This window comes from Corallococcus sp. AS-1-12, assembly GCF_020036995.1.
Lineage (GTDB): Bacteria > Myxococcota > Myxococcia > Myxococcales > Myxococcaceae > Corallococcus.
Genome location: NZ_JAIQDD010000018.1, coordinates 57672 through 171919 on the forward strand (window position 1 = coordinate 57672; position 114248 = coordinate 171919).

100 protein-coding genes (1 of these 100 only partly in view) are annotated in these 114248 nt (G+C 70.6%); 52 read left to right on the top strand and 48 right to left on the bottom strand.

Features of this window, described 5'->3' with window-relative positions; all coding sequences use genetic code 11:
* The 4 genes from K8556_RS25215 to K8556_RS25230 form a co-directional block, all read left to right on the top strand.
* On the top strand, positions 1-80 hold the final stretch of the coding sequence (locus K8556_RS25215; protein ID WP_223742639.1) for a ribonuclease HII. It extends 799 nt beyond the left edge of the window; 80 of the gene's 879 nt are visible here — the last part of the coding sequence; its start codon lies off the left edge, out of view; the stop codon is at positions 78-80.
* The gene (locus K8556_RS25220) at positions 77-712 is read left to right on the top strand and encodes a hypothetical protein (protein WP_223742640.1); all 636 of its coding nucleotides are present in this window, start codon (positions 77-79) and stop codon (positions 710-712) included. The genes K8556_RS25215 and K8556_RS25220 overlap by 4 nt, the downstream gene beginning before the upstream one ends.
* A gap of 81 nt (positions 713-793) precedes the next feature.
* A complete protein-coding gene (locus tag K8556_RS25225) occupies positions 794-1693 on the top strand; it encodes a peptidoglycan-binding protein (protein ID WP_223742641.1) in 900 nt (299 codons plus the stop codon).
* A 97-nt stretch (positions 1694-1790) separates the two neighbouring features.
* Positions 1791-2153, top strand: coding sequence for a DUF3060 domain-containing protein (locus K8556_RS25230; RefSeq protein WP_223742642.1), 363 nt, complete (start codon positions 1791-1793; stop codon positions 2151-2153).
* Between the two features lie 50 nt (positions 2154-2203).
* On the opposite strand, the gene K8556_RS25235 is transcribed toward K8556_RS25230, so the two are convergent.
* Positions 2204-3991 carry a DUF885 domain-containing protein gene (locus tag K8556_RS25235; protein ID WP_223742643.1) on the bottom strand — a complete coding sequence of 596 codons (1788 nt, stop codon included), beginning with the start codon at positions 3989-3991 and terminating at the stop codon, positions 2204-2206.
* Positions 3992-4207: 216 nt separating this feature from the next.
* On the opposite strand from K8556_RS25235, the gene K8556_RS25240 reads away from it, so the two are divergent.
* Complete coding sequence (locus K8556_RS25240) at positions 4208-5929, top strand: GMC oxidoreductase (RefSeq protein WP_223742644.1); 1722 nt, start codon at positions 4208-4210, stop codon at positions 5927-5929.
* Positions 5930-5932: 3 nt separating this feature from the next.
* On the opposite strand, the gene K8556_RS25245 is transcribed toward K8556_RS25240, so the two are convergent.
* The gene (locus K8556_RS25245) at positions 5933-6490 is read right to left on the bottom strand and encodes an SMI1/KNR4 family protein (RefSeq protein ID WP_223742645.1); all 558 of its coding nucleotides are present in this window, start codon (positions 6488-6490) and stop codon (positions 5933-5935) included.
* Positions 6491-6586: 96 nt separating this feature from the next.
* Entirely contained in the window at positions 6587-8941 is a 2355-nt protein-coding gene (locus K8556_RS39525) for a M4 family metallopeptidase (RefSeq protein ID WP_370639967.1), read from the bottom strand.
* 285 nt (positions 8942-9226) lie between these two features.
* On the opposite strand from K8556_RS39525, the gene K8556_RS25255 reads away from it, so the two are divergent.
* A complete protein-coding gene (locus K8556_RS25255; protein WP_223742646.1) occupies positions 9227-9832 on the top strand; it encodes a hypothetical protein in 606 nt (201 codons plus the stop codon).
* A gap of 12 nt (positions 9833-9844) precedes the next feature.
* On the opposite strand, the gene K8556_RS25260 is transcribed toward K8556_RS25255, so the two are convergent.
* Entirely contained in the window at positions 9845-10753 is a 909-nt protein-coding gene (locus K8556_RS25260) for a LysR family transcriptional regulator (protein WP_223742647.1), read from the bottom strand.
* A gap of 95 nt (positions 10754-10848) precedes the next feature.
* On the opposite strand from K8556_RS25260, the gene K8556_RS25265 reads away from it, so the two are divergent.
* Positions 10849-11727 (top strand): aldo/keto reductase family oxidoreductase, encoded by an 879-nt coding sequence (locus tag K8556_RS25265; RefSeq protein WP_223742648.1) that lies wholly within the window; start codon positions 10849-10851, stop codon positions 11725-11727.
* Here the strand turns inward: K8556_RS25265 and K8556_RS25270 are convergent.
* From K8556_RS25270 to K8556_RS25280, 3 genes are all read right to left on the bottom strand, one after another.
* Complete coding sequence (locus tag K8556_RS25270; RefSeq protein ID WP_370639968.1) at positions 11687-11935, bottom strand: LysR substrate-binding domain-containing protein; 249 nt, start codon at positions 11933-11935, stop codon at positions 11687-11689. The two genes, K8556_RS25265 and K8556_RS25270, sit on opposite strands and share 41 nt — an antisense overlap.
* Positions 11936-12044: 109 nt before the next feature.
* Positions 12045-12350, bottom strand: coding sequence for a LysR family transcriptional regulator (locus K8556_RS25275; RefSeq protein WP_223742649.1), 306 nt, complete (start codon positions 12348-12350; stop codon positions 12045-12047).
* A 389-nt stretch (positions 12351-12739) separates the two neighbouring features.
* A complete protein-coding gene (locus K8556_RS25280; protein ID WP_223742650.1) occupies positions 12740-13111 on the bottom strand; it encodes a type II toxin-antitoxin system PemK/MazF family toxin in 372 nt (123 codons plus the stop codon).
* A 101-nt stretch (positions 13112-13212) separates the two neighbouring features.
* Here K8556_RS25280 and K8556_RS25285 point away from each other — a divergent pair, with 101 nt between their 5' ends.
* Positions 13213-14109, top strand: a complete 897-nt coding sequence (locus K8556_RS25285; protein WP_223742651.1) for a CPBP family intramembrane glutamic endopeptidase — start codon at positions 13213-13215, stop codon at positions 14107-14109.
* Between the two features lie 9 nt (positions 14110-14118).
* Here the strand turns inward: K8556_RS25285 and K8556_RS25290 are convergent, their stop codons facing one another.
* The 4 genes from K8556_RS25290 to K8556_RS25305 are packed head-to-tail and all read right to left on the bottom strand — an operon-like array spanning position 14119 to position 19011.
* Entirely contained in the window at positions 14119-15012 is an 894-nt protein-coding gene (locus K8556_RS25290) for a protein-glutamate O-methyltransferase CheR (RefSeq protein ID WP_223742652.1), read from the bottom strand.
* A gap of 4 nt (positions 15013-15016) precedes the next feature.
* A complete protein-coding gene (locus K8556_RS25295; protein ID WP_223742653.1) occupies positions 15017-15562 on the bottom strand; it encodes a chemotaxis protein CheW in 546 nt (181 codons plus the stop codon).
* 15 nt (positions 15563-15577) lie between these two features.
* The gene (locus K8556_RS25300) at positions 15578-17269 is read right to left on the bottom strand and encodes a methyl-accepting chemotaxis protein (protein ID WP_223742654.1); all 1692 of its coding nucleotides are present in this window, start codon (positions 17267-17269) and stop codon (positions 15578-15580) included.
* A gap of 26 nt (positions 17270-17295) precedes the next feature.
* Positions 17296-19011: a chemotaxis protein CheA gene (locus K8556_RS25305; RefSeq protein WP_223742655.1), complete on the bottom strand. Its 1716-nt coding sequence runs from the start codon at positions 19009-19011 to the stop codon at positions 17296-17298.
* Positions 19012-19460: 449 nt separating this feature from the next.
* On the opposite strand from K8556_RS25305, the gene K8556_RS25310 reads away from it, so the two are divergent.
* Entirely contained in the window at positions 19461-21248 is a 1788-nt protein-coding gene (locus tag K8556_RS25310) for an FAD-dependent oxidoreductase (RefSeq protein ID WP_223742656.1), read from the top strand.
* 24 nt (positions 21249-21272) lie between these two features.
* On the opposite strand, the gene K8556_RS25315 is transcribed toward K8556_RS25310, so the two are convergent.
* Complete coding sequence (locus K8556_RS25315; RefSeq protein WP_223742657.1) at positions 21273-21674, bottom strand: cupin domain-containing protein; 402 nt, start codon at positions 21672-21674, stop codon at positions 21273-21275.
* A 167-nt stretch (positions 21675-21841) separates the two neighbouring features.
* On the opposite strand from K8556_RS25315, the gene K8556_RS25320 reads away from it, so the two are divergent.
* A complete protein-coding gene (locus K8556_RS25320; protein WP_223742658.1) occupies positions 21842-22909 on the top strand; it encodes a hypothetical protein in 1068 nt (355 codons plus the stop codon).
* A 24-nt stretch (positions 22910-22933) separates the two neighbouring features.
* Here K8556_RS25320 and dusA read toward each other — a convergent pair whose 3' ends face one another.
* Complete coding sequence (gene dusA, locus K8556_RS25325; RefSeq protein WP_223742659.1) at positions 22934-23935, bottom strand: tRNA dihydrouridine(20/20a) synthase DusA; 1002 nt, start codon at positions 23933-23935, stop codon at positions 22934-22936.
* 114 nt (positions 23936-24049) lie between these two features.
* Between dusA and K8556_RS25330 the strand changes: the two genes are divergently transcribed.
* Positions 24050-24769: a hypothetical protein gene (locus K8556_RS25330; protein WP_223742660.1), complete on the top strand. Its 720-nt coding sequence runs from the start codon at positions 24050-24052 to the stop codon at positions 24767-24769.
* Here the strand turns inward: K8556_RS25330 and K8556_RS25335 are convergent.
* The 3 genes from K8556_RS25335 to K8556_RS25345 form a co-directional block, all read right to left on the bottom strand.
* Positions 24753-25283 carry a hypothetical protein gene (locus tag K8556_RS25335; protein ID WP_223742661.1) on the bottom strand — a complete coding sequence of 177 codons (531 nt, stop codon included), beginning with the start codon at positions 25281-25283 and terminating at the stop codon, positions 24753-24755. The two genes, K8556_RS25330 and K8556_RS25335, sit on opposite strands and share 17 nt — an antisense overlap.
* 83 nt (positions 25284-25366) lie before the next feature.
* A complete protein-coding gene (locus tag K8556_RS25340) occupies positions 25367-26338 on the bottom strand; it encodes a squalene/phytoene synthase family protein (protein WP_223742662.1) in 972 nt (323 codons plus the stop codon).
* 213 nt (positions 26339-26551) lie between these two features.
* Positions 26552-28273: a dipeptidase gene (locus tag K8556_RS25345; RefSeq protein ID WP_223742663.1), complete on the bottom strand. Its 1722-nt coding sequence runs from the start codon at positions 28271-28273 to the stop codon at positions 26552-26554.
* A 228-nt stretch (positions 28274-28501) separates the two neighbouring features.
* On the opposite strand from K8556_RS25345, the gene K8556_RS25350 reads away from it, so the two are divergent.
* Positions 28502-28657 (top strand): hypothetical protein, encoded by a 156-nt coding sequence (locus K8556_RS25350; protein WP_158616174.1) that lies wholly within the window; start codon positions 28502-28504, stop codon positions 28655-28657.
* Positions 28658-28688: 31 nt separating this feature from the next.
* On the opposite strand, the gene acs is transcribed toward K8556_RS25350, so the two are convergent.
* A complete protein-coding gene (gene acs, locus K8556_RS25355) occupies positions 28689-30641 on the bottom strand; it encodes an acetate--CoA ligase (RefSeq protein WP_223742664.1) in 1953 nt (650 codons plus the stop codon).
* Positions 30642-30704: 63 nt separating this feature from the next.
* On the bottom strand, positions 30705-31187 hold the full coding sequence (locus K8556_RS25360) for a hypothetical protein (protein WP_223742665.1): 483 nt from the start codon (positions 31185-31187) through the stop codon (positions 30705-30707).
* Positions 31188-31260: 73 nt separating this feature from the next.
* Between K8556_RS25360 and K8556_RS25365 the strand changes: the two genes are divergently transcribed.
* The 4 genes from K8556_RS25365 to K8556_RS25380 all read left to right on the top strand — a co-directional run bounded on the left by K8556_RS25365 (position 31261) and on the right by K8556_RS25380 (position 37616).
* On the top strand, positions 31261-31683 hold the full coding sequence (locus K8556_RS25365; protein WP_223742666.1) for an NUDIX hydrolase: 423 nt from the start codon (positions 31261-31263) through the stop codon (positions 31681-31683).
* Positions 31684-31705: 22 nt separating this feature from the next.
* Positions 31706-32887, top strand: a complete 1182-nt coding sequence (locus K8556_RS25370) for an RIP metalloprotease (RefSeq protein WP_223742667.1) — start codon at positions 31706-31708, stop codon at positions 32885-32887.
* A gap of 162 nt (positions 32888-33049) precedes the next feature.
* Complete coding sequence (locus tag K8556_RS25375) at positions 33050-36850, top strand: ATP-binding protein (protein ID WP_223742668.1); 3801 nt, start codon at positions 33050-33052, stop codon at positions 36848-36850.
* Between the two features lie 85 nt (positions 36851-36935).
* The gene (locus K8556_RS25380; RefSeq protein ID WP_223742669.1) at positions 36936-37616 is read left to right on the top strand and encodes a hypothetical protein; all 681 of its coding nucleotides are present in this window, start codon (positions 36936-36938) and stop codon (positions 37614-37616) included.
* 10 nt (positions 37617-37626) lie between these two features.
* On the opposite strand, the gene K8556_RS25385 is transcribed toward K8556_RS25380, so the two are convergent.
* The 11 genes from K8556_RS25385 to K8556_RS25435 all read right to left on the bottom strand — a co-directional run bounded on the left by K8556_RS25385 (position 37627) and on the right by K8556_RS25435 (position 49798).
* The gene (locus tag K8556_RS25385) at positions 37627-38289 is read right to left on the bottom strand and encodes a molybdenum cofactor biosynthesis protein MoaE (protein ID WP_223742670.1); all 663 of its coding nucleotides are present in this window, start codon (positions 38287-38289) and stop codon (positions 37627-37629) included.
* Between the two features lie 26 nt (positions 38290-38315).
* Positions 38316-40124 (bottom strand): PKD domain-containing protein, encoded by a 1809-nt coding sequence (locus tag K8556_RS25390; RefSeq protein WP_223742671.1) that lies wholly within the window; start codon positions 40122-40124, stop codon positions 38316-38318.
* 11 nt (positions 40125-40135) lie between these two features.
* Positions 40136-40855, bottom strand: a complete 720-nt coding sequence (locus tag K8556_RS25395) for an MXAN_2562 family outer membrane beta-barrel protein (RefSeq protein ID WP_223742672.1) — start codon at positions 40853-40855, stop codon at positions 40136-40138.
* Complete coding sequence (locus K8556_RS25400; RefSeq protein WP_223742673.1) at positions 40852-41898, bottom strand: MXAN_2561 family MXYO-CTERM-anchored protein; 1047 nt, start codon at positions 41896-41898, stop codon at positions 40852-40854. The genes K8556_RS25395 and K8556_RS25400 overlap by 4 nt, the downstream gene beginning before the upstream one ends.
* A 126-nt stretch (positions 41899-42024) precedes the next feature.
* Complete coding sequence (locus K8556_RS25405; protein ID WP_223742674.1) at positions 42025-43056, bottom strand: aspartate-semialdehyde dehydrogenase; 1032 nt, start codon at positions 43054-43056, stop codon at positions 42025-42027.
* Positions 43057-43123: 67 nt separating this feature from the next.
* The gene (tsaB, locus tag K8556_RS25410) at positions 43124-43867 is read right to left on the bottom strand and encodes a tRNA (adenosine(37)-N6)-threonylcarbamoyltransferase complex dimerization subunit type 1 TsaB (protein WP_223742675.1); all 744 of its coding nucleotides are present in this window, start codon (positions 43865-43867) and stop codon (positions 43124-43126) included.
* 22 nt (positions 43868-43889) lie between these two features.
* On the bottom strand, positions 43890-44372 hold the full coding sequence (locus K8556_RS25415; RefSeq protein WP_223742732.1) for a septal ring lytic transglycosylase RlpA family protein: 483 nt from the start codon (positions 44370-44372) through the stop codon (positions 43890-43892).
* A 10-nt stretch (positions 44373-44382) separates the two neighbouring features.
* Complete coding sequence (rseP, locus tag K8556_RS25420; protein ID WP_223742676.1) at positions 44383-46014, bottom strand: RIP metalloprotease RseP; 1632 nt, start codon at positions 46012-46014, stop codon at positions 44383-44385.
* A gap of 84 nt (positions 46015-46098) precedes the next feature.
* Positions 46099-46929 carry a phosphatidate cytidylyltransferase gene (locus K8556_RS25425; protein WP_223742677.1) on the bottom strand — a complete coding sequence of 277 codons (831 nt, stop codon included), beginning with the start codon at positions 46927-46929 and terminating at the stop codon, positions 46099-46101.
* A complete protein-coding gene (uppS, locus tag K8556_RS25430; protein ID WP_223742678.1) occupies positions 46926-47723 on the bottom strand; it encodes a polyprenyl diphosphate synthase in 798 nt (265 codons plus the stop codon). Before uppS ends, K8556_RS25425 begins: the two co-directional genes overlap by 4 nt.
* 236 nt (positions 47724-47959) lie before the next feature.
* Positions 47960-49798 (bottom strand): serine/threonine-protein kinase, encoded by a 1839-nt coding sequence (locus K8556_RS25435; protein WP_223742679.1) that lies wholly within the window; start codon positions 49796-49798, stop codon positions 47960-47962.
* A 128-nt stretch (positions 49799-49926) separates the two neighbouring features.
* On the opposite strand from K8556_RS25435, the gene K8556_RS25440 reads away from it, so the two are divergent.
* Complete coding sequence (locus tag K8556_RS25440; protein WP_223742680.1) at positions 49927-51045, top strand: serine/threonine-protein kinase; 1119 nt, start codon at positions 49927-49929, stop codon at positions 51043-51045.
* Positions 51042-51983 carry an RluA family pseudouridine synthase gene (locus tag K8556_RS25445; RefSeq protein ID WP_223742681.1) on the top strand — a complete coding sequence of 314 codons (942 nt, stop codon included), beginning with the start codon at positions 51042-51044 and terminating at the stop codon, positions 51981-51983. The genes K8556_RS25440 and K8556_RS25445 overlap by 4 nt, the downstream gene beginning before the upstream one ends.
* Here K8556_RS25445 and K8556_RS25450 read toward each other — a convergent pair.
* Positions 51980-52393 carry a secondary thiamine-phosphate synthase enzyme YjbQ gene (locus tag K8556_RS25450; protein WP_223742682.1) on the bottom strand — a complete coding sequence of 138 codons (414 nt, stop codon included), beginning with the start codon at positions 52391-52393 and terminating at the stop codon, positions 51980-51982. The genes K8556_RS25445 and K8556_RS25450 overlap by 4 nt on opposite strands.
* Before the next feature lie 41 nt (positions 52394-52434).
* On the opposite strand from K8556_RS25450, the gene K8556_RS25455 reads away from it, so the two are divergent.
* A complete protein-coding gene (locus tag K8556_RS25455) occupies positions 52435-53640 on the top strand; it encodes a DNA polymerase IV (protein ID WP_223742683.1) in 1206 nt (401 codons plus the stop codon).
* Between the two features lie 149 nt (positions 53641-53789).
* Here the strand turns inward: K8556_RS25455 and pcnB are convergent, their stop codons facing one another.
* From pcnB to K8556_RS25490, 7 genes are all read right to left on the bottom strand, one after another.
* On the bottom strand, positions 53790-55502 hold the full coding sequence (pcnB, locus tag K8556_RS25460; RefSeq protein WP_223742684.1) for a polynucleotide adenylyltransferase PcnB: 1713 nt from the start codon (positions 55500-55502) through the stop codon (positions 53790-53792).
* A gap of 380 nt (positions 55503-55882) precedes the next feature.
* Positions 55883-56929: a phosphatase domain-containing protein gene (locus tag K8556_RS25465; RefSeq protein ID WP_223742685.1), complete on the bottom strand. Its 1047-nt coding sequence runs from the start codon at positions 56927-56929 to the stop codon at positions 55883-55885.
* Positions 56926-57960 carry a phosphate acyltransferase PlsX gene (plsX, locus tag K8556_RS25470; RefSeq protein ID WP_206792020.1) on the bottom strand — a complete coding sequence of 345 codons (1035 nt, stop codon included), beginning with the start codon at positions 57958-57960 and terminating at the stop codon, positions 56926-56928. Before plsX ends, K8556_RS25465 begins: the two co-directional genes overlap by 4 nt.
* 10 nt (positions 57961-57970) lie before the next feature.
* Entirely contained in the window at positions 57971-59284 is a 1314-nt protein-coding gene (locus K8556_RS25475) for an MFS transporter (RefSeq protein WP_223742686.1), read from the bottom strand.
* A gap of 111 nt (positions 59285-59395) precedes the next feature.
* A complete protein-coding gene (gene gltC, locus K8556_RS25480; RefSeq protein WP_223742687.1) occupies positions 59396-61441 on the bottom strand; it encodes an adventurous gliding motility protein GltC in 2046 nt (681 codons plus the stop codon).
* Between the two features lie 5 nt (positions 61442-61446).
* Complete coding sequence (locus tag K8556_RS25485; RefSeq protein WP_223742688.1) at positions 61447-62325, bottom strand: outer membrane beta-barrel domain-containing protein; 879 nt, start codon at positions 62323-62325, stop codon at positions 61447-61449.
* Entirely contained in the window at positions 62322-63149 is an 828-nt protein-coding gene (locus K8556_RS25490; protein ID WP_223742689.1) for an outer membrane beta-barrel domain-containing protein, read from the bottom strand. Before K8556_RS25490 ends, K8556_RS25485 begins: the two co-directional genes overlap by 4 nt.
* A gap of 274 nt (positions 63150-63423) precedes the next feature.
* Here K8556_RS25490 and cglC point away from each other — a divergent pair, with 274 nt between their 5' ends.
* From cglC to K8556_RS39530, 7 genes are all read left to right on the top strand, one after another.
* Entirely contained in the window at positions 63424-63930 is a 507-nt protein-coding gene (gene cglC / locus K8556_RS25495) for an adventurous gliding motility lipoprotein CglC (protein WP_223742690.1), read from the top strand.
* 102 nt (positions 63931-64032) lie between these two features.
* Entirely contained in the window at positions 64033-65466 is a 1434-nt protein-coding gene (locus tag K8556_RS25500) for a VWA domain-containing protein (RefSeq protein WP_223742691.1), read from the top strand.
* A 164-nt stretch (positions 65467-65630) separates the two neighbouring features.
* The gene (gene purE / locus K8556_RS25505; RefSeq protein ID WP_199738875.1) at positions 65631-66134 is read left to right on the top strand and encodes a 5-(carboxyamino)imidazole ribonucleotide mutase; all 504 of its coding nucleotides are present in this window, start codon (positions 65631-65633) and stop codon (positions 66132-66134) included.
* Positions 66131-67273 carry a 5-(carboxyamino)imidazole ribonucleotide synthase gene (gene purK / locus K8556_RS25510; protein WP_223742692.1) on the top strand — a complete coding sequence of 381 codons (1143 nt, stop codon included), beginning with the start codon at positions 66131-66133 and terminating at the stop codon, positions 67271-67273. The genes purE and purK overlap by 4 nt, the downstream gene beginning before the upstream one ends.
* Positions 67274-67278: 5 nt before the next feature.
* Positions 67279-67755, top strand: coding sequence for a Cys-tRNA(Pro) deacylase (ybaK, locus tag K8556_RS25515; protein WP_223742693.1), 477 nt, complete (start codon positions 67279-67281; stop codon positions 67753-67755).
* Positions 67756-67836: 81 nt separating this feature from the next.
* Positions 67837-69057, top strand: a complete 1221-nt coding sequence (locus tag K8556_RS25520) for a hypothetical protein (protein ID WP_223742694.1) — start codon at positions 67837-67839, stop codon at positions 69055-69057.
* 139 nt (positions 69058-69196) lie between these two features.
* Positions 69197-70975, top strand: a complete 1779-nt coding sequence (locus K8556_RS39530) for a bifunctional diguanylate cyclase/phosphodiesterase (protein WP_304503997.1) — start codon at positions 69197-69199, stop codon at positions 70973-70975.
* Positions 70976-70997: 22 nt separating this feature from the next.
* On the opposite strand, the gene K8556_RS25535 is transcribed toward K8556_RS39530, so the two are convergent.
* Positions 70998-71555, bottom strand: coding sequence for a DUF192 domain-containing protein (locus tag K8556_RS25535; RefSeq protein WP_223742695.1), 558 nt, complete (start codon positions 71553-71555; stop codon positions 70998-71000).
* On the bottom strand, positions 71552-71956 hold the full coding sequence (locus tag K8556_RS25540) for a TIGR02266 family protein (RefSeq protein ID WP_120528360.1): 405 nt from the start codon (positions 71954-71956) through the stop codon (positions 71552-71554). The genes K8556_RS25535 and K8556_RS25540 overlap by 4 nt, the downstream gene beginning before the upstream one ends.
* A gap of 25 nt (positions 71957-71981) precedes the next feature.
* Between K8556_RS25540 and K8556_RS25545 the strand changes: the two genes are divergently transcribed.
* From K8556_RS25545 to K8556_RS25555, 3 genes are all read left to right on the top strand, one after another.
* Complete coding sequence (locus K8556_RS25545; RefSeq protein ID WP_370639969.1) at positions 71982-74345, top strand: hypothetical protein; 2364 nt, start codon at positions 71982-71984, stop codon at positions 74343-74345.
* A 54-nt stretch (positions 74346-74399) separates the two neighbouring features.
* Positions 74400-74927, top strand: coding sequence for a hypothetical protein (locus K8556_RS25550; RefSeq protein ID WP_223742697.1), 528 nt, complete (start codon positions 74400-74402; stop codon positions 74925-74927).
* Positions 74928-75000: 73 nt separating this feature from the next.
* Positions 75001-75471: a nuclear transport factor 2 family protein gene (locus K8556_RS25555; protein WP_223742698.1), complete on the top strand. Its 471-nt coding sequence runs from the start codon at positions 75001-75003 to the stop codon at positions 75469-75471.
* A 15-nt stretch (positions 75472-75486) separates the two neighbouring features.
* On the opposite strand, the gene K8556_RS25560 is transcribed toward K8556_RS25555, so the two are convergent.
* On the bottom strand, positions 75487-76455 hold the full coding sequence (locus tag K8556_RS25560) for a homoserine kinase (protein WP_223742699.1): 969 nt from the start codon (positions 76453-76455) through the stop codon (positions 75487-75489).
* Positions 76456-76599: 144 nt separating this feature from the next.
* On the opposite strand from K8556_RS25560, the gene K8556_RS25565 reads away from it, so the two are divergent.
* Positions 76600-78210 carry a tetratricopeptide repeat protein gene (locus K8556_RS25565; protein ID WP_223742700.1) on the top strand — a complete coding sequence of 537 codons (1611 nt, stop codon included), beginning with the start codon at positions 76600-76602 and terminating at the stop codon, positions 78208-78210.
* Here the strand turns inward: K8556_RS25565 and K8556_RS25570 are convergent.
* The 3 genes from K8556_RS25570 to K8556_RS25580 all read right to left on the bottom strand — a co-directional run bounded on the left by K8556_RS25570 (position 78207) and on the right by K8556_RS25580 (position 82083).
* A complete protein-coding gene (locus tag K8556_RS25570; protein ID WP_223742701.1) occupies positions 78207-78698 on the bottom strand; it encodes a hypothetical protein in 492 nt (163 codons plus the stop codon). The two genes, K8556_RS25565 and K8556_RS25570, sit on opposite strands and share 4 nt — an antisense overlap.
* A gap of 1 nt (position 78699) precedes the next feature.
* Positions 78700-80037: a cyclic nucleotide-binding domain-containing protein gene (locus K8556_RS25575; RefSeq protein WP_223742702.1), complete on the bottom strand. Its 1338-nt coding sequence runs from the start codon at positions 80035-80037 to the stop codon at positions 78700-78702.
* 105 nt (positions 80038-80142) lie between these two features.
* Positions 80143-82083: an FHA domain-containing protein gene (locus K8556_RS25580; RefSeq protein WP_223742703.1), complete on the bottom strand. Its 1941-nt coding sequence runs from the start codon at positions 82081-82083 to the stop codon at positions 80143-80145.
* A gap of 298 nt (positions 82084-82381) precedes the next feature.
* Here K8556_RS25580 and K8556_RS25585 point away from each other — a divergent pair, with 298 nt between their 5' ends.
* The 19 genes from K8556_RS25585 to K8556_RS25675 all read left to right on the top strand — a co-directional run bounded on the left by K8556_RS25585 (position 82382) and on the right by K8556_RS25675 (position 104406).
* Complete coding sequence (locus K8556_RS25585; protein WP_223742704.1) at positions 82382-83863, top strand: TldD/PmbA family protein; 1482 nt, start codon at positions 82382-82384, stop codon at positions 83861-83863.
* Between the two features lie 8 nt (positions 83864-83871).
* Positions 83872-85218, top strand: a complete 1347-nt coding sequence (locus tag K8556_RS25590; RefSeq protein WP_223742705.1) for a TldD/PmbA family protein — start codon at positions 83872-83874, stop codon at positions 85216-85218.
* Positions 85219-85281: 63 nt separating this feature from the next.
* On the top strand, positions 85282-86292 hold the full coding sequence (locus K8556_RS25595) for a ParB/RepB/Spo0J family partition protein (protein WP_223742706.1): 1011 nt from the start codon (positions 85282-85284) through the stop codon (positions 86290-86292).
* Between the two features lie 47 nt (positions 86293-86339).
* The gene (locus K8556_RS25600) at positions 86340-87746 is read left to right on the top strand and encodes a sigma-54 dependent transcriptional regulator (protein WP_223742707.1); all 1407 of its coding nucleotides are present in this window, start codon (positions 86340-86342) and stop codon (positions 87744-87746) included.
* A 200-nt stretch (positions 87747-87946) separates the two neighbouring features.
* Positions 87947-88858 (top strand): type II secretion system protein GspC, encoded by a 912-nt coding sequence (gene gspC, locus K8556_RS25605; RefSeq protein ID WP_223742708.1) that lies wholly within the window; start codon positions 87947-87949, stop codon positions 88856-88858.
* A gap of 28 nt (positions 88859-88886) precedes the next feature.
* Positions 88887-91487, top strand: a complete 2601-nt coding sequence (gspD, locus tag K8556_RS25610; RefSeq protein ID WP_223742709.1) for a type II secretion system secretin GspD — start codon at positions 88887-88889, stop codon at positions 91485-91487.
* Between the two features lie 5 nt (positions 91488-91492).
* Positions 91493-93319: a type II secretion system ATPase GspE gene (gene gspE / locus K8556_RS25615; protein ID WP_223742710.1), complete on the top strand. Its 1827-nt coding sequence runs from the start codon at positions 91493-91495 to the stop codon at positions 93317-93319.
* A 7-nt stretch (positions 93320-93326) separates the two neighbouring features.
* Positions 93327-94583, top strand: coding sequence for a type II secretion system inner membrane protein GspF (gspF, locus tag K8556_RS25620; protein WP_223742711.1), 1257 nt, complete (start codon positions 93327-93329; stop codon positions 94581-94583).
* 18 nt (positions 94584-94601) lie between these two features.
* The gene (locus K8556_RS25625; protein WP_167510879.1) at positions 94602-94745 is read left to right on the top strand and encodes a hypothetical protein; all 144 of its coding nucleotides are present in this window, start codon (positions 94602-94604) and stop codon (positions 94743-94745) included.
* Positions 94746-94820: 75 nt separating this feature from the next.
* Entirely contained in the window at positions 94821-95240 is a 420-nt protein-coding gene (gene gspG / locus K8556_RS25630; RefSeq protein ID WP_223742712.1) for a type II secretion system major pseudopilin GspG, read from the top strand.
* A gap of 59 nt (positions 95241-95299) precedes the next feature.
* On the top strand, positions 95300-95767 hold the full coding sequence (locus tag K8556_RS25635) for a type II secretion system protein GspG (protein WP_223742713.1): 468 nt from the start codon (positions 95300-95302) through the stop codon (positions 95765-95767).
* Between the two features lie 8 nt (positions 95768-95775).
* Positions 95776-96498, top strand: coding sequence for a Tfp pilus assembly protein FimT/FimU (locus K8556_RS25640; protein ID WP_223742714.1), 723 nt, complete (start codon positions 95776-95778; stop codon positions 96496-96498).
* A complete protein-coding gene (locus K8556_RS25645) occupies positions 96495-97433 on the top strand; it encodes a prepilin-type N-terminal cleavage/methylation domain-containing protein (protein WP_223742715.1) in 939 nt (312 codons plus the stop codon). The genes K8556_RS25640 and K8556_RS25645 overlap by 4 nt, the downstream gene beginning before the upstream one ends.
* Positions 97430-98104 (top strand): type II secretion system protein GspJ, encoded by a 675-nt coding sequence (locus K8556_RS25650; protein WP_223742716.1) that lies wholly within the window; start codon positions 97430-97432, stop codon positions 98102-98104. The genes K8556_RS25645 and K8556_RS25650 overlap by 4 nt, the downstream gene beginning before the upstream one ends.
* The gene (locus K8556_RS25655; RefSeq protein WP_223742717.1) at positions 98104-99540 is read left to right on the top strand and encodes a type II secretion system protein GspK; all 1437 of its coding nucleotides are present in this window, start codon (positions 98104-98106) and stop codon (positions 99538-99540) included. Before K8556_RS25650 ends, K8556_RS25655 begins: the two co-directional genes overlap by 1 nt.
* A gap of 1 nt (position 99541) precedes the next feature.
* Positions 99542-101149: a pilus assembly protein PilM gene (gene pilM / locus K8556_RS25660; protein ID WP_223742718.1), complete on the top strand. Its 1608-nt coding sequence runs from the start codon at positions 99542-99544 to the stop codon at positions 101147-101149.
* 1 nt (position 101150) lies between these two features.
* On the top strand, positions 101151-101708 hold the full coding sequence (gspM, locus tag K8556_RS25665; protein ID WP_223742719.1) for a type II secretion system protein GspM: 558 nt from the start codon (positions 101151-101153) through the stop codon (positions 101706-101708).
* A 3-nt stretch (positions 101709-101711) separates the two neighbouring features.
* Positions 101712-102692 (top strand): type II secretion system protein GspN, encoded by a 981-nt coding sequence (gene gspN / locus K8556_RS25670; RefSeq protein WP_223742720.1) that lies wholly within the window; start codon positions 101712-101714, stop codon positions 102690-102692.
* A gap of 82 nt (positions 102693-102774) precedes the next feature.
* On the top strand, positions 102775-104406 hold the full coding sequence (locus tag K8556_RS25675; protein WP_223742721.1) for a sigma 54-interacting transcriptional regulator: 1632 nt from the start codon (positions 102775-102777) through the stop codon (positions 104404-104406).
* Positions 104407-104425: 19 nt separating this feature from the next.
* Here K8556_RS25675 and K8556_RS25680 read toward each other — a convergent pair whose 3' ends face one another.
* Positions 104426-106375: an APC family permease gene (locus tag K8556_RS25680; RefSeq protein WP_223742722.1), complete on the bottom strand. Its 1950-nt coding sequence runs from the start codon at positions 106373-106375 to the stop codon at positions 104426-104428.
* A 177-nt stretch (positions 106376-106552) separates the two neighbouring features.
* On the opposite strand from K8556_RS25680, the gene K8556_RS25685 reads away from it, so the two are divergent.
* Positions 106553-107068, top strand: coding sequence for an RNA polymerase sigma factor (locus K8556_RS25685; RefSeq protein WP_223742723.1), 516 nt, complete (start codon positions 106553-106555; stop codon positions 107066-107068).
* A 13-nt stretch (positions 107069-107081) separates the two neighbouring features.
* On the opposite strand, the gene K8556_RS25690 is transcribed toward K8556_RS25685, so the two are convergent.
* Both K8556_RS25690 and K8556_RS25695 read right to left on the bottom strand, forming a co-directional pair.
* Complete coding sequence (locus K8556_RS25690) at positions 107082-107735, bottom strand: hypothetical protein (RefSeq protein WP_223742724.1); 654 nt, start codon at positions 107733-107735, stop codon at positions 107082-107084.
* Position 107736: 1 nt separating this feature from the next.
* The gene (locus K8556_RS25695) at positions 107737-109914 is read right to left on the bottom strand and encodes a S46 family peptidase (RefSeq protein WP_223742725.1); all 2178 of its coding nucleotides are present in this window, start codon (positions 109912-109914) and stop codon (positions 107737-107739) included.
* A 122-nt stretch (positions 109915-110036) separates the two neighbouring features.
* Between K8556_RS25695 and K8556_RS25700 the strand changes: the two genes are divergently transcribed.
* Together K8556_RS25700 and K8556_RS25705 are read left to right on the top strand one after the other, a co-directional pair.
* Positions 110037-110774, top strand: coding sequence for a M50 family metallopeptidase (locus K8556_RS25700; protein ID WP_223742726.1), 738 nt, complete (start codon positions 110037-110039; stop codon positions 110772-110774).
* Positions 110775-110863: 89 nt separating this feature from the next.
* On the top strand, positions 110864-113431 hold the full coding sequence (locus tag K8556_RS25705; RefSeq protein ID WP_223742727.1) for an NACHT domain-containing NTPase: 2568 nt from the start codon (positions 110864-110866) through the stop codon (positions 113429-113431).
* On the opposite strand, the gene K8556_RS39245 is transcribed toward K8556_RS25705, so the two are convergent.
* Positions 113428-113844: a transposase gene (locus K8556_RS39245; protein ID WP_255652185.1), complete on the bottom strand. Its 417-nt coding sequence runs from the start codon at positions 113842-113844 to the stop codon at positions 113428-113430. The genes K8556_RS25705 and K8556_RS39245 overlap by 4 nt on opposite strands.
* 87 nt (positions 113845-113931) lie before the next feature.
* A partial coding sequence (locus K8556_RS25715; protein ID WP_223742728.1) for a transposase domain-containing protein occupies positions 113932-114248 on the bottom strand: 317 nt, incomplete at its 5' end.

A 114248-nucleotide genomic window follows, 5' to 3' on the forward strand; every position in this document is an offset into this window, starting at 1 on the left:
GGCTGACGCAGCCCTCCGGGCCCGTCCCGATGCAATCGGAGCTGTTCGCCGCTACTCCTGCCCCGATGGCGAAGCGATGAGCGCGGACAGGGACATCGACGGGTGGTTGGCGGAGCGGGGCGTCACGCTGATGGACGCGCGTGTGCGAGCCAGGGGCGTGCTGGAGGAGGCAGGGCTCACGCGGCCGGGCAAGGCGCGGATGAGCGAGCCCAAGCTCCTGCGAGCGGCCGAGGTGCTGGCCGAGCGCTTCTTCCAGGTGTGCGCGGATCCCGGCTGCCTCCAGGTGGCGACGGCGAGCGGCCGGGAGCCCTTGCGTGTCGAGCCCCGGAGCCACTGCGCGCGGTGCGGCGGCTCCGCCAACCGGCGCGCGGAGGTGGCGTTCGTGGAGATGTGCCACCAGCGCGGCGTGCAGCGCGTGGTGGTGGTGGGCGGCTCGCCCGCGGTGCGCGAGGAGCTGGAGGCGAAGCTGGGCGGCCACATCTCCCTGCGCATGGTGGACGGCACGGAGCGCCGCACGGCGGACCGCGCGAAGAGCGACCTGGAGTGGGCGGACCTGGTGCTGGTGTGGGGCGCCACGGAGCTGCACCACAAGGTGTCCACCCACTACACGCACCTGGCGTCCTCGCACCACCGCAAGGTGGTGCACGTGGTGCGCCGGGGCGTGGCCGCGCTGCTGGATGAGGCGATGATCCATCTGCAGCGGGCGCGCTAGGGAGCAAGGCGCGCCTTGGAAGGAGGCCCCCGCTTCTGGCGCCTCCCCGAGCGGATTCGCATGTTGCCGGCAGGAGGCCGCATGCGAAGCAAAACACAGCCACCCCGGCCACGGACAGGCAAGGTCCGCAGGCGGAGGGCCGCCGCCGGCTACAGCCGGGCACAGGTGGCGAGCCTCCCGCTGAAGGGCTACACGCTGCCCGCGGCGGACCTGAAGCGCGGCGCGAGCGGCACGGGAGTGAGACAACTCCAGGGCGCGCTGGTGAAGCTGGGCGACATGACCCAGGCGCAGATGAACACGGGTCCCGGCATGTTCGGGGCCCTGACGGAAGGCTCGCTCAAGAAGTTCCAGCAGGCGCACGGCGTGGATGCGATTGGCGTCTATGGCCCGAAGACGCGCGCGGCGTTCAAGGCCTTGGGCGCGGCCCTGGATGACACGGAGACGCCCTCCACCCCGGTGCCAGAAGGGCTCCGCGAGAAGATCGTCGCGGAGGGGCTGTGGGGGGTGGCCCACCAGGAGCAGATCCACTACTCGCAGAGCCGTCCAATCGACGGCATCCGGCTGCGCCACAAGCTGCCGCTCGACATCGACTGCTCGGGCTTCGTAACGCTTTGCTACCAGTGGGCGGGCGCCCCCGACCCCAATGGCAACCACTACAGCGGCGAGGGGTACACCGGCACGCTCGAAGCCCACATGCGTCACATCCCGTTGTCGCAGGTCCAGCCAGGGGACCTCTGCCTCTGGCAGGGCAAGCATGTGTCATTGGTCATCCAGAGCGGCGCGGATCCCCTGCTCATCTCCCACGGCTCGGAAGCCGGCCCTTATGAAATCCGGACCTCGGTCCAGAAGGAGTGGTACCCGGCGGGGACGCGGCTCCTCTGGCTGACCTCTCCCCAGGGGGCAGAGGCGGGCGCGCGGAGGACGCTCCGCCGCGAGGACAAGGCGCGCGGAGATCCTCCCGCGGAGGAAGGGCTCATCTGAGTGCGCGAAGAGCGCCATGTGGGTTGAATCTTCCGGCTCCCCGCACGTAGATGGGGCCGTGCGGCGTCAGGTCCGCACCTCTCAAGGGGGACAACGGATGAGCAGCAAGTTCGGCGCGGCGGTGTTCATGATGGTGGCGTGTGCCTTCGGACCGGTGACGGCCGTCGCGCAGGAGGCCTCGGGCAACATCGACATCACCGGCAATGAAGAGACGGCGACCCACGCCTGCAAGCCGGGCAGCACGGTGGAGATCACCGGCACGGACAACACCGTGACGCTGACCGGCGAGTGCAAGAGCGTCACCGTGAACGGCACCGACAACAAGGTGAAGGTGGAGGCCACCGGTGCAATCTCCGTGACGGGCAACTCCAACGCCGTCACCTGGAAGCGCGGCCTCGGCAAGTCGAAGCCGAAGATCAGCCGCACCGGCACGGACAACAAGGTCACGCAGGAGAAGTAGCCGTTCAGCCCCCGCGCCCGCTTCGTCACGGAAGCGGGCACGGGCGGCGCTCAGCGGGACGCGGAAGGCGCCGCGTCCTCACCGAGCAACAACTGCCGCACGATGGGCACGGGCGGGTAGCCGTGGGACACCACGGCGTCGTGGAAGCGCTGGAGGGTGAAGTCCCTGCCCCACTTCACCTTCGCGTCCTCGCGCAGCTCCATCAGCATCTTCTTGCCCAGCGCGTACACCAGGTACGTCGGGTCGGAGGTGCCGCGGCGGGCCTCGCGCTCCGCGTTGACCCGCGTCATGTAGGCCTCCTTCTCGAAGAGGCTCACGGCCTGGTCGTACGTCATCCCGCGCGTGTGCAGGGACAGGCCCGCCACGTAGCGCGCCAGCCGCTGGAGGTAGAGCGCCAGTTGGTTCAGCCGCAGCCGGTCCGCCTGCGGGCCCGTGCCGCCGTAGCCCTCGTCCAGCATCATCTGCTCGGTGTACAGACCCCAGCCCTCGCTGAAGGAGCCGGAGCCCAAGAGCCGGCGCACCTTGGACTGGATGCGGTTCGTCCAGAGGAACTGCACGTAGTGCCCCGGGTACGCCTCGTGGATGGAGACGATGGGCAGCGCGTAGCGGTTGTAGAAGCTCATGTGCTGCTCGGCCTGCTCCGCGCTCCAGGCCGGGTCCGGCGGCGTCACGTAGTAGTAGGCCTCCGTCGCCTTCAGCTCGAACGGGCCGGGCGTGCTCATGCTCGCGAAGGACAGCGCGCGGCTGAACACCGGCGTCTCCGCCACCTTCGCGCGCACCTCGCTGGGCACGGTGATGATGCGGCGGTCGATGAGGAACTGGCGGATGTCCTCCAGCGTCGCCGTCGTGGTGGGCACCAGCTCCGCGGCGGCCGGGTGCTCCCTGCCCAGCTCGCGGTACACGTCCATGGGCGCCCTCCCCGGGGCGATCCGCGCGGCCACCTCCGCGAACTGGTCCTGCGTGCGCTTCATCTCCGCGCGCCCCCAGGCCAGCAGCGAGTCGATGCTGTCCGTGACGCCCTCCTCGTACTGGAGCTTCTGGCGGTACGTCTCCTCGCCGATGGCGAAGTCCCCGTTCGAGCGGGCCAGCAGGTCGTCCTTCAGGAAGCGGATGTAGCCATCGATGGCCTCCAGGCACCGCGCCTGCGCCTGCTTGAAGTCCTCCTGGAGCGCCACGTCCCGCACCGGCGCGAAGGCCTGCGGCAGCGTCTGCGCATAGAGCGAGCGCGTGCCCTTCACCTGCTCCAGGGCGATCTCCGTCCACAGCTTCGGCGGGTTCTTCAAGTTGGCCGGCGCAGCCGCGAAGACCTCCGGCACCACCGCCATGCGCTTCACCGCGGAGCGCATCCGCTCCTCCAGCGGCGCGAAGTCGCGGTTGATGAGCTGGTACACGGCGTTGGACGCGAAGCCCAGGGAGGCGTTCGGGTTGCGCTCCCACGAGCGCACCGTCTCCAGGTCCAGGATGCGCGCGCGGAAGTGGTTCTCCAGGATGTCGTAGTCGGCCCGCTCCCCCGGAGCCAGCGCCGCCCGGTCCACCGCCTGGGGCAGCGCCGCGAGCCGGTCCTTCAGGAACGCCAGGTGCGACGCCCGCTCCTCGGACCGGAAGCCGCGCAGCTCGCCGTCATACGTGTGCACGCCCGCGGACGTGGCGGACATGGGCGAGCGGCGGAAGTGCTCCTCGAAGTACGCGTCCACGAAGCCGCGCAGCGCCACCTGCGCGGAGGACGCCTCGGGCGCGGTGGCCGGCGCCTCCGCTCGGGCCGAGAGCCGGGACGCGGTGCATCCAGGGGACAGCAGCAGCAACGCGGCGAGGACGCTCGGGGTTCGCAGGGCCTTCATGGAGCCTCGGGGGGAGAAGAGACGCGGGGAGCGTCGCTGAAGGCCCCCCGTCCCACAAGCGCCCGGCGCCGCCCTGCGTTCCCGGAAGACGCCAGCGCTTCCTGAAGCGACGCGGGCCCCGCCTCGTCCGTGCGTCCTTCCTCACGGGTTGTCACGGCATGGCCCCTGCACATCCCGGGGCAAGCACCTCCAGCCACCATTGCTTGTCGAGGTCCCATGGCCGCCAATTACAAGAAGTTCTTCGCTGGCTCCCGCAACCTCCCGAAGGGCATCTCGCTCGGCTACCCCGTCCCCGGTCCGCAGGAGGCCAGCGCGGATCAGATCGCCGGACAGGCGTTCTTCGCCACGCCGAACGACTGGAGCGCCATCCAGGGCTCGGCGTATGACTTCATCGTGATTGGCACCGGCCCCACCGGCGTGGCCTTCATCGAGCAGACGCTGAAGCACAACCCGAACGCGCGCATCCTCGTGCTGGAGCGAGGCGGCTTCTGGTTGCCCACGCACTACCAGATGCTCCCGCTCGCCTTCCAGGCCGCGACCGGCTCACCGCCCACCACCTACCCGTGGACCCGCACGACGCGGATGGCGACCACGGAGCTGGAGTTCTTCCAGGCCGGCTACATCCCCGTGCTGGGCGGACGCTCCACCTACTGGAGCGCCTGGTGCCCCGCCCCGACGCCCGACCTGATGCGCGACTGGCCGCAGGAGCTGATCGACGTCACGCTCCAGCCGGGCTTCTGGGACCGCGCCCGCGCGTTCCTGCACGTCACCACGATGGACAAGGTCCACGACGGCGTCTACGGCAGCCTCCAGCATCAAATCGATGTGAACCTCCGGGAGAACTTCAAGCGCTACGTGCCCTCCGCGGAGAGCGCGTTCCCGGCGCCCATCGCCGTGGGCAATCCCCCCTGGAAGGGGGTCAGGTTCTACAAGTACTCCACCGTCGGCACGCTGCTGGACTTGCAGCAATCGCAGAAGGCGCTGGCGGCCCAGGGCCAGGGGCAGCCCCTGACCATCGTCGACCACTGCGTCGTGGACCGCCTGGTGCATGACGGCCACGGGACGGTCACCGCGCTGGAGACGAGCCGCGGCCCGCTGGCGGTGAGCTCGGCGAAGGTCGTGCTGGCGATGGGGACCATCCCGCCCGCGACGCTGCTGATGAACTCCTTCAAGGAGGCCCTGCCGAACATCGGCAAGCGCTACACCGGCCACTTCATGTCTCACATCACGGCGCGCGTGAAGCGCTCGGCGTTCAAGGACCTGTCCGCGCTGGAGATTGGCGCCACCTACCTGGACGGCAAGGCGCCCAATGGCTTGCAGTACCACGTGCAGACCAGCGCCTTCGCCTCCGCGAACCCGGAGGCCGACGAGAGCACCATCGCCCACGAGGCCCCGGACGCGGCGGCCGTCGCGTCGATGGCGCAGCTCAAGGGCTCCGAGGATTACGTCGTGTTCGTCTGCGCCACCCTGGGTGAGGTGAGCGAGAAGAACCCCGACAACTGGATCCGCATGAACGGCGGCACCGACCCCGCCACCAACATCACCCTCCAGCTCCAGCCCGGCGTGCAGGACCACCACCTGTGGGACGTGCTCGACGAGGCGACGTACCAGGCCATCGACGTCATGGCCGGGTGCGCGGGCTGCGAGGGACCGCCGGTCGAGTACTGGGTCGATGACGCGAGCGGCACCGGCGGCCGTTGGCAGTCGGAGCGGCCCGACCGGAAGCAGATCCGCCTGAACATCATCGTGCACGAGGCCTCGCCGCTGTGGATGGGCAGGGACCCGGCGACGTCGGTGGTGGGACTGGACTACCGGCCGCACGGCGTCCACAACGTCTACGTGACGGGCGGCGCGCTCTTCCCCACTTCGGGCTCGTGGAACCCCACGCTCACCATGTGCGGCCTGGCGCAGGACCTGGCGGACCGCCTGCGCGGCTGAGGCCTAGAGGAGCTCGCGAAGGACCTGGTTCAGGTGCTCGTCGAAGTCGAACGTGCATCCGGAGGTATCCGGGGCGTCATCCAGCAACCACGGCGCGAGGTCGTAATCGTCGTGGCAGGCCTTGAGGATGAGCGCCCCCTCGTCGCGGCGCCAGCCCGTGTCGAAGCTGTAGAAGTCATGGACGAACGAGTCGGCGATGTACTGAAAGGGAATGAGCCGCCTGCGCACCTCCAGCTCGCGCAGCGCGGCTTCCCGCTCGTCCTCCTCTTCCCCAAAGGAGTCCTCCTCCAGGAACTCCTGATATCCCGCGTGCTGCTCCAGCACTTCGGCGGGGCTCAGCATCCGTGCCCGCTCATGGCCGGATGAGTCCGTCGCGGCGAACAGGCCGTGTTGGGTGATGAATTGGAGATAGGCCTTGGGGAGCAGGGAGCCCAGCGCGGCTTCCAGCAGGCGCAGCTCCTCCTCGCGGACCGGGGTCACGCTCACGGCGCGGAGGGGAAGCCCCTGCTCGCGCGACAGTCGATCCTTCAAGGCGTGGATGGCTTCGATTGCGCTCGGCATGCCCTGGGCTCCGTACCACACGCGGGCGGTGCGGAGGAGCCGCCAGGCCCCGGGCCGCGTGACACGGCCCGGGAACCATGGCGGAACCGCTCCGCGTCAGAACGCGCGCAGGCCGAGCGCGTACGTGGTGATGGACGCCGGGGAAGAGACCTCATGGTCCTTCGACGCGGCCGAGCAGCCCGAGTTCACCGGCCGGATGCGCCACAGCATGTTGCCCGCGCCGCTCCAGTTGACGAACGCACCGCAGCCGCTGAGCGCATAGCCACTGCTCAGGCCCACGGTGTAGCTGGGGTGCGCGACCACCGACGAGGTGCCCGAGTTGATGACGTTGCCAATGGTGCCAACGCCCGGGATGGTGCTGTTGATGCCAATGGCATACGCCGTCGCCGAGGCGGGCGACGCGGAGGTGTGGTCCTTCGAGCGCACGCGCCAGGAGGTCGTGGTGGAGGGCGCCGAGGCGGTGGCCAGGTTGCCCGCGCCGCTCCAGTTCACCCGGATGCCGCCACCCGCCAGCACGTAGCCCGCCGGCAGGGACGCGGTGACGTCAGGGTGCGACACAATCCCGCTCGTCGCCGTGCTGACGGCCAGGTAGGTGCGCAGTTGCGCCGGGGTCAGCCCCGCGACCTTCAGGCCAATGGCCCACGCGCGCACCTGCACCGGGTCCGAGATGAGGTGGTCCTTGGTGGAGACGAGCCAGGAGGTCAGCCCGGTGTCCGGATACGAAGCGGTCAGCATGTTGCCGGCCCCGCCCTCCTTGCCCTCGCCGCCACCGCCAATCACCACGAAGTCGCTGGGGACGGTCACCGTGAAGTTGGTGTTGATGCCCGCGGCGGTCGTCGCATAGCGCTCGAACACCGCGAGGGTGAGCTTGCCGCTGGTGTCCGTCTGACGGAACAACTCGATGGCGCCGCCGCAGCTCACGCCCACCGAGGCGAAGGCCGACGCGACGTCGGAGACGCTGTAGCCGTAGTCCTGCGCCGCGGTCTGCACGCCGCAGGCGCCCTGGTTGAAGTCCGTGCTCGGGCTCCAGTACAGGTCATTGGCGCGGGCGAAGACCTGGAAGGCCCTCGGCGTGTTCCAGCCCGGCTTCGTGGCCAGCAGGTAGAAGGCCTTGTTGTAGACGCCGGACGAGTAGTGCACGTCCAGGCCGTTGTAATAGTTGGAGGCGTGGCCGATGGAGCGGCCGTCCTGCGGCGGGTTGGCCATGTAGCGCAGCGCCCCGCTGCTCTTGAAGATCTCCGCCCCGACGAGGAAGTCATTGGTGCCGCGCATGTAGTACTCGGCGGCCTCGCCAGCGATGTCCGAGTAGGCCTCGTTGATGCCGCCGGACTGGCCTGAATAAATCAGCCCGGAGTTCTGCTCGGTGAAGCCGTGGGACACCTCGTGCGCGCCGACGTCCAGGCTGACCAGCGGATAGAACGTCGTGTACCCGTCGCCGAACGTCATCGCCGAGCCGTTCCAGAACGCGTTCTCGTAGTTGGTGCCGTAGTGCACCCGCATCGTGAGCTGGAAGGTCAGCGGGGCCTTGCCCACGTAGGCCTGATACATGTTGAAGATGACGCTGCCGAAGAAGTGCGCGTCATTGAGCGGTGAATACGCCCCGTTGATGGTCTTCACCGTGTTGCGAGGACACGTATAGGAGAACGGGGTGGAGCCGCTCGTGCCGCCGTTGAGGTTGACGGTCTGCACGTTGGCGTTGCTCATCGTGCACGTGGTGCCGGACTGGGCCACGTCCATGTAGCCGTAGTTCGTGCCGTACTCGTACTGACCCGTCTTGACGTTGCCGCCAGGGCCCGTGCCGATGAGCACGTGCTGCAGGTTCTCCCACTGCTTGAGCACCCGGCCGTCCTCCGCGTCGACGATGACCAGCGGGCGCGTGGGCGCCCCTCCGCCGACGAGGTCCGCGAAGTAGCTGACGACGTAGGCCTTGCGGGCCCGGCCGTCGTCGTCGACGTAGATCATCAGCTCGGAGCGCTCGTTCTCGAAGGACATGGCGCGCACGCGGTTCCCCACGCTGGCAGCCTTGGCGATGTCCAGCGCCTCCGCGGACGACAGCCGGGGCGCCCCCGCCGGGATGTCCCGCTCCAGGCCGGTGACCTTGCGCCCGAACAGCGCGCGCAGCTCTCCGTTGGCGTCCTCGTTGACGATGACGTGCTCACCGAAGATGGGCAGGCCCCGGAAGGTCTGCTGGTAACGGTGGTTGCGGACACCGTGGTCGCTGACGCTGCCCAGCAGCTTCAGGCCCGAGTTCGCGTCGAGCCCCAGCGCCTGCGCGTGGCGGGCAGGCTCACGGTCCGCGCCACCGGTGAGGAAGGTGGCCGCGTGCCGCTGGCGGATCACTCCCAGCTCCTCCTGGTGCAGGTCGACACGGCTCGCCGCCGAGGCGGAGCCCGCGGCCAGCAGTGACGTCAGGGCCGCCACGAGGGTGGGATTCTGGCGAAGAGGCTTCACGTCGCTCACTCCTGGAGTTCGGGGCCGCGACCGCCGCGAGATGCAGCGCGCAATAACCGCCCTCCAGGAACAAACCTAAAAAACAGAAACACTGGGCGTCAACATCTGCCACATACTCTGAGTATGACTCACGTTGTCATATGACACACATGTCGTGATTGTGACGCGGACGCATGACGCTCAAGCCCCGCGTCCCTCTGGGAGTGCATGGCATTGAGCTTGCTCTGCCTCGCGCCGCCCGGCGTGCCCGTACGCCCGGAACCTTCACGCCTGCCCGAGGAACTCATGCGTCGCGCCCGTCCCTCCGTCTTCGAGCGAATCCCCACCGCGGCCCGCGCCTGGGCCTCACGACTGGTGCTGCTGCTGGCCTGCGCCAGCGTCGTGGCCACCTCACGAGCCCGGTCGGACGACGTGGCGTCCCAGGTCCACACCGGCGCGCCCTTCCGCCTGACGGCGGAGACCTTCAAGGTCACGCGCACGCTGGTCGTCCGGACCTCCGCGCAGGAGAAGTCGTCGGATCCGGTGGAAGGCGAGGTGCACATCCAGGCCAAGGCGAAGTGGACGCCGGGAGACCCCATCCAGACGCCGCCGCCGTCGCTGGCGATCGGCTACCTCGAGGGGGAGCTCACCTCCTGGAGCCAGAGCGGCATCCTGGAGCCCAACGTCGCCGTGACGGTGGAGAGCGTGACGTACCTCGGCGAGAACTGCCCGACCGTTCAAGGCTGCGAGTGGACCCTGCAGGTCGTCTTCGACGTCCAGGCCAACTCGGACTCCGGCACGCTCACCGCCCCCGGCACGGTCGACGTGGAGTGGACCGCCCAGGCCTTCATGCACGTGCTGGATGACTCCAGCGCTCCCAAGGGCTTCACCGTGAGCGTCTCCGAGCCCTGATGCCCCCCGGCCTCAAGGCCCCGTCTCCTGGGCCTTGATGAAGTCGATGAACGCCCGGAGCGGCGCGGGCACGTGGCGCCGCCCGGGGTAGTAGAGGAACGGCCCCGGGAAGGACTGCCACCAGGGTTCGAGCACGGGCACCAGGGCGCCGCTGTCCAGGTGCGGGCGCAGCCAGTCCTCGAAGAGGTGCACGATGCCGGTGCCCGCGATCGCGGCGTCGACGGCGAGGTCCGTGGCCCCTCCCGCGCGCACGATGAGCGGGCCCGAGGGCTCGACCGTCACCACCTCGCCGTCGCGCTCGAACTCCCAGAGCGTCATCGCGCCGCTCGCGAAGCGGCCGCGCAGGCACGCATGCCGCAGCAGGTCCCGGGGGTGCTCCGGCCGCCCATGCCGCTCCAGGTACGCCGGGGCCGCCGCCGTGGCGTGGCGCTGGACGCGCGGCCCGATGGGCACCGCGATCATGTCCTGCTCCAGCCGCTCGTCGTAGCGGATGCCCGCGTCACACCCGGCCGCGATGACGTCCACGAAGCTGTCCTCGGTGATGACCTCCAGGTGGATGTCGGGGTACGCGGCGAGGAACGGCGGGACGATGCGCGGCAGCACCAGCCGGGACGCGCTGATGGGCACGTTGAGGCGCAGCGCGCCCGCGGGCCGGCCCCGGAAGCCATTCACCACGTCGAGCGCGGCCTCCATCTCCGTCAGCACGGGCGACAGGCGCTCCAGGAGGCCCTCCCCGGCCTCGGTCGGGACGACGCTGCGCGTGGTGCGGTTGAGCAGGCGGACGCCCAGGCGCTCCTCCAGCCGTCGGACCGCGTCGCTCAGCGAGGACGCGCTGCTTCCGCTCAGGCGCGCCCCCTCGCGGAAGCTGCGGGCCCGCGCCACCACCACGAAGGCGTTCAAATCACCCAGGTCGACCTTCACTGTTCGCCGCTCCGCACGACCTGTACGGGTCGTGCCCCGTTATGCAGAGAGTCCACGGTGGCTATGAATGCCCCATCCCAACAAGGAGATGGAGCATGCCCGGTATCGACTCAGCCAGCACCTTCCCCCTCGGGGGCCGCCCCGTGAAGCGCCTGGGTTATGGCGCCATGCAGCTCGCGGGGCCCGGCGTCTTCGGCCCGCCGAAGGACCCGGACGCCGCCCGGGCCGTGTTGCGCGAGGCCGTGGCCCGCGGGGTGGACCACATCGACACCAGCGACTTCTATGGCCCGCATGTCACCAACCAGCTCATCCGCGAGGCGCTCGCGCCCTACCCCGACGGCCTCGCCATCGTCACCAAGATTGGCGCCCGGCGCGGCAGTGACGCGTCCTGGCTCCCGGCCTACTCGAAGGAGGAGCTGACCCAGGCCGTGCACGACAACCTGCGCAACCTGGGCCTGGACGTGCTGGAGGTGGTCAACTTGCGCATCATGTTGAGCGTGCACGGCCCCGCGGAAGGGTCCATCGAAGCCCCCCTCACCGCGCTCGCCGAGCTCCAGCGAAAGGGATTGGTGCGCCACATCGGGCTGAGCAACGTCACGCCCACGCAGGTCGCGGAGGGACGGCGCATCGCGGACATCGTCTGCGTGCAGAACCACTACAACCTGGCGCACCGCGAGGATGACGCGCTCATCGATTCGCTCGCGAAGGACAGAATCGCCTACGTGCCGTTCTTCCCGCTGGGAGGCTTCAGCCCGCTCCAGTCGTCCACGCTCTCCGCCGTCGCGGCCCGCCTGAACGCGACGCCCATGCAGACCGCGCTGGCGTGGCTGCTGCACCGCTCGCCCAACATCCTCCTCATCCCCGGCACGTCGTCCGTCGGACACCTGAAGGAGAACCTGGCCGCGGCCGAGCTCACGTTGCCGGAGGACGCGCTCAAGGAGCTGGACTCCGTGGCGGGCGCCCGGCCCGCCTGAGCTCGGGAAGCGCCTGCCGCCCGTCGCGCAGCAGCTCCAGCAGCTCCGCGACGGCCGGGCGCACGGGGGCCTGGGCGCGTTGCACGGCGTGCACCGTGTTGGTGAGCGCGGGCTGGCCCCAGTGGACCACGCCCAGGCCCCGCCCCTTCGGGATGCAGAAGCTGGGGACGACGGCGACGCCGTGTCCTCGCGCCACCCACTCCAGCACCTCCTCCAGCTCCTCGAAGTGCGCGGTGCTGTACCAGTGGGGATGGCGCCGGCCGCAGCGTCAGCCTCCGGTGAAGCGACTCCGACTCCCGCAGCAGCGGGAAGAGCACTTAGCGGCCAAAGCCAGACACCGCGGCGATCTCCAGCGGGCGGTCCCCCTCGCTCCCCTGCAACACCGCCTGCACGTCCCGGGCGAAGCCTCCCAGGAACCGGAAGAGCCGGTCCGCCAGGGGCGTGGGCACGAGCCGCGCGGACCGGCGCTCGAACAGGGGCGCGCCGAGCGTCTCCTCCAGCCGGCGCAACTGGTAGCTCACCGTGGGCTGGGTCCGGTGCAGGCGCGCGGAAGCCTCCGTCACGCGCCGGCATTCATAGACGGTCACGAACGTGCGCAGGAAAGGGAGGTCTGGGAAGTCCATTGAGTCTTTCCATGGATGGGCCGCGCTACCATCAATTGGTGTCCTGGCGTTTGAACGCGCCCCTTCCCTCGCCCGGCCCGTTTTCGCGCCTGCACGCCAGTCCCGAGGAGGCGGTGCAGGCGTACTTCCAGGCCTCCGACACCGGCTCCAGCCGGCTGCTGCGGTCCGCGTTCCACCCGGACGTGGTCATGCACTGGGTGGATGGGACGGAGGGAGCGCTGCGGACGCGAAGATCGAAGCGCACGCGCGCTACAGCCACGCGCTGCTGTACCAATCACATACGCCGGACTGCCTCTACGACCATCTCCTCCTGGTGCGAACCGGCGGCCAGTGGCGCATCTCCGCCGCGGCCTGGGGCAATCCCGTTCCGCCTCCGTGAGGACGGGGGTTCACTCGCGGAAGAAGGACGCCTGCTGGAAGCGCAGGCCCGCGAGGACCTGCTCGACCCGTGCGTCGGAGAGCGCCCCGATGCGCTCGCCCAGCCGCGACTTCTCCACCGAGGACACCTGCGACACGACCACGACGCTCTGCTTCGCCAGGTTCCCCTCTCCCACGTCGAGCAGCACGTTGCCGGGCTCGCCCGCCTTCCTCAGGTTGGAGGTGAGCGCGCAGACGATGACGGTGTGGACGCGGGAGCGGTTGAAGACGTCGTCCTGGATGACGAGGTACGGGTGGGCGATGGGCGGCACGGAGCCCCGGGCCTCGTCCGGCTCGCACCAGTACAGGTCGCCCCGGCGGATCGTCTTCGGGCCCGTGCTCATGGGCCGGGTTGTGCCACGCCGTGTCGAACCGGGGCAATCCTTCCCAGGGCCGCGCGTTGGTTGTAGGCAGGGAAGGCAATCACGCCGAGAGGTCGATCATCATGAAGGCCGTGTTCCGGGATGGCGAAGGGCACTTGCGCAACGGCTGGAAGGGCGCCGGCTTCCTCGTGACGTCCGCCCTCCTGGCGGGCATCCTGATGGGGCTCTGGACGCTGCTGCCCGACGGGGTGAAGCCGTTCTTGCCGCACTCGTTCTTCGGCTTCCTGGGCGTGCTGCTCGTGAGCCTCGACTTCCTGTACCTCGAAAAGCAGCCCGTGACGTTGACGTCGCTCGGCATGTCGCTGGACCGGCGCGCGGGACGTGACCTGGGCGTGGGGGCCGTGGCCGGAGTGGTCCTGGTGGGGCTCGTGGCCCTGTGCGGCTGGGTGGCGGGGGGCTACCACCTGGAGCGCGCCGCGAACGCCCAGGTGGCCTCGGTCGTGAAGCTGGCCTGGCTGATGCTGGGCGTGGGCCTCTTCGAGGAGGCGCTGTTCCACGGCTACCTCTTCCAGCGCGCCATCCGGGGCCTGGGCACGCGCTGGGCGCAGGTCGTCATCTCGCTCCTCTTCTGTCTGGCCCACCCCTTCAGCACGGACATGGAGGTCCCCACGCGCGTCGTGGCGATGGTGACGACCTTCCTCGCGGGCTGGATGCTGGGCCTGTGCTACCTGCGCACGCGGCACCTGGCGTTGCCGGTCGGCGTGCACATGGGCTGGAACTGGTTCCTGGGCACGATGGGCTTCGGCGTGAGCGGCAAGGAGGCGCGCGGCTGGTGGACGCCCGTCTTCCAGGGCCGCCCGGAGTGGCTCACGGGCGGCGCCTATGGCCTGGAGGCGTCCCTCTTCTGCGTCGTCATCCTGTGCGTGGCGATTGCCGCCCTGACGCGCTGGAAGGGTTCCGCCGCGCCGGAGCCGGAGGCCCTTCCCCGCCCTGGCGAAGCTCCGGCGCTCCAGGAATGAAAAGCGGCGCTACTCGCGCGACGGCAGCGGCGGTCCCGGGCGCGGCGTGTACACGTTGGCGCTCACGGAGCGCGCAGCCGTGGTGATGCCAATCAGGCTCTCCGCGTGCCCCAGGAAGAAGTAGCCCGTCTCCGGCAGCCGGGACAGCAGCCCCTGGATGACGCGCGCCCGCGCCTCCGCGCCGAAGTAGATGAGCACGTTGCGGCAGAAGATGATGTCGAACGTCCCCACCGGCCAGGTGGCGGGCGCGTGCAGGTTGGCCCGGGCGAAGCGCATGACGGCCCGCAGCTCCGGGCCCGCCGTCATCAGCCCCTCCTGCGTGCGCACGCCCTTCAGCATGTACTTGCGCAAGAGCAACTGCGGGATGCTCCGGGCCCGCTCCAGGCTCCAGACACCCTCCTCCGCGCGCTTCACCGCCCAGGTGGACAGGTCCGTGGCGACGAGCTCCAGGCTCCACCCGGAGCCCTTGGGGAACGCCTCCAGCAGCTCCATCGCCAGCGAGTAGGGCTCCTCCCCCGTGGAGCACCCGGCGCTCCAGACGCGGACGCTCCGGGGCCGCCGGCCCTGCGCCGCCTGGGCCGCCCACTCCGGGAAGACGTGCTCGCGCAGCAGGTCGAAGTGCCGGGGCTCGCGGAAGAAGGACGTCTCGTGGGTGCAGAGGCTGTCGAGCATCCGCACCTTCTCCGCCTCGTTCCCCCGCGCGGTGACGTACGCGTGGTACGCGGCGTAGGACGTCAGCCCCAGCTCCCGCAGCCGCCGCGCCAGCCGGTTCGCCACCAGCGCGTTCTTGGCCAAGGACAGGTGGATGCCGGCCTCCGCCTCCACCAGGTGCTGGAACAGCGCCAGCTCCGAGCGCGACAGCGCCGGAGGCAGCGCGGACGGCCAGGGCCCGTCGCCGCTCATCCCCTCACCCGTTGCCCGGGGCTTCCGGCGCCGGGGCCGGGGCCGCCGGTGCCGAGGCCTCGTCGGCGGCGGCCGTCAGCTTCAGCAGCTCCTCCAGCGACAGGAGCCGGTCCAGGTCCAGCAGCAGGATGAACGCGTCGTCGTGGCGGCCCATGCCCCGCAGGAACTCCAGCCGCACGCGCGTGCCGAAGGCGGGGGGCGGTTCGATGTCCGAGGGGCCCAGCTCCAGCACCTCGCGCACGGTGTCCGTGAGCAGGCCCAGCACCGTCTGCTGGCCGTCCAGCGCCACCTCCACGATGACGAAGCAGGACCAGCGGGTGATGGGCCGGGGCGGCAGCCCGAACTTCACCGCCAGGTCCACGACGGGCACCACGCTGCCGCGCAGGTTGATGACGCCCTGCACGGCCGCGGGCATCCCCGGCACGCGCGTGACGGGGCGGTGTTCGATGATCTCCCGCACGCGCAGGAGGCCCACGGCGTACTCCTCGCCCGCGAGCATGAAGCTCAGGTAGCTGGACCTGCCGCCGCCCGGTTCGGTGGACTCACTCATGGTGCGCGCGCCTCCCTAGAACCGCTGGAAGTCATGGGGAGCCGGCGCCTCCGCGCCGTTCTGGAGCCGGGACAGCGCCCCGTTCGTCGTGGACGTGGCGAGCGGCCCCTGCGCCGCGGCCTGGAGCCCCCGGAGCGGCGACACCGGCAGCCGGTGGGCCGGGGCGCGCGGCGCGGCGGGGGCGTTGAAGCTGAAGCCCTCCACCAGCCGGAAGAAGTTCATCATCTGGAGCAGGGACTCCGCCTGGGTCGCCATCTCCTCCGCGGTGGAGGACAGCTCCTCCGCGGCGGACGCGTTGCGCTGGGTGACCTGATCCACCTGCGTCATGGCGCGGTTCATCTGCGACACGCCGATGGACTGCTCGCGCGAGGCGTTGGCCACCTGCTGCACCAGCTCCGCCGTGCGGCGGATGGCGGGCACCAGCTCCGTCAGCAGTTGGCCGCTGCGCTCGGCCACCTTCACGCTGGAGGTGGCCAGGCCGCCAATCTCCTTCGCGGCCTTCTGGCTGCGCTCCGCCAGCTTGCGCACCTCCGTGGCCACCACGGAGAAGCCCCGGCCGTGCTCGCCCGCGCGCGCGGCCTCCACGGCGGCGTTCAGCGCGAGCAGGTTCGTCTGGTAGGCGATCTCCTCCACGATGGAGATGCGCTCCGCGATGGCGTTCATCGCCTCCACGGTCTCCTTCACCGCGCGGCCGCTCTCCTCCGCGTCCCGGGCGCCCTTGATGGCCGTCTGCTCCATCTCCCGGCTGTTCTCAGAGTTCTGGCGGATGCTGACGTTGAGCTGCTCCAGGCTGGCGGTGGTCTCCTCCACGGAGGCCGCCTGGGAGCTGGTGCCCTGCGACAGCCCCTGCGCGGCGGACGCCACCTGGAGGGACGCGGAGGACAGCGAGCCCGCGGCGCCGCGCACCTCGCTGATGACGCCCGACAGCCGGTGGATCATGTCGCGCATGCTGCCCATCATCCGGCCCGTCTCGTCCGTGCCCCGGGCGGTGACGTTCGCCGTGAGGTCGCCGGCGGTCACCTGCGCCGTCACCTGCACGGCCTCCGTCAGGGGCTGCACGATGCTGCGGGTGAGGAAGTAGGACAGCAGGGCCGCGAGCACCACGCCCAGCACGCCCCCCATGATGATCAGATCGTACAGGTTCTCCGCCATGACGGCGGTGCGGGCCGTGCGCTCCTGCAGCAGGGCCGCCTCGTCGTCACCCAGCTTGGTGAGCAGCATCCGGATGCGGTCCGCGGTCTGCTTGCCGCGCGCGGACTGCTCCACCGCGATGAGCTGCGCCATGTCCCCGCGGCCCGCGCTGACCTCGCGGCGCTGGTTGATGAGGGGCTCCAGGTGCTGGGAAACCCACTGCTGCATCAGGTCGCGGACCTCCTGCTGGCGCTCCTGCTGGCGGTGGTCGCTCTGGGTGAGCTGGCGGATGCTGTCCAGGTTCTGCGACACGCTCAGCCGGGCCAGGTTGTAGGGCTCCAGGAACTTGTCGTCGCCGGTGATGATGAAGCCGCGCTGTCCCGTCTCCAGGTCGGCCAGGTCACCCTCCAGGGTGCGCACGGCGATCATCACCTTGTGGCTCTCGGTGTCGCCCTCGGCGGACGCGGCGACCTTGAGGATGGTCGTGTACACCACCACCACCAGGCCGATGATGATGGCGACCATCGCGCTGAAGGCGAGCGTCAGCTTCGCCGTGATGCTCAGGTTGTTGAACATGGTGACTCCGGTGCTGCGACGGATGACTACGGCGCCCGGGGGGCGGCGGAGGAAGGGGTTTCCAGGGGAGCGGGAGGACCGAGCGCGGCCTCGGAGGCGTGGAGGATGGCCCTGCGCACCAGCGCGGGCGTGTCCAGGAGCAGCCCCACCCGGCCGTCGCCCAGGATGGTGGAGCCGGAGATGCCGGGGATGCCCTGGAAGAGGCGCCCCAGGGGCCGGATGACCCGCTGGCCGTCGCCCTGGAGCTCATCCACCGCCAGCCCGATGACGCCGTCCGGGTGCTTGAGGACGACCACGTTCTCCCGGGCCGGCGTGCTCCCGCCCAGGGAGAACACCTGGCGCAGCCGCAGGTACGGCAGCGGCTGCCCGCGCAGGGACAGCACGCCGGACGCCTCCTCCGTGCGCTCGTGGGCGGGGACCTCCATGCACTCCTGCACGCCCTCGATGGGGACCACGTACACCTGGTCCCCCACGCCCATGGCGAAGCCCTGGATGACGGCGAGCGTGAGCGGCAGCCGCAGCGTCAACGTGGTGCCCTGCCCCTCCTGGCTCTGGATGGACACGGTGCCGCGCAGGGCCTCGATGTCCCGGCGCACCACGTCCATGCCCACGCCGCGGCCGGACAGCTCCGTCACCTCGGTGGCCGTGGAGAAGCCGGGCTCGAAGATGAGGCGCAGGAGCTCGTCGTCGCGCAGCCGCTCGGGCGCCGCCACCAGCCCCCGCTGCCGCGCGCGCTCGCGCACCCGCTCGCGCTGGATGCCCCGGCCGTCGTCGGACAGCTCCACCACGACGCTGCCGGCGTCATGCCAGGCCTTGAGCCGCAGGCGGCCCCGGGGGTCCTTGCCCGCGGCGCGCCGCTCGTCCGGCGTCTCGAGCCCGTGGTCCAGCGCGTTGCGCAGGAGGTGGAGCAGCGGGTCGCGCAGCGCGTCCAGCACCGCGGTGTCCAGCGTGGCGTCTTCTCCCTCCAGCTCCAGTTGGGCCAGCTTCTGCTGGGAGCGGGCCAGGTCGCGCACGGTGCGCAGGTGCTGGCGGAACAGCGGTCCCACCGGGACCATCCGCACCTTCATCACCTCTTCCTGGAGCGCCTCGAAGAGCGGATCCATCTCCCGCTGCTGGTTGAGCGCCTCCTCCCAGCTCGCGCCGGAGTCCTCCGCCCGCGCCAGGAACTGCGCCATCCGCCCGCGCGCCACGGACAGCTCCGCGGTGAGCGTGACGATGCGGTCCAGGCGCTCCATGTCCATGCGCACGCGGGTCCGCGCCGTGCTCCGCGCCTCCGGCAGGCGCGGCAGCGCGGTGGGGAGCGGCAGCGCCGCCGTGGGAGCCCCCGCGACGAGGCCCTCGCGCAGCCGGGACAGGTGGGCCTGGTGCACCGCGCCCAGCGAGTCCACGCCCGCGAGCGACGCCTGGCACAGCTCGCGAAGGTGATCCACCGCGCCGAGCAGCAGCGACACCCGCGTCTCATCCGGCGTGAGGCGCCCGTCGAGCAGGGCCTGGAGCAGGTCCTCGACGCCGTGCGTGTAGTCCGTCACGGCCTGGAAGCCGAGCGACGCCGCCGCGCCCTTGAGCGTGTGGGCCCCGCGAAGGATGGCCGGGAGCAACCCGTCCGCCGGGGACACCTCCAGCGCGATGAGGTTCTCCTCCATGGAGGAGACCAACCCCTCCGCCTCGTCCGCGAAGACGGCCAGCACCTTCTGCCACTCCGCGGCGGTCTCCGACGGGATGTCCCCCGGGCCTGTCGTCACCTCCCGCCCCGGAGGCGAAGGGAGACCGGCGCACGCAGGGGGATGGGTGGAGGGATTCTCAAGAACACGGACTGGCGCCCCCCTTCCTCGCGATGCAAGGCATTGCCATGAAGGTGGGCCGACCTCCACGCCGAGGAAAGTTTCTAGAAATCAACAGTATCAAACCCATCCAACATGAACAACCACGGCGTTGATTTCACACAGGGTTTGTATCAGCGGGAGAGCGAGGCCCTCCCAGGAGACAAGACGTCCCAGGTCGTGTGTCGGCCACATCGCCCGGAGCCGCGCCCCACCTGTCTTGAGTTACATGTTTCAATCCCATCCACATCCAACACATTGCGTCTCATCCGTTCGTACAAGACATCGCACTCGTGCTGCGGGGTGATGCGGACTCGCTGGGGCATGCGCGACGCTCCCCTTCGCACACGAAGCCCAGGCGGAGGAGCCGCATGCCCAGCGTCATCGTGGTGGGAGGGGGCGTGGCGGGACTGACGGCCGCGCACGAGCTGGTGGAGCGCGGCTTCGAGGTCCACGTCTTCGACACGCGCACGGCGTGGGGCGGCAAGGCCCGCTCGCAGCCGGTGGCGGGCACGGGGACCGAGGGGCGGCGGGACCTGCCGGGCGAGCACGGCTTCCGCTTCTACCCGCGCTTCTACCGCCACGTCATCGACATGATGCGGCGCACACCCGCCGTGCCCGGCGCGGCCACGCCCACCGTGGACGAGCGCCTCAAGGCGACGACGGAGAGCGCCATCGCGCTCATCGACGAGGACACGTGGTACCGCTTCTCCCGCCGCAAGCTGGACAAGCCCTACGACGTCCTGGAGGCGCTGGAGCTGTTCTTCCAGAAGCTGGACTTCGACGAGGCCGACGTCAGCCTCTACAGCCTGAAGATCCTCCAATTCCTCTCATCCAGTGAAGCCCGCCGCTTCGGCCAGTACGAGCGGATGTCCTGGTGGGACTTCGCGCAGGGGGACCTGTACTCGCCGAAGCTCCAGCGGCAGTTGCGGGCCGTGCCGCGCACGATGGTGGCCATGGATCCCAAGCGCGGGTCCGCGCGGACGATTGGCGCCATCTCCATGCAGCTCATCCTCGACTTCGCCCAGAGCGGGGTGAACAACGACCGGACGCTGGGCGGCCCCACGAGCCAGATGTGGCTCGACCCGTGGATCTCCCACCTGCGCGGCCTGGGCGTGAATCTCCACGCGGGCGTCCCGTGCACCGGGCTCGACGTGGCGGGCGGCCGCATCTCCCGGGTCCGCTTCGCCAACGGCGAGTCCCACGCGGCCGACCACTACGTGCTCGCGGTGCCGCTGGAGGCGGCGCACGCGTTGATGACGCCGGAGCTGGCCGCGTTGGACCCCGCGCTGGCCCGGCTGCGCGCGGCGGACGTGGAGCAACTGGTGTCGTGGATGGTGGGCATCCAGTTCTTCCTCTACGAGGACGTGCCGCTGGTGCGCGGCCACACCTTCTATCCGGACTCGCCGTGGGCGCTGACGTCCATCTCGCAGCCGCAGTTCTGGCGCGAGCTGGGGCTGTTCCGGCGCGTGTTCGGGGATGGGCAGGTGGGCGGGCTGTTGTCCGTCGATGTGTCGGATTGGAACACGCCCGGCACGTTCGTCCCGAAGCGCGCGAAGGACTGCACGCCCGAGGAGATCAAGACGGAGGTCTGGGGACAGCTCAAGGCCGCGCTCAACGGGCTGGACCCGGACGAGCAGGTGCTGACCGACGCGCTGCTGCACTCCTTCCACCTGGACGCGGACCTGGACTACGGCGGCGGGCTGCCGCCGCGCAACACGTCCGGCCTGCTGGTGCATCCGCCCGGCTCCTGGGACGTGCGCCCGGAGGCCGCGAGCGCCATCCCCAACCTCTGCTTCGCGGGGGACTACGTCCGCACGCACACGGACCTGGCCTCCATGGAGGGGGCGTGCGAGGCGGGCCGCCGCGCCGTCAACGCCATCCTCGACCGGACGCAGTCCCAGTCCAGCCGCGCCATCATCTGGCCCCTGGAGGAGCCGGCGTGGGTGGAGCCGTGGAAGCGCCTGGACGCGGCGCTGTACCGGCGCGGGCGCCCGCACCTCTTCGAGCTGCTGGGCCTGCGCACCGCCGTCCAGGCCTCGGACGTGCTGCGGCGGTTCTCCGCGCTCACGGGGCTCTCCGAGGTCGATGACTGGTTGGATCAGTTCCGCGTCTCCCGCATGGTCGACGCGCTGATGGAGCGGCTGGGCATCCGCTGAAGCGGCGCGCCCTTCACGCGCCGCTCACTGGAGCACGGACGGCTCGCGCGGCTCCTGCCTCCCGGGCCTCGCCACGGCGTAGTCCTCCGCGCCGGTGAAGTCGACGACGCGGCAGGGCTCGTCCCCCACGACCCAGGCGTCATGGCCTGACGGGATGAAGGCGACGTCGCCCGGCTCCAGGTCCAGCTCCTGACCGTCCCTCATCCGGACGTGCATGCGTCCGGACAGGATGCTGAGGGTGTGGACCACCTCGCAGTCCGCCGTGCCCGCGATGGGCCTCACGTGCTCCGACCATCGCCAGCCGGGCTCGAAGTAGCCCCTGCCGATGCTGAGCGCTCCCAGGTTCAGGACGGAGGCCTCTCCGTGCGACACGAAGGGCCGGCGCTCGTCCGCCTCGCTGGCCTTCTTGATGATGGCGCGTGCCATGGTGCAATCCCTCGCGGTGAATGGGTCCCGCGGGAAAGCTGGGGGCGCCGCGCGCCGGAGGAAAGGGTTCGCGCCCGGACGCGGGCGGTGGACCGGAGCACGGGGTGTAGCGCCCGTCCCCACCTCCGTACCTTCGTGCCGCAATCCGGTCCCGGGGGAATCAAGTCATGCGCCCAATGTCGCGCCTTGCCCTGTGGGCATGTCTGGTCATCGCGCAGGGATGCCGTACGCACCACGAGCCGCCTCCCGCGCCTCCACCCACCCCGCCCACGGCCACCGCGCGGCCGCTCCACCTGGCGAAGCCGGAGGCCCTGGAGTTCGAGTTCGGCCGGCCCCAGGCCACCGCCTGCAACTGCTTCAAGGCCGACGCCAGCGCGCAGGAGGGGGGCGCGTGCGCCACGCCGCGCTTCGGCACGTACCTGCTCGCGCTGACGTGGGCCCCCACCTTCTGCCGGACGCACCCGGACAAGGAGGAGTGCGAGCACCTGGAGGGCACCTTCGGCGCGACGCACCTCACCATCCACGGCCTGTGGCCCCAGTTCAACGACGAGGAGGCGCAGCAGCTCCACTGCACCTATCCCGCGTTCTGTGGCGGGATGTGCGAATGCCAGGGCAGCGACGCCCCCGCGCGCTGCTTCCCCGACCCCGCCACCCTCCCGCAGGCGATGGGCACCTACGGCCCCGGCTTCGTCACGGACAACTACTTCCTCGCGAACCACGAGTGGCCCAAGCACGGGAGCTGCACGGGGATGGACGCCCGGTCCTACTTCCAGAGCACCATCGACGCGCTGCAGTCCCTGCCGGGCGACCAGGGGACGCCGGCCGCGCTCGCCAACAACATCGGCGGGAGCGTGGCGCTGGAGAACCTGCGCGCCGCGTTCGGGCAGAGCGACAGCGTCGCCTTCGCCTGCGACGCGGACTGCAACCTCACGGAGGTCGGCGTCTGCTTCTCCGTGGACGCGCAGCGGCGCCCCTCGGAGCCCATGACGTGCCCGAGGAACGTCACCGGCGGCGCCTCCAACAACTGCGTGGGCACCGGCCCCCAGCCCCGCTGCCCCATGGTGAAGATCCAGGCCGCGGTGCCCTTCCACGGCGGCGGAGGCGGGGGCGGCCCGTCCTCCACCTGCGGACAGCCGGGCCAGGGCCCCGCGTGCACGAGTGATCAGCTCTGCCAGGACCAGGGCTGGGCGCGGTGCGCGCGCTCCGGGTGCTGCACCACCGTGCCCAAGCGCTGAAGGCCCGGGCCCGGCGGGTGCGCGTCAGGCCACGGCCTGGAGGCCCGTGTCGCGCGGCACCTTCGCGGCGGCGGCGCGCACCAGCTCCGGGCTCGCGCCGTCCTTGTGGGCGTTCTCGCTCAGGTGCCGGCGCCAGGCGCGCGCGCCAGGCAGGCCCTGGAAGAGGCCCAGCATGTGCCGGGTGACGGCGCCCAGCGGCGCCCCCTGGCTCATCTGCGCTTCGATGTACGGCAGCATCGCGTCCACCACCTCGTGCCGGGTGAGGGGCGCCTGCGTGCTTCCGAAGAAGCGCCGGTCCGCGTCCGCCAGGAGGTAGGGGGACTCGTAGGGCGCGCGGCCCATCATCACGCCGTCCACGCGGCCCAGGTGCTCCGCCGCCGCGTCCAGCGTCTTGATGCCGCCGTTGAGGGTGATGTCCAGGTGCGGGTACTCGGCCTTGAGCCGGTGCACCAGCTCGTAGCGCAGGGGCGGCACGTCCCGGTTCTCCTTGGGGGACAGGCCCTGCAGCCACGCCTTGCGCGCGTGCACGATGAAGCGCGTGCAGCCCGCCGCGGAGACGCGCCGCACGAAGTCCTCCAGCGTGGGCCACTCCTCCATGTCGTCGATGGCGATGCGCGACTTCACCGTCACGGGGATGAGCACCGCCTCACGCATGGCGGCGACACCGCGCGCGACGAGGTCCGGCTCCGCCATCAGGCACGCGCCGAAGCGGCCGGACTGCACGCGGTCGCTGGGGCAGCCGACGTTGAGGTTGATCTCGTCGTAGCCCCACTCCTCGCCGATGCGCGCGGAGGCGGCCAGGTCCGCGGGCTCCGAGCCGCCCAGTTGGAGGGCCACCGGGTGCTCGGCGGGCGTGAAGCCCAGCAGGCGGTCGCGCTTGCCGTGCAGCACCGCCCCCGTGGTCACCATCTCCGTGTAGAGCAGCGTGTGTCGGGAGATGAGCCGGAAGAAGTACCGGCAGTGCCGGTCCGTCCAGTCCATCATCGGCGCGACACACAGCGGCATGGGGTAGGCCAGGGCAGTCATCGCCCTACCCATATCCGGACTCCCGCCGTCCGCCCAGGGTCTCCCGGCGCTCCCTCCGAAGGCAGGCGGGCATGCCGGGCCGGGCGGGCCCCACCGGCCCTATGCTCGCGGGCCATGTCCCCTGCCCCGCCCTGGCTTCTTCCCGCCGTCCGGAACAACGCGGAGTGGTGCGACGCCGTGTGCCGCGCCCACGGCCGCCAAGGCCAGTTCGAGGACGGATTGTGGTTCAACCCCGCGCCGGTGCCGGCCCTCTATCCCAATGCCGTCACGCTGACGGCGGACGGACAGGAGGCCACCCTCCAGGCCCTGTCCCGGCTGGAGCTGCCGGGCCGCTGGGGCGTGAAGGACAGCTTCGCGACGCTCGACCTCGCCGCGCACGGCTTCGACCTGCTGTTCGAGGCCCGGTGGATCCACCTGGCGGCCACCGCGCCCGTGCCGGCAGTGGCTTCGGGCCTGGCGTGGCGCCAGGCGCGGACACCGGAGGCGTTGGAGGCGTGGGAGGCCGCATGGAGCGGCCGCGCCCCGGAAGCGCGCGTGTTCCCTCCCGCGCTGCTCCAGGAGGAGGGCGTCGTCTTCCTCGCCGCGGGGGATGGGAAGCGCTTGCTGGCCGGAGGCATCGCCTTCTTCGGCGCGAAAGCGGTCGGACTGTCGAACACGTTCCGCGTCGAAGGCGCGCCCGCCGAGCTGGACGCGGAGCTGCTCGCGCACGTCCGCGTCCATTTCCCGGGTCGGCCCATGGTCGGCTACGAGCACGGCGAGGCGCTCGACGCGTGGCGGGCGCTGGGCTTCGAGTCCGGGGGGCCGCTGCGGGTGTGGCTCAAGGCAGGGGGCTGAGCACCACGCCCTGTTCCGACAGCCACGCGTCCACCAGCCGCTGGCCGGCGTCCGTCAGCGTGAAGCCCAGCCCGGCCCACTGCTGGCCGTTGAGCATCACCACCTGGCCCAGCGCGCGGCCGAAGGCCACCTCCGGCGCCGCCTTCTTGAGCAGCGCGCCCGCGTAGTGGTGCAGGAACAGGTCGAAGTTCTTCGCGAAGTCCGGGTGCCCGGGGAGCGAGTCGCTGCGCGTGTCCGCCGTCACGTCATACGCCTGGATGAGCGCGCCGAAGCCCAGCACGTCCACCAGGAACGCCTGCATCCGGTCCTTCCCGCGCACCCGTCCGGGCAGCCACCGCTCCGGCCCCGCCGGCGTCTGGAACGTCCACAGGCCGCGTTGACGCGTGGCGGCGAACGGGAGCCCCCCACCCCGCCGCTCCCCCGGGGCCGCCCGGCGCTGCAACCGCAGGGGCGAGCGCTCCGAACGCGCGGGGAAGTAGACGATGACCGCCGGTGCGGAGCGGGCGCAGTTCATGGGGGACACGACTCCAGAGGGGGAACACCTGCACCGGAATTATCCCGCGCTGTTGCCCTGGAGTTGCTTGCCGGGCAACGTTTTCAGACGCCGCCGGGCATGGGGCCGGCCAGGGCCTCCACGGCCTCGGGGAGCGTGCCCCGCTCGAGCGCGGCCTGGAGGGTGTCCATCTGGGCCGTGACGACCGCGCGCGACACCTTGGAGCCCGCGCCGTCCCGCACGAGCAGCTCCAGCGTGGTCTGGGCCAGCAGCAGCGGCAGCGAGGTGAAGGCGAGCACGTCCCGGGGCGCCCCCGCCAGGAACAGCGAGCGCACGTAGCGCGCCGCGGCGATCAAATCCTCGCCCGCGAGCCGCTCCACGTCCTGGAGCTGGACGCCGTCCGGCAGCCACACGCGGCCCTCCTTCCGGTCCTGGCGCGCGTCCTTGAGGATGTTGACCAGTTGGAGCCCCTCGCCGAACAGCGGCGCCAGCGAGCGCAGGTTCGGCGCGTACGGCGCGAGCCGCGGCTCCAGGACGAACAGCTCCGTGAGCAGCTCGCCCACCAGTCCCGCCACGATGTAGCAATAGTCACGCAGGGACTGGAGCGACCCGAGCTTCAACATCCCGCCTTCGGACGCGCCGCCCAGCACCTGCCCCATGCCCTGCACCGTCTTCAGCACGAAGTGGCGCAGGATGGCGCCGGCCTCCGGGCGCACCGCGTCCAGGCTGGCCAGCAGCGTGGGCGTGCGCGCGAGCAGGTCCAGGTAGCCCGCGTTCTCGCTGGGGCGGCGCGCCAGCCACTCGCGCGACAGCGCCCCGGCGTCCACGCCCGGCTTCTCCTGGAGCAGGGCCTCGAAGGCGGCCAGCGCCTCCCGCCGCTCGTCGCGCGTCCAGGGGGCGGCGTCCTCCAGGGTGTCGGCGACGCGCAACAGCAGGTAGCCCAGACCCACCTCCCGGCGCAGCGGCTCGTCGAGCAGCGGGATGGCGAGCGCGAACGTGCGGCTGGTCCGCACGAGGAAGTCCGCCAGCTCGTCATCCCGGAACGGAAGGGCCGTCGCGGTGGGGGCGTCACTCAAGGGAACCGTCCTCCGGGCACGGGCGCGCCTGCCGCCCGCGCCCTCACTGCCACAAGCCATCCACCGACACACGCGAGAACGTGCAGGCCCGGCGTGCGGGGCCCGCCACGGGCACCCGGTTGCCGGGAAATTCTCGCTCAAGCCCCAGCCCGGGCGCCGCCGGGTGCCCGCGTCAGCGAGGACACCGGCGCACGGGCTCTCAGGCGGGAGGCCTCAGGGCGCCGGAGCGACCGTGGGCTTCGGGGCCGGCTGCGCGGGGGCGGCGGGCGCGGGGGCCGGCGCGGCCACGGGCGCGGCCTGGGGCTTCGGCTCCGGCTTCTCGTGGGACTGGAGCATCTTGCCGTTGTCCGCGGCGATGCGGCGGTACCACGCGTCCGGGTAGCGCGGGTGGCCCACCTTGCCCGTGTTGTCGCGCACGTTGCCGTCGATGTACTTCACGAGCAACTGCTCCCCCAGCTTGCGCCAGCGCGCGTGCACCTTGTCGCCCTGCTGCAGGGAGTACTCGGTGAGGTACTGGCGGGCCTGCTCCGGCGTCCGCTTGTAGAGCACCTGCGCGATGCTCTCGATGTTGGCCTGGTCCGCCAGGAACTGGCCCTCCAGGTCCCCCTGGGCCTTCTGCACGTCCACGATCATGTCGCTCCAGCGCCCGTAGGCCTGGTTCGACACCCAGTTGAAGACCCAGAAGGACGAGTCCCAGGAGAACTCGCCGCGGCTGGCCACGCCTTGCGCGAAGTTCTTCGGCACCTGCCGGATGCCCGCGTACATGGGCGTGTAGACGGTGGTGAAGGTGTCATCCACGCCGAACCAGAGCACCCCGCCGATGGCGTCCGGCAGCGTGGAGCGCATCTGCGCGACGAAGGAGAAGCCCGTCTGCTGCGTGGAGATGGCGCGCTCGTGCACGTAGCTCTTGCCGTCCACGTCCCACGTCATGGGGCGCCAGCGGTAGGGCACCGCGTAGGGCCCCGCGCCCACGTCCCTGGACATGTCCAGCGGGGTGCCCTCGAAGTGGTCGCGCATGAGCGCCATGGCGTCCTGCACGGACACCTTCTTGTCCGGCTTCACCCACAGGGGCAGGCGCTTCGTGGTGTCCGCGCCGTCCGCGTACTCCACGCCCAGCTTCAGGGACGGGGCCGCGCGGCGGAAGATGCTCCACACGCGCGACTCGCTGAAGCGCTGCCCGCCGAAGTCCAGCGGGTGGTACGTGTCCGCGAAGCTGAAGTCCTTGTCCGCGCCCGTGTACCAGCCCTTCGCGCGCGCGAAGGAGATGACGTCCGGCGAGTACAGCGTGGTGGCGCTGTCGTTGAGCGGGAACTGGCGGATGCGCGACTGGTTGGCGTGCGCGGAGAGGTAGCCGTCCGGCAGCTTGCGGGCCACCCACACCGCGCCCTTCTGCCCCTCGCCCTTGCCGATCATCTCCAGGATCCACGCCTCCTTCGGGTCGGCGATGGAGAACGTCTCACCGGTGGACGCGTAGCCGTACTCGGCGACCAGGTCCGTCATCACCTGGATGGCCTCGCGCGCCGTCTTCGCGCGCTCCAGCGCGATGTAGATGAGCGAGCCGTAGTCGATGATGCCCGCGGGCCCCTCCAGCTCCTTGCGGCCCGTGAAGGTGGACTCGCTGATGGACAACTGGTGCTCGTTCATGTTGCCCACCACCGAATAGGTGGCGGCCGGCTGCTTGATGCGGCCCAGGAACTTGCCGGTGTCCCACTCCACGACGTCGCGCATGGCGCCGGCCGCGTGGCGGCGGGCGGGCGTGTAGTACAGCTCGCCGTACAGCTCGTGCGCGTCCGCCGCGTAGGTGATGAACGTGGAGCCGTCCGTCGTGGCGCCCTTCGTCACCAGCATGCTGGTGCAGGCGTCCGCGACAACGGGGGCGACGAGCACCGCCGTCAGCGGCAGCGCGGTGAAGAGGGTCGAAGGGAATCGGTTCATGGCGGCGCAATCTAGCAGGACCGCCGCCCGCTGCCCGCCCATACAGGTTGCCCGGCACCCGGGCATCCGGGCCCCCTGCCGCACGACGCCATGCGAGAAGCCGATGGCCGCCGAGCGCCGCGCTACTTCCCGGCCCCGACGTTGGATGGCACCCGTCGCGGGGGGACGCTAGGGTTGGCTTTTCCCGCCCGGGGCCTTCCCAACCCCGGGCTTCCCTTGGAGGACGGCGTGACGGAGATCGTGGTGGGCCTGGTGGTGTTCTTCGTCCTCACGGTGGTGCTGGGCCCCGCCCTGTGGAGCTCCCGCATCTGGTGGAGCAAGGCGGACCGCGAGCAGGTGAAGGACAAGTACGGCCGCCCCCAGAAGGACCCGAAGGACGCTTGAGGAGGCGGCCGCTCGCGCTGGCGGGCGCGCGCTACTCGTCGTTCTGGCGCAGCGCCGCCAGCACGTGGAGGTCCTCCAGCGTGGTGGTGTCCTGCGAGGACTGCTTGCCCGCGGCCACGTCGCGCAAGAGCCGGCGCATGATCTTCCCGGAGCGCGTCTTGGGCAGCCCTTCCGCGAAGCGGATCTCATCCGGCCGCGCGATGGCGCCAATCTCCTTGCCCACGTGCACGGCCAGCTCCTTCTTGAGCGCGTCCGAGGGCGCGTTGCCGTGCTTGAGCGTCACGAAGGCCACCAGCGCCGTGCCCTTCAGGTCGTCCGGGCGGCCCACCACGGCGGCCTCGGAGACCTTCGGGTGCGCCACCAGCGCGCTCTCCACCTCCGCGGTGCCCAGGCGGTGGCCCGCCACGTTCACCACGTCGTCCACACGCCCCATCAGCCACACGTAGCCGTCCGCGTCCGTGCGCGCGCCGTCGCCGGTGAAGTACATGCCGGGCAGCTCGCTGAAGTACGTATTCACATACCGGTCCGGGTCCCCGTACACGGTGCGCAGCATGGACGGCCAGGGCTTCGTCACGAAGAGCAGCCCGCCCTGCCCCCTGGGCACGCGGTTGCCGTCGCGGTCGAGGATTTCGGCGTGGATGCCGGGCAGCGGGAAGGTGGCGGAGCCGGGCTTGGTGGGCGTGGCGCCGGGCAGCGGTGAGACCATGATGCAGCCCGTCTCCGTCTGCCACCACGTGTCCACGACGGGGCACCGCCCCCCGCCGATGACGTCGCGGTACCACATCCACGCCTCGGGGTTGATGGGCTCGCCCACGCTGCCCAACAGGCGCAGCGAGGACAGATTGTGCTGCTTCACCGGCCCGTCGCCCAGGCGCATGAAGGCGCGGATGGCGGTGGGCGCGGTGTAGAGGATGGTGGCCTTGTAGCGCTCGATGATGTCCCAGAAGCGGTCCGGCCCCGGCTGCGTGGGCGCCCCCTCGTAGATGATGGTGGTGACGCCGTTCATCAGCGGGCCGTAGACGACGTACGTGTGGCCCGTCACCCAGCCCACGTCCGCGGTGCACCAGTAGACGTCGTCCTCGCGCAGGTCGAACACCCAGCGCGTGGTGAGCGACGCGTTCACCGCGTAGCCCGCCGTGGTGTGCAGCACGCCCTTGGGCTTCCCGGTGGAGCCGGACGTGTAGAGGATGAACAGCGGGTGCTCGCTCTCCACCCACTCCGGCTCGCAGACGTCGGACTGGCCCTTCACCAGCGCGTCCCAGGCCAGGAACCTGGGGCCTTCGGGCAGCTTGCCGTCACCGGTGCGGGTGAGGACGACGACCTTCTCGATGCTGGGGGCGTTGGGGAGCGCGGCCTCCACGTTCTTCATCAGCGGCACCACCACGCCCTTGCGCCAGCCGCCGTCCGCGGTGAGCAGCACCTTGGCGCCCGCGTCCTTCATGCGGTCCTGGAGCGCCTCCGCGGAGAAGCCGCCGAACACCACCGAGTGCACCGCGCCCACGCGCGCGCACGCGAGCATCGCGACGGCGGCCTCCGGCACCATGGGCAGGTAGATGCCCACGCGGTCGCCCTTCTTCACGCCCAGCGACTTGAGGCCGTTGGCCAGCCGGTTCACCTGCTGGGACAGCTCCCCGTAGGTGATGGCGCGGCGGTCGCCCGGCTCGCCCTCGAAGAGGATGGCGGGCTTGTCCTTCAACTTCGGCAGGTGCCGGTCCAGGCAGTTGTAGGCGAGGTTGGTCTTCCCCTCGACGAACCAGCGCGCGTGGGGCGGCTTCCAGTCCAGCACCGTCTGGAAGGGCTCCTTCCAGTAGAGCTCCTCGCGGGCGCGGTCGCCCCAGTACTTGTCCGGATCCTTCGCGGCTTCGTCCCACAGCCGCTGATAGTCCTGCATGCCGCGGATGTGGGCCCGCCGGGAGAAGTCCTCGGGCGGGGGGAAGACGCGGGACTCGGTCAGCACCGAGACGATTGCGTGAGGGTCTGCCATGGGCGTTCCTCCAGCTTGGGCGTGGGAACAGCCCTCCTGTTGTAGGAAGCCCCTCGCGCTATCTCAAGGGTTCCCTTCACAGCGGGTGTTCCCCTGAACGCCGTCGAAGCGGATCCACAGCTCGCAGGTGCAGCCGGTGTTGTTGTTGGCGTCGTAGGCCAGCCGCAGTTGCCCGGTGAACTCCGTGGCGCACAGGGTGGTCGCGTCCAGGTGCACGCGGACCTGGTCGAGCAGGCACTCATTCGTCCCGTCGACGGTGGTGCTGACGTTGGCCACGCTGCCGTCGGCGGTGAAGGCCTCGCCGTCCTCCAGCACGTAGCCCAGGAGCTGCATGTTCTGCACGCCGAAGTCCGCGCGCACCACGCGCCCGGCGATTTGAAGGTTCAACTGGAGGTTGCCCTGGAACTTCTCCAGGAGGTCGCAGTCGTCGCGCAGCGTCTCCGTGGGGATGAGCTCGTACACGCCCTCGTTCTGGCTGTAGGGCAGGCAGCCCGCCAGGGTGGAGACCACGAGGGCGGTGAGGCTGAGGCGTCGCAGGGTAGACACGGCACGCACCATCGCCCACGGGAGGCATCCGGAACGGGCGCTCGCCTGGGGGCTTTGGGTAGAGTGCGACGCCATGCCTGAATACCGCAACCCCAAACCCACCGTGGACTGCATCATCGAACTGGCCGGAGAGCGCATCGTGCTCATCCGCCGCGCGAACCCGCCGGTGGGCTGGGCGCTGCCGGGCGGCTTCGTGGACGAGGGCGAGCCCCTGGACAAGGCGGCCATCCGCGAGGCCAAGGAGGAGACGGGGCTGGACGTGGAGCTGACGGAGCAGTTCTTCAGCTACTCGGATCCGAAGCGCGACCCGCGCCTGCACACGATTTCGACGGTGTTCATCGCGAAGGCGACGGGCGAGCCGGTGGGCGCGGACGACGCGGCGGAGGCGAAGACGTTCTCCGTGGACGCGCTGCCCCAGGACCTGTGCTTCGACCACGGCACCATCCTGTCCGACTACCTGACGTACAAGCGCACCGGGAAGCGCCGCAAGCTGTAGGCGGCGGGACGGGCCTCCCTGGATGCACTACCTCTTCGTCCTCCTGGCGCTCGGCGCGCTGCTCATCGTCCATGAGCTGGGGCACCTGGTGGCCGCGCGCCTGTTGGGCGTGCGGGTGCCGCGCTTCACCGTGGGCTTCGGGCCGCCGCTCCTGTCGTTCCGGCTGGGCGGGACGCAGTTCGTGCTGGGCGCGGTGCCGCTGGGCGCGTCCGCGAACCTGCAGGGGATGAACCCGCACCGCTCCGCGGAGGAGGACACGTCCGGGTTCGGCACGCTGGGGCCGCTCAAGCGGATGGCCATCATCCTCGCGGGGCCGCTGGCGAACTACGCGGTCGCCATGGGGCTGCTGTTCGCGCTGTATTCGTCGGGCACGCACGTGGTGGTGCCGCTGACGGTGGGCACGGTGCTGCCGGGCTCGGAGGCGGCGCGGGCGCAGCTCCTGCCGGGAGACCGGCTGGTGGGCGTGGACGGCAAGCCGCTGGAGAGCTGGTCGGACTTCGTCACCCGGGTGGCGGACGGCGTGGGGGGGCCGTTGGAGCTTTCGGTGGAGCGCCACGGCGAGCCGCGCAAGGTGACGGTGCGGCCCCGGGCGGACGAGCGCGGCGCGGGGCGCATTGGCGTGAGCCAGCAGTACGTGTTCCGCACGCACGCCCCTGGAGAGGCCTTCACCCAGTCGCTGGTGCACACCGGGCGCGTGGCGTCCGAGGCGCTGTCCACGGTGGTGGCGATGGTGCGCGGGCCCCAGGCCGCGGGCAACAAGGCCGGGCCGGGCGCGCTGATGCGCCAGGAGTCGTCCGACGTCGCGTCGTCCACGGCGTCCGGGGCGGACGCGCTGGTGCGCGCGTTCGTGGCGGCCTCCGTGGCGCTGGCGATGCTGACGCTGGTGCCGGTGCCGGGACTGGATGGCGGCCGGGTGCTGCTGCTCGCCATCGAGGCGGTGAGCGGGCGGCGCATCCCGCCGCGCGTGGAGACGGTGGCGCAGACGGCCGGGTTCCTCTTCCTGTCCATTGGCATCGTGGCCACGGCGGGCGCGGAGATCCGCCGCGCGCTGCCGTCAGCGGAGGCGCCGTCCCCGGGCGTGAAGGCCCCCGTCGCCACGCCGGCCCCCGCCGCCCTGGACGCGGGCACGGCCGTGTCCGCCGCCGTGGCTCCGGCACCGGACGCGGGGATTGCGGCTCCCGTCGTCACGCCCTCGCCCCCCTGAGGCGTCCGCCCGGCTGCTCCACCGGCCTGCTTCCTGGGAGCGGAGCTCCTGTTGGATGGCGGGTGCCGCACGGTTGCAATCCACCTCGTTGATTGCACGGCCGCGTGTCGGCCAATAGAAGCCCTGGGCTCCATCCACCTCGCGCCCCCTCCAGAGCTCCGCATGCCCCAGTCCCCATCCCCCGCCGTCCCCCCTCCCGAGGAGCACCAGTTCGCGGGCGGCGGTGAGATGGGCGAGTTGGTGCGCTCGATGGACTGGTCCCGCACGCCGCTGGGCCCGTCACGCGACTGGCCCGTCAGCCTGAAGACGATGGCGGGCGTCGTGCTCCACAACCGATTCCCCATGCTCATGTGGTGGGGCCCGGAGATGATCCAGCTCTACAACGACGCGTACCGCCCGGTGCTGGGCCGCAAGCACCCGGGCTCCATGGGCGCGCGGGGCGAGCAGGTCTGGCCGGAAATCTGGGACGTCGTCGGCCCCATGGCCCGGGGCGTGCTCAACGGCGGCCCCGCCACCTGGAGCGAGAACCTGGCGCTGTTCATCAACAGCCGCGGGTTCGTCGAGGAGACGTTCCACACGTTCTCGTACAGCCCCATCCCCGACGAACAGGGCGGCGTGGGCGGCGTGCTCGTCACCGTGCGGGAGACGACGCAGGAGGTGCAGCACGACCGGCAACTGCGCATGCTGCGCGACCTGGCGGCGCGCTCCGCCGACGCGAAGTCCCCCGAGCAGGCCTGCCGCACCAGCCTGGAGGTGCTCGCGGGCAACGACCTGGACCTGCCGTTCTGCCTGCTCTACCTGCTCGACGCGAGCGGCGACACCGCGCGGCTCGCGGGCGGCAGCCGGTTGCCCGACAGCGTCCTGGAAGCGCTGCCCGCGCAGCAGTCCCTCTCCGCCGGGTCCGGCGCGGACTGGCCCTTCGCCGAGGCCATGCGCACCGGCGAGGCCATCGTCGTGAAGGACCTGGGGCAGCGCCTGCGCGCCCTGCCCCCAGGCCGGTGGAACACGCCGCCGTCGCTCGCGGTGGTGCGCGCGCTCACGCGGCCCGGACAGACGCGGCCCTATGGCTTCCTCGTGGGTGGCGTCAGCCCCCGGCGGCTGCTGGACGCGCCCTACCACGCCTTCTTCCAGGCCACCGCCGAGCAGGTCGCCGCCGGGGTCGCCAACGCGCGCGCCTACCAGGAGGAGCGCCAGCGCGCGGAGGAGCTCGCCGCGCTGGACCGCGCGAAGACGGCCTTCTTCAGCAACATCAGCCACGAGCTGCGCACGCCGCTCACGCTGCTGCTGGGCCCCACCGAGGACGCGCTCGCCAGCCCCGCGCGAGCGCTCCAGGGCGACGCGCTGGAGACGGTGCACCGCAACGCCGAGCGCCTGCGCAAGCTGGTCAACACGCTCCTGGACTTCGCGCGCATCGAGGCCGGGCGCGTGCGCGCCACCTACGAACCCACCGACCTGGCCGCCCTCACCGCCGGGCTCGCCAGCGCCTTCCGCTCCGCCATCGAGCGCGCGGGGCTGGTGCTCGACGTGGACTGTCCGTCCCTGCCGGAGCCGGCCTGGGTGGACCATGAGATGTGGGAGAAGATCGTCCTCAACCTCGTCTCCAACGCGCTGAAGTTCACCTTCACCGGCACCATCACCGTGGCGCAGGCGCAGCGGGACGGGCACGTCGAGCTGCGCGTCACCGACACCGGCACCGGCATCCCCGCGCACGAGCTGCCCCGCCTCTTCGAGCGCTTCCACCGCGTCCACGGCGCCCGCGCGCGCTCCCACGAAGGCTCCGGCATCGGCCTGGCGCTGGTGCACGAGCTGGTGCGGCTGCACGGCGGCACGCTCACCGTCCAGAGCGAGCTGGAGCGCGGCACCACCTTCACCGTGCGCATGCCCACGGGCTTCGCGCACCTGCCGCCGGAGCACGTGACGTCCACGAAGAGCCAGCGCTCGCTGCCCGCGGGCACGGCCCCGTACGTGCGCGACGCCCTGGGGTGGCTCACGAACGCGCCGCCCCCGCCGGAGGAGGACGCCGGGGCGCCCCCGGCCCTCGAGCCGGCCTCGCTGGGGATGCAGGAGCGCGGGCGCGTGCTGCTCGCGGACGACAACGCGGACATGCGCGAGTACGTGGGCCGGCTGCTGGGCGCGCACTGGACGGTGGAGGCGGTGGCGGACGGACAGGCCGCGCTCCAGGCCGCGCTCGCCCGGCCCCCGGACCTCATCCTGTCCGACGTGATGATGCCGGGGATGGACGGCTTCGCGCTGCTCCAGGCCCTGCGCGCCGACGAGCGCACCCGCACGGTGCCCGTCATCCTGCTGTCCGCCCGCGCGGGCGAGGAGGCCCAGGAAGAGGGCCTGGCGGCGGGCGCGGATGACTACCTGGTGAAGCCCTTCTCCACCAGGGACCTGCTCGCCCGCGTCACCGCGCAGCTCACCCGCTCCCGCCTGCGCAAGCTGGAGGCCGCGCACGGCGAGCGGCTGGCGCGCATCTTCCAGCACGCGCCCGTGGGCATCGCCATCCTGCGGGGCCCGGAGCACGTCTACGAGTTCGCCAACGAGAACTACCTCAAGCTCATCGCGCACCGCGACGTGACGGGCAAGGCCATCCGCGAAGCCCTGCCGGAGCTGGCGCACCAGGGCATCTACGAGCTGCTGGACGGCGTCTACACCACGGGCGAGCCGCACATCGGCCGCTCCCTGCGCGTCGTCTTCAACGACGGCCCGGAGCAGTCCACGCGCGAGGTGTTCTTCGACTTCGTCTACCAGCCCATGAGCGACGCGAAGGGCCAGGTGGAGTCCATCATCGTGGTCGTCTTCGACGTGACTGAGCTGGCCACCGCGCGGCGCGAGGCGGAGGCCGCCAACCGCGCCAAGGACGAGTTCCTCGCGATGCTCGGCCACGAGCTGCGCAACCCGCTGGCCCCCATCCTCACCGCGCTCCAACTGATGCGCCTGCGGGGGGAGACGGCCGCGGAGCGCGAGCGGACGCTCATCGAGCGGCAGGTGACGCACCTGGTGCGCATGGTGGACGACCTGCTGGACGTCAGCCGCGTCACCCGGGGCAAGGTCACCCTCAAGCGCGAGCGCGTCACGCTCACCGACGTGGTGGCCAAGGCCATCGAGCAGACCAGCCCCGTCATCGACGAGCGCCAGCACACGCTGGAGGTGGACCTGCCCGACCGAGGCATGGACCTGAACGGCGACCCCACGCGCCTGGCGCAGGTGTTCGCCAACCTGCTCACCAACGCCGCCAAGTACACGGAGCCCGGCGGCTTTTTGGCCGTGACGGGCACGCGCGAGGGCCGGGAGCTCGTCGTCAGCGTGCGCGACACCGGCGTGGGCATCGCGCCGGAGATGCTGCCGCGCGTGTTCGACCTCTTCGTGCAGGAGCACCAGGCGCTGGACCGCTCCCAGGGCGGGCTGGGGCTGGGGCTCGCCATCGCGCGCAGCCTGGTGACGCTGCACGAAGGCGCCATCAGCGCGCACAGCGCGGGCCGGGGCCGCGGCAGCACCTTCACCGTGCGCCTGCCCGCGCTGGAGGCGGAGGCCCCCGCCGCGCTGCCCACGCCGCAGCCCGGCGCGCTCGTCCCCCAGGAGCCCGTCTCCATGAGCGCGCGCGTGCTCATCGTGGATGACAACCGCGACGCGGCGGACGTGCTGTCCGAGTCGCTGGAGTTCCTGGGCTGCACGACGCGCGTGGCCTACGACGGCCCCAGCGGCCTGGAGGCGGCGAAGGCGTTCCGCCCCGAAATCGCGCTCCTGGACATCGGCCTGCCGGTGATGGACGGCTACGAGCTGGCCCGGTTGCTGCGCCAGCAGGAGGAGCCCCGCGCCCTCAAGCTGGTGGCGGTGACGGGGTACGGCCAGGAGTCGGACCGCCAGCGCTCCAAGGCCGCGGGCTTCGACGCGCACCTGGTGAAGCCGCTGCACTTCGAGACGCTGGAGGCGCTGCTCAAGGACCTGACGGGCGCCTGAGGGGCAGGCCGCCCGTCGTCCAGGGGACGTCCGGCCCACGAAGCAGGGGCCGGGCGTCCGCGAAGGCCTTATGCTCCGGCCCGACATGCCCACGCCTTCCGCGCCCTCCGCCTCCGTGGCGGACGGTGGACTCTTCTGCGAGCTGTACTGGGGCACCTCCCTGGCGGAGGCCTGGAGCTATGGCCCGGAGCTGGGCCAGGTCCACGCCGCGCCCGACGAGACGGCCCCCCTGCCCCTCTACGGCTTCACGCTGCCGGAGGAGCCCTTCCTCCTCGCCGAGCGCACCCCGAAGGGCTGGCGCATCCACGTGCCGCCGTCCGCACGCGTGGAGAAGCGCCTCAAGGGCGACGCCTTCCAGCCGGTGGGCCCCGACGAGCTGACGGGCGCGCCGGGCCGCACGGCGGTGGAGCTGCACGAGGGCATGACGCTGCGCCTCGTGGAGGGCGAGCTGAACCTGCTGGTGCAGCCGTCGGTGGTGAAGGAGCGCGCGGGCCGCTTCCTCGTGAAGGACGTGGCGTGGATCATCACGGTGGCCATCCTCTTCCTGAGCGCCCCCGTCGCCTTCCTCGTCATGGGGCCGGATCCGGCGCGCATGGCCGCGAACAACGCGCGAGCGCTGCAGGCGGCCCACGACAAGGAGGAGGCGCGCCGCAAGGCCCTGGGGTTGGACCAGCCGCTCAAGCCCATGACGGAAGCCGAGCGCGCCACCCAGCAGCAGGACGGCGGCGCGCGCGTCACCGTCCCGGCGAGCTTCGGCGTGCGCTAGGCCCAGGGCTTCAGGGCCCCAGGCCCACCCAGACCTCGCCGTCCTCGAAGAACTCCTTCTTCCAGATGGGCACGTCCTGCTTGAGCCGCTCGATGGCGTACTCGCAGCCCAGGAAGGCCTCCTTGCGGTGCGCGGAGGCCGCGGCGATGACGACGGCCAGCTCGCCCGGCACCAGGGTGCCCACGCGGTGCACGATGGCCAGCCGCGTCCCCGGCCACGTGCGCGCCACCTCGTCGCCAATCTCCGCCAGCTTCGCCTCCGCCATGGGCGCGTAGGCTTCGTACTCCAGCCGCAGCACGCGCCGGCCCTTCGTCTGGTCGCGCACGGCGCCGGAGAACGTCACCAGCCCGCCCGCCCCCTGGGACGCCACCGCGTCCACGACCTCCGAGAGCGCGAGCGGCCGGCCCACCACGCAGAAGAGGCGCGGCGCCCCGCCGGCCACGGGCGGAATCAACGCCAGCTCCGCGTCCGGCGCCACCGGTGAGTCCAGCCCCACGAACTGCTGCTGCACCGCCACGCGCAGGTGCGGCAGCAGCGGCGCCAGCGGCGGGTGCTTCGCGGCCAGCAGCGAGAGCACGTCCGACACGCGCGCTCCGGGCGGCACGTCCAACGACTCGCGGGACAGGCCCGCGCGCTCGCGGGCCGCGGCGAAGTACAGCACCGTGACGGACATGACCTGCCTCCTCTGCTGGCGTGTCCCTAGCGCTCGCGCAGCACGACGCGGCCCTGGAGCCGCCCGCCGCCGTCCACCGGGGAGAAGTCGAGGAACCCGTACTCGAAGGGGGTGAACTTCTCCAGGAGCGCCGTCACGAAGACCTGGCTCGCCAGGAGCTCCGTCGAGCCGACCCCCGGCACCGAGCGCACCCCGGCGAGGTCCGCCCGAAGCCGCCCCATGTCCACCATCAGCGACAGGTGGCCCGGCCCGAACGCCTCCGCGCCGAAGCGCGTGCGCAGCGTCGCGCCCACGTCCCCCAGCTCGCGGCCGGTGAGCACCTCGCCGGCCTCCAGCGTGGCGCGCTCCGGGTCGAGCGTGAGCGACACCGGCTGCTCCAGCAGCCGCGTGCGGAAGCGCGTGGTGCCGCCCTGGGCCTCCTTCTGGAAGACGAGCCCGTTGTCCTCCAGTTGCTTCTGGATGAGCCGCAGCACCGGCTGCACGGACGCGAGCCCCGCCTCCATCACCACCGTGCCCTTGGGCGCGGGGCGCCGGTCCCGGATGAAGCTCCGGAAGAAGGCCGCCGCGTCGAAGTAGACGAGCATCGCCACGTCCCCGCGCAGCGCCTTCAGGAGCGGCTCCGCGTCCAGCCCCTGCGCGCGCCAGCGCTCCAGCGTCCGCTGCCGCCGGGGCGACTCCGGCGAGCCGAACACCAGCCGCGCCAGCTCCTCCGGAGGCACGGACACCTGCGCCGCCGCCACCGGCCCCTCCGCCGCGCGCCCCAGCAGTCGTGACGCCGGCCCCCGCGCGCCGCCCAGCAGCGGCCGGGACGAGGACAGGAAGCCGTCCAGCTCCGCCTGGTCCGCCTGCACCGCGAGCGCGGCGAAGAAGCCGCGCACCGGCATGTCCTCCTTCCCCGCCTCCGGCACCGGCGGCGCGGAGAAGAGGAACACGCTGCCGTCGCGCACCTTGCCGCGCAGCTCCGCCAGGAGCGCGTTCTCGGAGATGCCCGGCCCGGACAGCGCCTCCACCCTGCGGCGCACCTGCTCCACGTCCGGGGACTCCTCCACCGCCAGCGCCTTCACCGTCTCCCCGGGCGCGGGCGCGTCCGGCGAGTCCGGCACCGCGAGGTACACGTAGCCCCGGTCCGCGAAGAGCAGCATGGCGTTGCCGCCGTCCACCGGCTCCACGCGCGCGCTGCCGTCCTCGCGGGACAGCACCCGGTGGCCGGCGCCGCGCAGCTCCCGCGCCACGGCCGAGAGCGCCGCCCGCGGGTCCGTCACGCCCAGCAGCGCCACCACGCCGTCGAAGTCCGGCAGGAGGAAGAAGCCGAAGCCCTCCTCGGGGTCCACCTCCGAGGGGCCGGGCCCCAGGCCGCGCAGCAGCAGCGGCACGAGCGGCGTGTCCGCCAGCGTCTGGCGCACGTTGCCCCGGCCCACCAGCCGCCCGTAGAAGTCCACCAGCCCTTCGACGTTGCCGCGCACGCGGGGCACCCACAGCACCGTCTGCGCGTCCTCGGGCACCGCGCGGAGCACCGGACGCGGCACCACGGTGAGCACCACCCGGGCCAGCTCCTTGTCCCCGTCCAGCGCCCGCACGGTGTAGCGGCCGGCGGTGGCCCACGCGTGCTTGACGCCCGGCACCGTCTGGGGCGGCGTGCCGTCCCCGAAGTCCCAGGTGATGGAGGGCGCCTTCGGGGCGGTGGAGCCGAAGGCCTCCAGAACCCCCGCCTCCAGCGTGCGCTCCGGCCCCAGGTCCGGCCTCAGCCCCCGGCAACCGGAGACCCCCAGGCCCACGGCGGCCAGGAGGAAGAGGAACGGAAGCGGGGACGGGTTCGCGCGCGGTCGGGAGGCCATGGGCCTTTCGGTTAGTAGTCCAACGCCAGACCGAACATCCAGCGCCGGCTGCCCAGGTTCAGGCCCTTGCCGCCGAAGTTGTTCACATCCGCATGGGTATACTCGGCGAAGAGGTACGAGTGGTTCACCCCCAGGTCCGAGTCGAAGTCGCGCGCGAAGCGCGGCTCCAGCACGTCCAGGAGGAACGACACGCCGGCGGTGCCGCCCCAGCCCCACTTGCCGCCGCTGGCCTTGCTGCCCTCCACCACCTCCGTGGTGCTGCCCTTGGTCATCCACCAGGGGGAGTAGATGAGCCCCAGCTTGGCGTACGGCACCAGCGGGATGCCCCAGCGGAAGGCCGCGTAGTCGAACTTGTAGAAGGCGTTGAGCTGGATGGGCAGCACCTTCAGCGCCGCCTTGTCCGCCGCCGCCGAGCCGTTATCGAGCTTCGCGTCCGCGTACTTCTCCGCGTACCCCAGGCCCAGGCCCAGGCCCGCCGTGCCGATGCCCTGGTAGAAGAAGCGCTGGAGCTCCCCTTCAATGAGCAGCAGCGACGCGTCACCGAAGGTGTCCTTGTACGGCGTCGCGCCGTTGAGGGCCTTCTCCGTGTCGATGCGCGGCTTGTAGCCGCCCCCGCGGAAGATGACCGCGCCCGTGCGCGGAGAGCGCGTGGGGATGGTCACCTCCTGCGCCACCGCCGGTACCGCCAAGAGAAGCGCCGCGACTCCCAGGCCCACAGCCGTGCTGCTCATGACACCTTCCTCCGAGACGACAACCAGATGCCCAGCGCGGCCAGCACCGCGCCACCCGCGAGGCCGCCGCCGGCCGCGGCACACCCGCCGCGCTCCTGACCGCCAGCGTCCACATACGCATCGAACAAGCCATTGCTCTTCACGGGCGTCGCGTCCACCGAGGCGGACGCGGGGCTCTCATTGCCCGCGGCGTCCCGGATGATGGCCTGGAGCCGGTACGTCACGCCATTCGTAAGGCCGGTGATGACGACGTTCCCCTCGCCGGCCGCCTTGTCCACGCGCGTCACCGGCCCCGTGGTCCCCTCCAGCGCCAGCGCCCCCACCAGCCCCTGCCCGCCGTCCTCCGTGCCCGCGTCCACGTCCGTGCCCGCGTCGGTGTCCGTGCCCGCGTCCACGTCCGTGCCGGCGTCGGTGTCCGTGCCCGCGTCCACGGACGCGACCATCGCCACCTCCACGATGACGGTGGAGTCCGCCTCCGCGCCGTCCACCTGCACCGACAGCGCCGAGTCCCGGGGGATGACGGCGGCGATGGAGGGCGTCGCGGGCGGCTGCGGGTCGTACTTCAACACGAAGGTCGGAGAGCCTACGTTGGCGTAGGCCGTCTGGCACTCGGTGCCCAGGTAGCCGCCCACCTGCCGCGCGGACGCACACAGGTTGAAGGAGATCTCGGAGGTCTGCGAGTCGCACGTCGCCGCGCTCCCCCCGTCCGTCCCCCCGCCGCGCGCCGCGAGCACCTGCTGCACGCTGAAGTTCACGGTGCCGGTGGTCGTGGAGTCGCTCGAGCCGAGGCTCACCAGCTTCAGGTCCGTGGCGGTGGGCTCCCCGCCGCAGGTCCCCGTCGTCGCGTAGATGAAGAGCGAACCGCCGCAGATGTTGCCCGTGCGCGTCCAGGTGAACCGGCGCGCATTGCCACACTCACTCTTGGGCACCGTGATGGTGTTGTTGCTCGTGGTGGTGGTCGCGCTTGTGAAAGACACCGCTGGCCCCACCTGGGCCACGGCCGTGGACGCGAAGAGCAGGAGGCCAATGAATGGAAGGCGCATGGATGGGCCGGAAGCTAGCAAGGGCGGGGCCACCCTCAAGCCCCGTCCGGACGGCCTGTTTCCCAAGGAAAACCCCGGGTTCGCGCGCCAAACAGGCAAGGGGCCCCCGGGGGCTTTGCCAAAATGTCAGGCGGGGCGTTCCGCCAGCTTGAGGCCCGCGTCCACCAGGTGGGCGGCGGCCCGGCCGGCGTTGTCCACGGACGCGAAGAGCGTCACCCACTCCGGGGCCTGGGGGAAGGCGCGCACCCGGCCCACGTGGACGGCCGGGTCGCTCATCACCAGCATGGGCATGGGGTAGACGCGCTCGCCGGGGACATCCAGCACCTTGAGGGACGGGGACGTCTTCAGGGCGGCGCGCACCTGCTCCACGGGGCCCGGCTTCTTGAGCTGCACGTTCACGGTGAGGCCGTGGCCGTGGAAGGTGGGCACCTGCACGGCGGTGCCGGCCAGGACGGGCGTCTCGCCCAGGGCGGCGAAGAGGCGCGCGGCCTCCAGCGTCCAGCCGCCCTCCTCCTCCGTCCACGGGCTGTTCACCATGAAGCCGCCCACCTGGGGCACCAGGTTGAAGCCCACGCGGTGCGGGAAGGCCTGCGGCTCCGGCTCGCGGCCGGAGAGCAGGTCCGCGGTCTGCTTCTCCAACTCGGAGATGCCGCGCACGCCCGCGCTGGAGGCGCCCATCAGCGCCGTCACCTGCGCGCGCACCACGCCGAACGCGCGGCGCAGCGGCTCCACCAGGTGCACCGCGGCGCTGGTGACGATGCCCGGCAGGCTCACCACGCGGCCCTTGAAGCTGAAGCCCGGCCCCAGGGCCTCCGTGTTGAAGCCCGGGAGGATGAGCGGCACGTTGCCGTCGCTCCGGAAGGCGCTGCTCGCGTCCACCACCCACGCGCCCGCGGCCTGCGCGGCCGGGGCCAGCGTGCGGGACGCCTCCGCGGGCGTGGCCAGCAGCACGACGTGGATGCCCCGGAAGGCGTCCGCGGAGGCCCGCTCCACCTCCAGCGTGTCCTCGCCGTACTCCACCTCCAGGCCCTTGGAGCGCTCCGAGCCGAAGGCCTGCACCTGCTCCACCGGCACGTCGCGCGCGTACAGGTTCGCCAGCACCTCGCGGCCCACCACGCCCGTGGCGCCCACCACGGCAATCCGAAGGTTCTCTCTCATGACGGGCTCCTTTACGTCAGCGCCTCCGCCCGCGCGAGCACGACGAAGCGCCCTGGAGGCGGAGGCTTCAGTCTTCCTTCAGGCGCGCCGTGGGCGCGGGGCCCGGCAGCGGCGGGAACTTCGGGTTGCGCTCCGGCTCGGACGCGCGGACGTAGTGCGGCTCCAGGGCGAAGAGCGCCTCCTGGGAGTACGCCTCCGGCAGCCTCGCCAGCCGCCCCACCTCCACCGCGGACGGGAAGGCCGGGCCGGACAACAGCCGGTGCGGCGCGACGCCGTGCTTCTCCAGCGCCTGGCGGTAGTCCGCGAGCGCCGGGCCCAGCGCCACGGCCTCCGGTGCCGCGGCCATGCGCTGCGCCACCTCCTCCGGCGACATGGCCGTCTCCGGCTCCAGCGCCTCCACGGTGGACCCCACGCGGCGGTAGGCGCCCAGGTAGAGGTCGTCCTTGCGCGCCACGGCCAGGCAGAACAGCGGCACGCCCTCCGGCCCCTCCAGCGCCACCGCCGCCAGCGACGACGCGCCGGCGACCTTCAGGCCCGTGGCGTACGCCAGCGCCTTCACCGTGGCCAGGCCGATCCTCAGGCCCGTGAACGAGCCGGGCCCCAGTCCCACCGCCAGCCCCTCCAGGTCCTTCAGCTTCAGGCCGTGGCGCGAAAGCAGGTCCCCGACGACGCCGGGCAGCACCTCGCTCTGCTTGTCCGGAGGAGGCACCACCATGTGCTCCACGGCGCGCACGTCCGCCCCCTGGCGTTCCACCAGGGCGAGCGACAGCGTCAGCGTGGAGGTGTCCAGCGCGAGCAGCACAGGCGACATCCCTTCTTTCGGTTCAAGGCACTCAGGCCGGAACGGCCCAGAACTCCACCGGCACGTGCGACACGCGGTCGCTGCCGCACCGGTACAGCCGCACGCGCGCCAGGCCCTTGTCCAGCATGCCCAGTTGCTTCGCCGCGGCCTTCGACAGGTCGATGATGCGGCCGTCCACGAAGGGGCCGCGGTCGTTGACGCGCACCTCCACGTGGCGGCCGTTCTCCATGTTCATCACCTTCACGCACGACCCGAAGCGCTCCGTGCGGTGCGCGGCGGTGAGGGCGTTCTGGTTGAACTTCTCCCCGCTGGCGGTGGGCCGGCCGTGGAGGCCGGGGCCGTAGAAGGACGCGAGCCCCTCGCCCAGGTAGTTGCGAGGCATCTTCTCCCGGCGCGTCACCTTCGTGCCTTCACCGCCGGAGGAGCCCTCTGGCGGCTGGGGCTTCGCCGCGCGCGACGCGCAGCCAGCACACAATCCCATCCCCAGCAGCAGGAGCGCGGTCCGTCCTCGCATCATCACCTCGTCAGCGGGTCACGTCGTTGGTCACGGCGAGCAGCATGAGCAGGATGAGCAGCGCCAGGCCCACCATGTTCGCCACCTCGCGCACGCGCACGGGGATGGGGCGGCGGCGGATGCCCTCCCACGCCGCGGACAGGAGGTGGAAGCCGTCCAGCACCGGGATGGGCAGCAGGTTCATCACGCCCAGGTTGATGGAGATGATGGCCATCAGGTTGAGGAAGCTGTCCAGGCCCTGCTCGGCGCTCTTGGCGGCCAGTTGGTACATCATGATGGGGCCGCCAATCGTGCTGGGCGACACCTTGCCCACGAACAGCCCGCCCAGCACCTGCACCATCTGCCCGACAATCTTGGGGACGATGAGCGCGGCCTCCTTGAAGGCGGCGGCAGGGCCCAGGTCGATGGTCACCTTCTCCACCGGCGGCAGGTCCGCGCTGCTGTAGCTCCACGGGCGCACGCCGAACACCAGCGGGGCGCTCGTCTGGCCGTAGTCGTCGCGCGTCTTGAGCGGCGCCTGCGCCAGCTTCTCCGTGCGCTCGCCCTGGGCGCCGCGCCAGGTGAGCGTGAAGGGCTGGGCCTGCAGGCCGTTGAGCACCGTCGCCAGCTTGTTGAAGGACTTCAGCGGCGTGCCGTTGATGGCCACGATGCGGTCGCCCGGGACGATGCCCGCGCCCTCCGCCACGCTGCCCGTCGCCACGCTCGCCACGTAGAGGTCCACGGCCTCCGCGCCCAGCGCCGCCGCGCCCTCGCCGGGCTGGCGCGGCAGGGACACCTTCACCACCTCCGGCAGCCGTCCGGTGACGGCGCCCACGGCCACGGGGGCCAGGCGCGCCACGCTCAGCTCCATGGGGGTGCCCTCCGGCACCTTGGCCACCTCGCGGTAGAGGGCGGCCTCGTCCTGCACGTGCACGCCGTTGACGGACAGCACGCGGTCGAAGCTCTTCAGGCCCGCGGCGGCCGCGGGGGACGTCGCCGGCACGCCCACCACCGGCGGCTGCGGGTAGGGGCTCACGCCGATCATCCCGCGCTCGACGGTGTCCACCGGGGACACCTCCGAGCTCTTCTCCGGCGTCACCTCCACCACGCGCTGCTGCCCGTCGCGCTCCAGGGTGATGGGGACGGGGCGGTTGAACTTGCCGACGAACGCGTCCCGCATGTCGTCGAAGGTGCGGACCGGCTCGCCCTCCACGGTCAGGATGCGGTCCCCGGGGCGGATGCCCGCGGCGGCGGCGGCCATGTCCGGCGACACCATGCCCACGCGCGTGGACAGCGTCTCCTGGGGGCCCAGGAAGACGAAGAAGTAGACGAAGATGGGGAACAGCAGGTTGAAGGCCGGGCCCGCCAGGACGATGAGCCCGCGCTTCCACGGCGGCTGCGCCAGGAAGCCGCGCGCGGCCTCTTCCGGCGGCAGCTCCTCGTGCGGCAGGTCCCCGGCCATCTTCACGAAGCCGCCCAGGGGCAGCAGCGCCACCTGGTACTCCGTCTCACCCTTGGTGAAGCCGATGATCTTCGGCCCGAACCCGATGGAGAACTTGAGGACCTTCACCCCGCAGGCCTTGGCCACGAGGAAGTGGCCGAGCTCATGCACCGTCACGAGCACGCCCAGCAGGAGGATGAAGAACCCGAGGTTCTGGAGCATGGCCGGAAGAGTAATCGCGCCCCCCGGCACGGACAACGCACAACACAAGCCGCAAGGCGGGCGGCCAGGCGCGAAATCAGGCACTTACGGCAGCAGGTGCCTCACGAACTGCACATAGACGAACACCAGCGGCGCGTTGAAGATGAGCGCGTCGATGCGATCCAGCACGCCGCCGTGTCCGGGAATGAGCTTTCCGGAGTCCTTCACGCCGTAGGCGCGCTTGAGCATGGACTCGCACAGGTCACCCACGGGGCCCAGCAGGCCCCCCGCGATGCCCAGCACCACACAGTCCCAGACGGTGAAGATGGGGAAGAAGCCGAGCTTGGCGATGAACATGCCCAGCACGGAGCCGACCATGCCGCCGAAGAAGCCCTCCCACGTCTTGTTCGGGCTCACCGCGGGGTAGAGCTTGTGCTTCCCCAGGAAGCGGCCCGCGAAGTACGCCAGCGTGTCGTTGGCCCAGGTGATGGTGAGCGCGCAGATGACCCACGCGTGCCCCTCCCCCGGCAACAGCCGCAGCGCGGACAGCGCGGTGAGGCCGATGGAGCCGTAGAGGAAGCCCGTGACGAGGTGCGCGGCCCGGGTGGGGGCCTCCGCGAGCACGCCCCGGAACAGGTTGTAGATCCACGCGAAGAAGAAGAAGACGGACGTGAGCCAGAAGGCCGTCTCGCCGGTGCGCGCGGCGTCCCGCAGCGGCAACAGCGGCATCACGAAGGCGAAGGCCATGCCCACCCACGCGGCGGCGCCCAGGCGCTTCTGGGTGATGAGGTAGTACTCGCCGGCGCACACGGCCGCGGCGGCGCCCAGGAGGATGGCGCTGTAATACCCGCCCAGGAACAGGAGCAGGAGCACCAGCGGCAGGAGGGTGACGCCTGTGACAACGCGGATGAGGAGGTTCTTGTTCTTCTCGTTCACGCCTTGGCCCGCTGGGGGGTGTCGTCCCGGTTGACCTGGGCGGACGTCAGCCCGAAGCGCCTTTCGCGGCCCTGGTACTGCGACAGGCAGCGCAGGAACTCCTCGGTGCGGAAGTCAGGCCACAGGGCGTCGGTGAAGCACAGCTCGGCGTACGCCAGTTGCCAGAGCAGGAAGTTGGAGATGCGCTGCTCGCCGCTGGTGCGGACGATGAGGTCCACGGGCGGCAGCCCCGCGGTCCACAGCCGGGACTCCAGGTCGTCGGCGTCCAGGCGCGCGGGGTCCAGCTCGCCGCGGGCCGCCGCCTGCGCCAGGTCGCGCGCGGCGCGCAGCAGCTCCTCACGGCCGCCGTAGGAGAGCGCCAGGGTGAGCACCATGCCCGTGTTGTGGGCGGAGTCCGCCCTCAGGCGCTCCAGGGGCTCGCGGACGTAGCGGGGCAGCTTGTCCACCTCGCCGATGGCGTTGAGGCGGATGCCGTTGTCCAAAATCTCGGCGCGCTCGGACTCCAGGTACTCGCGCAGGAGGTCCATCAGCCCGGCGACCTCTTCCGCCGGGCGGGCCCAGTTCTGGGAGGAGAACGCGTAGAGGGTGAGGGCCTGGACGCCCAGGCGGCGGGCGGTGCGGGTGACCTCGCGGACGCTCACGCTGCCCTCGCGGTGGCCCTCCAGCCGGGGCTGGCCGCGAAGCTCCGCCCAGCGGCCGTTGCCGTCCATGATGATGCCCACGTGGCGCGGGAGCGGCCGGGCCTTGACCTGGGCCTCGAGGGCGGTGGGCAACACGGTAAGAGGGCGATCCATGAAGCCGCGCACCCTAGCGGCGGCGCCGCGTCGCGTCCACGGGCGCGTGGCCGCCCGGTCCCCCTCCACGGGTGGGCGGTCGTCTGGAGGGGTTGAACGGTTCATGAGGGGACACGAGCCCGGCCAGAGGGGTCTTCCATGAAAACTCCTCATGGGTGTCCCTCCTTCCGGGTGCTCGGCGGGCTGCTCGGGACCTGCCTGTCGGGGGTGGGGCCGGCCTTCGGGCAGGCGGCCACTCACTCCGCCGCGAGGTTGAGCTTGAAGACGTTGTCCTGCCCCGCCTTCACCTCGAAGGCGCGGGTCACGTCCTTGCCCAGGTCCCTGTGCACGACGCGCACCTGATGCGAGCCCTCCGTCGCCATCACGGCGGCGAAGGGCGTCTGGCCCAGGTTCTTGCCGTCCAGGTACACCGTGCCGAACGGACGGACCCGGAACTCCACCTTGCCCCGGGGCAGCTCGCGCCGGACCGGGGAGGCCACGCGGCGGACCGCCGTGCTCGTCGCCACGGGCTTCGCGGCCACCGTGGGTCGCGGAGTCAGCGCCACTTCCGTGACGACACCCGCGTCACGCACCTCGGCGGAGCGCTCCGTCGCGGGCATCGCCTCCGCCACGACGGCGGGAGTACCGCGGTCCCCCTCCCCGGCGGCCACCGTTTCCGCACGCGCCTCCGGAACAACCGGCGTCACCTTCGGCTCCGGCGGCTTCGCGGGCGCGTCGTCCTTCCGGGCCACCGGCACGGCCGGACTCGGGGGCGTCGCGGCCTTCTCACCCCGGCCCGCCACCGCCAGTCCCCCAGCGAGCCCCAATGCGCTCACGGCCACCAACGCCCCCACCCACTTCCGCCGGGGAGAGCGCACCGCGCCCGCGAGCAGGGGCTGCTCGGAGGCAGCCTCCTTCGAGCCATCCGGAGGCAGCGCCGCCCCGGAGGACTCCCGCAGCAGGCTCCCCGCGGAAGGCGTCGCGGGGTCCGTCGCCGCGTCGAACCGGCTCGACGGCACGTCGTCCCCAGACGCCGCCACCGCGGGCGCCTCCGTCGAGGAGCGCGCGGCCAACGGCGCCCACGCCGTGCCCACACGGCCGGGCATGGGCGTCTTCGCCGCGTCCACCGCGGGCGCTGTCACCCGCCCCTTCGCGGGCGTGGGCGCGACGGGCGTGGCCTCCACGCCCTCCATCACCTGCGCCACCAGCCGGGAGATCTGGTACGCGCCCACGGGCTCGCCCAGCGACAGCACGAAGCGCTCCAGGTCCGCCTGGAACGCGCGGCAGTCCGGGTAGCGCTGCTCCCGGTCCTTCGCGAGCGCCTTCTCCAGAATCCGCTGCATCGTCTCCGGCAGGTCCGGCCGGCGCGTCACCGCGGGCACGAAGGGCTCGAAGAGGATGGCCTGCATCATGCTCACGTCCGTCGTGGCGTCGAACGGCCGCTTCCCGGTGAGCAATTCGTAGAGCACGATGCCCAGGGCGTACACGTCCACGCGCCCGTCCATGGCCTTCGCCTGGAGCTGCTCCGGCGGCATGTACGCCACCTTGCCCTTCACCACGCCCGTCGCCGTGCGGTGGCTCTGCCCCGCCACCTTCGCGATGCCGAAGTCCACCACCTTCACGGTGCCCTGCCGCGACACCAGCACGTTCTCCGGAGAGATGTCCCGGTGCACCAGCCCCAGCGGCGCCCCCGTCTCCGGGTCCGTCAGCTCGTGCGCGAACGCCAGCCCCTCCGCCGCGGCGGCCACCATCTTCGCGCACACGCCCGGGGGCAGCGGCTGCTTCAGCTCCGTGGAGCGCTTGATGAGCCGGCGCAGCGTGGGCCCGTCGATGTACTCCATCGCCAGGAAGTAGCTGCCGTCCACCTCACCGAAGTCGAAGATCTGCACCACGTTCGGGTGGTCCAGCCGGGCGGCCAGTTGCGCCTCGCCCAGGAACATCTCCACGAACGCCTCATCCTCCGCCAGGTGCGGCAGGATGCGCTTGAGGACCAGCGTCTTCTCGAACCCCCGGGGCCCCGCCGCCTTCGCGAGGAACACCTCGGCCATGCCTCCCGAGGCGAGTTTCCGCACCAACTGGTACTTCCCCAATTGCATGGACCCAAAGCTTTCCCATGGTTCACTGGAAAAGTGAAACCCGCCGCGCGACCGAGCGTCCGGCGGCATGAGCAAGCCACCAGGACGTTTGACCCTGACGCGACGTGCTCCGTAGGATCCGCCCTCCCATGCCTCCCAAGGCCATTGGTCCCTACCGCGTGCTGGAAACGCTCGGCAGTGGCGGGGCCGGGACCGTCTATCGGGCCCTGGACCGCCGCAGCAACGACGAGGTCGCGCTGAAGCTCCTGTCGACGGGTGGCCCGTCGCTGGACGACCGCGCGGCCCGGAGGCTCGCGCGCGAATTCGAGACGCTCGCGGACCTGGCCCACCCCAACGTGGTGAAGGTCTTCGAGGCCGGCGTCCACGCGGGCCAGCCGTACCTGGCCATGGAGCTCATCGAGGGGCTCACGCTGCGCCACTACCTGGACGTGAGCTTCAACGACCTGCACACGCCCACGCCCTCCAGCCGCTTCCCGCTCACCGTCCGCCGCACCGCGGACGACGACTTCGGCAGCGAGGACGACCCGGACGACGAAGCGGACGACGCCAGCGAGGACGACGGCACTTTCGACCTCAACGCCTTCGCGGAGGAGGCCCCCAGCGAGGACCTGGCCAGCTTCCACGGCGCCGGGGAGGACGACTCGGACTCGGGCGGGATGCCCGTGGTGGACCCGCGCCGGGCCGCACCGCGCGCGCCGCCTCCCCCTTCCCGCCCCGCCACGCCGAAGATGGCGGACCTCAACCGGCCGGAGCGCATGGGCAAGCTGAAGGACGCCATGCTCCAGGTGTGCGAGGCGCTGGCGTACATCCACGGCCACGGGCTGGTGCACCGCGACCTGAAGCCGTCCAACATCATGGTGGATGACGACCGCCAGGTGCGGCTGATGGACTTCGGCCTGGCCAAGTTCCTCGCGGACGACGCGGGCATCACCGCGGACGGCAAGCTGGTGGGCACGTACCGCTACATGGCCCCGGAGCAGATCCTGGGCGAGCCGCTGGATGGGCGCTCGGACCTGTACAGCCTGGGCGTCATCCTGTACGAGCTGATGAGCGGGCGTCCGCCGTTCGACGCGAAAACGCCGCACGAGCTGTGGCGTCAGGTGCTGGAGACGGAACCTCCGCCGCTGCTCGCGCTCAACCTGCATGGCGACCCGCAGTTGGCGCGGGTGGCCCATCGCCTCATCCGCAAGGAGCCGGACGACCGGTTCCAGACGGCCGAGGAAGTGTACGAGGCCCTCTCCGAGTGAGCACGACGACGACGCACACCCTCACCGTGGACGCCACCCAGGCGGGCCAGCGGGTGGACCTGTTCGTGGGCGAGGCCCTGGGCCTGTCCCGCGCGCGCCTGAAGCGCCTCTTCGAAGAAGGCCAGGTGCGCGTGAATGGCCGCCCCGCCAAGAAGGGGCTCACCGTCACCGAGGGCCAGCAGGTCGCCGTGACGGTGGAGGAGGCCCCGCGCGAGGCCGTGCCCGACACGGACTTCCCGCTCGTCGTCCTGCACGAGGACGCCGCCCTGCTCTTCGTGGACAAGCCCGCCGGCCGCCCGTCCCACCCCCTGCAGCCGGGAGAGACGGGCACGGTGGCCAACGCCCTGGTGGCGCGCTACCCGGAGGTCGCGCAGGCGTCCCAGGACCCGCGCGAGGGCGGCCTGTGCCACCGGCTGGACGTGGAGACGTCCGGGGTCCTGGTGGCGGCCCGCACGCGCGAGGCCTGGACCGCCGTGCGTGAGGCCTTCAGCCACCGCGCCGTGGACAAGCGCTACCTGGCCCTGGTGACGGGCCCGCTGGCGGACGAGGGCGAGGTGGAGGTGCCGCTGCGCCACCACCCGCGCCACCCGGACCGCGTGGAGCCGGCCCCCTACGGCGCCGAGGACGCCCGCGAGGCGCTGTCCCACTTCCGGGTGCTGGCCCGGTCCGGGGACTCCAGCCTGGTGGAGGTGAAAATCCTCACCGGCGTGCTGCACCAGGTGCGCGCGCACCTGGCGGGCGTGGGCGCGCCCATCGTGGGGGACGCGCTCTACGGGGGCCGCGAGGCGCCGGAATTGGGGCGGTTCTTCCTGCACGCCCGCTCGCTCACCGTGCCGCACCCGGTGACGAAGGAGCCCGTGAAGGTGGAGAGCCCGCTGCCGCCGGACCTGGTGGCGGAGCTTTCGCGCCACGGGCTGTCGTGGCCGGTGGCCGGTTAGTCGCCCATCACCTTGACGATGACGCGCTTGCGGCGCTGCCCGTCGAACTCCGCGTAGAAGACCTGCTGCCACGGGCCCAGGTCGAGCTTGCCGGCGGTGATGGGGATCAGCACCTGATGGTGGACGAGCATGGACTTCAGGTGCGCGTCGCCGTTGTCCTCGCCGGTGCGGTGGTGGCGGTAGTCGGGGCCGTGGGGCGCCAGGTGCTGGAGCCAGTCCCAGATGTCCTCGTGGAGGCCGGGCTCGTCGTCGTTGACGAAGACGCCCGCGGTGATGTGCATGGCGGACACCAGCACCATGCCCTCCTGGACGCCGCTCTTCTTCACCAGGGAGGCCACGGTGTCCGTGAGGCGCACCAGCTCGCGCCGGGCCTTCGTCTCGAACCAGAGGTATTCGGTGAGGGTCTTCATGGCTCGCACTGTCAGAGGGGACCACTAGAGTGACTCACGCCATGCGAGCCATCCTCCACGTGGACATGGACGCCTTCTATGCGTCCGTCGAGCAGCGCGACAACCCGTCCCTGCGGGGCAAGCCGGTCATCGTTGGCGGGCATGCACAACGCGGCGTGGTGGTGGCCGCGTCGTATGAGGTCCGCCCCTTCGGCGTGCGCAGCGCCATGCCCATGGCGCGGGCGGTGAAGCAGGCGCCGCACGCCATCGTGGTGAAGCCGCGCTTCTCCGCGTACGCGGAGGCCAGCGAGCAGGTGTTCGCCATCTTCGAGCGGTACACGCCGCTGATTGAGCCCCTGTCGCTGGACGAGGCGTTCCTGGACGTCACGGCGTCGGTGGGGCTGTTCGGCGCGGCGGCGGACATCGCGAAGCGGATCCGCAAGGAGATTGCCCACGAGCTGAACCTGCCGGCGTCCGCGGGCATCGCCACGGCGAAGTTCGTGGCGAAGATCGCCTCCGACCTGGCGAAGCCCAACGGCCAGCGCGAGGTGCGCCCGGAGGAGACGGTGGCGTTCCTCGCGGGGCTGCCGGTGTCGCGGCTGTGGGGCGTGGGGCCCAAGACGGAAGAGGCGATGAAGCGCGCGGGGCTCGTCACCATCGGGGACGTGGCGGCGCGGGACGTGGACTGGCTGGAGCAGCGCTTCGGCGCGGCGAGCGCGAAGCACCTGTGGGAGCTGTCGCACGGCATCGACGCGCGGGACGTGGTGCCGGACCGGGCGGCCAAGAGCGTGGGCGCGGAGGACACCTTCGACGAGGACCTGACGGGCCCGGAGGCGCTCAAGCCGCACGTGCACGCGCAGGCCCTGCGGGTGGCCCGGCGGCTGCGCAGAGCGTCGCTGAAGGGGCGGGTGGTGCAGCTCAAGCTGAAGTTCTCGGACTTCACGCTCATCACCCGGCGCACCACGCTGCGAGAGGCCACGGACGACGGGCAGGTCATCTACCGCGCGGCGCTGGAGCTGCTGGAGCGCGCGCACGAAGGCAAGGCGCTGCGGCTCACCGGCGTGAGCGTGCAGTTGGACGAGGACGAGCCGCAGTTGGGGCTGTTCCCGGCGGCGGCGCCGAAGTCGTCGAAGTTGAACGAGGCGATGGACCGCATCGCGGCGCGCTTCGGCAGCAAGGCCATCACCATGGCGGACATCGCGGGGGCGGAGGCGTCGGATGACGACCAGCACCGCTCCGAGAAGCCGGTGGACAAGCCGAAGCGGTAGCGCGTCCCCGGGCACGGAGCACCTGAGCGCCTTAGCCCTTTCGCTGCGCCGTCACGGCGGGGACGACGCGGCAGCGCCTCCAGAAACGAAACGGGCCGGAGCACCTGAGCGCCCCAGCCCCTTCGCTGCACCCGGCTGCTACGGGAGCGCTATCCCTCGCCCGCGTCGGAACCGGACGAGGCGCTGGAACCACCGCCCTCCCCGCTCCCGCTGCCGGAACGGCGGCGACGGCGGCGACGGCGCTTGCGGCGGGGCCCATCCGCGTCCGCTCCGTTGCCCGCTCCGGCGCGCGGCGGCGGCACCTCTCCGGCCTGCCACGCCTCCAGCGCCTCGCGCCCTTCGCCCGTGGCCTCCACCGTCATCGCGTAGACGGCCAGCGCCTCGTTGAAGAGCGGGTGGCGGCGGAAGGCGCCCGTCTTGCGGCGGCGCTCCCCGGACAGCGTGCGCTGCATCAGCAGCAACATGCGGCAGCGCTCGGCGATGCGGCGCGGCAGCCTCGCGGACTCCACGAAGCCCGCCAGCAGGTCCTCGATGACGCGCGACACCGACGCGCGGCCCTCGTCCTGCGACTCCTCCGGCGGCGGCTGCGCGCGGCTGATGGGCACCAGCAACGTGGCCAGCAGGATGGCGTCGTCCAGCACCTCGCCCGCCGACACGCGCTTATCCAGCGCCTGCGCGAAGGCGTAGAAGGTCTTCTCCCCTTCCTTCCCGTGCTCGCGCAGGTACGCGTCCACCGGCGGCAGCAGGATCTTCAGCGCGTCCAGCGCCGCCAGCAGCTTCAGCGCCGGGGCGGACACGCCGCCGCGGATGAGCCGGAACGTCTCCTCCAGCAGGCGCGCGGGCGCGCAGCGCGGCAGGTCCTCCACCGCGCCCTCCATCGCCGCGTACGTGCGCGACTCGATGTCCAGGTCCAGCTTCGCCGCGAAGCGCACCGCGCGCAGGATGCGCACCGGGTCCTCGCGCATGCGGATCTCCGGGTCGCCAATCGTCCGGATGAAGCGCTCATCCAGGTCGCGCCGGCCGCGCACGTAGTCGATGACCCGGCCTTCGCTCGCGTCGTAGAACAGGCCGTTGATGGTGAAGTCGCGGCGGCGCGCGTCCTGCTGCGCGGTGCCGAAGACGTTGTCGTGCGTGATGAGGAGGTCCTCGCCGCTCTGCCCCTCCTCCACCCCCGCCGCCGGCTCCAGCTCCGTGGGGTTCGCGCGGAAGGTGGACACCTCCACGATCTTCCCACCCTTGAAGTAGACGTGCGCCAGCCGGAAGCGCCGGCCGATGAGCCGGCAGTTGCGGAAGATGGCGCGCACCTCGCCCGGGTGGGCGCTGGTGGCCACGTCGAAGTCCTTGGGCTTCTTGCCCAGCAGCAGGTCGCGCACGCAGCCGCCCACCAGGTACGCCTGGTGGCCGTGCTGGTGCAGCCGCAGCACCACCTTGAGCGCGTCCGGATCCATCTCGTCCGGGTCGATCTCCGCGGGCTCGCCCGTGCGGGTGGTGGTGGGCGCCTGCAGCTCCGGCTCGTTCGCGGCGGGCTCCGGCTCCGGCTCCAGGATGACGGCCTCGGGCTCCTCGGCCTCGTCACCCGCCTCGGCGGCGGCCTGCGCGTCCTCCGCCTCCGCGGCCTTCAGGGCCTCGGTGGCGGCGCGGATTTCATCGCTGACCTCGGGGCCGGCGTCCTCGGTGTCGTCATCGTCGTCGAACCCGTCGTCCTCCGCGGCGTCCGCGGCGTAGGGGGGCTCGGAGGGGGCCGGAGCGGCCCGGGAAGGGGTTTCGTGCTCGCTGAGGTGCTCGGCGGAGTCCGCGGGCACCTGGGCTTCGGTGCGCTCGCCGCGCTCCTCGGAGCCCGTCAGGTCCAGGGGGGAAGACATGGAAAGTACCTCGTGCGCGGACCCGGAAGCCGTGTCCGCTGCCGCCTCGAAGGAGGCCTCTCCGCGCGCGTCGTCTCCGGGCGCGGCTGGCAGCGTTCCGCCATGGGGCGGGGGATGGGTCGGGTCTCGCGTCATTCGCCTCGGAAGGGCAGCCGTCTAGCACGCATCCTCCCACCCATGGGGGTCGCGGCTAAGGACATTCTTCAGGGACGTCGGGGGTCCACCCGGGGCCCCCTGCCCGCCCGCCGTGCGCCCGCTGCCCGTGGGAGGCGCCTCCACTGGATAACACCGGGTCCGGGCCGAACCCCGGCCGCCACGGGCCCGTCACGCTGGAGGGGCCGCAAGGCAGGCAGGCGGCCGGGCCCGGGGGGCCGGACGCCTCAGGTGGGCGGCTTCAGGGTGCGCCCCTTGTGGGTCCGGGGCAGCGCGTGGGAGATGAGCGACACGTAGTCCACCGCCTGCACGCGCGGCGGGGGCGGCTGCGTGCCCAGCGCGGCCAGGCGCTTGCTGAACGCGGCCAGGATGTCCGGCATGGGGCGCATGGCCTTGAGCAGCGCGTTGGGGCCCTCCATCGCCTGGGACAGCGCGATGGCCGCCTGCTGCAACGGCAGCCCGCGCCGCAGCAGGTCCTGGAACGAGTTCGACAGCGTGATGATGTTGTGCCCCGCCGTCTGCACCATCTCCACGGCGATCTTGAGCACCTGCGGCGCCGTGAGGTGGCCGTCCGCCAGGAGGACCAGCGCCGCCTGGAAGTAGTTGAAGATGGGCACCACGCGCGGGCCGTAGGGCGTGAAGTGCGCGGGCGGCGTCAGCTTGTCCAGGTGGATGAAGATGCGCCGCACCGGGTCCGCGATGGGAATCTTCTTCCACGCCTCGTGCACCCGCGCGGCGTCGTCCGGGTACACCCCGCCCGCCTCCAGCACCTGGGACAGCACGCGCTCGTCCACCCGGCCCGCGATGAGGTCCGCGTAGAGCGAATAGATGAACGCGTCGGCCTCCGCGTCGTCGCCGAAGAGGACCTCTTCGGCCTCCACCGGCGCGTTGACGCGGCTCTCCAGGATGGCGGGCAGCTTGTAGCCCACCTGGCCGCGCAGGGCCCGGAAGCGCCCGCGAAGGAGGTTGCCCACGTTGTCCTTGAGGACGAACTCGTCCCACTGGACGCCGTCCAGCTTGAGCTTCTCCTCCAGCACCGCGCGCATCTGCTTGGGGCTGCCGGACACGATGCACAGCCGCGAGTCCCCCTGCTCCGCCAGTTCGCGGATGAGGGCGGACGCACCCGGAACGGCGACCTTCTCATGGGCCTTCTGGAACGCCGTGCGGAACAGGTCGCGCAGCGACTCGAAGTCCGTCTGGAGGTACGTCTTGTCCAGGTCCCACCGGTAGATGCGGCGCGGGGGGCGCGGGTCGATGCGGTCCGGCAGGCTCACTTCGCCAGGCCCTCCTGGATGGCGGTGCCCAGCTCGTTCGCCACCGCCTTCGCGGCCACCTTGCCCGCGTTCGCGATGGCGCGCGCCTTGGAGCGGCCGTGCGCCTTGATGAAGATGCGGTCGAACCCCAGGATGGGCGCGCCACCGTACTGCTCCCAGTCCGTGATGTCCTTCAGCCGCTCGATGCCGGAGGACAGCATGGCCAGGCCCGCGCGCCAGCGCAGGCTCTCCTTGTAGGCATACTGGGCCAGCTCCATCACCGTGTCGTGCACGCCCTCCAGCATCTTCAGGCACACGTTGCCCACGAAGCCGTCCGTGACAATCACGTCCACCGTGCCGCGCGGGATGTCGATGCCCTCCACGTTCCCCGTGAAGTTGAGCCCCGGCATCTGCGACAGCCGCTGGTGCGCCTCCACCACCCGGGGCGGGCCCTTCTGCGGCTCGACACCGTTGGACAACAGCGCCACCTTGGGCCGCTCGTTGCGGGAGATGATGCGCGCGTAGGCGGAGCCCATGACGGCGAACGCCACCAGGTCCTCCGCGGTGGCCTCCACCGTGGCGCCCACGTCGAGGATGAGGCTGAACGGGTCCTGCTTCGCGCCTCTCACGCCCCGCGTGGGGTACACCGTGGCCAGGGCCGCGCGGCGCACGCCGGGGATGAGCTGGAAGTGGCGCTTGCACGCGAGCACGCCCGCGCCCGTGTTGCCCGCGGAGACGAGCGCGTGCGCCTCCCCCTCCGCCACCAGCCGGGCGGCCACCGCCACGGAGGACTCCGGCTTGCGCGCCAGCGCCTCGCCGGGCTTCTCGTCCATGCCCACGTAGTCGCCCGCGTGGTGCACGGAGATGCGCTCCCCGTTGTGCTTGATGCCCGCCAGGGCCTCGTCGATGACCGGCCGGTCCCCCACGAGCAGCGCGTGGATGTGCGGAGACTCCAGCGAAAGCTGGGCGGCGCCTCGCACCACCTCCGCCGGGCCGTGATCGCTCCCCATCACGTCGAACGCGATGGTGATGTGCTGCGGCTTGCCCACCATGGTCCCCATCCTATGAGCTTTGCTCCGCGCCTGCTCCCGACATTCGCACCTGTGTCACCAACGACAGTGCCAAAAGTCCACCCAGCGCCACCAGCACCGCGCCCGTCCCATAAGGCGCCGTCGGGCCCAGTCGTGTGAAGAGCAGGCCGCCCAGCGCGGGCCCCACGATGCGGCCCAGGGAGCCGGACGCCTGGTAGGCCCCCAACACCGCCCCCTGGCGCTCCATGGGCGCGTGCAGGGACACCAGCGCGGACAGGCACGGCGTCACCAGCGCGGAGCCCACCGCCAGCAGCCCCATCACCGGGAACAACCACCCATACGACGGCGCCACGGGCAGCAGGGCCAGGCCCGCCGCCGTCAGCCCGAAGCCCACCACGGCCACCGGGGCCTCCCGCCCTCCCCTGCCCCCCGGGGCACCTTCCGCCCCATGGCCCGGCGCGCCATGCCCCGCGGCCACCAGCCGGCGCACCAGCCCGCCCTGCACCAGCGCGGACAGCACGCCCACCACCGCGAAGAGCGCCCCGGAGCGCAGGCTCGCCTCTTTCAGGACGGCCGCGTCCGGATGCACCGCGTGCACCAGCCACCCGCCCTCCAGCGGCACCGGCCCGGTGGAGAGGAAGCGCGTCAACAGGTAGACGGAGAAGGTGCCCTCCATCTGCGCGAAGGCCACCGTGTAGAGCAGCACCAGCACCACGCACCGGCCCACGACGGGCAGCGTCAACACGGAGGCGGCGCCCCGCATGCTGCGCGTCGTGGCGGACGGCGAGTCCGCCCTGCGCGTCTCCGGCAGGAAGAACCAGGTGTTGAGCAGGTTCAGCGCGGACAGTCCCGCCGCGAACAGACCGATGGCCAGGTTGCCGCCCCACGCCCCCAGCACGCCGCCCAGCGCGGGCCCCAGCACGAAGCCCAGGCCAAACGCCGCGCCGATGATGCCCATGCCCCGCGCGCGCTCATGGGGCTTCGTGATGTCCGCCACCACCGCCTGCGCCGTGGACACGTTGCCGCCGGACACCCCGTCGATGATGCGGGACAGGAACAACAAGGGCAGCGTGTGCGCGAAGGCGAACAGCACGTAGCCCACCAGCGAGCCCACCTGGGAGATGAGCAGCACCGGCCGACGGCCGAACCGGTCCGACAGCCGCCCCATGATGGGCGCCGCCACCAACTGCATCAGCGAGTACACCGCGACGAGCAGCCCCACCGCGAAGGGGGAAGCGCCAAAGCGCACGCCGTACACGCCCAACTGCGGAATCAGGATGCCGAACCCGATGAGGTCCAGGACGGCGATGCCGAACACCACCCGCAGCGACGCCTCCCGAGCCAACTTCGCACTCCCTCGTCCCTTCGAGGGACCGTTGGAAAAAACAAGACCGCCGGAGCGCGCGCAACGGGCGCTCCGGCGGCCGGGAACAATCCCACTCTCGGCGGAAGGCGTCTACATCGCCTCGGCGGACTGGATTTGACGGTTGGCCGTGTCGCGCTCGATGCAGCCCTTGGTCATCGTGTACTGGTACGTGCCCAGCTCGTCACGCCAGTACTCGCCCTCGTAGGGCCAGTAGAGCTGATCGTCCGCCACGGCCACGGAGTACTTGTACTTCTTGACGATGGCCGTGCGGCCGCCCGCCTTGAGCTGCTCCTCCAGGAACTCCTTCTCCTTGGTGGTCGTCTCGAACTTGATGCGCAGGCCGTTGGCCAGCAGCAGCTTGAGCGCGCCCAGCTCCGACTCCAGCTTGCCCTTGGCCATGATGCCGGCCTTGGAGATGAGGCTGGTGCGCTGGACCTTGAGCTCCTCCAGCAACTGCTTGGTCAGCTCCGAGTACTTGAACGTGTCGCCCTTGTTGCCGAACAGGTCCATCTCACCCTCGAGCTCCAGGATGGAGTCGTTGGTCTTCTTCAGGTCCTGATCCGTGAGGGCCAGCCGCAGGATGCGCTCCAGGATGACGTCCGTGCCGTTCTTCTCCAGGCCGTCCTTGTTCTTCTTCTGCACGTCCGCGAGCACCGTGTAGTACTCGGAGGCCTCCATGTTCTTCTTCACCAGCCCGTCCAGCTCGTCGTGCACGGGCAGGTAGGTGCGCTCGAAGTCCTGGAGGATGAGGTTGGACTCCCGGTAGCGGCAGTTCTCGTAATAGATGACCGCCTTCAGGATGAGCGCCTCCGGGAAGTACTCCTCGCGGAAGAAGGGCGACGACAGGGTGATGAGGTTGCCCAGCGCCTGCTCGTACTGGCCGATGCGGTAGTTGGCCCAGGAGGACTCGAAGAGGGCCTCCAGCCACTGCGTGTTCCCGCGCTCCACCTTGTTCAAATAGAAGATGGAGAAGCGGTTCTGCTGCATGCCGTAGTGCGTGCGGGCCAACTGCATGAAGGCCAGCTCGCGCAGCGACTTGTCCAGCTTCGCCGCCTCGCCGGTGCGGCCCGCCTGGGGACGGGTGAGGCGCACCACTTCCTTCATGGCCTCCACGGACGCCATGACGTCCGTGTTGCCGCGCTTGGCCGCCGCGTCCTTGTGGGCCGTGCCGTTGCGGAAGAAGGCCAGGCCCTCCAGGTACTTCGCGCGCGGGTAGAACGCGTCCGTGCGCGGGATGGTCAGCGCCAGGCGCTTCACCTCTTCGAAGGACTTGTCCGCGTTCTCCGTCTGGCCCACCTGATCCAGCGCGCGGCCACGCACGAAGTGGTAGCGCGCCAGCAGGTAGCGGAACTCGTTGCGGAACTTCTCCGGGAACTCGTAGTTCGCGTAACGGGCGATCTCATCCAGGATGACCGTCTCGTTCTGCGTCTTGCGGCTGATGAAGAACAGCCACTCCAGGCTCGTCTTGAAGAACTTCGTGGACGGGCCCGCGGCGAGGATCTTGGAGAACTCGCCCAGCGACGAGTGGTACAGCCCCATGCGGTACAGCGACTTGGCGAGCACGTAGCGCGCCTCCACGTGCAGGCCCTGGAGCTTGGGGTCCCCCAGCAGCTCGTGGGCCGCCATCGCGGACTTCTCGTACTCGTCGTTCTTGAACAGGCTGATGGCCGCGTCCAGGCGCTGGCGGTCCGCCGTCTTGCCGGACACGTCCACCGCGTCGAACGTCATGGTGGGCGCGGGCGGCTTGTCGTTGTCACCCGTGAGGTCCAGGCCCAGGCCGGGGCTGCCCTGCGCGGCCGGCTTCGCGGCCGGCGTGGGCTTCGCGGCGGGCGAGGCCGGGGTGGCGGTGGGCGCGGGCGTCGTCGTCACGGCGGCGGGCGGCGTGGCGGGGTTGCCCACGGGCGCGGAGGACTCCTCCGCGCTCGCGTCCGCGTCCTCGGCCGGGACGGCCGCCTTGCCCTTGCCGCGCTTGGCGCTGGTCTTCTTCTTGGAGGAGGCCTTCGAAGAGGCCCCCTTCTTCTTCTTCTTCGACTGGCCCGCCAGATCCAGCCCTTCGAAGGACTGGGCCAGCGTGGGGGCCGTGTACGCGAGCGTGAGCCCGAGGACGGCGAGGCGGAGGAACCGGTGGGTGCGCATGAGTCTCAGGAACCGGAGGGGAAGAAGAAGGACAGGCCCAGCTCGAACAGGATCTGGTTGCGGAGGTAGTTGGGCGTGGGCTCCCGGCCCTTCTCCACGTAGATGATGTCGCGCAGCTCCGTGCGCAGCGTCATCCACCGGTTGAAGAAGAAGCGCAGGCCGACGCCCACGTTGCCGCCGCCCGTGAGGTACGACTTGCTGCCCGCGACGGGCGAGCCGTCCGCCAGCGACTCCGCCGGGCCCTTGTACTGGACGACGGACGCGCCCACGACGCCGTACATGTCGAAGTGGACGAACTTCTCCGCCAGGAGCGACAGCTTGCCGTAGATGGGCGCCCACTGGACGTCCACGCCGCCCATCAGCGTCATCTGGCCGGGCGCGTACCCGTCCAGCTCACCCTTGGAGGGCGCGCGGCAGCCGCGGGTGTCACCGCCCTCGCCCGGCGTGAAGGTGCAGATCTGCGCGGAGCCCGCCACGGAGTTCAGCGCGTAGCCGCCGCGCAGGCCCACGCCCAGCGTCTCCATGGGGAAGTAGGTGACGGTGCCGCCGAAGAGGTACTTCTTGAAGAACGCGTCGCGGATGGTGATGGACGCGGACGGGCTGACCTCGAAGCGGCCCTTCTTGAGGAACATGTGGCCGGACACCGGCCGGATGCGCTCGCGAAGGGGCCCCAGGGCGTCCTTGTCCACCTCGGACACGTCGCCGGCCTCCTCCTCCTGGGATGTGGCGGGCGGGTTGGAGTTGGCCGCGGTCTTCGGGGCCGGGGTCGCCGTGGCCGGAGCCGGAGCCGCGGCGGCCGGAGCGGGCGCGGGGGCCTGGTCGGCGGCGGCGAGCGCGGGCGCGCCCGCGCACAGGGTCAGCAGCAGACGGAAGGCGGGCTTCATTCGGACTCCCTCCCCGTCGACTTGAGGGGCAGGAAGATGGAGATGCCCGCGTTGAGGGTCATGACGTTCTGGAGGGCGCCCTTGCTGCTGCCCAGGGGCTGGTCCACGTAGGAGGTGTTGATGAGGGCCACGTTGACGGCCAGGTAGTCCTTGGTGACGAAGCGCATGCCCAGGCCCAGGTCGAAGGCCGGGTTGAGGCCGCGGTCCGGCAGCGCGGAGGTCTCCGTCCTCACCACGCCCATGCCGCCCAGCAGGTAGCCGTCGAAGTGGAGGATGGAGTTGAGGAAGGACACCTTGCCGTAGAGCGGCGCCCACTCCAGGTCGCCCATGGCCGACCAGTTCGGCACGGAGCTGTAGATCTTGCTGTTGAAGGTGCGCTTCGCCGTGCGGACGTCATCCGAGGGAATCACCTGGATGAGCGAGCCACGCGCGGAGATGGCCAGCGTGTCCGACAGGTACCAGGCCGCGCGCAGCGAGCCGCCGAACTTCGAATAGAACGGGTCGTTCACGGAGAGGCTCACGAACGGTGAGATCTCCAGGCGGTTCTTCTTCAGGTAGACCTTGCGCTGAACGCTCTTCACCCGGTCGTCCTGGGTGATGTCCGTGAGCGGCATCAGCGCTTCGACCGGGATGTCCTTCGCCGGGGCGGCGGCAGGCGGCGACGCGGGACGGGCTTCCTCGTCCGGCGGCGGCGCGGGGTTCTCTTCGGGTGGCTTGGCCTGGGAGTCCTCGGTCAGATCGAGGCCCATGCCTTGCTGGTTCTGGGCGGGGGCCAGCGCGGGCCACATCAGGCTCAGCGCAAGCAGCAGCGTGGGGCGGTTCAAGTCCGGGCGCTCCGTGGGGGGAGGGAACGTACTGCCACCGGAAGGCAGCATGACATCAGCCGCTCCATCCTATCGGCCGTATTCCCAACCATCAACCGGCAGAATGCGCCTGCCTCCTCTGTATTCCTCCCGTATCGCTTCACAATTCCACTGTCCTCACGCCCCGCGGGTCAGGGGTTGGCGCGAAGAAGCGGTGTGCTACCGTTCACGGGTTCCGGGCGCCGTCCTCCCCCTGTCGCGCGCCCCGCTTCCATCCTTCCTAGAGGTCCCAAAGATGTTCGTGCGAACCGCGCTCTTCCTGTCCGCCGCCCTGATGCTGGGAGGCTGCGACGTCACCACCGAGCTGGGCAAGCCGTGCCAACTGGTGCGCAGGGCCACGGCCCAGGAGCAGGAGGCCCAGGGCCGCAAGTTCGTGGAGATCCAGGAGAAGGACATCGCCGTGGATCAGGACTTCATCTCCTTCGGTTCGCTGGACTGCGAGGACCTCGTCTGCGTCCGGGATGATCAGAGCCCCCGCAGCGACAACCCGGAGGCGTTCGCCCTGGGCTACTGCAGCAAGGAGTGCGTGCAGGGCACCACGACGGGCTGCGAGATCACCCGCACCGTGGGCGACGTGGAGGAGGGCCTCAAGGAGCGCATGACGTGCCGCCCCCTGCTGCTGGACCAGGACACGCTGGACGCCATCAAGGTCGCCGACGAGACCTTCTACCGGCGCACCTTCGGCGAGAACAACTCGCCCTACTTCTGCGCGGGCGCCGTCCCGGCGGCCCAGGGCAACTGAAGTCCGGACTGAACAGTCGCCTCGCGCGAAAGGGTTAGACCTTTTCGCGCCCCCCGTTCGTAAAGGCAGGGCCCGCGTTTCAAACGCCTCTGGAGCCCTGCCATGAATCGTACGGTCCTGTTCCTCGCCCTGGCTGGTGGCCTCGCCCTCACCGCGCTGGTGCTGGGCATGCCCCGCGGGGGCGGCCTTCCGCCCACGCCGCACGTCGCCGTGACGCCGCCCGCGCCTCCCCTGCCCGTCCCGCCGCCGGGGCCGCGCGCGTCCTCGGGCAGCCTCCAGGTGACGAGCCGGCTGTCGCACCCGTACGTGCCGGTGGGCCCCTCGGAGACGTACGTGACGGTGGACCTCACCGGCGCGGAGGTGCCCGGAGCCCGGCGCACCCCTGTGAACCTGGCGGTGGTCATCGACCGGTCCGGGTCCATGAGCGGCTACAAGCTCCAGCAGGCGAAGCAGGCCGCGCGGCACCTGGTGTCGCTCCTGCGCGACGAGGACCGGCTGGCCATCGTGCACTACGGCAGCGACGTGAAGAGCCTGCCGTCCCTGCCGGCCACCGCGGGCAACCGCGAGCGGATGCTCCAGTTCATCGACGGCATCTGGGATGACGGCGGCACCAACATCAGCGCGGGCCTGTCCGTGGGCCGCACGCAGTTGGCGTCCGCCATGGGCGGCGCGGCCACCGTGAACCGCCTCATCCTGATGAGCGACGGCCAGCCCACCGAGGGCGTGTCCGACGAGGAGGGGCTGAAGAACGTGGTGCGGGAGATCCGCGCCTCCGGCATCACGGTGAGCTCCATTGGCGTGGGCACGGACTTCAACGAGGACCTGATGCAGGCCTTCGCGGAGTACGGCGCCGGCGCGTACGGCTTCCTGGAGGACGCGAGCAAGCTGTCCACCCTCTTCCAGCGCGACCTGCAGCAGGCCACCACCGCGGTGGCGCGCAACGTGGAGCTGTCCTTCGAGCTGCCCCCGGGCACCAAGCTGGAAGAGGTCCTGGGCTACCGCGCGCACCAGGCCGGCAACACCGTGCGCGTGGCGCTGCCGGACTTCTCCGCGGGCCAGACGGAGCGCGTGGTGGCGCGCCTCCACGTGACGGGCACCGCGCCGGGCCAGTCCGTGCAGGTGGCGGGGCTGAAGGTCGCGTACACGGACCTGCTGGTGCAGAAGAACGTGGAGGACCAGTCCACGCTGGCCGCGGTGGCCACCAACGTGCGCGAGGAGATCGTCCAGCGCCAGGACAAGGAGGCCACGGTGTACGCGGCCCGGGCCCGCAGCGCGCAGAACCTCCAGAAGGCCGCGGAGGCCATGAGCCAGGGCAGGAAGGACGAGGCCAAGGGCTACCTGTCCCAGAACCAGGCCCTCTTCGAGGAGGCGGGCGCGGTGGCGGGCGCGGCGGCGGTGGCGGCGGATCAGGCCGAGCAGAGCCGCGCGATGCAGGAATACGACGACGCGGACTCGTACGAAGCCCAGAAGGCCGCCGTGAAGAACAGCAAGGTGAAGGCGCTCAAGAGCTTCGGGCGCATGGGCTCGACGTACTGAGTGTCGGGGACAGGGCGTGCGAGGGGGCATCGCCCGCCCCCCTGCCCGCCCGCCATCGCGTCGTCACATCTTCGCGGTTGACCTCCGGAATCGCGTGGCCCTATCTCCGCGTTCTTCCAGGCTTCACCCCCTGGAAGCAGGGCGCACTGGAGGCGCGGACACGTATGGCGGCGAGCGCGAGCACCCCGTGGGTCGGGGTCATCATGGGCGGCAAGAGCGACCTGGAGCACCTGCAACCGGCGATCGACATCCTCGCCGAGCTGCGCATCCCGCACGAGGTGCGCATCGTGTCCGCGCACCGCACGCCGGACTGGATGATGGAGTACGCGTCCAGCGCGGAGGGGCGCGGGCTGTCCGTCATCATCGCCGCGGCGGGCGGCGCGGCGCACCTGCCCGGCATGGTGTCCAGCAAGACGCTGCTGCCGGTGCTGGGCGTGCCCATGCCCACCACGGTGCTGTCCGGCTTCGACGCGCTGCTCTCCATCGTGCAGATGCCCAAGGGCGTGCCGGTGGGCACGCAGGCCATTGGCAAGCCGGGGGCCGCCAACGCGGCGCTGCACGCGGCGGCCATCCTGGCGCTGAAGTACCCGGAGCTGCGCGAGCGGCTGGCCGCCTGGCGCAAGGCCCGCACGGACGAGGTGCTGGCGCAGCGCGAGGTGGCGGGATGAGCGGCCCCATGGTGCTTCCGGGCGGGACGCTGGGCATCCTGGGCGGCGGCCAGTTGGGGCGCATGATGGCGCTCGCGGCGCGCACGCTGGGCTACCAGGTGCAGGCGTTGGATCCGGACTCGGCGTGCCCGTCCCGCTCCGTGGTGGACCGCTGCCTCACCGCGTCCTTCACCGACACGGCGGCGGCCGAGGACCTGGCGCGCCAGTGCGACGTGGTGACGCTGGAGATTGAGAAGGTGTCCCTGTCCACGCTCAACGCGGTGGCCCGGCACGCGCCCATGCGGCCCGGCGCCTCCGTGCTGGAGGTGGTGCAGCACCGCGGCCGGCAGAAGGCGTGGCTCGCGAAGGGCGGCTTCCCGCTGGGCCCGTGGCGCGAGGCGAACTCGGAGGCGGAGCTGTCCGCGGCCATCACCGCGCTGGGCGGCAGGTGCTTCATCAAGTCCAGCGAGGGCGGCTACGACGGGCGCGGCCAGTACGAGGTGAAGTCCGCCTCCGAGGCGGGCGTCGCGTGGAAGGAGCTGGGCGAGCGCTCCGTGGTGGTGGAGGCCGCGCTGGACCTGGAGGCGGAGCTGTCCGTGCTGGTGGCGCGCGGGCCGGATGGTCAGCTCGCGGTGTACCCGCCCGCGTTCAACCACCACGAGGAGCGCATCCTCGCGTGGTCGCTGCTGCCGGGGCCGCTGCCGCCGGCCGTGCTGACGCAGGCGTCGCAGGTGGCGCGCGACATCACCGCGGGCCTGAAGGTGGAGGGGCTGCTGGTGGTGGAGATGTTCCTGCTGGGGGACGGGTCGCTGCTCGTCAACGAGGTGGCGCCCCGGCCGCACAACAGCTTCCACTCCACGGAGGTGGCCTGCCTGACGAGCCAGTTCGAGCAGGCCGTGCGCGCGGTGTGCAACCTGCCCCTGGGCTCCGTGGAGGTGGTGCGCCCCGCGGCCATCGTGAACCTGCTGGGCGACCTGTGGTTGCAGGAGGGCGGCCCCCGCTTCGCGCAGGCGCTGGCGCTGCCCGGCGTCCGGCTGCACCTGTACGGCAAGCGCGACGCGCGCAAGGGGCGCAAGATGGGCCACCTGTCCGCCGTGGGCAGCACGCCCGAGGACGCGCTCCAGCGCGTGAAGGCCGCCGCCACGGCCCTGGGGATGTAGCGCGCATGAAGACGAACGCCGCCCGCCTCCTGGACTCGCTCGGCATCGCGTACCGCCTGCGCGACTACGACGTGGATCCGGACGACCTGTCCGCGGAGACGGTGGCCGCCAAGGTGGGCATGCCCGCGGAGCAGGTCTTCAAGACGCTGGTGGCCAAGGGCGACCGCACCGGCGTGTTGATGGCGGTGGTGCCGGGCAACGCGGAGCTGGACCTGAAGGCCCTGGCGCGGCTGTCCGGCGACCGCAAGGTGGACACCGTCCCCCTCAAGGAGCTGCAGCCGCTCACCGGCTACATCCGGGGCGGCGTCACCGCGCTGGGCGGCAAGAAGGACTACCCCGTCTTCGTGGATGAGACGCTGGAGCTGTTCGACGAGGTCGCCGTGTCGGCCGGGGTGCGCGGGACGCAGCTCGTCCTCTCCCCGGCGGACTACCTGCGCGTGACGAAGGGCAAGCCGGGACCCATTTCGCGTCCGAAGGCGTAGACCCTTTTCGGAAGCCGCGCGTTCGAAGGGACATTCCCGGCCCTTGGGGGCCGTTCCCGGGGTGTCCCGATGAATGCCGCCGTGTTGCAATTCCACCACCGCGAAGCCTTCGAGCACACCGTCACGCGCGCGCTGGCGGCGGGCGCCGGAGCGGGGCTCGTGCAGTGGGTGTCCCTGCGCGCGGGCATGCCGGTGCCGCTGACGTGGGTGGTGCCCGCGGCGGTGGTGCTGGCGTGCGCGCGCGGCGACCGCTGGGACCGGGGCCTCTTGAGTGGCCTGGGGTTGCTGCTGGTCGCGCTGCCGTATGGGCTGGGCCTGTCGCCCGCGTGGACCGTGGCCACCAGCGGCGCGGCCGCGGGCGCCCTGCTGGTGCGCTCCCGCCTCAACGACCTGGGTGAGGAGGGACAGGTCGCGGAGGCCCGCCCCACCCTCGTGCACTACGGCCTGGGCGCGGTGCTGGGCGCGGGGCTCACGCTGGCGGGCGGCGTGGTGGCGAACATCCTGTCGGCGCGGCTGGCGTCCGTGGCCACGCCCACGCTGCTGGCGGCGGCGGTGGTGGGCGGCATCGTGGGGCTCTTCGTGGGGCTGGGCGCCATCGCCGCGCACCTGGGGCTGACGGCGGATCCGGTGGAGGCGCGCGCGGAGGAGCTGCTGCCCCAGCTCTCCGGTGACTTCCTCACGCTGTCCGAGCGCGCGCTGTCCCTCTACCGTCAATGCGGCCAGTCCCTGGCGAAGCTGCCCCGCGAGCCCGCGCGCGAGGAGCTGGCCCGCACGCTGGCGCGCATCACCCGGGGCGCGGTGGAGGTGGCGTCCGAGTGGGCCGGCGTGGAGGCGCAGTTGGAGGAGCGCGCCGCCGCGGAGCTGCAGGCGGAGCGCGAGAGCCTGGAGCGCGGCGCTCGCGCGAGCACGGACGTGGTGGCGCGCCGGCAGTTGGAGGCCGCGGCGGCGTCGCTGGCGGAGGAGGTGGAGCGGCTGGGGGACATGCGCCAGCGGCGCGAGCGCATCCTCGCGAGGCTGCGCGCGGAGGTGGCCCTGCTGGAGCGTGCGCGCGTGGCGCTTTTGTCCCTGCGCAGCGGTCAGGCCCAGTTGAAGGCGGCGGAGCTGGCCTCGCTGGCGCGCCGGTTCCGCGCCCTCTCGACCGCCCAGGGAGAGGAAGGCCAGGCGATGGACGCGGTCGCGGCCCAGGTCACGCTGACCCAGGTGGCGGCGGCGAACATGGGCCCCGTCACCCCGGTGGATCCGTCACCAGCAGAATCCGAGGGCGCCAAGGTGCCGGAAATCCAGCGGATTCAAGGGGAATAGGACCTGGGGAGGCTGACGGGGCCCTCCCGCCCCGGGCCCTGGGGGGCGCCCGTGGCAAGCGTCCGTTTTCGATGTTGGCCCTGCCGGGTGGTCGGGGGGGACTGAAGCTTGCGCCGGAGCGCGGTACATTTCGGGGGCCATGAGCCTGCCCTCCCCCAGCAAGCCCGCACCACCACCGCCCTGGCTCTGGAACGGTGACGAGCCGAGGGTCGCCACCGTCTTCCAGCCCATCGTCGATCTGCTCAGCGGCGAGGTCCTCGGCCACGAGGTGCTGTCGCGAGGCCTGGGCCCGGTGGAGTCCCCCAACGAGCTGTTCCACCGCGCGCGGGTGGAGGGCTTCACCTTCGAGCTGGAGCGCGCGTGCTGGACCGCGGCGGTGCGCCGCATCGCCACGCTGCCGGAGACGCAGCGGCGCGGCCCGTTCTTCTTCAACGTCAGCCCGGACGTGCTGAGCGACGAGCGCTTTGGCGGCGCGTCCACGCTGGAGCTGCTGCGTCAGCACGGCCTGAGTCCCCAGCAACTGGTGCTGGAGATCACCGAGCGCAGCACGTTCGAGGACACGGAGCAGTTGCGCATGCTCGCGCGGCGGTACGCGGAGCAGGGCTTCGGCATCGCGCTGGACGACTTTGGCGCGGGGCACTCGGGCCTGGTGACGCTGGTGCACAGCGCGCCGGACTTCATCAAGTTGGACCAGGCGCTGGTGCGGGACATCCACCTGCACACGTACCGGCAGCACCTGGTGAAGTCGCTGGTGGCGTTCGCGCAGCGCGTGGACGCGGTGCTCATCGCCGAGGGCGTGGAGACCTGGAACGAGCTGGCGGTCCTGCTGCGCCTGGGCATCCGGCACGCGCAGGGCTACCTGCTGGCCCGGCCGGTGAGCTCGCCGCAGCGGCCGGGCGCGGACTTCGCGGAGCGTTGCCGCGAGGCCATCCGCGCCCTGCACCACCGCGAGCACGAGGACGACGAGACGGTGGGCAGCATGATCATCCGCCCACCGTGCGCGCCGGTGACGGCGCAGGCGGTGGAGCTGGACCGGCTCTTCCGCCGCACGCCCGGCGAGGACCACGTCGTGTTGCTGGACGGAGAAGAGCCTCGGGCGGTGGTGACGCGGCGCAACTTCTACGCGCGCTTCGGGGGAACCGCCGCCAGCACGGAGGCGGCGCTCCCGGACGGGCCGCGCGAGGCGCCGATGGTGGTGGAGGACGCGACGGCCATCACGGCGCTGGCGCGCATGGCGATGCGCCGTCCGCCCGAGACGGTCTACGACCCGGTGGTGGTGACGGACGCGAAGGGCCACTTCCTGGGCACGGTGACGATGAAGCAGCTCATCGCGCGGGCCTCGGACCTGGAGCAGCACGCGGCGACGGGCGCGCACCCGCTGACGGACCTGCCCGGCAGCCGGATGATCGAGCGGTGGATCCGCGCCGCGCTCCAGGGCCGCGCGTTCACGGTCATCTACGCGGACCTGGACCACTTCGAGGCGTACAACGACCGCTACGGCTTCCTCCAGGGCGACCGGGTCATCCGCTACACGGCGAGCGTGCTGTCGGAGTGTCTGCACCTGCTGCCGGAGGGCTCCAACCTGGGCCACGTGGGCGGCGACGATTTCGTGCTCGTGTGTCCGGACGCGGTGGCGCCGGAGGTGTTGCGCACGCTCTGCCAGCGCTTCGACGCGGAGAAGGTCCCGCTCCACGGGCCGGAGGACCTGCGGCGCGGGGGCTTCACGGCGAAGGACGCGGCGGGCAACACGGTGCCGGTGACGCTGAGCCTGGCGGCGGTGGACCACCAGGGGCTGTCCGCCCACCCGCACCCGGCGGAGCTGTCCGCGGTGGCCGCGTCCCTGCGCAAGCGGGTGAAGGCCGTCTCCGCGCAGACGCACACCAGCACGTTCCTGTTCCAGCCGGGCGCGGTGAAGTAGCCGGACCGCGCCCGCCGGGGTGTCACGGTGCGATGGGGAGCGTGCTCACGCCCTCGAACTCCGCCGTGCCGCCGCGGACGATGCCGTTCTTCTGGCACCAGCCGCCCGGCACCTCCAGCACGTACTGGCTGGGGATGCCCACGCCGCGGTTCGTCAGCGTGCGCGGCTCCGCGTTCTCGATGATGCCCACGACGCGGCCCTCGGACGTGATGAACAACATGTCCAGCGGGATGAGCGTGTTGCGCATCCAGAAGCCGCGCACCTCTTCATCCGGGAAGATGAAGAGCATGCCCTGCCCGGCCGGCAGCGACTTGCGCCACATGAGCCCGCGCGTGCGCGACTCGTCCGTGGCGGCCACCTCCACCTCCACGCGGTGCACACCACCGTAGGCATCCTTCAGCCGCACGTGCGCGCGCGGCAGGGTCGGCATCACGTAGTCCTCCGCCGACACGTCCCTGGACTTCGGACGCGCCGGTGCGGGCGCGGCGGTCTTCGGAGGCGCGGCGGGCGCTTCCTGACACGCGCCGCCCGCGAAGGCCAGCGCCGCCACCACGAACGTCAGGCGCGTCCGCGTCTTCATGAGGGGTGCTGGGGGTGCAGGGGCTTGTTGAGCAGCTTCTCGGTCAGCTCGGAGCCCAGGCTGTCCGACATGAGCCGCTCCACCAGCGTCTCGAAGTCCACGCGCTGGGACTCGCTGCTGTAGATGAAGCGGATGCCCATGCCGGGCTCCTCCGCGTCGGCCTTGGACCAGACGACCTCGCCCAGCAACTCGAAGGGTGCCTCGCGGTGCGGCACCGTCAGCTTGAAGAGGAAGCGCGTGCCAATGGGCAGCGGCTTCTTCGTCTTGATGAACGTGCCGCCCTTGCTGATGTTCTTCGTGTAGTCAGCGAAGAACGAATTGAGCTTCTTGTAGTCGACCTTCAGCTCGATGGGCGCACGACCGTGGGTGCGCAGTTCGGATCCGCTCTTCTGTTCGGACATGCGGCCGGGGAGTATAGGGGACGCCATGCGGCAAGTCCTCCCCCGTGCCCGTGCACTGTTGGGCCGTCCAGCCGTCCTGGCCACCGTGCTGCTGCTCGGCGGTGGGGGGTCGGCCCTCGTCCTCCTCCCCCTTTTCGGGGTCCCGGGCTTCGAACTGGGCTTGGCCCTGTCCATCGCCGTGGGCCTGCTCGGGGGGGGGACAGGCATCGCCGCCGCCGCCCAGGAGCGCCGCGTCCTCACGGGCGCCGGCCCCGTGCCCGCCCGGGTGGAAGCGTCCGCCCTGCCCGGAACCGCCGTGGGCCGGGCCCTGGGCGCCAGCGCCGTCCTGAACCTGGGGGTGCTGGTCCCCCCCTTCGTGTGCGCCCTGCTCTTCGCCCGTTTTCGCACCGCGTGCGACCCCTTCGAGTTGGCGGGCTTCTACCCCCTGCTCACCCTCCCCTCCGCCCTGGTGGCCTCCGCGGCGGGCGTGCTCCTGGGCTTCGCGACGGCCCGGCCCCGGGGCGCGGCGGGCCTGTACGCCCTGCTGCTGCTCGCCTCACTGGCGGTGACGGTGTGGCCCATCGTCTTCGGGCCCCAGGTGTTCGCCTTCAACATCTTCCTGGGCCACCTGCCCGGCCCGCTCTACGACGAGGCCCTCCAGATGACGGCCGCGCTGGGCTGGTTCCGCCTGGAGACGCTCCTGTGGGGGGGCGTCTTCGCGGGGCTCGCCATCGCGCTCCTGGACGTGCGCACCGGGCGCCTGGCGCTCAAGGGCGCGCGCGTGGGCGGCCTGCTGGGGCTGGTGCTCCCCTGCGCCCTGGGCATCTCCTGGCTGGAGGCCCGCGCGCCCCAGTTGGGCCTGCGGATGAGCGACGCGTACCTCGCCGAGCAACTGGGCGGCGTCCGGGAGACGGAGCACTTCGTCCTGCACTACCCGCGCGGCAAGGCGCGCCAGGACGTGGACCGCATGGCCCGCGACCTGGAGTTCCGCTTCACCCAGACGTCCCTCTTCCTGGGCACGGCCCCCACGGAGCGCGTGCGCGTGTGGCTCTACCGCTCCGAGGACGAGAAGCAGCGGCTGGTGGGCGCCGGCCGCACCCAGTTCGCCAAGCCCTGGCGCGCGGAGCTGCACATCCAGGACAAGCCCTTCCCCCACTCCACGCTGCACCATGAGCTGGCGCACGTGATGGCGGGCCCGGCGGGCTCCGGCTTCTTCCGCGTCACCACCCGGCTGGGCGTGTGGCCGCTGATGGGCGTGATTGAAGGGCTCGCGGTGGCCGCGGACGACCCCGTGCAGGGCGAGCTCACCCTGCACCAGTGGGCCGCGGGCATGCGCCGGCAGGGGCTGGCCCCGGACATGCGCGACCTGATGGGGCCCAAGGGCTTCTACCAGTCCGCCCCGGCGCGCGCGTACACCGTGGCCGGTTCGTTCCTGCGCTACCTGGCGGACACCTACGGCGCGGACAAGCTGCGCACCGTCTATGCGCACGCGGACTTCAACGAGGCCTACGGCCGGCCCCTGGACGAGCTCGTCACCGAGTGGGAGCGCACCCTGGACGCGCTGCCCCTGGACGCGTCCACGCTCGCGCGCGCCTTCGCCCGCTTCCGCACCGGCAGCCTCTTCACCCGCGCCTGCGCCCGCGAGGTGGCCCGCCTGTCGGACTCCGCCCGCGAATCGCTCGCCAGCGACCCGCAGGACGCGCTCGAGCGCTACCAGCGCGCCGCCCGGCTCCAGCCGGAGGAGCCGTCGTTCCAGTTGGGCCAGGCCGCGGCCCTGGACGCCCTGGAGCGCGGGCCGGACGCGGCGAAGGTGCTGGCCTCGCTCGCGGAGCAGGTGAAGGACCGGCCCGCGCTCGCCGCGGAGGTGGCCGTGGCCCGCGCGGACGTGGCCCTCCACCTGGACGACGTGGAGGGTTCGCGCGCCCTCCTCCAGGCCGCGCTCGCGTTGGATCCGGGCCCGGAGCTCACGCGCACCGCCCAGGTGAAGCTGGCCGCGCTGGAGACGCCGTCGCGCCGCGCGCCCATCGAGGCGTACTTCCGCGCGCCGCAGGAGGAGCTGCGCCTGCTGCTCCTGGACCGCGCCCTGCTCGCGTCACCAATGGACCCGTGGCTGCGCTACCTGCTGGGGCGGCGGCTGCACCAGGTGGGGGCCCCGGCGCTCGCGGGCGAGCAGCTCCAGCGCGCCCTGGCGGACGCCACCCTCCCGGAGGCCATCCGCCGGGAGGCCACGCGGCTGAGGATCGAGGCCGCCTACCTGGCGGGAGACTGCGGCGCCGTGCGGCATGAGGTGGGCGCGCTGCCGGATTACGGGGCCGCCTTCCGTGCGGCGGCCTCCGAGTGGCAGGCCCGTTGTGACTTCGAGCAAACGGCCTATCGCGGGCCGCTGGTGCCGCGTCAGGCTTTCCGCTAGACGCGGGCCCCTGCGCTGAGACGATTCACGCATTGACGGAAAGGTGGATGGGGCATGCACTTCGAGAAGACGCAGTACATCCAGGGGACGGTGGACGAAGTGGAGCGCGCGCTGCTGGACGAGCGCTACTTCCCGTACCTCCTCCAGCACCACGGCGTGCTGCTGGAGCTGCAGCCCCAGGAGGTGCGCGTCGACGGTGACCGCGTGCACCGCAAGGTGCGCTACCGCCCCAAGCCCGTCATCTCCTCCGTGGGCCCCAAGAAGGTGTCGCCGGAGTGGTTCGCCTTCATCGAGACGTCCACCTACGACAAGCGCACCAAGCAGCTCACGTTCACCAACACGCCCACGTCCCACACCATCTCCAAGATGCTGGTGAACACGGGCGTGCTGAAGCTGCGCGACCTGGGCAATGGCCAGACGGAGCGCAAGATGGAGGGGGAGCTGGCGCTCAAGGTGCCCTTCCTGCTCAAGCCCGTGGCGATGATCGCCGAGCCGCTCATCAAGACGGAGGGGCTGAAGATCCTCGATGGCGAGCTGCCCGTGCTCAACCGCTTCATCGCTGAAGTCATCCGCGCCAAATAGTCAAAGCGCACGGAGGGCGGCGGGGCCTGGGAATGGGTTGACACAAATGCGGTTGAACCCATAAGGCCCCGCCATGCACAACCGCTTCCTCGCCCTCTGCGCCGTCTTCTTCCTGGCCGCATGCGCCCCGAAGCGCATCCCCGGCACGGAGCTGGAAGACACCGGTGAAACCCGCGCCATCCTGTCCGTGATGGAGAAGTACCGCGCCGCCCTGGAGGCCCGCGACGCGAAGGCCATCCAGGCGATGGTGTCCCCGAAGTTCCGCGACGACGCCGGCACCCCGGACGACCCGGCGGATGACCTCACCGCGGACAACCTGCAGGCCCACCTCCAGGCCCTCTTCCAGAAGCTGCAGAACCCCAAGGTGGACTTCAACGTCCGCCGCGTGGAGTTCCGCGAGGACGACGTCGCGCTCGCCATCTACTACTGGAACGCGTCCTGGCGCATGCCCGGCCTCAACGCCCGGCCCCAGTCGGACTCGGAGCTGGAGCAGATGGTGTTCCAGAAGGTCGGCGGGGAGTGGAAGATCCTCTCCGGCATCTAGCCGCCAGCCTCCCCGTCACACCCCCACGAGCGCCCGCAGCCCGTCCGGGCCCATGCCGTCCAGGGCCCGCGCGCGGGACAGGTAGGTGCGGAAGTCCTTGGGCGCGAGCTTGTCCGCGCCCAGCGGGGACAGGTGGTAGTCGCGGATGCGGCTGGTGGTGAAGCGCACCGCGCCGTAGAGGGCGTGGCCGTACAGCGCCCGCTTCTCCACGTCCGACAGCGGCCGCGCGTCCTGGTAGCCGCGCAGGAGCGCCTGGCAGCGCTCCGGCTGGTACGCCCCCTCGAAGCACCACGCGTTGAGGGTGATGGCCACGTCCAGCGCGTACGCGTCCACGCAGGCCATCTCGAAGTCGAAGAAGGCGCCCACGCGGTCGCCCAGCCACTTCACGTTGTCCAGGAAGAGGTCCGCGTGGATGACGCCCCGGGGCTCCAGCCCCTGGCGCTCGGCCTCCGCGCGCGCGAGGTACCGCTCCAATTCCGCCGCCACGGAGACGAGCTCCGGCTCCGGCCGCTGGGACAGGCTGTTGAGCCAGCCCTTCACCACGCCCGGGCCGTAGGGGTTGGCGCGCGTGCCTCGGAAGGACTGCGTCACCTGGTGCAGCTTGCCCAGCTCGGCGCCCAGGCGCTCCAGCACCTCCGGCGTGAGGCGCTCGCGGGTGAGCTCCTCGCCGGCCAGCCACTTGAAGACGCTGATCCGCCCGCCGTGCAGCTCCAGGAAGGGCGTGGGCCCCGGCGGCACCATCAGCACGGGCGCGGGGAAGTGCGCGCGCGACAGGTGCTCCAGCAGGGACGCCTCGAAGCGCAGGTCCTCCGGCGAGCGCACCGTCGTGTGGCGCACGAAGACGCGGCCCGCGTCCGTCTCCAGCCGGTGGTTGGTGTTGATGGAGCCCTGGGGAATCGGCGTGATGGAGCGCACCGCCCCCAGGCCCCAGAGCTCCGCCACGTGGGTGAAGGCCTCGGGGGGAAGTGTCGTGTAGACAGCCATGGCGTGCCTCCGGGGCGTGCCGCCCCCGCGTGCGTGCGGCCCCCACCCGTTGACACCCCAGGGGGCCGGACCTATCTGTCCACGCCCGTCCTACTTCGCATCACCGTCTGCAAATCTTCAATCTTTGCGCGTGAGGCCACCCCCATGGAAACGTCGGGCCGCGGTGACTGGAAGCGTCGCGAGGGACTGGGCAGCGCCCTGGCCCAGATTGGCGTCGTCGCGGTGCTGCTGGCGGCGGGGGTCGCCTGGTACGTGCACCGGGGGCAGGTGCGCCAGGAGGTGGACGCCCACCTGCGCACGGCGCGCGCCGCGGTGCTGAAGGGCAACCCCAGCGACCTGGCCATGGCGCAGCAGAACCTGGACGCCCTCTTCCAGCTCGCGCCGGACTCGCGCGACGCGCGGGCGCTGGCCGCGGACCTCCAGGCGGAGCTGTGGCTCACCCACCACCTGCCCGGCGCGGACGCGAAGGCGCGCGAGCAGTTGGAGCGCGCGGAGGCGCTGGGCTCGCGCTCCGGTGAGCGCTACGGCGCCCGGGCCCTGCTGCTCGTGGGCGCGGGGCAGACGCAGGAGGCGAACAAGCTCCTGGAGGAGCTCAAGGCCCAGGGCGCCAACAGCCCCCGGCTGACGCTGGCCCAGGCGCTGCTGCTTCAGAAGGAGGGGCGCCTCTCCGAGGCCCGTCAGGCCTTCGCGCGCGCCGCGGAGGGGGCCTGGAAGGATCCGCGCTTCTCCGCGGCCTACGGTGAAGCGCTGCTCGACGAGGGGATGTTCCCCCAGGCAGTGGAGGCCTTCGCGCGCGCCACCAACGCGAACCCGGACCACCTGCTGTCGCGGGTGACGTCCGCCCTGGCGCGGCTGTACGCGGAGCGGCCCCCGGAGGGCGTGACGGCGTTGCTGGAGGAGGTGCGCTCGCGCGGCAAGGAGCTGACGCCCGCGCTCCAGGCCCGCGTGGCGGTGGTCCAGGCGGAGGTGGCGCTGGCGAAGGGCGCCCCGGATGAGGCGCTCACCCACGTGGACGCGGCGCTGAAGTCCTGGCCGGACGAACACTACGCCCTCTTCACCCGGGGCCGTGCGCTCGCGGCGAAGCGCGCCCCGGAGGCCCGCCAGGCCTTCGAGGCGGCGGTGGCGAAGCGGCCCACCGCGCCGCTGTTGACGCTGGAGGGCGCGCGGCTGCTCCAGGCCCAGGGCGACGGCGAGGGCGCGCTGGCCATGCTGGACGCCTACGAGAAGACCTTCCACGCGGTGAAGGCGCGGACGGCGGACGGCAAGGAGCTGCCCGCGCTGGACAGGGACGACCGGTACTGGCTCGCGCGCGGCGGCGTGATGGAGGCGGCCGGCCGTCAGGACGACGCGCTCGCGGCCTACGACAAGGCGCTGTCGGCGCGCGGCGTGGGGCTCGCGCGGGCGCAGTACGCCAAGGGCGCGCTGCTGCTCACGCGCAAGGACTTCGACGGCGCGAAGGCGCTGCTCACCGCCGTGGCCCCGGAGTCGGGCGCGGGCAGCATCCCGGAGGCGTACGCGGCGCTGGGCGAGCTGCTCTTCGCCCAGGGCGAGTTCGCCGCCGGGTGCCAGCAGCACTACTTCTCGCTCGTGCGCGCCCGCGCGCAGGGGGCGCCCGCGGAGCAACTGGCCACGCGCGCCAACGACATCAAGAAGCGCCTGGAGACCAGCGGCCAGCCCGCCATGGCCAAGGCGTGGCTCACGGAGGCCGGGCCGCTCTTCAGCGGCGGCGGTGAGCCCGCCGCGGTGACGCGCTAGAGCAGCTCCGAGGGGTCCAACCGGCGCTGCTTCGCCTTCACCACGCGCCACTCGCCATCGGACTCCTTCTCGAAGGTGCCCTCGATGGCGTAGGCGTTGAGCACGCTGTCCTTCGCCAGGTCCTCCAGCTTGTCCGCCTGCGAGCGGCCGAAGATGAAGCGCGCCTGGAAGTCCCCCTGCGTGGGCGACACCTCGTGCACGTCGATGTCCGTGGTGAAGACGCGCACCCACTGGCCCCGCAGCACCTGCGCGGCCAGGATGCGGTGCACGTCCTGCTTGTTCCAGCCGTCCGTCGTCTTGAAGCGCTCGGACACGCCCTCCATCACCCCGCCCACGTCCTTGTCCTCCGCCGCGCGCGTCATCGCGATGATGCGCCGGGTGACGGCGTCCTTCACGCCCGGCTCCTCGCGCGGCCAGAGGAACAGCACCAGCGCCGCGGCCGCCACCGCCGCCATGCCGCTCACCACCCGCGTTCGCGTCAGCACCATCTCAGGCGGCCCCGGTCTCCGGCTCCAGCATCATGTCGTCCGCGTCGATGATCTCCAGCGGGCGCAGCGCCTCGCCAATCTGCTTCAGGCGGCGGTCGGACAACTGCTCCAGGTACGTGCGGATGTTGGGGAAGGACGTCACCAGCTCCTGGAAGGCCTCCCGCTTGAGCCACCCCGCCGCCGTCTTGCGCGTCACGGACACCGTGGCCGTGGCCCTCAGGCCCGTGAGGAGTGAAATCTCCCCCGCCACGTCGCCCTCGCGCAGCACGCCCAGCGTCACCATGCCGCCCGCCGGGTCCTCCTTCTGCACCGTCAGCTCGCCGGCCAGCACCAGGAACAGGCCCTGGGAGTACTCGCCCTCCACCAGGACCTTCTCGCCGGGCTGGAGCGCGCGGAAGGTGAAGCGCTGGAAGAACGCGCCCCGCTCCGACTCCGGCAACTGCTGGAACAGGGGCGAGTTCGCCATCAGGTTGCGCATCATGCGCTGCTGCGCGAAGTCCGCCAGCAACTGCGGCACCGCCGGGTGGCTCTTCGCCACCGCGTTGAGGTGCTCGCGGCGGATTTCGAAGACCTCCGAGTCCGACACCGCCGTCACCGTCGCGGTGGGCGGCGCGCCCGTGAGCAGCGCCAGCTCCCCGAAGATGGAGCCGCCGCCCAGGAAGCCCAGCGTGCGGTCCTCGCCGTCCGTCCTGCGCGTCACCTCCGCCTTGCCGGCGACGATGACGTGCAGGTGGTCGTCCGGCTCGCCCTCGCGGCTGATGACCTCCTCCGGCTTGATGGTGCGCCACACCATGCGCCCCACCAGGTCCAGGAACGCGTCCCGGTCCAGGTCCGCGAACAGCGGCAGGGGCGGACGGCTCTGCGGATCCGCGGTGCCGCCGGTGTCCGGCGCGGCCAGCACTTCAATGGCGCGGTTGGACAGCTCCTCGCCCACCAGCCCCATCAGGTCCGTGTCCACCTTGCCGTCGTACAGGTGCTCCGGCGGCAGCGGCGGCGGCACGGCGGCGCGGCCCGGGGCGCTGCGCGCGGCGCGCGAGTGCACGCGGTAGAGCGTCTCCTTCAGGCGGCGCTCGTTCGGCGACAGCTCCAGGGCCAGCTTGCACGCGGCCATGGCGCTCAGCAGGTAGTCGCGGCGCAGGAGCCCCTCCGCGCACGCGTGGTACGCGGTGACGGCGCGCTCACGCTCCCCCAGCTCCGCCAGGCACCGGGACGCCAGCATGCGCGAGCGGTGGTCGGCGGGCACGCGGCGAACGGCCTCCGCGAAGACGGCGAGGGCGCGCTCGAACTGGCGCTCCTCGAACAGGTCCATGCCCAGCTCACGCAACGACGACTCGTTCATCCGGTGTCTCCAGACCGCGCACGACGACAGGTGTGACAGGAATCCATGAACGAGGCCGCCCACCCCATCCCCCCGGGCGGCGGCCCCCTGACTGAAAGCTTCGCGCTACGAACCGCCGGCCTTCTGCAGCTCGCTCAGCGCCATCTCCGCCTTGCGCTTCACGTCCGCGCCCTCCGCGGACGCCTCGATGACGATCTTGAACTGCTCCGTCGCCAGCGCCGGGTCGCGGTCGCGCGAGATGTACGCCGACAGGTACAGCTCCTCCACCTTCTTCTGCAGCTCGTCCAGGCCGTCGCGGGCGCGCGAGTCCCCCGGGTTGAGGCGCAGCGCCTCGCGGAAGCTGCGGCCCGCCAGCGGGTACTCCTTGCGCTTGAAGGCCGCCTGCCCCGCCGCCACCGACGCGGAGGCCAGCTCGTTGTCCAGGGTGTCGCCCAGCGAGCCCGCGAAGCCGATCTGCCGGTACACCTCCGCCGCGCGGCGCAGCGGCTTCACGGAGGCCTCCAGCGCGTTGTTCTCGTACTTCTTCTGGCCCTCCTCGAAGGCGGAGCGGAACTGGGGGATGAGCTTCTTCAGGTTGCGCGCGCGGGCCTGGATGTCCGCCTCGCCCCGGAACTTGTCCATCACCCGGTCCACCTCCAGCGTCGCGCGCTGGAAGTCCCCGCCGTTGAAGCGGCGCTCCACGTCCTGGAAGGCCTCCGCCACGAACTCCGCGCGGCGCTGCTTGGCGTTCTCCGCGGCCACCGCCTGCCGGATGCCGGCCTGCCGCGCGGCCTGCGCCGCCTCCTTGGCCAACTGGTTCTCCAGGTCCGCCAGCTTCTGCTCATAGAGCGAGCGCGTGCCCTGCGGCAGCTCCGCGATGAGGGTGCGCGCGTCGTCCGGCCGGCGCTCCGTCAGCGCCGCGTCCACGAGGCCCAGCGTGTACGCCTGCTCCTTGGCGTCCAGCTCCTCCTCCAGCTTCCTGCGCTCCTCGTCCATGCGCGCCGTGCCCTGCGGCGTGCTGGCCAGCTTCTGGCGCGCCTCCGGGTAGCGGTTCTCCGCCATCAGCCCCCGGGTCGCCTGGAAGGCGTCCACGATGTCCTGGAGCTGCTGCGCCGCCTTGGCCACGCCGTCCACGTCGATGCCCACGCGCAGCTTCTCCGCCTCCTGGGCGAAGCGCACCGCGTCCGGGTAGTCGCCGTCACGCACCTTGTCGCGCGCGCGCTGCATCAGCTCCTGGGCGCGCGCCTGGTTCGGGTCCACCACCGGCTTGGGCGGCGGCTTGTTGCCGCTGGACATGACCAGGCCGGCGATCAGCATCAGGAGCACCAGGCCGCCCACCGCCGCGCCCACCTTCATCTTGAAGGTGGGCTTGAAGCCCTCGCGCGCCGACGAGCGCACCGGACGCGGACGGGGCACGCCCGTCTTGCGCGCCTTCTCGTCGCGCATCAGGTCCGCGAGCTTGTAGTTCGCGTTGGTCTTCTCATCCAGGCGCGGGTCCTTCCGCTCCTCCTTCTTTTCCTCCTTCTTCTCCTCCGCCTCGCCGGACTCGGCCTTGGCGCGCATCTCCTTGATGAGCTCGCCCTCGTCCACGAAGCGCAGGCGCGTCTTGCCCACGGAGATCTCGTCCCCGTGCTTCAGGATGCACTCGTCGACCTTCTGGTCGTTCACCTGGGTGCCGGAGATGCCGCCCAGGTCGCGCATCACCACGCCGCTCTCGCCGTAGACGAGCTCCAGGTGGCGCCGGGACACCGTCTGGTCGCCCAGGGCGAAGTCGCAGTCCTTGCTGCGCCCCACCACCATGCGCACGCCCTTGAAGCGCTTCTTGCGCCCCTTGTCCGGGCCGTCCAGCACCAGCATCAGCACCGGGGGGCCGGCGCGCGTCGTCTCGGAGTTGTCCTCGTCCTCGTCGGCGGGCTCCTCCGCCTCCGGACGCACGTCTTCAATTGAGGCCACCCGCGTCTCGCCCGTGCGCGAGCGCACCGGCTCCGCGTCGCCGTACAGCTCCGGGTCTCCCCCGTCCTGGCTGTCCTCCCCGGAGAGCGGCGCGGACCAGTCCTCGTCCGGCACGGCGGAGACGCGGCGCGAGCCGCCCCCCGCGGGGGCTTTGGGTCGGCGGTCCGCCGGCGCGCCCCCGGCCGAACGGCCGGTACCTGAACGCGACGACGGTGATGGACGGCGAGGAGGCATGGGTGGGTCCAGGTTGAAGCGGCCAGCATCTTAGAGCGCCCACCGCACGGTGGGAATGCGCTCCCAGCGTTCCTTTCAGGGAAGACGGGCCCATTCCGGTTCGTTGGCCCGCACGGCGGCCCCTCCCCGATGTAGGTTTCCCTCCATTCCCGATTCCTCCAGCGCCCCGAGCCTCCCCATGCCCCGAGCCCTCGCGTCCTCCCGGCGCGCCCGTCCCGCCCAGCTCGCCCCCCCGGCCGCGCGGCAGGCGGCCGCCTCCCCGCTCCTGCCCCCCGGTCTGTTGGAACGTCTGCTGGCGGAAGCCATGGGCCGGGGCGCGGACTTCGCGGAGGTGTACGTGGAGCGCACGTCCACCACGGCGGTGGTGCTGGAGGAGCAGCGCATCCGCAGCGCGCAGGTGGGCCTGGTGCAGGGCGTGGGCGTGCGGGTCATCGCCGGGGCCAAGGTGGGCTACGCCTACTCCGACGACTGGGACGAGGCCGCGCTCGTGCGCGCCGCGCGCACCGCCGCGATGATCGCCCAGGGCGGCGGCTCCGAGCGCGCCTACCCCGTCAAGCGCGTGCCGGTGCCCAGCCATTACCGGGTCGGCCAGCCGCTGGAGGACGTGGCGGTGGCGCGCAAGACGGCGCTGCTCACCCGCGCGGACAAGGCGGCCCGCGCCTTCGACTCGCGCGTCCAGCAGGTGAACGCGTCCTACGTGGATCAGACGCGGCGCATCGCCGTGGCCAACACCACCGGCCGCTTCAGCGAGGACACGCAGGACCAGTCCCGCATGAGCGTGCACGTGGTGGCGCTGGGCAAGAACCGCGAGCGGCGCACGGGCATGTACGGCAGCGGCGGCCGGGTGTCCTTCAGCTACTGGGACGGCGTGACGCCGGAGTCCGTGGCGGAGGAGGCCGCGCGCCAGGCCATCGCCACGCTGGGCGCGGTGGACTGCGTGGCCGGCCCGCAGACGGTGGTGCTGGCGCCGGGCTGGAGCGGCATCCTCCTGCATGAAGCGGTGGGCCACGGCCTGGAGGCGGACTTCATCCGCAAGGGCACGTCGCTGTTCGCGGGCAAGCTGGGGGAGAAGGTGGCCTCGGAGCTCGTCACCGTCATCGACGACGGCACGGTGTCCAGCGCGCGCGGCTCCATCAACATCGACGACGAGGGCGTGCCGGGCGAGCGCAAGGTCCTCATCGAGAACGGCGTCCTCAAGGGCTACCTCTATGATCAGCTCAACGCGAAGCTGATGAACCAGCGCTCCACGGGCTCGGGCCGGCGGGAGTCGTTCAAGAGCCTGCCCCTGCCGCGCATGACGAACACCTTCCTGGCGCCCGGGGACCACGCGCCGGAGGACATCCTCAAGGAGGTGAAGCGCGGGCTGTACTGCGCCACCTTCGGCGGAGGCCAGGTGGACATCAGCAACGGCAACTTCGTCTTCGAGGTCAGCGAGGCCTACCAGATTGAAGACGGGAAGCTGGGCCGCCCGGTGAAGAACGCCATCCTGATTGGCGTGGGGCCGGAGGCGCTGAAGAACATCACCCGCGTGGGCTGCGACCCGATGCCGGACCCCGGCATGGGCGTCTGCGTGAAGGACGGGCAGATGATGCCCGTGGGGGTGGGCCTGCCCACCGTGCGCATCGACAACGTCACCGTGGGCGGAACGAAGGTCGGCTGAGGACAACCGTGAACTACGAACAGCTCGCGAAGAAGGTCGTCCAGCGCGCCGTGAAGAAGGGCGCGAAGCAGGCGGAGGCCTACCTGGAGGTGGGCCGCCAGAGCAGCGTGCGCGTCCGCGAAGGGCAGATTGAAGACCTCACGGAGGCCACCAGCAAGGGCCTGGGCATCCGGGTCATCGTGAAGGACCGGCTGGGCTTCGCGTACACGTCCGACTTCACGCCCGCGGGCCTGGAGCGCGTGGTGGACCTGGCCGTGCAACTGGCGGAGGCCGCCGCGCCCAACAAGCTCAACGGCCTGCCCGGCGCGAAGGACCTGGGCAGGCGCGGGGACACCGGCGTCCTCTTCGACCCCAAGGTCGCGAACCTGCCCGGGGACTGGAAGATCAACGCGGCCCTGGAGGCGGAGCGCGCGGGCCGGGCGCAGGACGCGCGCGTCGTCACCTTCGACTCCGTGTCCGCGGGCGACTTCGTGGCGGAGGTGTACCTCGCGTCCAGCGAGGGCGCATCCGGCGGCTACTCGGGCACGTACGTGTACCTGGTCGCGGTGCCGGTGGCGTCACAGGACGGGCAGCTCCAGACGGGCTACTGGCTGGACTACAAGCGCTTCCTGGACGACCTGGAGTCGCCGGAGTCCATTGGCCGCGAGGCCACGAAGCGCGCCGTGCGCATGCTGGGCGCGAAGCCGGTGAAGACGCAGCAGGTGCCGGTGGTGTTCGACCCGCTGGTGGCCGCGAGCTTCGTGGGCAACCTGTCCCAGGCCGCCAACGGCAACGCCGTGTACCAGCAGTCCAGCGTGCTCGCGCCCCACCTAGGCAAGCGGCTGGCGGGCAAGCACGTCACGCTGGTGGATGACGGCCTGCTGCCCCGGGGCCTGGCCACCGCGCCGTTCGACGGCGAGGGCGTCCCCACGCGCCGCACGCCCATCCTCGACCAGGGCGTGCTGTCCGGCTTCCTCTACGACGCGTTCACCGCGCGCAAGGCGAAGGCGCGCACCACGGGCAACGCGTCGCGCGGCTACAGCGCGCTGCCGGGCATCGGCGCCACCAACCTCTACCTGGAGAAGGGCACGAAGACGCCGGAGGAGCTGATCCGCGAGGTGCCCCAGGGCCTCTACGTCACCGCCCTGTTGGGCCACGGCGCGGATCCGGTGTCCGGGGACATGTCCTGCGGGGCCAACGGCCTTTGGATTGAGAACGGTGAGCTGACCCACCCGGTGCAGGAGGTGACGGTCGCGGGCCACCTGCTCCAGATGTTGAAGGACGTGGACGCGGTGGGCAGCGACCTCCAGTTCCGGGGCGGCAGCGTGGGCGCGCCCACTGTCCGCTTCCGACAGCTCACCGTCTCCGGCGCGTAGCCGGCGCCACGCGGTCGCCTACGCTCGCGGACCTCCTTTCCACCGGCACGAGGTGAAGTCCGCATGGCCGCGAAGTCCGCCCGCAAGTCCGCCCCCGCGAAGTCGAAGTCGGCCACGCCGCGCAAGCCGCGCCGCAAGAAGGCCGAACCGAAGTCGCGGGGCCTGAGCGCGGCCGAGGTCGCGAGCGAGTCCGTCGCCTTCCCCGAAGCCCTCCTCCAGGCCGTGCGCGAGGACGGCGGCGAGGTGCTGTCCGTCTACCGCGACCCGCTGGGCGGACACCCCGTCGTCTTCGCCGCGCTCCCCATCGACAAGGTGGAGCCCACGCCCTACCAGCGCGACCTGTCCGAGCCCCACGTCAAGCGGCTCGCCACCGCCATGGAGCGGCTGGACCGCTTCCTGGACCCCGTCATCGCGGTGCGCGTGGAGGGCCGCTACTGGACACCCAACGGCAACCACCGCCTCAACGCCAGCAAGCTGCTGGGCGCGAAGTCCATCGTCGCGCTGCTGCTGCCGGACGAGGACGTGGCCTATCAAATCCTCGCCCTCAACACGGAGAAGGCCCACAACCTGAAGGAGCGCTCGCTGGAGGTCATCCGCATGGCGCGGGGCCTCCTCGGCGCGAACCGCCCGGGCAAGGAGTCCGCCTTCTCCCACCTCTTCGAGGAGCCCTCCTTCCTCACCCTGGGCGCCGCCTACGAGAAGCGCCCCCGCTTCTCCGCGGGCGCCTACCACCCCTTCGTCAAGGTGGTGGACGGCTTCCAGGACGTGCCGCTGCCCCAGGCCCTGGCCGTGCGCGACGCCCAGGCGGACAAGCTGCTGGAGCTGGACGACGTGGTGGTCGCCATCGTCAACGCCCTCAAGGAGCGCGGCCTCCAGAGCCCCTACCTCAAGAACTTCGTCGTCGCCCGGCTCAACTTCCTGCGCTTCCGCAAGGACGGCCCGCCTCCCACCTTCGACGCCACCATCAGCCGCATGCTCGCCAGCGCCCGGCGCTTCAACGTGGACAAGGTGAAGCGCGAGGACATTGGCCGCATGGGCGGCGGCCCCGTGGAGCCGGACGAAGAGCAGGCCTGACGGGAATGGGGATTGCAGGGCCGTGTTGAGAGAGGCCCCGTACCCCCATGACATCTCCCACGGTCCTGGTCGTCGACGACGACCGCGCCAACCTCGATTCGGTCGCCCGCATCTTCCAGCGGGAAGGCTTCGCCACGTTGTCCGCCGCGCAGGGCACGGAGGCGCTGGAGCTGCTCCGGCGCCCGGAGGTCAGCGTCATGGTCACCGACCTGATGATGCCCGGCATGGACGGCCAGGAGCTGCTCAAGGCCAGCCGCGCCATCCGCCCGGACGTGGAGGTGGTGCTGATGACCGCCTACGGCACGGTGGAGACGGCCGTGGCCGCCATGAAGGACGGCGCCTACGACTTCATCACCAAGCCCCTCAAGCGCCACGCCCTGGTGAAGGCCGTGCAGAAGGCGCTGGAGAAGCAGGCGCTCGTCCAGGAGAACACCTCCCTCAAGGCGAAGCTCGCGGAGATCAACCCCGCGGGCGGGCGCGCCATGGTGGGCCAGTCCCCCGCCTTCCGCGCCATGCTGGACACCATCCGCCAGGCCGCGCCCTCCACCGCCACGGTGCTCCTGCTGGGCGAATCCGGCACCGGCAAGGAGCTGGCCGCCAGAGCGCTGCACGAGCACTCCGCCCGGGCGAAGCAGCCCTTCATCGCCGTGAATTGCGGCGCCATCCCGGAGAGCATCCTGGAGGCGGAGCTCTTCGGGGTGGAGCGCGGCGCGTACACCGGCGCCGTCACCCGCCGCGAGGGCCGCTTCGAGCGCGCCAACGGCGGCACCCTCTTCCTGGACGAGGTGGGCGAGATGCCCCTCTCCGCGCAGGTGAAGCTCCTGCGCGTGCTCCAGGAGGGAGAGCTGGAGCGGCTGGGCGGCACGCAGACGGTGAAGGTGGACGTGCGGCTGGTCGCCGCCACCAACAAGGACCTGCAGAAGGAGGTCGCCGAAGGGCGCTTCCGCGAGGACCTCTACTACCGCCTGCACGTGGTGGAGATCCGCGTGCCCGCGCTGGCCTCGCGCCGCGAGGACATCCCGCTGCTGGCGGAGGCGTTCCTGCGCCGCTTCTCCGCGAAGAACGGCAAGGTGCTGCGCGGCTTCTCCCCGGACGCCCTGGGCGTGCTGGAGAACTACGCGTGGCCGGGCAACGTGCGCGAACTGGAGCACGCCGTGGAGCGCGCCGTGGTCCTGGCCCGCACGGACGTGCTGGAGGCCAGCGACCTGCCGGAGTCCGTGCGCAAAGGGCCCCTGGGCTCCGCCGGACAGCTCGTCATCCCCATCGGGACGCCCATGGAGGAGATTGAAAGGCGCGTCATCCACGAGACCCTGCGCCACACGCGCGGGGACAAGACGCTCGCCGCCCGCCTGCTGGGCATCGCCGCGCGCACCATCTACCGCAAGCTCGAGCGCGAGCAGGGCGGCCCCGACACGCCTCCGGCCCCCCCCTCCCCCCCCACCAGCGCGGACTGACAGGCCGTCACACCGGCCCCCGCCTGCTTTTGACAATTTGTCCGGACGTCCTGTCCCGGCCGCTCCCCTGGCCGGGGCCCCATCCTATTCCGAAATAATTTCAAGGACTTGGCCGTAAGTCGTGGGTTTGACGCCCGCCCACCGATGGCACCTGCCTTGCTCAAGGTCCCATCTGGGGCTGGCTTTCTCCCGGAAGCGTGATGGAACTCTTCTTTCGCAAGTACTTCTGGAGCGTGAACCTGTTGTTCATCCTGCTCGTCGCCCTGCTGGCGGCGCGCACGGTGAACCTGTTCGTCGAATCCTCCATCTCCCCCGCGCCCGCGTCCGAGGCCCCCGCCCGCGTCGCGCAGCGCACCCACGCCGCGGACAGCGGCCTGGCCACCATCGACGCGGAGCGCCTGTCGCGCCTCACCGGCGTGAAGCTGCCGGAGCCGGAGGTCGCGGTGAAGGAGCCCACGGCGCCGGAGTTCGACGCCAACGCCCCGCCGGCCAAGAGCGGCCTGCGCGTGAAGCTCCTGGGCACGCTCGTCGCGGCCAACCCGGACTGGTCCTTCGCGTCCATCCAGGACATGAACACGCAGCGTTCGCAGACCTACATGATCGGCAACAACCTGATGGGCGCCACCATCATGGAGATCGAACGCGAGCGGGTGATCATCAACAACAACGGGCGCCGGGAGTTCATCGACGGGCAGCCCGGTGACGGCGCCGTCGCCGCGTACACCCCGCCCCCGGTGGCCCCCACCGCCACGCCGACCAACAGCCTGGGCAACGGCATCAAGTCCACGGGTGAGAACGAGTACGAAGTCCCCAAGGCGGAGATCGACAAGACGTTGAGCAACCTCAACGACGTGGCGATGCAGGCGCGCATCGTGCCCGCCTTCAAGGACGGCCAGGCGGTGGGCTTCAAGCTGTTCTCCATCCGCCCGGACAGCATCTATTCGAAGATCGGCGTCCAGAACGGTGACGTCATCCGCCGCATCAACGGCTTCGACATGAACAGCCCCGAGAAGGCGCTGGAGATCTACTCGAAGCTGAAGGACTCCTCCCGCATCGAGATCGAGATCGAGCGCAACGGCGCGCCGATCCGCAAATCCTACAACGTCCGTTAAACACCCCCGTCAAAGCGCCCGCTCCTCCATGAAGACGACGCTCCCGTCCTGGATGCTCTGCCTGTGCCTCGCGCTCTCCGTTCCCGCGTGGGCCCAGCGCCGTCCTACACAGCCCGGCACCCCCTCGCCCGCCCCGGCGGCCCAGGGTGAACGCGACCGGACCATCACCCCGCAGAACGGCAGCGCCGCGCCCGCCGAGAACCAGGGCCCCCGCCAGACGCCCACGTGCGAGCAGGCCCGGCGCAACGCGCGCTACGGCATCTACTTCGACAAGGTGGACATCGAGAAGCTCGTCCAGACCGTGTCGGACGCCACCTGCCGCACCTTCATCCTCCCGGAGAACGTGCGCGGGAAGATCTCCATCATCGGGCCGGAGAACGGCCGCGTGGAGGTGGACGCGGACCAGTTCTACTCCGCGTTCCTCGCCGCGCTCGACGCGAACGGGCTCGCCGTCTACCCGTACGGCCGCTTCCTGAAGATCGTCGACAAGCGCTCGGCGAAGCAGAACCCCATCCCGACCATCGTGGACGAGGACACCCCGTACACGACGAACGAGCAGATGGTCACCAAGCTGTTCAAGATCAAGTACGTGGAGGTGGAGCCGCTGCGCGGCGTGCTCCAGCAGCTCGTGTCCAAGGACGGCGACACCATCCCGTACCCGCCGGACACCATCATCGTCAACGACGTGGGCTCCAACATCCACCGCCTGGAGCGCCTCATCAAGCAGTTGGACAGCCGCTCGTCCAGCGACGAGATGCGCATCATCCAGGTGCAGTACGCCACCGCGCAGGACGTGGCCAACACCATCCAGAAGCTCTTTGAAGCCAAGGCCGGCGCGGGCGGCCGCACGGGCCAGCGCCCCGGCAACTTCACGCAGGGCCAGCCCGGCCAGCCCCCGCCGGGCTCGGAGGGCGTGGCCGGCTCGGAGACGGGCGGCGCCGTCACGCTGTCGCAGATCATCCCGGACGAGCGCACCAACAAGCTCATCGTCGTGGCCAGCCCCGCCGCCTTCGGCCGCATCGAGGACCTGGTGCGGGAGATCGACATCCCGTCCGGCAGCGGCAACAAGATCAACGTCTACCCGCTGGAGAACGCCAACTCGGAGGAGCTGGCCAGCACGCTCCAGTCGCTCGCGCAGGGCACCGCCAACCGCCCCCAGCGCGGCCCCGTCCCGGTCCAGCCGCAGGGCCTGCCGCGCGCGCCCGCCCAGGCCGCGGAGCTGTTCAGCGGCGAGGTGAAGATCTCCGCGGACAAGGGCACCAACTCGCTGGTCATCGTCGCCAGCCAGGCGGACTACAAGAACATCGTCCAGATCATCCAGCAGTTGGATCAGCCGCGCCGCCAGGTGTTCGTGGAGGCGGTGATCATGGAAGTGAACCTGGACCGCAACAGCGAGTTCGGCATCAACTTCCACCAGGGCTTCAGCCTCAAGACGGATGACGGCGCCATCCCCGGCATCCTGGGCACCAACTACTCCGGCGGCTCCATCCCGCCGTCCTTCTCCCTGGCGAACCTGGCCAGCATGGGCGGCTTCCTCGCCGGCATCCAGGGCCCCGTCCTGCCGGAGCTCAAGAACCTGGGCATCGACATCCCGGCCTTCGGCGTGGTGCTCAACGCCATGCAGCAGTCGTCCGACGTGAACGTGCTGTCCACGCCGCACCTGCTCACCAGCGACAACGAGGAGGCCGAAATCACGGTGGGCCAGAACGTGCCCTTCCAGTCCGGCTTCACCCCGTCCGCGCTGAGCGCGTCGCTGGGCGGCACCGGCACCACCGGCGGCGTCAACCCGTCGCTGCTGGGTTCGCTGGGCGGCCTGGGGTCGCTGTACGCGCCCATCACCCGCCAGAACGTGGAGCTCAAGCTCACCGTCAAGCCGCAGATCAACGAGAGCGACTACATCCGCCTGGTCATCACCGAGCAGACGGAGGAGATCGCCTCCTCGGACCCCGTCCTGGGCCCCACCACGTCCAAGCGCAGCGCGAAGACGACCGTCATCGCCAAGGACATGGAGACGGTGGTGATTGGCGGCATCATGCAGGACCGCACGCTGGAGTCCGTCTCCAAGGTGCCGGTGCTGGGTGACATCCCGCTTTTGGGCCACCTGTTCCGCGACACCACGCGCCGCAAGACGAAGACGAACCTGCTGCTCTTCCTCACGCCCTACATCATCCGGGGCCAGGAGGACTTCCGCCGCATCTTCGAGCGCAAGATGAAGGAGCGGCAGCAGTTCGTGGAGCAGTTCTACGGCCAGGTCCCCGGCTACGACGTCGCGGTGGACTTCAGCCGCAAGCCCGGCCCCCTGTCGCGCATGAACCAGTCCGTCATCAAGGAAGAGCAGCGGGTGGAGAACGGCGGCAGCGGCACGCCCAACGAGCGGGTCATCCGCCCGAACGGCGCCCCCGCTCCCGGCGGCTCACCCTCCCCGTCTCCCGCGCGGCCGGGCGGGGGAGCGCCTGCTCCGCAGGAAGGCGCCGCGCCCTCCCCCGAGGGCGACCAGGCGCCGCGAAATTTCGAGGCGCCTCCGGAGGGTTCGGAGAGATCAGTCCCCGCGCCGCAGCCTGAAGTCGTCGCGCCCGCACCGGATGCGGACGCGGAGCGGCTGCGCATCCAGCCGGGAGACGGGGAGTAACCGCCATGGACCTGACCGCCGACACCACCACCTCCCAAGGCTCCACCGCGACGCCCGACGTGTCCGGCGGCCGCAACGACGCCACCCAGGTCGTGGGCCACGGGCTCGCGTACCTGTGTGGCCGGCCCATCGGGGAGATCCTCCGCGCGCTCGTGCCCGGCCTCACCCCGGAGAAGGTCCAGGAGGCGCTCGCCACCCAGCAGGAGAAGGGCGGGCGGCTGGGCGAGATCCTGGTGGGCATGAAGGCGATCAGCGAGGAGGACGTCGCTCGCGCGCTGGGCCACCAACTGGACCTGCCCTACCTCCAGCGCATCTTCGTGGAGGAGGTGGACGCGGAGCTGGTCAAGCGCATCCCCATCAACTTCGCCCGCCAGACGCAGCTCCTGCCGCTCTCCCTGGAGGGCGACGAGGTGGTGCTCGCGGTGGCGGATCCGCTGGACACGACCGCGCTGGACCACGCGCGCCTGCTGCTGGGCCAGGGCATCCAGCCGCGCATCGCGCTCGCCTCCACCATCGTGGACGCCATCAACAGCGTGTACGACCGCTCCGTCAACGAGGCCGAGGCGCTCGTGGACGAGATGGAGACCACGGAGGACCTGGACTCGCTGGCCCATGAGCTGGAGGAGCCCAAGGACCTGCTGGACGCGGACGACGAAGCGCCCGTCATCCGGCTGGTGAACTCCGTGCTCTTCCGCGCCGCCAAGGAGCGCGCGAGCGACATCCACATCGAGCCCATGGAGCGCGAGCTCCTGGTGCGCTTCCGCATCGACGGCGTGCTCCAGGAGGTCATCAAGCCGCCCAAGCGCTACCAGAACTCCATCATCGCGCGCGTGAAGGTGATGGGGCAGCTCAACATCGCGGAGAAGCGCCTGCCGCAGGACGGCCGCATCCGCATCAAGCTCGCGGGCCGCGACATCGACATCCGCCTGTCCACCACGCCCACGTCCTTCGGCGAGCGCATCGTCATGCGTCTGCTCGACAAGACGGCGACGCTGCTGGACCTGGCGGAGATCGGCATGAGCCCGCAGGTGCTGGGCAACATGGAGTCCGTCATCAAGCGCTCCCACGGCATCGTCCTGGTGACGGGCCCCACGGGCTCCGGCAAGACGACGACGCTCTACGGCGCGCTCTCCAAGATCAACACGCCGGACCTGAACATCCTCACCGTCGAGGACCCGGTCGAGTACCAGCTCAAGGGCATTGGCCAGATGGCCATCGCCCCGAAGATCGGCCTCACCTTCGCGCAGGGCCTGCGCTCCTTCCTGCGCCAGGACCCCGACGTCATCATGGTCGGTGAGATCCGCGACAAGGAGACGGCGGAGATCGCCATCCAGGCGTCCCTCACGGGCCACCTGGTGCTCTCCACGGTGCACACCAACGACGCGGCCGGCGCCGTGACGCGACTGGTGGACATGGGCGTGCAGCCCTTCCTCGTGGCGTCGTCGCTCACCGGCATCCTCGCCCAGCGCCTCGTGCGCCGGGTGTGCCCGGACTGCCGCCAGCAGTACACGCCCACGGACGCGGAGCTGAAGGAGCTGGGCTACACGGTCGCGAGCTTCAAGGCGAAGTTCGGCACGGACCGCATCTACCGCGCGGTGGGCTGCCCGTCCTGCAACCGCAACGGCTACCGCGGCCGCTCCGGCATCTACGAGTTCCTCTTCGTGGACGACGACGTGCGCCAACTGGTGCTCAAGAACGTGGACGCGTCCACCATCAAGAAGTCCGCCCTGGCCAAGGGCATGACGACGCTCCTGGACGACGGCGTGCGGAAGATCGCCCTGGGCGAGACGACCATCGCCGAAGTGCTGAGCATCACGCAGGAGGACATCTAGGTCCGCCATGCCCGTCTTCGAATACAGAGGCCTTGATTCCCAGGGCAGGCAGAAGAAGGGCCTGCTGGAGGCGGACTCGCCCAAGACGCTGCGCTCCAAGCTGCGTCAGGACGGCATCTTCCTCACGGACGTGCTGGGTCAGGCGGAGGGCAGCCGCGCGGGCGTCTCCAAGGGCGCCAACGCGTCCCTGCTCGCGCGTGACGTGGACCTGCGCAAGCTGGGCCGCGGCCGCGTGTCCACGGAGGACGTCGCCATCCTCACCCGGCAGTTGGCCACGCTGCTGGGCGCGGGCGTCACCATCGTGGACTCGCTCAACGCGCTGGTGGACCAGGCGGAGAAGGAGCGCCTCAAGCGCGCCCTGTCCGACATCAAGCAGCGCGTGAACGAGGGCTCGTCCCTGGCGGACGCCTTCTCCCAGCACCCCAAAATCTTCCCCAGCATCTACATCAACATGGTGCGCGCGGGTGAGGCCTCCGGCGCGCTGGACCAGGTCCTCCTGCGCCTGGCGGACTTCACGGAGAACCAGGCCAAGCTGCAGCAGAAGATCATCGGCACGATGATCTACCCCATCATCATGCTGGCGGTGGGCGGCGGCATCCTGGTGCTGCTGATGGTGTTCGTCGTCCCGAAGGTGACGAAGATCTTCGAGACCATGAAGGCCACCCTGCCCCTCAACACGCGCATCCTCATCGCCGCGTCCAACCTCATGCAGGGGTGGTGGTTCATCATCATCCCGGCCTTCATCGCGGGCGTGGTGCTCTTCCTGCGCTGGACGAAGAGCCCCAAGGGCAAGCCCAAGTGGGACCGCTTCACGCTCAAGGCCCCCATCTTCGGCAGCCTGGTGCGCCTCCTGGCCATCTCCCGCTTCGCGCGCACGCTGGCCACGCTGCTCAAGAGCGGCGTGCCCATGCTGGCCGCGCTGGACATCGTCAAGGCGGTGATGACGAACTCGGTGCTGGCGGACGCGGTGGAGAACGCCCGCGAGTCCATCCGCGAAGGCGAGAGCATCGCCAACCCGCTCAAGCGCTCCGGCCAGTTCCCGCCGCTCGTCTACCACATGGTCGCCATCGGTGAGAAATCAGGGCAGTTGGAGGACATGCTCCTGTCGGTGGCGGACTCCTATGAGACGCAGGTGAACGTGCGCATCGGCGCGCTCACCAGCCTCCTGGAGCCCATGCTCATCGTGGTGATGGGCGTGATGATTGCATTCGTCGCGCTCTCCATCCTGATGCCGATTCTGCAGGTGAACACGGCCATCCATTAGGTGGAGGGAGCTCCCGCGATGAACGACACGCTCGACCGGTGGATCCAGCGCGCGACGCTGATGGGCCTCTTGGCCCTGGCCGCCACGCTGGCGACGGTGGGGGCCACCCTGTACGCCCACCGCGACCCGCCCGCCGCCTCCAGCGCGGGCACGGCCCCCTGACGAAACGCCCCTGACATCCCGACACACCCATGGCGCGGTGGCTTGCCAGAAAGTCACCCGAAAGCTGGTGAAGACATGCACACGACGAACGCCAAGAAGCAGCAGCGCCGCAAGAACCGCGGCATGACCCTCATCGAGATCATGGTGGTCATCACCATCCTCGGGCTCATCGCGGCGGCGGTGGGCGTGGCCGTCATCCCGAAGCTGGAAGAGGCCAAGCAGGACACGGCGCGCCTGGACATCCGCAACATCCAGAGCGCCATGAAGCTCTACTACACGAAGAAGGGCTCCTACCCGGACACCGCCACGGGCCTCAAGGCGCTGGTGGACACCAACAACCTGGAGCGCATGCCGCTGGACCCCTGGGGCCGCGAGTACGTCTACATGAACGAGGGCGGCAAGCCGGTCATCACCAGCTACGGCGCCGACGGCAACCCGGGCGGCGAGGGCTCCGACGCCGACATCTCCTCCAAGGACCAGAACGCCAAGCCGTAACGGGCGTTTTTCCCGAAGCAAAGCCGCGCCTCCCGCGTGTTGTCGTAGGAATGCCCGTGATGACTCCCGAGCACACTTCCTCCCCGACGTCCGCGCGTGAGGCGCGAGCCGCTTCCAGCGGACAGGCCCGCGCCCGCTCTCCCCGGCTGGGCCGCCTGCTGCTGCTGGGCGTCTTCGGTGTCGCCACCCTGCTCGCGTTCGCGCTGGTGTGGGCCACCGAGGACAGCAGCCTCACCCCGCCCCAGCGCCAGGCGCGCGAGCAGATCCGCCGCCTGGAGGGCTACTTCAAGGCCCACCACCGGCTGATGGGCTTCTTCCCCTCGCAGGAGCAGGGCTTCGCGCCGCTCATCGAGTCGAAGGTGCTGGACTCGACGCCGCTCGACCCGTGGGGCCACCCGTACGTCTACCGCATGGAGGGCAAGACGGGCGCCGTGCTGTCCCTGGGCTCGGACGGCAAGCCCGGCGGCACCGGCGACGCCGCGGACATCTTCTCCGGCGGCATCGTGGCACAGGAGGTGCAGCCTTGAAGCCGGCCATGGCCCCTCGTCCCGCCCGCCGCCGTCGCGCCCCGCGCGGCCTCACGCTGATTGAAATCTCCATCGCGCTGGCCATCGCCGCGGTGATGTTCGCCGCGGTGACCATCGGCATCGGCGCCATCACCGGCGCGAAGGCGAAGGGCAGCGCCACGGAGCTCGCGGGCGTCATCCGCTCGCTCTACGACTCGGCGGCGCTCAGCGGCCGGACGTGCCGGCTGGTGTTCGAAATCCCGGACCCGAAGCGGGAGGAGGCCACGCGCTACCACGCCGAGTGCGCCGCGGGCGGCGTCACCACCTCGCGCGACCGGGACGCGGCGCTCCGCGACGAGGCGCGCGACCGCGAGCGCGCCCGGAAGAGCGGCAACAGCGGCGGGGACACGCGCAAGAACTACACGCGCTCGGAGGGCTCGCAGCCGTCCGCGCAGGAGCTGATGGACGAGGAGAAGAACCGCATCGAGTCCCAGTCCACCTTCTCCTCCTACACCGCCGAGGAGATCTCGCCCAAGGAGCTGCCGGCGGGCGTGGCGGTGTCGGTGTGGACGCGGCAGCAGCGCGAGCCGGTGGAGAGCGGCGTGGCCTATCTCTACTTCTTCCCGCAGGGCTACACGGAGAAGGCCATGGTCTTCCTGCGCCAGGGTGACAACGCCTGGACGCTGGACGTGTCACCCCTGACGGGCAAGGTGTTCATCGCATCCGAGGCCCTGGAGGTGCCCCGCTCATGAGGACTGCAACGCACGGGCGCGGGGGCTTCACCCTGCTGGAGACGATGGTGGCCCTGGCCATCCTCAGCGTCGCGCTGATGGCCATCTTCGACCTCAACTCCGGCGCGGTGGCCAACCACGTCTACACCAAGCGGCTCACCGTGGCGGCGCTCCTGTCCCGCTCGAAGATGACGGACCTGGAGCAGAAGCTCTACGACGACGGCTTCGAGCAGGACGACGACGAGCAGTCCGGCGACTTCTCCGACGAGGGCTGGCCCCAGTTCAAGTGGCGCGCGCGCATCATCGCGCCCAAGACGGACGGCGTGACGCCGGATCAGCTCATCGGCGCCATCTTCAACCTGCCCATGGGCGGCGGCGACTCCGGCGACCCCATGGGCGGCCTGGCCAGCCTCTTCGGCGGCGGCGGCGGTGACGGCAAGGGCGGCACGCCTCCCGGCGGCACCACCACGGCCAGCCCCATGGGCGCGTCCGCCATGAGCATGGCGCAGCCCATGTTCACGCAGATGGTGGACCAGCTCACCAAGTCCGTCCGCGAGGTGCACCTCACCGTGTACTGGAAGGAGGGCACCCAGGTGGAGAGCGTGGACGTGGTGACGCACGTGGTGTCCCTGGGGCCCGGCGGCGACCGCAACGGCGGCTTCACGCCCAACGCGGGCAGCACGGCGGGCGCGGAGAACCAGTGGGTGAACCCGCGCACGGGCCAACTGGTGGACAACCCCATCCCCGGCCCCAACGGCCAGATGCTGGACCCGAACACGCGCGAGCCGCTGGTCAACCGGGCGGCCCAGCTCGATCAGCTCAACCGGAACATGGGCGGCCAGCAGGGCGGCACCGGCAACACCGGCATCAACCCGCGCTCGCCCGGCGGCATCTTCGGCGGCCGGGGCAGCCTGCCGAACCTGCCCACCCTGCCTCGCGGAGGGAGCATCCGATGAAGCGGCGCATGCGGGGCTTCACCCTCATGGAGGTCATGGTCGCGGTGGGCATCACCGCCCTCATGGGCACGGTCGTGGCCCTGGCCTTCCAGACGGGCATCAACGCCAAGGAGGTCGTGGAGGGCGAGGCGGAGCGCTACCGCATGGTGCGCGTGTCGCTCAACCGCATGGCGCGGGAGGTCGGCTCCGCGTTCGTGAGCGACCGCTATGACCTGCGCCGCTTCCGCGACCAGAACGACCGGCCCACCAACTTCATTGGCGAGCGCGACAAGCTGACCTTCACGACGTTCGCGAACCAGCGCCTGTACACGGACGTGAAGGAGTCCGACCAGGCGGTGGTGGAGTACTTCGTGGAGAACTCCTCCGAGCGCGGCGCCCGGCAGCGGCAGGACCTGAAGCGGCGGGTGAACCCCAACGTGGGGGACCGCATGGACCGGGGCGGCACCACGGACGTCCTCTTCGAGGGCGTCAAGGGCGTGGAGTTCGCCTACTGGGACTCCGACAAGAAGGAGTGGGACGACGAGTGGGACACGCGGCGCACGGAGAAGAAGGACCTGCTGCCCACGCGCGTGCGCATCACCGTCATCGCCCTGGATGAGGCGGGCAAGGAGGCGCGCTACACCACGCAGGCGCGCATCCTGCTCAACACCACCCTCCCGAGGTTCAACTGATGGCCTTCCCCTACTTCCAGCAGGCGTCCCGCCGGCGCGGCAAGGCGCGGACGGCCGCCCCCCAGGCCCCGGCGCCGCGGCGCTCCCCGGCGGAGCGCAAGCACCGGCGCTCGCGCGGCGTGGCGCTCATCATCGCGCTCGTGTCCATCACGCTGCTCACGGTGGTGGCCACGGAGTTCGCCTACAACAGCCGCGTGGACCTGCAGCTCGCCGCCAACCAGCGCGACGAAGTGCGCGCCTACTACATGGCCCGCTCCGGCCTGTCGCTGGGGCGGCTGCTGCTGCGCTTCCAGAAGCAGGTGGACCAGACGCCCATCCCCAACCCCGCGAGCATCCTGGGCGCGCTGGGCGGGCTCGCGGGCGGCGGCACCCCCGGCGCAGGCGGCGCGAACGCGTTCCAGCCGCAGTCGCTCAACCTCCAGCTCTGGAAGCTGGCGCGGGTGGACTGCCACATGCTCAAGGGCCTGGTGAAGAGCGACGGCGCGCAGGGCGAGGACGGCCGCCCCGTGGAGACGGAGCCCACGCAGGTGGACCCCAACTTCAAGTTCGAGGGCGAGGAGGGGGAGAACGCGGGCGCGGCCACGCAGATGGCGGCGCAGATGCAGCGCCGCTCCTTCGGCGGCTTCGAGGGCTGCTTCCTCGCGACCATCAGCGACGAGGAGGAGAAGCTCAACGTCATGCGCCTGAACACCGGCGGCGCGGAGTCCCAGGCGACCGCCGCGCGCATGCTGGACATGTTCGCGGACAAGCGCTTCGAGTTCCTCTGGCAGCAGGACGACGCCAACAAGGTGCGCTCCACGCCCCGGGACACCATCCTCGCGCTGAAGGACTGGTCGGACGAGGACACCACCCAGTCCACCCTCAACGAGAAGGACCCCACGAACCCCTTCGTCTCGGGCTTCGCGGACGAGGGTTCGCCGTACAGCCGCTACGAACCGCGCTATGACGTCAAGAACGCGCGCTTCGACAGCCTGGACGAGCTGTACCGGGTGCATGGCGTCAACGACCGCTTCATGGCGGCCTTCCGAGACCGGCTCACGGTGTACCCGGACATCAACTCCAAGCCGAACGTCAACACCGACGACCCCATCATGCTGGGGCTGGCCATCATGTCCGCCGCGGACCCCAACCGCCCGGACCCGCGCCTGACGGACCCCGTGTTCCTCAACGAGCTCATCAGCCGCATCCGCGCCGCGCGCATGTTCAACTTCTTCGGCATGTCGGTGGCGGACTTCGTGGGCGTGGTGGAGCAGGCCGGCATCGCGGTCAATCCGCTCATCAAGGGCAACGTCCAGCAGAACCGCTACCTGGGCGACAAGAGCAAGACATTCACCATCAAGTCCGTGGGAGAGGCGGGCAGCGTCCAGAAGACGCTCACCGCCGTCATCCGCCTGGACGACGGGCTGGGCAAGCTCGTGTATTACAGAGAGGAATAGCATGGCCCGCATTCTTGGCCTGGACCTGGGCAGCCACTCCGTGAAGGGGGTGGTGCTCACCTCCGGGACGAAAAGCAACACCACCCAGGCCTACGCGGAGGTGCGCCGCGCGCAGGAAGGCGAGCGCGCGGACACGCTGCGCGCCGCGGTGGAGGAGCTGCTCGGGAAGATGCCGCAGGGGCACGTGGACCAGGTCGTCATCGCCCTGCCCGGCCCGTCCCTCACCACGCACGCGGTGAGCCTGCCCTTCTCCGACAGCAAGCGCGTGGAGGCGACGCTGCCCTTCGAGGTGGGCAGCCAGCTCCCGTTCGACATCTCGGAGGTCGTCTACGACTACCAGGTGGTCGGCCAGAAGGACACCGGCGGCAAGGAGAAGGCCGCGGACCTGCTGGTGGGCGTGGTGAAGAAGGAGGAGCTCCAGTCGCTGCTGGCGCTGCTGGGCGGCCTCCAGGTGGATCCGCGCGTCATCACCCACCCGGCGCTCGCGTACCAGAACCTCTTCACCCAGCTTCCCGGCCTCTTCGAGGGCGTGGGCGACGGCGGCCCCGTGGCGGTGGTGGACATCGGCCACGAGCGCACGGCGGTGGCCATTGGCCAGCCGGGCAAGGGCGTGGAGTTCGCGCGCACCTTCGCGGGCGGCGGGCGCGACCTGACGCGCGCCCTGGCCACGGAGTTCCAGACGACGCTTCCGGAGGCCCACGCGTGGAAGGAGGCGCATGGCGCCATGGCCAGCGCCGCGCAGGGGCCGGACGCCGAGCGCGCCGCGAACGCCTTCGTGCGCGGCCTGCAGCCGGTGCTGCGCGAGCTGCGCCCGTCCTTCAAGTCCTTCGCCGCGCGCGCCCGCCGGCAGGTCTCCGCGGTGGTGCTGTGCGGCGGCACCGCGCGGATGCCGGGCCTGGCCGAGCAGTTGTCCAAGGACCTGAACCTGCCGGTGCGCGTGCTGGCGCTCCCGGTGGACGCGACGGAGAAGATCGGCCCCCGGGAGACGCCGACCGCGGCGCAGGCGTACGCGCTGGCCATGCGCGGCAACGCGGCGGGGGCCAGGGCGCCGCGCTTCAACCTGCGCCGGGGTGAGTTCGCCTTCAAGGGCGGCTACGACTACGTGAAGGACCGGCTGGGGCTCCTGGCGTCCTTCGCGGTGACGCTCCTGCTGCTGCTCATCGCCTTCGGCGTCGTGCGCAACACCGTCCTGTCGCGGCGCGAGGCGGAGGTGGACGCGGTGCTCTGCAAGACGACCCAGCGCATCCTGGGCACCTGCGAGACGAACTACGACCGCGCGCTGAACATGCTCAAGGGCGTGGAGAGCCCCGCCGCGGCGCTGCCCACGATGTCCGCGGTGAACCTGCTGGCGGAGGTCACCCAGCGCGTGCCTCCGGAGGTGCCGGTGAAGTTCGACCGCATCCAGGTGGACCTGGACCGCATCATGCTCCAGGGGGAGACGGACAGCTCCAAGCAGATCGACACGCTCTCCGCCGCCTTGAAGGGCCACCGCTGCTTCAAGGACGTGAAGGAGGGCAAGGTGGAGAAGACACGCGACGGGCAGAAGGTGACCTTCCGCCTGGACGTGCAGGTGCAGTGCCCCGGCGAGCCGCCGGCGGGGGAGACGTGACATGGGAAAGCTCAAGGAACTCTTCGCGCCCCTCCAGACCTGGTTCGAGCGGCTCTCCGACCGCGAGCGCAAGCTCGTGGCGCTGGCCGGCTCGGCGGTGCTGGTGTTCGTGCTCTTCGTGACGCTCTTCAGCTTCGCCAACAGCGCGCAGGGCTACCGCCGGCGCACGCAGGACAAGCTGGCGAAGCTGCAGGAGGTGCAGGCGCTGGCCATCAGCTACGGCCAGGCGCAGGCGGAGCGGCAGAACGTGGAGCAGCAGCTCACCCAGAGCAACGTGCGGCTGATCACCTACATTGAGGACAAGGCCACCGCCGCGGGCCTCACCGTCCCCAACATGACGCCCAAGGGCGACGTGGGCGTGGGGGACGGGAAGATCATCGAAAGCTCCGTGGAGCTGACCTTCACGGACGTGGACCTGCGCAAGCTGACGGACTTCCTGCGCACGGTGGAGACGGGCCCGGGCATCGTGAAGGTGAAGTACCTGCGCGTGGAGCCCCGGCCCGCCACGGACACCCTGACGGCGTGGACGACCGTCGCCACCTACCGGATGAAGCAATAGCCCATGGCCACTGAAACCAAGACCGCCCGCTGGAAGCTCGTCCTGGGCTACACCGCCTTCGCGGTGGTGGCGTTCATCCTCTGCCTGCTGCTGACGTTCCCCTACGACGCGGTCCGCTCGCGGCTGGTGACGGAGGCCGCGGCCCACGGGCTGGCGGTGCGCATGGACAGCCTGCGTCCCGGCCTGTCCGGCGTCACCGCCACCCACGTGCGGCTGAGCAAGCCGCCCACGCCGCTGGGCGCGGAGTCCGTCGCGGCGCTCGCCCGGGGCGAGTCCGGCGGGCTGGGCAAGGACGAGCTGGGCGAGGCGCTCATCTTCGACAGCGTGGCCCTGCGCCCGTCCCTCTTCCCGCCCGGCCTGGTGATGAAGCTGAAGGGCATGGGCGGCACGGTGGACATCCACGTGGGCGGCCTGAGCGGCACGACGCTGAACGTGGACGTGGACGGCGTGCAGGCCGGCGGCGGCAACCTGCCGGCGTACACCGGCGTGGACATGGAGGGCACCCTCAACGCGAAGCTCGCGCTCACGGCGCCGGGGACGATGATGCGCGGCCAGCCGGTGGACTGGTCCCAGGCGTCCGGCACGGTGGCGCTGGACACCCAGGGGCTCACCATCAAGGGCGGCAAGGCGGCCATCCCCATGGGCGGCGGCCCCGCCATGCCCATGGAGCTGCCGCGCGTGGCGCTGGGCGAGCTGAAGGGCGACCTCCAGTTCGACAAGGGCCTGGGCACGGTGCGCGACCTGAACCTCAAGAGCGAGGACCTGGAGGGCTCCGGCACCGGCACGCTGAAGCTGGGCCGCCGGCTGGAGTACAGCGAGCTGGGGCTGGACGTGCGGCTGAAGTTCGAGCAGGCCTTCCAGCAGCGGCTGGGGCCCCTGGCGCTCGCGGTGAACATGCTGCCGCAGGACCGGGACAACCCCGGTTGGCGCGGCGGCCGGCTCACCGGCATGGTGAGCAGCCCCCGCTTCGGACCCAAGCGGTAGGCCCCCGGTTGATGCCCGCGCACGCGCCGTGTAAAGCGCTGCGCGCGGCCCCGGGGTGTCCGGGCTTGGGAGAGAGTTCGTAATGCCGGAGCTGGTGTTCTTCCGTCGAGGCGAGGAAGTGCTGCGGGTGGCGGTGGACCGGGCGCGGGTGGTGCTCGGCCGGGGCGACTCCAGCGACGTGGCCATCCCGGATCCGGAGGTGAGCCGCCAGCAGGTGGCCCTCCTGTGGGACGGCCAGAAGTGCCGCGTGGAGGACCTGTCCGGCAAGGGCACGAAGGTCGCGGGCGCGGTGGTGGAGCGCGCGGACCTGCCGGACGGCGCGGACCTGGAGCTGGGCCAGTGGCGCGCGGTGTTCCGCCAGCACGGCGCCAGCGACGACGCGGACGCGGCCACGGAGGCCGGCAGCGCCACCGCCGTGCAGGGGCGCGACCCGCAGCGCTGGCAGCCCGCGCAGTTGCGCGTGAAGCAGGCCAGCACGGAGGCCGTGCACCGGCTCACCGGCGACAGCTTCACGGTGGGCAAGGACGCGGGCAACGACCTGGTGCTCCAGGACCGGTTCATCTCCGGCCGGCACCTGAAGGTCACGCGCAAGGACGGCGTCTTCCACGTCGTGGACCTGCGCTCCACCAACGGCACGTGGCTGGGCCCGGTGCGCCTCTTCGAGGCGGAGGTGACGCTGCCCACCACGCTGCGCGTGGGCGAGGCGGAGCTCATCCTGGAGGCCGTGCCCGCGGCGAAGAAGGAAGCGCAGTCCTTCCACGGCATCCTCGGCGGCGACCCGTCCGTGCGGCAGCTCACGGACCTCATCCAGCGCGTGGCGCCGTCCACCGCGGCCGTCACCATCCTGGGCGAGTCCGGCACGGGCAAGGAGCTGGTGGCGAACGCGCTGCACGCGTGCTCGCCGCGCGCGAACCGGCCGCTCATCCCGGTCAACTGCGCCGCCATCTCCAAGGAGCTGATTGAGAGCGAGCTCTTCGGCCACGAGAAGGGCGCGTTCACCGGCTCCGTGGGCGCGCGCAAGGGCGCCTTCGAGGAGGCGGACGGCGGCACGCTGTTCCTGGACGAGATTGGCGAGCTGCCCCTGGACCTCCAGGCGAAGCTGCTGCGCGCGCTGGAGAGCGGCGAAATCAAGCGCGTGGGCGCCAGCCGCCCGCTGCACGTGGACGTGCGCGTGGTGGCGGCCACCAACCGCGACCTGCTGGCGGCGGCGCGCGAGGGCCGCTTCCGCGAGGACCTGTACTACCGCCTGTGCGTGGTGCCCCTGCACCTGCCGCCCCTGCGCAACCGCCGGGGGGACGTGGTGGCGCTGTCGGAGCACTTCGTGCGCGCGTTCGCCCCGCGCGGGCAGACGGTGCGCTTCACGCCGGCCGCGCTGGACAGGCTCCAGCAGCACGCCTGGCCGGGCAACATCCGCGAGCTGCGCAACGTGGTGCACCGCGCGCTGCTTTTGCGCAAGGGCCCGTCCATCGACGCGAGCGACCTGTCCTTCGACCAGGAGGTCAACCGCGAGACGGGCATCACCGTGCCGGAGCTGCCGCCGGGCATGACGCTGGAGCAGATGCTGGAGAAGCTGGAGCGGCAGATCATCGAAACCGCGCTGCGCCGCTTCAACAACAACCGCGAGCGCGTGGCGCGGGAGCTGGGGCTCGCGCGCTCCACCCTCTTCAAGCGCCTGAAGGACTGGGGCCTGACGAAACAGGACGAGCAGGAGTGACTCCGGAGGCGCCCGCGCCCTACCCGGGGTCTCCCGGGTGGGCGAGGTCGCCCCAGGCGGAGTGCGGCGCCGGGTGCGCCCGCGTGCGCAGGTACCAGGGCACGCTGACCACCACCAGGCGCCGCTCGCCGGACAGCAGCAGCGCGCTGCGCAGCAGCTCCGAGCGGCGGCCGTAGAGCATGGCCCGGTACCAGCGCTGCTCCAGCAGCTCCGGCAGCACGATGGCCACGGTGCCGCCCGGCACCTCCGCGAGCAGCGCGTCCAGGTAGTCCATCAGGGGCCACACCAGCGCGCGGTACGGCGACCCCACGTGCACGAGCGGCGGAGGCCTCCGCCCGGCCTCCTGGAGCGGCGCCTGGACGAAGTGCTGCCACTGTGAGTCCAGCGCCGCCTCGTCGGTGTCGCCGCTGCAGATGTGCACCGCCCTCACGTCGTCGCTCAGCGTCAGCGCGAAGCGCAGCGCCGTCTCCGACGCGTGGGACCAGCGGTCCACGGGCACCACGGCGACCATCGGCGACGCGGGCGTCAGGAGCACGGGCCGCTTCAGCTCCGTCACCTGCCGCGTGCGCGTGTACGCGGCGTGGACGCGCGACAGCACCAGCAGCCCCACGGGCACGATGACGAACGCGGCCCAGCCGCCGTGCGCGAACTTGGACACGCCCACGATGCACAGCGTGAGCGCCGTCATCGCCGCGCCCGCGCCGTTGAGGGCCCGGCGCCACCGCCAGCCGTCCTGCTCCCGGTGGCGCCCCCAGTGCACCACCATGCCCGCCTGGGACAGGGTGAAGGCCATCAGCGCGCCAATGGCGAACAGGGGAATCAGCCGGTCCGTGATGCCCCCGCACGCGATGAGCAGCACGGCCGCCAGCGCGGACAGGGTGAGGATGCCGCGCGACAGGGCGAGCCTGCGGCCCCGGTGGGCGAAGCCCGGCGGCAGGTAGCGCTCGCGCGCCAGCACCTGGCAGACGAGCGGGAAGCCCGCGTAGCTGGTGTTCGCGGACAGCGCGAGCACGCAGAGGATGGCGGCCATGGCCACGTAGTAGAAGACGCCGCGCCCCATCACCGCCGCGATGAGCTGCGAGAGCACCGTCTGGTAGTGGGCGCCGCCGGGGACGGTGGCGCCCACGCCGTACGCCCGGCACAACAGCGCGATGCCCAGCAGCATCGTCACCAGGACGCCCACGATGATGCCCAGCGTGACGCGCGCGCGGCGGACGTCGGGGTCGCGGAAGATGGGCACCGCGTTGCTGATGGCCTCCACGCCCGTCATCGCCGTGCACCCGCTGGCGAAGGCGCGAATCACCAGCCACGCGCCCACGGACGCGGTGGGCACCGCCAGCGGTGGCGGCGGCTGGACGGGCGTCGCATCCCCCGTGGACAGCTTGAAGAGGCCCACGGCCAGCACCACGCCCAGGGACGCGATGAAGAACCACGTGGGCACGACGAACACGGCGCCCGCCTCGCTGACGCCGCGCAGGTTCACCAGGGTGAGCAGCGCCAGCAGGCCCAGGGTGATGTGCAGCGTGTGCGGCCGCAGGGCAGGGACCGCGGACACCAGCGCGCCCGTGCCGGCGGAGATGCCCACCGCCACGTTGAGCAGGTAGTCCAGCATCAGCGCCGTCGCCGCGAGCAGCCCCGCGCCCCGCCCCAGGTTCTGCTTCGCCACGGAGTAGGCGCCGCCGCCGCTGGGGTACGCGGCGATGGTCTGCGCGTACGAGCCCGCGACGAGCATCAAGAGCCCGACGATGGCGGCGGTGATGGGGAGGAGCAGCCACACCCCCGCGGCCCCCAGCGGGCGCAGCACGGTGAGCGCGGCCTCCGGGCCGTACGCGGCGGAGGACAGCGCGTCCAACCCCAGGAGCGCCACGCCGGTGAGGACGCCCGTCTTCTCCTGCATCGCCTGGGCGCTGGTGAGCGGGCGCCCCAGGAGCACGTCCATGACGCCGTTGCCCTCGCGGCGCCGGGGCATGAACGGCCTCCTGCGTCCGTACTCGGCCCACTGAGCCATGGCGACGTCCCCCTGGCACGGAAGGTGCGCACCGGCTGTCCGGGCGAGAACACGGCCCTGGAGTCGCATGCCCTCCAGGGCCATAGACCCTTTCGCGCGCCCGTTCGTTTCACGGGAAGACACAGGAGACCGTCCGCCATGGGCCCGCACGCCGCCGTCCTCCCCTTCCCCACCCTGGATGATTTGTACGCCCTGCACCGCCCGCGGGCGCTGGCCATCGCCCGGCGCATCGTGGGGGACACCGACGACGCGGAGGACGTGGTGCAGGACGTCTTCCTGCGCCTGTCGCGGCAGCCACCGGGGCTGGATGGGCGCGCGACGTGGACGACCTGGCTGCACCGGGTGATGGTCAACAGCAGCATCAACTGGCTGCGCGCGCGCAGGCGCCGGGAGCGGCTGTCGCACGCGCCCCAGGAGACCGTGTCGCCGGAGGCCCACGCCATGGGCACGCAGATGCAGCGGCACTTCCACGAGGCGCTGGAAGAGGTGAACCCCCAGCAGCGGCAGGTGCTCTACCTGCGCGAGGTGCGCGGCCTGGGCTCCGCTGAAATCGCCCGGCTCCTGCGCATCCCGGAGGGCACCGTGAAGAGCGCCCTGCACCGCGGCCGCCAGCGCGCCCTCACCGTGATGGAGGAGCGCGGCCAGCGGCCCTGAGACGCGGACGGCGCTACTCGTCGCCCTTGCTGCCCACGAACTGGTCGCCCTTCTCCTTGAAGAGGAGGTTGAAGCTGGTGAGCGAGCCGTAGACGCGGGTGATGTAGCCCTGCATCTCCGCCTTCTCCGCGTCCGTGAGCTTGGGGTGCGCGTTGAGCTTCTGCTCCAGCACGCGGATGCGGTCGCGCACCATCGTGACCTTGTGGAACAGGTTGTCGATGGGCATGTCCTTCGCCTGCAGCTCCGGGTTGCCCGGCACCAGCCTCACCGTGCCGCCCTCCCACTTGCCCGCGAGCGGCGGATCACTGAGGCCCGCCGCCTCCCGGAAGATGTCCATCAGCTCTTCGCGCGTCATGTTCAGCCCTTCCAGGTCCACCACTTCGTGCGGATCCGCGCGGTGGCGCACCACCACGGGCGCCACGCTGCGCGGGGCGCGGGTCCGCGTGCTCGAAACCACGGGCGCCGGGGCCGCGGAGCCCCGGGGCGCGTACTTGTCACAGATGGGCGCGGAGGGCGGGAACATGCCGCGCGAGCCCTGCAGGCGGCACGGCCCCACCCATCCACGGTGATCCACGGAGTGCGGGCTCCAGAGCTTGCAGTTGCCACACACCCGCTCATCCGGCCGGAAGGTGGGCAGCGCTGGAGTCCCGTCCCCCGCGTCCGACATGTCAGCGCGCCTCCCGGGCCACCGGCTTGCCCTTGCGGATGTTGAGCTCGCGCAGGAGCGCGTCCGCGTCCTCGACCTGGTCGAGCTGCCACAGCAGGTAGCGCACGTCCACGTTGACGTTCCGGGCCACGTCCGGATTGTAGCCGAAGTCGTTCGCGACGTTCTCCCACACGCGGTCGAAGTTCACGCCGACGAGCTGCCCCTTGCCGTTCACCGTGGGGCTGCCGGAGTTGCCGCCCGTGGTGTCCGCGTCCGCCAGGAAGTCCACCGGCACGTCCTTCAGCCGGGGGTCCACCCACCGGCCGAACTTCTTCGCCGCCGCGGCCGCGCGCACCTTCTCCGGCGCGTTGAAGGGCTCCTCGCCGGTGTGCTTCTGCAGCATCCCCGTCAGCGTCGTCTGCGGCAGGTACTGCACGCCGTCGCGCGGCGTGTAGCCCTGCACCTTGGCGAACGACACGCGCAGCGTGCTGTTGGCGTCCGGAGCAATCGGCTTGCCCGCCTGCGCCATCACCGCCTTGCGCCACGCCGGCCGCAGCCGGGAGGACGCGCCCAGGCGCTGCTCGCGCGTGTCATCCAGCGCGGACTGCTCCTTCGCCAGCTCCATGCCGAACGCCAGCAGCGGGTCGCGGCGCGCGACGAGCTGCCCCACGGACTCGTCCGCCATCTTCATGCGCTCCGCGAGCGTGAGCACCTTCGTGCCCGCGTAGAGCGAGTCGATCTTCGCCAGGACGTCCTTCTCCGCGTACGTCTTGCCGAAGACGGTGTCCACGGCCGCGATGCGCGCGTCCTGGGGGAGCGCCTGCGCGCGCTTCACGAACGCGTGCAGCAGCGCCTTGTCCGCGGCGAGGAAGAGGTTCTTCTGCTCGCGCTCCAGGCGGTCCTTGATGCGCGGCACCTCGCGGTCCATGTACTCCGGGCGGCGCTCCAGGTCCGGCTTCACGCGCTCCATGGCCAGCCGGGACACGGACGCGGCCAGCGCCGGCCCGCGCGCCAGGCGGCTGGACATGACCAGGAGGAACTCGCGCTCGAAGGTCTTGGAGGCGGTCTGCTGCTCCGCGAGCAGCGCCTCGCGGGCCTTGATGGCCTCCCCCCACTTCGCGGGGTCCTTCTGGGCCCAGGCGACGGTGGCCGCCTCCGCGTCGCGCTGCTTCTCCACGATGTGGCCGCGCTTCAGGCCCGCCAACTGGCCGCCCGCGTTCTTGTAGACGTTGTGCAGGCTCTTGAGCTGCGAGGCCACGGCGATCTTCCCGGCCGGGTCCTTCTCCCCTTCCGCCTCCAGGATGCGGATGGCCTCACCCATCACGTCGCGGATGCGCGGGTAGAAGCGCGCCTGGCGCTCCGCCATCTCGTCCGCGAGCAGCGTGCGGAAGGTGGAGCCCGGGTAGCCCAGCACCATCACGAAGTCGCCCGGCTTCACGCCCTCCGTGGACAGCGGGAAGAAGAACTCCGCCTTGTAGGGCACGTTCTTGTCGCTGAACGCCGCGGAGGCGCCGTCCGGCGCGGTGTACGCGCGGATGATGGCGAAGTCGCCGGTGTGGCGCGGCCACATCCAGTTGTCCTCTTCGCCGCCGTACTCACCCACGGCGCGCGGCGGCGCGTAGACGAGGCGCACGTCCTGCAGCTCCACGGCGTCCACCAGCGTGTAGTTCACGCCGCCGTCGAAGGTGGCCACCTGGCAGCGGGTGGCGGGGCGCTTCTCGCACTCGGCGACCAGCTCCTTCTGCTTGCGGTCGATGGCCTTGTAGCGCGCGAGGTCGTCCGCGCCCTGCGGCACGGCGGCGTTGACCTCCGCCGTCACGTCCTTGAAGCCGCGCGGCACCTGCACGCGCGAGCCCTTGCCCGGGAGCTCCTCCGCCTGGCTCTTCGCGAGGAAGCCGTCCGTGATGAGATCCCTCTGCGGGGAGCTGTGCTCCTGGATGATGGAGAAGGCGCAGTGGTGGTTGGTGATGATGAGGCCGGAGGCGGAGATGAACGACCCGGAGCAGCCGCCGGTGTTCACCGTGCCCGCGAGCAGGCCCGTGCCCCGCTTGGGGTCCCACAGCTTGCTGGGCGGCAACTGGAGGCCCTGGGCCTTGAGCCAGGCGGGGCTCAGTTCCAGCACCTGCTGCGGGGTCCACTTCCCTTCCCCGGCGAAGGCCGGGGCTGCCACGAGCGAGAGGAGAAGGAGCGTCTTCTTCATGGTGCCCCATCCCTACCCCGTCCGCCGCCCCGGCGCGACCGTTCCGGTGTCCGGGGCGCGCGTTTTCGCGGAAGATGGAACGCGCTTGGATGTTCCGGTGTCCAGGCAGGAGGGGACCAGCGATGCGGACCGCGAGCGGGGCGACACTGGATTTCGGAAGGCTGGCGCTGCTCGTCCTCCTGATGGGGGCGTCCTGGTACTTCTGGTACTCGCCGGTGCTGTGGCCGGTGAAGGTGCTGGTGGTGATGATGCACGAGAGCGGGCACGCGCTCGCCACGCTGCTCGTGGGGGGCTCGGTGGACCGGGTCCACCTCCAGTTGAACGAAGGGGGAAGCTGCTTCTCCCGCCTGCCGCCCGGCGTCATCAACCGCGTCATCGTGTCGTCCGCGGGCTACCTGGGCAGCGCGGTGGCGGGCGCGGCGCTGATGCTGGCCACCTTCCGCTTCCGGCTGGGCCGCGCGGTGATGGGCGCCGCGTCCGTGTGGCTGGCGGTGATGGGCTTCTTCTACGCGGGGGACCTCTTCACCCTGGCCTTCTGCCTGGGCATGGCGCTGGCCATGGGGCTGGGCGCGCGCTTCCTGCCCACGGGGCTGGTGGACGCGCTCAACCTGTTCCTGGCGGCCTTCACCGCGCTCTACGTCGTCTTCGACCTGAGGGACGACCTGTGGAACAGCGCGGTGCGCGCCCAGAGCGACGCGGCCATCCTCGCCAGCGAGACGTGGGTGCCGTCCATCGTCTGGGCGGCGCTGTGGACGCTCTTGTCCCTGGCCCTGCTGGGGGTGTCCGCGTACTGGGCCATGCACGCGAAGCCGGGCGGCGGCGTGAAGATGCCGCCCATGGCCCGCGCGCGGCGGGTGTGAAGAGAGAATGGCCCACACACTGAAAACCAATCCATCAGCTCGCTAGGTTTCCACACTCACCAAATTGCAGACAAGCAAAAGGGAGCAACATGCCAAACGAATTTACCGCCGAGTCCCTGCCAGCAGCAATTCGTCTCCTTTTCCAGCTAAACAACTACGACGTTGAAGGACCAGTACAAATCAGCGGAGCGGAAGTCGATCTTGTCGCCAAGCCCAAATCCGACCCATTTGGCACGCCGATATACATTGAGGCAACCATCGAACATGTCGACAATGAAAAATACGGAAAAGACGCAGGAAAGTTCGCCTTAATTCGTGAGATCGATCCTGGCGCACGGAGACTAATAGTCTCAGCCAGAAGCTTCTCGCTCCCAGTAAGGGAGCGAGCCAAAGACAGTCGAATCGAAACACTCACATACGACGAGCTTTTCGCTAAATTCGAAAGATTCGACCCATACATCAAAAGCGTACTTTCAACTGGACCTTCCGCAAGGCAACTGCGCGACCTTGACGCAGTCTACGAAGAACCTTCGTTCTTCGACAAAATAGGAAACGAGCAAGCAACAAACTTCCTAAGCGAATGGCGTGCTACCACTGCTCCGGAAAAGAGGTGGCTAGTCATCGTCGGCGAATATGGGACTGGCAAGACAGCCCTAACAAAGATTCTTCAATACCGCTGGACGCAAGAGTATCAAAAGAATCCATCACTCCCGATTCCATTCAGGATTGAGTTACGAGAATTCACTCGTCAATTTGATGCCCGAGGACTTCTCCACCACTTCCTTGATCACAATGGACTTGGGCATGTGCCTCTAGATTTCGTTTTCACTTTGATTCGAGCTGGACGAATCGTCCTACTGCTAGATGGCTATGACGAAATGGCTCAGTATATGCACGCCAGAGAGCGGCGCGTCTGCCTAGAGGCCTTAGCGCAGTTGGCTTCCGATGGAGCCAAAGGCATTTTGACGAGCCGTCCCAATTACTTTTCTGAAGCTGAGGAACTACAGGTTTTCGAAATTCTCTACTCCTCGCTGAATACCGGCTCCCTTTATCTGGCAGGCATCGACAAGGACGTCGTAGACCGGGAAAAAGAACTCGACCAACTACTCTTGTCCCAATTCCTTGAGCGCTACGAACGAACGCTCAAAGACCTATCTCCTGAGCAAACCGAATCGCTCGTCAGACGAGTTCTAAAGGATGACAACGAAGGAAGAGATGCCGTACTGAACCTACTTGGCCGCATCCAACGAAGCGCCGAGGATGCTGGCGCCATCTCGCTATCCGGCAAACCCGTAATCATTAGCTACTTGTTGGATGTTGTCGAATCACTCAAAGAGCATCCCCGAGATGGCGGCGACGCCCCATTGTCAGAGTGGGCGGTCTACAGACTAATCGTTGAACAACTCATGATGCGAGACTTCAGGCGCTCCCATCACGTCCTGCCCGCCAAGCGAAGGAGCTTTCTACGCAGCCTGAGCGTATGGCTCTCAAAAAGAGACAACCCAATCATCGAAGAAGAAGAATTCCAAACTCTAATCAGGAGAGAATTCAAAGCAGAGCTGCGCCTAATGCAATCAGAACGCGAAGAGGAGGTTCAGAAATACTATACAGACCTCCGCAGTTCCGCCACACTAACGAGATCCTCCGACCCGACCCGCGCTGGATTCAGGTTCTCCCATAACTCTCTTCGTGAATTTCTCCTTACCGAGTACCTCCTCGACTGCCTTGAGAAGGACGAACTAGCAACGGAACAAGTCCCTGTCTCAGATCCGATGCGAGTCTTCACTGCCTCGCGAGATCCCGAGGACATTGAGCGCCTTTTCTCAAAACTAACCGCGCGTTGGGCGCACCGAGAGAACCAACCCGGCATTGGTCAAATATTGTCGCTACTATGGGATGGAGCGCTACGGCTCTTTGCAACATCACCCGAGCCCGTTCGCGAGTGCCTCACTTCTCTTGCTGGCGGCAACTTGCGCATGGACGCGATCAGCGTCTCGCGCCTCAAACTCTCCTCAGAAACAAAACCATCCACGCTCAACGGCATAGATTTCTCATCCAGCACACTGTCGGATATTGATTTTTCCGCCTGTGTCGCCGCCGGCTCCAATTTCTCCAGCGCCATTCTCGAAAACACCAATTTCTCCAATGCGAGTCTACTAGGGGCGCGCTTCAATGACAGCCTACTGATCGACGTAGACTTCACTGGGACCATTCTCGTCGGAGCAGACTTCCGCGGTGCCGATAAGAGTTCCACGATTCTTGTTGATCCCACATCGACCACTTCGCGCAGACTGGAAGGACTGGCCAGCATTGGCTATTTAAACTTCGCTGGAGCAACCACTGATGAGGTGCCGTCTTATTATGTCTTCCAACATCACCCAGGCTTCCCTATCATTGAAAAAATATGTCGCAAACTCACAGAAGGAGCTCGTCAGAGGCGAGGCCTTGAACAGCGCGGCGCTGCGCGCCAGAATCCCAAGTTCGCCAGCCAATTTATCAAGTATCTTGAAAACACTGGCCTCGTTGAGCCTTCAAAGGGAAGAACTGAGCAGGTCTTGGCAACTGAACGAGGCCGCGAGGTTTTCACACTGCTCTTTGAGAGGCGTGAGCTATCCGACGAGTTGGCGAATTTCCTAAGAGACAACCGCCCAGCCTAACGCCGGGATCGGTTGAGTTGAAGGAATGAAAGGCAGTGGCGGAACCAAGCCGCGAGCTTTGCGAGCGGAGTGGACGCGCGTAACTGCCTCACCGTCCGAGCCAGGTCCTCAATAGCCCGAGGCGCAAGGCGACGAAGCTGCCGCTTCAGGTCCGCCCACCACAGCTCGATGGGATTGAAGTCGGGCCTGTAGGTGGGCAGGTACACGACGCAGGCGCCAACGGCTTCGACCGCCTGGCGCACACCGGCCACTTTGTGAGCCCCCAGGTTGTCCATCAGAATGACGTCTCCTGGATGCAGCCAGGGGCAAAGCCGCTGGCGGACGAAGCGCACGAAGATGCGGCCATTGATGGCGCCTCGGTGCGTCATCAACTTGGGCCGGCAGCCCACGCGGATGGCCCCCACGAGCGTCAAGGTCGTAACCGTCCGGTGGACGTCGTGCCGGAGGGCTTGATGACGGACGAGGACCGTGTTCGGCGAGCGCCGCGACGAGCGAGCTGTTCAGTGACTGAGCTGGAGGGGCGAATCGGGCGGGTCGGCGGCGCGTCGCCGCTTCCATTCGTGGGGTAGCAGCTCACCGATGCGCGAGTTGGGATGCGTCTGCACCCGGAGCAGCACGTCAGCCAGGTACGCCTCGGGATTGACGCCGTTGGCCTCGCAGGTGGCGACCAGCGCGTAGAGGCCCGCGAGGTTTTCACCCGCTGCCTCGTGGCCGACGAAGAGAAAATTCTTACGGCCCAGGGCAACGACCCGTTCATTCCGCCGCAGGTTCTGGGGAAGTTGCCCAGATGCATTACCGATGGCATCCCCTGGTAGGC

Coding starts and splice junctions, on each gene's coding strand:
- K8556_RS25255 (WP_223742646.1), top strand. CDS start 9,227: ATGCGTCGCGCCCGTCCCTCCGTCTTCGAGCGAATCCCCACCGCGGCC.
- K8556_RS25385 (WP_223742670.1), bottom strand. CDS start 38,289: ATGTCCGTCACGGTGCTGTACTTCGCCGCGGCCCGCGAGCGCGCGGGC.
- K8556_RS25690 (WP_223742724.1), bottom strand. CDS start 107,735: ATGTCGGACGCGGGGGACGGGACTCCAGCGCTGCCCACCTTCCGGCCG.
- uppS (WP_223742678.1), bottom strand. CDS start 47,723: ATGGATCGCCCTCTTACCGTGTTGCCCACCGCCCTCGAGGCCCAGGTC.
- K8556_RS25285 (WP_223742651.1), top strand. CDS start 13,213: ATGAAGGCCGTGTTCCGGGATGGCGAAGGGCACTTGCGCAACGGCTGG.
- acs (WP_223742664.1), bottom strand. CDS start 30,641: ATGGCAGACCCTCACGCAATCGTCTCGGTGCTGACCGAGTCCCGCGTC.
- pilM (WP_223742718.1), top strand. CDS start 99,542: ATGGCCCGCATTCTTGGCCTGGACCTGGGCAGCCACTCCGTGAAGGGG.
- K8556_RS25645 (WP_223742715.1), top strand. CDS start 96,495: ATGAGGACTGCAACGCACGGGCGCGGGGGCTTCACCCTGCTGGAGACG.
- gspC (WP_223742708.1), top strand. CDS start 87,947: ATGGAACTCTTCTTTCGCAAGTACTTCTGGAGCGTGAACCTGTTGTTC.
- K8556_RS25705 (WP_223742727.1), top strand. CDS start 110,864: ATGCCAAACGAATTTACCGCCGAGTCCCTGCCAGCAGCAATTCGTCTC.
- K8556_RS25235 (WP_223742643.1), bottom strand. CDS start 3,991: ATGAAGGCCCTGCGAACCCCGAGCGTCCTCGCCGCGTTGCTGCTGCTG.
- K8556_RS25245 (WP_223742645.1), bottom strand. CDS start 6,490: ATGCCGAGCGCAATCGAAGCCATCCACGCCTTGAAGGATCGACTGTCG.
- gspN (WP_223742720.1), top strand. CDS start 101,712: ATGGCCACTGAAACCAAGACCGCCCGCTGGAAGCTCGTCCTGGGCTAC.
- K8556_RS25300 (WP_223742654.1), bottom strand. CDS start 17,269: ATGTTCAACAACCTGAGCATCACGGCGAAGCTGACGCTCGCCTTCAGC.
- rseP (WP_223742676.1), bottom strand. CDS start 46,014: ATGCTCCAGAACCTCGGGTTCTTCATCCTCCTGCTGGGCGTGCTCGTG.
- K8556_RS25650 (WP_223742716.1), top strand. CDS start 97,430: ATGAAGCGGCGCATGCGGGGCTTCACCCTCATGGAGGTCATGGTCGCG.
- K8556_RS25545 (WP_370639969.1), top strand. CDS start 71,982: ATGCGGCAAGTCCTCCCCCGTGCCCGTGCACTGTTGGGCCGTCCAGCC.
- K8556_RS25225 (WP_223742641.1), top strand. CDS start 794: ATGCGAAGCAAAACACAGCCACCCCGGCCACGGACAGGCAAGGTCCGC.
- K8556_RS25315 (WP_223742657.1), bottom strand. CDS start 21,674: ATGGCACGCGCCATCATCAAGAAGGCCAGCGAGGCGGACGAGCGCCGG.
- K8556_RS25440 (WP_223742680.1), top strand. CDS start 49,927: ATGCCTCCCAAGGCCATTGGTCCCTACCGCGTGCTGGAAACGCTCGGC.
- K8556_RS25555 (WP_223742698.1), top strand. CDS start 75,001: ATGCACAACCGCTTCCTCGCCCTCTGCGCCGTCTTCTTCCTGGCCGCA.
- K8556_RS25685 (WP_223742723.1), top strand. CDS start 106,553: ATGGGCCCGCACGCCGCCGTCCTCCCCTTCCCCACCCTGGATGATTTG.
- K8556_RS25265 (WP_223742648.1), top strand. CDS start 10,849: ATGCCCGGTATCGACTCAGCCAGCACCTTCCCCCTCGGGGGCCGCCCC.
- K8556_RS25535 (WP_223742695.1), bottom strand. CDS start 71,555: ATGAAGACGCGGACGCGCCTGACGTTCGTGGTGGCGGCGCTGGCCTTC.
- K8556_RS25450 (WP_223742682.1), bottom strand. CDS start 52,393: ATGAAGACCCTCACCGAATACCTCTGGTTCGAGACGAAGGCCCGGCGC.
- K8556_RS25675 (WP_223742721.1), top strand. CDS start 102,775: ATGCCGGAGCTGGTGTTCTTCCGTCGAGGCGAGGAAGTGCTGCGGGTG.
- K8556_RS25655 (WP_223742717.1), top strand. CDS start 98,104: ATGGCCTTCCCCTACTTCCAGCAGGCGTCCCGCCGGCGCGGCAAGGCG.
- K8556_RS25600 (WP_223742707.1), top strand. CDS start 86,340: ATGACATCTCCCACGGTCCTGGTCGTCGACGACGACCGCGCCAACCTC.
- K8556_RS25345 (WP_223742663.1), bottom strand. CDS start 28,273: ATGAACCGATTCCCTTCGACCCTCTTCACCGCGCTGCCGCTGACGGCG.
- K8556_RS25365 (WP_223742666.1), top strand. CDS start 31,261: ATGCCTGAATACCGCAACCCCAAACCCACCGTGGACTGCATCATCGAA.
- K8556_RS25230 (WP_223742642.1), top strand. CDS start 1,791: ATGAGCAGCAAGTTCGGCGCGGCGGTGTTCATGATGGTGGCGTGTGCC.
- K8556_RS25395 (WP_223742672.1), bottom strand. CDS start 40,855: ATGAGCAGCACGGCTGTGGGCCTGGGAGTCGCGGCGCTTCTCTTGGCG.
- K8556_RS25275 (WP_223742649.1), bottom strand. CDS start 12,350: ATGGACTTCCCAGACCTCCCTTTCCTGCGCACGTTCGTGACCGTCTAT.
- tsaB (WP_223742675.1), bottom strand. CDS start 43,867: ATGTCGCCTGTGCTGCTCGCGCTGGACACCTCCACGCTGACGCTGTCG.
- K8556_RS25640 (WP_223742714.1), top strand. CDS start 95,776: ATGGCCCCTCGTCCCGCCCGCCGCCGTCGCGCCCCGCGCGGCCTCACG.
- K8556_RS25335 (WP_223742661.1), bottom strand. CDS start 25,283: ATGAACTGCGCCCGCTCCGCACCGGCGGTCATCGTCTACTTCCCCGCG.
- K8556_RS25695 (WP_223742725.1), bottom strand. CDS start 109,914: ATGAAGAAGACGCTCCTTCTCCTCTCGCTCGTGGCAGCCCCGGCCTTC.
- gspM (WP_223742719.1), top strand. CDS start 101,151: ATGGGAAAGCTCAAGGAACTCTTCGCGCCCCTCCAGACCTGGTTCGAG.
- plsX (WP_206792020.1), bottom strand. CDS start 57,960: ATGGTGGGCAAGCCGCAGCACATCACCATCGCGTTCGACGTGATGGGG.
- K8556_RS25500 (WP_223742691.1), top strand. CDS start 64,033: ATGAATCGTACGGTCCTGTTCCTCGCCCTGGCTGGTGGCCTCGCCCTC.
- K8556_RS25570 (WP_223742701.1), bottom strand. CDS start 78,698: ATGGTGCTGACGCGAACGCGGGTGGTGAGCGGCATGGCGGCGGTGGCG.
- K8556_RS25405 (WP_223742674.1), bottom strand. CDS start 43,056: ATGAGAGAGAACCTTCGGATTGCCGTGGTGGGCGCCACGGGCGTGGTG.
- K8556_RS25435 (WP_223742679.1), bottom strand. CDS start 49,798: ATGCAATTGGGGAAGTACCAGTTGGTGCGGAAACTCGCCTCGGGAGGC.
- K8556_RS25625 (WP_167510879.1), top strand. CDS start 94,602: ATGAACGACACGCTCGACCGGTGGATCCAGCGCGCGACGCTGATGGGC.
- K8556_RS25280 (WP_223742650.1), bottom strand. CDS start 13,111: ATGAGCACGGGCCCGAAGACGATCCGCCGGGGCGACCTGTACTGGTGC.
- K8556_RS25565 (WP_223742700.1), top strand. CDS start 76,600: ATGGAAACGTCGGGCCGCGGTGACTGGAAGCGTCGCGAGGGACTGGGC.
- K8556_RS25455 (WP_223742683.1), top strand. CDS start 52,435: ATGCGAGCCATCCTCCACGTGGACATGGACGCCTTCTATGCGTCCGTC.
- K8556_RS25290 (WP_223742652.1), bottom strand. CDS start 15,012: ATGAGCGGCGACGGGCCCTGGCCGTCCGCGCTGCCTCCGGCGCTGTCG.
- K8556_RS25240 (WP_223742644.1), top strand. CDS start 4,208: ATGGCCGCCAATTACAAGAAGTTCTTCGCTGGCTCCCGCAACCTCCCG.
- K8556_RS25635 (WP_223742713.1), top strand. CDS start 95,300: ATGACTCCCGAGCACACTTCCTCCCCGACGTCCGCGCGTGAGGCGCGA.
- gspF (WP_223742711.1), top strand. CDS start 93,327: ATGCCCGTCTTCGAATACAGAGGCCTTGATTCCCAGGGCAGGCAGAAG.
- gspD (WP_223742709.1), top strand. CDS start 88,887: ATGAAGACGACGCTCCCGTCCTGGATGCTCTGCCTGTGCCTCGCGCTC.
- K8556_RS25380 (WP_223742669.1), top strand. CDS start 36,936: ATGCCCACGCCTTCCGCGCCCTCCGCCTCCGTGGCGGACGGTGGACTC.
- ybaK (WP_223742693.1), top strand. CDS start 67,279: ATGAAGACGAACGCCGCCCGCCTCCTGGACTCGCTCGGCATCGCGTAC.
- K8556_RS25415 (WP_223742732.1), bottom strand. CDS start 44,372: ATGCGAGGACGGACCGCGCTCCTGCTGCTGGGGATGGGATTGTGTGCT.
- K8556_RS25595 (WP_223742706.1), top strand. CDS start 85,282: ATGGCCGCGAAGTCCGCCCGCAAGTCCGCCCCCGCGAAGTCGAAGTCG.
- K8556_RS39530 (WP_304503997.1), top strand. CDS start 69,197: ATGAGCCTGCCCTCCCCCAGCAAGCCCGCACCACCACCGCCCTGGCTC.
- cglC (WP_223742690.1), top strand. CDS start 63,424: ATGTTCGTGCGAACCGCGCTCTTCCTGTCCGCCGCCCTGATGCTGGGA.
- K8556_RS25295 (WP_223742653.1), bottom strand. CDS start 15,562: ATGAGTGAGTCCACCGAACCGGGCGGCGGCAGGTCCAGCTACCTGAGC.
- K8556_RS25370 (WP_223742667.1), top strand. CDS start 31,706: ATGCACTACCTCTTCGTCCTCCTGGCGCTCGGCGCGCTGCTCATCGTC.
- K8556_RS25400 (WP_223742673.1), bottom strand. CDS start 41,898: ATGCGCCTTCCATTCATTGGCCTCCTGCTCTTCGCGTCCACGGCCGTG.
- purE (WP_199738875.1), top strand. CDS start 65,631: ATGGCGGCGAGCGCGAGCACCCCGTGGGTCGGGGTCATCATGGGCGGC.
- gspG (WP_223742712.1), top strand. CDS start 94,821: ATGCACACGACGAACGCCAAGAAGCAGCAGCGCCGCAAGAACCGCGGC.
- K8556_RS25700 (WP_223742726.1), top strand. CDS start 110,037: ATGCGGACCGCGAGCGGGGCGACACTGGATTTCGGAAGGCTGGCGCTG.
- K8556_RS25680 (WP_223742722.1), bottom strand. CDS start 106,375: ATGCCCCGGCGCCGCGAGGGCAACGGCGTCATGGACGTGCTCCTGGGG.
- purK (WP_223742692.1), top strand. CDS start 66,131: ATGAGCGGCCCCATGGTGCTTCCGGGCGGGACGCTGGGCATCCTGGGC.
- gspE (WP_223742710.1), top strand. CDS start 91,493: ATGGACCTGACCGCCGACACCACCACCTCCCAAGGCTCCACCGCGACG.
- K8556_RS25560 (WP_223742699.1), bottom strand. CDS start 76,455: ATGGCTGTCTACACGACACTTCCCCCCGAGGCCTTCACCCACGTGGCG.
- K8556_RS25220 (WP_223742640.1), top strand. CDS start 77: ATGAGCGCGGACAGGGACATCGACGGGTGGTTGGCGGAGCGGGGCGTC.
- K8556_RS25575 (WP_223742702.1), bottom strand. CDS start 80,037: ATGAACGAGTCGTCGTTGCGTGAGCTGGGCATGGACCTGTTCGAGGAG.
- K8556_RS25375 (WP_223742668.1), top strand. CDS start 33,050: ATGCCCCAGTCCCCATCCCCCGCCGTCCCCCCTCCCGAGGAGCACCAG.
- gltC (WP_223742687.1), bottom strand. CDS start 61,441: ATGCGCACCCACCGGTTCCTCCGCCTCGCCGTCCTCGGGCTCACGCTC.
- K8556_RS25330 (WP_223742660.1), top strand. CDS start 24,050: ATGTCCCCTGCCCCGCCCTGGCTTCTTCCCGCCGTCCGGAACAACGCG.
- K8556_RS25310 (WP_223742656.1), top strand. CDS start 19,461: ATGCCCAGCGTCATCGTGGTGGGAGGGGGCGTGGCGGGACTGACGGCC.
- K8556_RS25550 (WP_223742697.1), top strand. CDS start 74,400: ATGCACTTCGAGAAGACGCAGTACATCCAGGGGACGGTGGACGAAGTG.
- K8556_RS25320 (WP_223742658.1), top strand. CDS start 21,842: ATGCGCCCAATGTCGCGCCTTGCCCTGTGGGCATGTCTGGTCATCGCG.
- K8556_RS25485 (WP_223742688.1), bottom strand. CDS start 62,325: ATGAAGCCCGCCTTCCGTCTGCTGCTGACCCTGTGCGCGGGCGCGCCC.
- pcnB (WP_223742684.1), bottom strand. CDS start 55,502: ATGTCTTCCCCCCTGGACCTGACGGGCTCCGAGGAGCGCGGCGAGCGC.
- K8556_RS25540 (WP_120528360.1), bottom strand. CDS start 71,956: ATGTCCGAACAGAAGAGCGGATCCGAACTGCGCACCCACGGTCGTGCG.
- K8556_RS25585 (WP_223742704.1), top strand. CDS start 82,382: ATGCCCCGAGCCCTCGCGTCCTCCCGGCGCGCCCGTCCCGCCCAGCTC.
- K8556_RS25390 (WP_223742671.1), bottom strand. CDS start 40,124: ATGGCCTCCCGACCGCGCGCGAACCCGTCCCCGCTTCCGTTCCTCTTC.
- dusA (WP_223742659.1), bottom strand. CDS start 23,935: ATGACTGCCCTGGCCTACCCCATGCCGCTGTGTGTCGCGCCGATGATG.